The sequence below is a fragment of the Undibacterium sp. genome (genome assembly GCF_030683615.1).
Classification (GTDB): domain Bacteria; phylum Pseudomonadota; class Gammaproteobacteria; order Burkholderiales; family Burkholderiaceae_D; genus Undibacterium; species Undibacterium umbellatum.
This window is the reverse complement of the sequence record NZ_JAUXQE010000022.1, coordinates 173,014-288,356: the sequence shown is the minus strand read 5'-3', so window position 1 is coordinate 288,356 and position 115,343 is coordinate 173,014. Positions and strand designations below refer to the sequence as shown.

93 protein-coding genes (1 of these 93 running past the window's edge) are annotated in these 115,343 nt (G+C 51.5%); 46 read left to right on the top strand and 47 right to left on the bottom strand.

Translation table 11 applies throughout. The features are described 5' to 3' along the window. Positions 1-210: 210 nt before the first annotated feature. Entirely contained in the window at positions 211-1,188 is a 978-nt protein-coding gene (locus tag Q8K39_RS12800) for a D-2-hydroxyacid dehydrogenase family protein (RefSeq protein ID WP_305260689.1), read from the bottom strand. Positions 1,189-1,561: 373 nt separating this feature from the next. On the opposite strand from Q8K39_RS12800, the gene Q8K39_RS12795 reads away from it, so the two are divergent. Together Q8K39_RS12795 and Q8K39_RS12790 are read left to right on the top strand one after the other, a co-directional pair. After that, on the top strand, positions 1,562-3,412 hold the full coding sequence (locus tag Q8K39_RS12795; protein ID WP_305260687.1) for a phosphoenolpyruvate carboxykinase (GTP): 1,851 nt from the start codon (positions 1,562-1,564) through the stop codon (positions 3,410-3,412). Positions 3,413-3,552: 140 nt separating this feature from the next. Next, positions 3,553-4,335, top strand: coding sequence for an ABC transporter substrate-binding protein (locus tag Q8K39_RS12790; RefSeq protein ID WP_305260685.1), 783 nt, complete (start codon positions 3,553-3,555; stop codon positions 4,333-4,335). Between the two features lie 45 nt (positions 4,336-4,380). On the opposite strand, the gene Q8K39_RS12785 is transcribed toward Q8K39_RS12790, so the two are convergent. After that, the gene (locus Q8K39_RS12785; protein ID WP_186954335.1) at positions 4,381-4,800 is read right to left on the bottom strand and encodes a DUF2798 domain-containing protein; all 420 of its coding nucleotides are present in this window, start codon (positions 4,798-4,800) and stop codon (positions 4,381-4,383) included. Between the two features lie 82 nt (positions 4,801-4,882). Continuing rightward, the gene (locus tag Q8K39_RS12780; RefSeq protein WP_186954334.1) at positions 4,883-5,200 is read right to left on the bottom strand and encodes a hypothetical protein; all 318 of its coding nucleotides are present in this window, start codon (positions 5,198-5,200) and stop codon (positions 4,883-4,885) included. 147 nt (positions 5,201-5,347) lie between these two features. On the opposite strand from Q8K39_RS12780, the gene Q8K39_RS12775 reads away from it, so the two are divergent. The 10 genes from Q8K39_RS12775 (at position 5,348) to Q8K39_RS12730 (ending at position 20,626) form a co-directional block, all read left to right on the top strand. Then, positions 5,348-6,322 (top strand): LysR family transcriptional regulator, encoded by a 975-nt coding sequence (locus Q8K39_RS12775; protein WP_186954333.1) that lies wholly within the window; start codon positions 5,348-5,350, stop codon positions 6,320-6,322. 179 nt (positions 6,323-6,501) lie between these two features. Next, positions 6,502-8,511 (top strand): sensor histidine kinase, encoded by a 2,010-nt coding sequence (locus Q8K39_RS12770; protein ID WP_305260683.1) that lies wholly within the window; start codon positions 6,502-6,504, stop codon positions 8,509-8,511. 65 nt (positions 8,512-8,576) lie between these two features. After that, entirely contained in the window at positions 8,577-9,284 is a 708-nt protein-coding gene (locus tag Q8K39_RS12765) for a riboflavin synthase subunit alpha (protein WP_305260682.1), read from the top strand. A 47-nt stretch (positions 9,285-9,331) separates the two neighbouring features. Then, entirely contained in the window at positions 9,332-9,757 is a 426-nt protein-coding gene (locus Q8K39_RS12760; RefSeq protein ID WP_305260681.1) for an SgcJ/EcaC family oxidoreductase, read from the top strand. A 2-nt stretch (positions 9,758-9,759) separates the two neighbouring features. Further along, complete coding sequence (locus tag Q8K39_RS12755; protein WP_305260680.1) at positions 9,760-10,359, top strand: protein tyrosine phosphatase family protein; 600 nt, start codon at positions 9,760-9,762, stop codon at positions 10,357-10,359. 119 nt (positions 10,360-10,478) lie between these two features. Next, a complete protein-coding gene (locus Q8K39_RS12750) occupies positions 10,479-11,087 on the top strand; it encodes a hypothetical protein (RefSeq protein WP_305260679.1) in 609 nt (202 codons plus the stop codon). A 214-nt stretch (positions 11,088-11,301) separates the two neighbouring features. Beyond that, the gene (locus Q8K39_RS12745) at positions 11,302-16,443 is read left to right on the top strand and encodes an alpha-2-macroglobulin (protein WP_305260678.1); all 5,142 of its coding nucleotides are present in this window, start codon (positions 11,302-11,304) and stop codon (positions 16,441-16,443) included. 615 nt (positions 16,444-17,058) lie between these two features. Beyond that, positions 17,059-19,428 (top strand): penicillin-binding protein 1C, encoded by a 2,370-nt coding sequence (gene pbpC / locus Q8K39_RS12740; RefSeq protein WP_305260677.1) that lies wholly within the window; start codon positions 17,059-17,061, stop codon positions 19,426-19,428. A 90-nt stretch (positions 19,429-19,518) separates the two neighbouring features. After that, entirely contained in the window at positions 19,519-19,845 is a 327-nt protein-coding gene (locus tag Q8K39_RS12735) for a hypothetical protein (RefSeq protein ID WP_305260676.1), read from the top strand. Positions 19,846-19,948: 103 nt separating this feature from the next. Continuing rightward, a complete protein-coding gene (locus Q8K39_RS12730) occupies positions 19,949-20,626 on the top strand; it encodes a DUF2314 domain-containing protein (RefSeq protein WP_305260675.1) in 678 nt (225 codons plus the stop codon). 337 nt (positions 20,627-20,963) lie between these two features. Here the strand turns inward: Q8K39_RS12730 and Q8K39_RS12725 are convergent, their stop codons facing one another. Beyond that, a complete protein-coding gene (locus Q8K39_RS12725; protein WP_305260674.1) occupies positions 20,964-21,089 on the bottom strand; it encodes a hypothetical protein in 126 nt (41 codons plus the stop codon). Positions 21,090-21,464: 375 nt separating this feature from the next. Between Q8K39_RS12725 and Q8K39_RS12720 the strand changes: the two genes are divergently transcribed. Beyond that, positions 21,465-21,674 (top strand): hypothetical protein, encoded by a 210-nt coding sequence (locus Q8K39_RS12720; protein WP_186954323.1) that lies wholly within the window; start codon positions 21,465-21,467, stop codon positions 21,672-21,674. 101 nt (positions 21,675-21,775) lie between these two features. On the opposite strand, the gene Q8K39_RS12715 is transcribed toward Q8K39_RS12720, so the two are convergent. Continuing rightward, complete coding sequence (locus tag Q8K39_RS12715) at positions 21,776-22,999, bottom strand: M20/M25/M40 family metallo-hydrolase (protein ID WP_305260673.1); 1,224 nt, start codon at positions 22,997-22,999, stop codon at positions 21,776-21,778. A gap of 29 nt (positions 23,000-23,028) precedes the next feature. After that, positions 23,029-24,261, bottom strand: coding sequence for a urate hydroxylase PuuD (locus tag Q8K39_RS12710; RefSeq protein ID WP_305260672.1), 1,233 nt, complete (start codon positions 24,259-24,261; stop codon positions 23,029-23,031). Positions 24,262-24,622: 361 nt separating this feature from the next. On the opposite strand from Q8K39_RS12710, the gene Q8K39_RS12705 reads away from it, so the two are divergent. Continuing rightward, entirely contained in the window at positions 24,623-25,561 is a 939-nt protein-coding gene (locus Q8K39_RS12705; protein WP_305260671.1) for a LysR family transcriptional regulator, read from the top strand. 19 nt (positions 25,562-25,580) lie between these two features. Here Q8K39_RS12705 and uraH read toward each other — a convergent pair whose 3' ends face one another. Next, a complete protein-coding gene (gene uraH / locus Q8K39_RS12700; RefSeq protein WP_305260670.1) occupies positions 25,581-25,934 on the bottom strand; it encodes a hydroxyisourate hydrolase in 354 nt (117 codons plus the stop codon). Positions 25,935-26,143: 209 nt separating this feature from the next. Between uraH and Q8K39_RS12695 the strand changes: the two genes are divergently transcribed. From Q8K39_RS12695 to Q8K39_RS12665, 7 genes are all read left to right on the top strand, one after another. Then, complete coding sequence (locus Q8K39_RS12695) at positions 26,144-27,901, top strand: allantoate amidohydrolase (RefSeq protein WP_305260668.1); 1,758 nt, start codon at positions 26,144-26,146, stop codon at positions 27,899-27,901. 637 nt (positions 27,902-28,538) lie between these two features. Continuing rightward, positions 28,539-29,927 carry a nucleobase:cation symporter-2 family protein gene (locus tag Q8K39_RS12690; RefSeq protein ID WP_305260666.1) on the top strand — a complete coding sequence of 463 codons (1,389 nt, stop codon included), beginning with the start codon at positions 28,539-28,541 and terminating at the stop codon, positions 29,925-29,927. 12 nt (positions 29,928-29,939) lie between these two features. Then, complete coding sequence (locus tag Q8K39_RS12685) at positions 29,940-31,298, top strand: 8-oxoguanine deaminase (protein WP_305260664.1); 1,359 nt, start codon at positions 29,940-29,942, stop codon at positions 31,296-31,298. 199 nt (positions 31,299-31,497) lie between these two features. Continuing rightward, complete coding sequence (locus Q8K39_RS12680; protein WP_305260663.1) at positions 31,498-32,070, top strand: transcriptional regulator; 573 nt, start codon at positions 31,498-31,500, stop codon at positions 32,068-32,070. Next, positions 32,067-33,197 (top strand): sensor histidine kinase, encoded by a 1,131-nt coding sequence (locus Q8K39_RS12675; protein WP_305260662.1) that lies wholly within the window; start codon positions 32,067-32,069, stop codon positions 33,195-33,197. The genes Q8K39_RS12680 and Q8K39_RS12675 overlap by 4 nt, the downstream gene beginning before the upstream one ends. Beyond that, positions 33,190-33,954 carry a LytTR family DNA-binding domain-containing protein gene (locus Q8K39_RS12670; RefSeq protein WP_305260661.1) on the top strand — a complete coding sequence of 255 codons (765 nt, stop codon included), beginning with the start codon at positions 33,190-33,192 and terminating at the stop codon, positions 33,952-33,954. The genes Q8K39_RS12675 and Q8K39_RS12670 overlap by 8 nt, the downstream gene beginning before the upstream one ends. 409 nt (positions 33,955-34,363) lie before the next feature. Next, on the top strand, positions 34,364-35,389 hold the full coding sequence (locus Q8K39_RS12665) for a hypothetical protein (protein ID WP_305260660.1): 1,026 nt from the start codon (positions 34,364-34,366) through the stop codon (positions 35,387-35,389). A 33-nt stretch (positions 35,390-35,422) separates the two neighbouring features. On the opposite strand, the gene Q8K39_RS12660 is transcribed toward Q8K39_RS12665, so the two are convergent. The 8 genes from Q8K39_RS12660 to Q8K39_RS12625 form a co-directional block, all read right to left on the bottom strand. Further along, complete coding sequence (locus Q8K39_RS12660) at positions 35,423-38,137, bottom strand: bpX6 domain-containing protein (RefSeq protein WP_305260658.1); 2,715 nt, start codon at positions 38,135-38,137, stop codon at positions 35,423-35,425. Continuing rightward, complete coding sequence (locus Q8K39_RS12655) at positions 38,134-40,050, bottom strand: hypothetical protein (RefSeq protein ID WP_305260656.1); 1,917 nt, start codon at positions 40,048-40,050, stop codon at positions 38,134-38,136. The genes Q8K39_RS12660 and Q8K39_RS12655 overlap by 4 nt, the downstream gene beginning before the upstream one ends. Continuing rightward, positions 40,047-40,463: a hypothetical protein gene (locus tag Q8K39_RS12650; RefSeq protein ID WP_305260654.1), complete on the bottom strand. Its 417-nt coding sequence runs from the start codon at positions 40,461-40,463 to the stop codon at positions 40,047-40,049. Before Q8K39_RS12650 ends, Q8K39_RS12655 begins: the two co-directional genes overlap by 4 nt. Then, entirely contained in the window at positions 40,463-41,617 is a 1,155-nt protein-coding gene (locus Q8K39_RS12645; RefSeq protein ID WP_305260652.1) for an AAA family ATPase, read from the bottom strand. The genes Q8K39_RS12650 and Q8K39_RS12645 overlap by 1 nt, the downstream gene beginning before the upstream one ends. A gap of 148 nt (positions 41,618-41,765) precedes the next feature. Next, on the bottom strand, positions 41,766-42,563 hold the full coding sequence (locus Q8K39_RS12640) for a LytTR family DNA-binding domain-containing protein (protein ID WP_305260650.1): 798 nt from the start codon (positions 42,561-42,563) through the stop codon (positions 41,766-41,768). 45 nt (positions 42,564-42,608) lie between these two features. Beyond that, complete coding sequence (locus Q8K39_RS12635) at positions 42,609-43,493, bottom strand: sensor histidine kinase (RefSeq protein ID WP_186955721.1); 885 nt, start codon at positions 43,491-43,493, stop codon at positions 42,609-42,611. Between the two features lie 37 nt (positions 43,494-43,530). Next, on the bottom strand, positions 43,531-43,785 hold the full coding sequence (locus Q8K39_RS12630; RefSeq protein WP_305260648.1) for a hypothetical protein: 255 nt from the start codon (positions 43,783-43,785) through the stop codon (positions 43,531-43,533). Positions 43,786-44,056: 271 nt separating this feature from the next. Next, positions 44,057-44,692, bottom strand: a complete 636-nt coding sequence (locus Q8K39_RS12625; RefSeq protein WP_305260647.1) for an ATP phosphoribosyltransferase regulatory subunit — start codon at positions 44,690-44,692, stop codon at positions 44,057-44,059. Between the two features lie 669 nt (positions 44,693-45,361). On the opposite strand from Q8K39_RS12625, the gene Q8K39_RS12620 reads away from it, so the two are divergent. Together Q8K39_RS12620 and Q8K39_RS12615 are read left to right on the top strand one after the other, a co-directional pair. Continuing rightward, positions 45,362-47,608 (top strand): M9 family metallopeptidase, encoded by a 2,247-nt coding sequence (locus tag Q8K39_RS12620; protein WP_305260645.1) that lies wholly within the window; start codon positions 45,362-45,364, stop codon positions 47,606-47,608. Between the two features lie 165 nt (positions 47,609-47,773). After that, the gene (locus Q8K39_RS12615) at positions 47,774-48,148 is read left to right on the top strand and encodes a VOC family protein (protein ID WP_305260643.1); all 375 of its coding nucleotides are present in this window, start codon (positions 47,774-47,776) and stop codon (positions 48,146-48,148) included. A gap of 12 nt (positions 48,149-48,160) precedes the next feature. Here Q8K39_RS12615 and pyk read toward each other — a convergent pair whose 3' ends face one another. The 5 genes from pyk to gcl all read right to left on the bottom strand — a co-directional run bounded on the left by pyk (position 48,161) and on the right by gcl (position 54,757). Next, the gene (pyk, locus tag Q8K39_RS12610) at positions 48,161-49,585 is read right to left on the bottom strand and encodes a pyruvate kinase (RefSeq protein WP_305260642.1); all 1,425 of its coding nucleotides are present in this window, start codon (positions 49,583-49,585) and stop codon (positions 48,161-48,163) included. An 84-nt stretch (positions 49,586-49,669) separates the two neighbouring features. Continuing rightward, on the bottom strand, positions 49,670-50,938 hold the full coding sequence (locus Q8K39_RS12605; RefSeq protein ID WP_305260640.1) for a glycerate kinase: 1,269 nt from the start codon (positions 50,936-50,938) through the stop codon (positions 49,670-49,672). A gap of 244 nt (positions 50,939-51,182) precedes the next feature. Beyond that, the gene (gene glxR / locus Q8K39_RS12600) at positions 51,183-52,070 is read right to left on the bottom strand and encodes a 2-hydroxy-3-oxopropionate reductase (RefSeq protein WP_305260638.1); all 888 of its coding nucleotides are present in this window, start codon (positions 52,068-52,070) and stop codon (positions 51,183-51,185) included. Positions 52,071-52,091: 21 nt separating this feature from the next. After that, positions 52,092-52,871, bottom strand: coding sequence for a hydroxypyruvate isomerase (gene hyi / locus Q8K39_RS12595; RefSeq protein WP_305260637.1), 780 nt, complete (start codon positions 52,869-52,871; stop codon positions 52,092-52,094). 110 nt (positions 52,872-52,981) lie between these two features. After that, positions 52,982-54,757, bottom strand: a complete 1,776-nt coding sequence (gcl, locus tag Q8K39_RS12590) for a glyoxylate carboligase (protein ID WP_305260635.1) — start codon at positions 54,755-54,757, stop codon at positions 52,982-52,984. A gap of 213 nt (positions 54,758-54,970) precedes the next feature. Between gcl and Q8K39_RS12585 the strand changes: the two genes are divergently transcribed. From Q8K39_RS12585 to Q8K39_RS12570, 4 genes are all read left to right on the top strand, one after another. Then, positions 54,971-55,879, top strand: coding sequence for a LysR family transcriptional regulator (locus Q8K39_RS12585; protein WP_305260632.1), 909 nt, complete (start codon positions 54,971-54,973; stop codon positions 55,877-55,879). A gap of 195 nt (positions 55,880-56,074) precedes the next feature. Next, positions 56,075-57,382, top strand: coding sequence for an NCS2 family permease (locus Q8K39_RS12580; RefSeq protein WP_186955830.1), 1,308 nt, complete (start codon positions 56,075-56,077; stop codon positions 57,380-57,382). A 158-nt stretch (positions 57,383-57,540) separates the two neighbouring features. Next, positions 57,541-57,804 carry a hypothetical protein gene (locus Q8K39_RS12575; RefSeq protein ID WP_186955732.1) on the top strand — a complete coding sequence of 88 codons (264 nt, stop codon included), beginning with the start codon at positions 57,541-57,543 and terminating at the stop codon, positions 57,802-57,804. Between the two features lie 88 nt (positions 57,805-57,892). Next, on the top strand, positions 57,893-59,302 hold the full coding sequence (locus tag Q8K39_RS12570; protein ID WP_305260630.1) for a hypothetical protein: 1,410 nt from the start codon (positions 57,893-57,895) through the stop codon (positions 59,300-59,302). Here Q8K39_RS12570 and Q8K39_RS12565 read toward each other — a convergent pair. Next, complete coding sequence (locus Q8K39_RS12565; RefSeq protein WP_305260628.1) at positions 59,299-60,222, bottom strand: LysR family transcriptional regulator; 924 nt, start codon at positions 60,220-60,222, stop codon at positions 59,299-59,301. The two genes, Q8K39_RS12570 and Q8K39_RS12565, sit on opposite strands and share 4 nt — an antisense overlap. 141 nt (positions 60,223-60,363) lie before the next feature. Between Q8K39_RS12565 and Q8K39_RS12560 the strand changes: the two genes are divergently transcribed. From Q8K39_RS12560 to Q8K39_RS12550, 3 genes are all read left to right on the top strand, one after another. Next, the gene (locus Q8K39_RS12560) at positions 60,364-60,879 is read left to right on the top strand and encodes a flavodoxin family protein (RefSeq protein WP_186955735.1); all 516 of its coding nucleotides are present in this window, start codon (positions 60,364-60,366) and stop codon (positions 60,877-60,879) included. Beyond that, the gene (locus Q8K39_RS12555; RefSeq protein ID WP_305260627.1) at positions 60,869-61,672 is read left to right on the top strand and encodes an arylamine N-acetyltransferase; all 804 of its coding nucleotides are present in this window, start codon (positions 60,869-60,871) and stop codon (positions 61,670-61,672) included. The genes Q8K39_RS12560 and Q8K39_RS12555 overlap by 11 nt, the downstream gene beginning before the upstream one ends. 283 nt (positions 61,673-61,955) lie before the next feature. Continuing rightward, positions 61,956-62,207 carry a hypothetical protein gene (locus Q8K39_RS12550; RefSeq protein WP_305260625.1) on the top strand — a complete coding sequence of 84 codons (252 nt, stop codon included), beginning with the start codon at positions 61,956-61,958 and terminating at the stop codon, positions 62,205-62,207. A gap of 11 nt (positions 62,208-62,218) precedes the next feature. Here the strand turns inward: Q8K39_RS12550 and dbpA are convergent, their stop codons facing one another. Beyond that, positions 62,219-63,604, bottom strand: a complete 1,386-nt coding sequence (gene dbpA / locus Q8K39_RS12545; protein WP_305260623.1) for an ATP-dependent RNA helicase DbpA — start codon at positions 63,602-63,604, stop codon at positions 62,219-62,221. 135 nt (positions 63,605-63,739) lie between these two features. After that, positions 63,740-65,383, bottom strand: coding sequence for a DUF4214 domain-containing protein (locus Q8K39_RS12540; RefSeq protein WP_305260621.1), 1,644 nt, complete (start codon positions 65,381-65,383; stop codon positions 63,740-63,742). A gap of 180 nt (positions 65,384-65,563) precedes the next feature. Here Q8K39_RS12540 and Q8K39_RS12535 point away from each other — a divergent pair, with 180 nt between their 5' ends. The 4 genes from Q8K39_RS12535 to Q8K39_RS12520 all read left to right on the top strand — a co-directional run bounded on the left by Q8K39_RS12535 (position 65,564) and on the right by Q8K39_RS12520 (position 68,453). Then, the gene (locus tag Q8K39_RS12535; protein ID WP_305260619.1) at positions 65,564-66,085 is read left to right on the top strand and encodes an SRPBCC family protein; all 522 of its coding nucleotides are present in this window, start codon (positions 65,564-65,566) and stop codon (positions 66,083-66,085) included. Positions 66,086-66,096: 11 nt separating this feature from the next. Beyond that, positions 66,097-67,197 (top strand): acyltransferase, encoded by a 1,101-nt coding sequence (locus tag Q8K39_RS12530; protein ID WP_305260617.1) that lies wholly within the window; start codon positions 66,097-66,099, stop codon positions 67,195-67,197. A 3-nt stretch (positions 67,198-67,200) separates the two neighbouring features. Continuing rightward, complete coding sequence (locus tag Q8K39_RS12525; protein ID WP_305260615.1) at positions 67,201-67,491, top strand: hypothetical protein; 291 nt, start codon at positions 67,201-67,203, stop codon at positions 67,489-67,491. Positions 67,492-67,574: 83 nt separating this feature from the next. Continuing rightward, the gene (locus tag Q8K39_RS12520; RefSeq protein ID WP_305260613.1) at positions 67,575-68,453 is read left to right on the top strand and encodes a GyrI-like domain-containing protein; all 879 of its coding nucleotides are present in this window, start codon (positions 67,575-67,577) and stop codon (positions 68,451-68,453) included. 2 nt (positions 68,454-68,455) lie between these two features. Here the strand turns inward: Q8K39_RS12520 and Q8K39_RS12515 are convergent, their stop codons facing one another. Next, positions 68,456-70,036: a 2Fe-2S iron-sulfur cluster-binding protein gene (locus Q8K39_RS12515; protein WP_305260612.1), complete on the bottom strand. Its 1,581-nt coding sequence runs from the start codon at positions 70,034-70,036 to the stop codon at positions 68,456-68,458. Between the two features lie 41 nt (positions 70,037-70,077). Beyond that, positions 70,078-70,611: a carboxymuconolactone decarboxylase family protein gene (locus Q8K39_RS12510; RefSeq protein WP_305260610.1), complete on the bottom strand. Its 534-nt coding sequence runs from the start codon at positions 70,609-70,611 to the stop codon at positions 70,078-70,080. A gap of 356 nt (positions 70,612-70,967) precedes the next feature. On the opposite strand from Q8K39_RS12510, the gene Q8K39_RS12505 reads away from it, so the two are divergent. Continuing rightward, a complete protein-coding gene (locus Q8K39_RS12505) occupies positions 70,968-73,103 on the top strand; it encodes a S46 family peptidase (protein ID WP_305260608.1) in 2,136 nt (711 codons plus the stop codon). 55 nt (positions 73,104-73,158) lie between these two features. Here Q8K39_RS12505 and Q8K39_RS12500 read toward each other — a convergent pair whose 3' ends face one another. Beyond that, positions 73,159-73,572 carry a GFA family protein gene (locus Q8K39_RS12500; protein WP_305260606.1) on the bottom strand — a complete coding sequence of 138 codons (414 nt, stop codon included), beginning with the start codon at positions 73,570-73,572 and terminating at the stop codon, positions 73,159-73,161. Between the two features lie 32 nt (positions 73,573-73,604). After that, positions 73,605-76,430, bottom strand: coding sequence for an EAL domain-containing protein (locus Q8K39_RS12495; protein WP_305260604.1), 2,826 nt, complete (start codon positions 76,428-76,430; stop codon positions 73,605-73,607). Between the two features lie 286 nt (positions 76,431-76,716). Between Q8K39_RS12495 and Q8K39_RS12490 the strand changes: the two genes are divergently transcribed. Beyond that, the gene (locus Q8K39_RS12490) at positions 76,717-77,520 is read left to right on the top strand and encodes a CPBP family intramembrane glutamic endopeptidase (RefSeq protein ID WP_305260602.1); all 804 of its coding nucleotides are present in this window, start codon (positions 76,717-76,719) and stop codon (positions 77,518-77,520) included. Between the two features lie 75 nt (positions 77,521-77,595). Here Q8K39_RS12490 and Q8K39_RS12485 read toward each other — a convergent pair whose 3' ends face one another. From Q8K39_RS12485 to Q8K39_RS12460, 6 genes are all read right to left on the bottom strand, one after another. Then, positions 77,596-78,690 (bottom strand): hypothetical protein, encoded by a 1,095-nt coding sequence (locus Q8K39_RS12485; RefSeq protein WP_186955749.1) that lies wholly within the window; start codon positions 78,688-78,690, stop codon positions 77,596-77,598. 110 nt (positions 78,691-78,800) lie between these two features. Beyond that, positions 78,801-79,283: an SRPBCC family protein gene (locus tag Q8K39_RS12480; RefSeq protein ID WP_305260600.1), complete on the bottom strand. Its 483-nt coding sequence runs from the start codon at positions 79,281-79,283 to the stop codon at positions 78,801-78,803. Positions 79,284-79,344: 61 nt separating this feature from the next. Beyond that, positions 79,345-79,710: a response regulator gene (locus Q8K39_RS12475; protein ID WP_305260598.1), complete on the bottom strand. Its 366-nt coding sequence runs from the start codon at positions 79,708-79,710 to the stop codon at positions 79,345-79,347. A gap of 1 nt (position 79,711) precedes the next feature. Beyond that, a complete protein-coding gene (locus tag Q8K39_RS12470; RefSeq protein ID WP_305260596.1) occupies positions 79,712-82,867 on the bottom strand; it encodes a response regulator in 3,156 nt (1,051 codons plus the stop codon). A 50-nt stretch (positions 82,868-82,917) separates the two neighbouring features. Further along, positions 82,918-83,718, bottom strand: a complete 801-nt coding sequence (locus Q8K39_RS12465; RefSeq protein WP_305260594.1) for a hypothetical protein — start codon at positions 83,716-83,718, stop codon at positions 82,918-82,920. After that, entirely contained in the window at positions 83,711-84,772 is a 1,062-nt protein-coding gene (locus Q8K39_RS12460) for a two-component system response regulator (protein WP_305260593.1), read from the bottom strand. Before Q8K39_RS12460 ends, Q8K39_RS12465 begins: the two co-directional genes overlap by 8 nt. 243 nt (positions 84,773-85,015) lie before the next feature. On the opposite strand from Q8K39_RS12460, the gene Q8K39_RS12455 reads away from it, so the two are divergent. The 4 genes from Q8K39_RS12455 (at position 85,016) to Q8K39_RS12440 (ending at position 90,139) form a co-directional block, all read left to right on the top strand. After that, positions 85,016-87,046, top strand: a complete 2,031-nt coding sequence (locus Q8K39_RS12455; RefSeq protein ID WP_186955755.1) for a UvrD-helicase domain-containing protein — start codon at positions 85,016-85,018, stop codon at positions 87,044-87,046. A 93-nt stretch (positions 87,047-87,139) separates the two neighbouring features. Continuing rightward, positions 87,140-87,769 carry a pyridoxamine 5'-phosphate oxidase family protein gene (locus Q8K39_RS12450; protein WP_305260592.1) on the top strand — a complete coding sequence of 210 codons (630 nt, stop codon included), beginning with the start codon at positions 87,140-87,142 and terminating at the stop codon, positions 87,767-87,769. A 106-nt stretch (positions 87,770-87,875) separates the two neighbouring features. After that, positions 87,876-88,781, top strand: coding sequence for a TraB/GumN family protein (locus Q8K39_RS12445; RefSeq protein ID WP_186955757.1), 906 nt, complete (start codon positions 87,876-87,878; stop codon positions 88,779-88,781). Positions 88,782-89,002: 221 nt separating this feature from the next. Beyond that, on the top strand, positions 89,003-90,139 hold the full coding sequence (locus Q8K39_RS12440; RefSeq protein WP_305260591.1) for an acyltransferase: 1,137 nt from the start codon (positions 89,003-89,005) through the stop codon (positions 90,137-90,139). A 334-nt stretch (positions 90,140-90,473) separates the two neighbouring features. Here Q8K39_RS12440 and Q8K39_RS12435 read toward each other — a convergent pair whose 3' ends face one another. Then, complete coding sequence (locus tag Q8K39_RS12435) at positions 90,474-92,021, bottom strand: DUF4214 domain-containing protein (protein ID WP_305260589.1); 1,548 nt, start codon at positions 92,019-92,021, stop codon at positions 90,474-90,476. Between the two features lie 474 nt (positions 92,022-92,495). Between Q8K39_RS12435 and Q8K39_RS12430 the strand changes: the two genes are divergently transcribed. After that, positions 92,496-92,915 carry a hypothetical protein gene (locus Q8K39_RS12430; protein WP_305260587.1) on the top strand — a complete coding sequence of 140 codons (420 nt, stop codon included), beginning with the start codon at positions 92,496-92,498 and terminating at the stop codon, positions 92,913-92,915. Here Q8K39_RS12430 and Q8K39_RS12425 read toward each other — a convergent pair whose 3' ends face one another. Further along, entirely contained in the window at positions 92,916-93,704 is a 789-nt protein-coding gene (locus tag Q8K39_RS12425; protein ID WP_305260585.1) for an ABC transporter substrate-binding protein, read from the bottom strand. Positions 93,705-93,900: 196 nt separating this feature from the next. Beyond that, complete coding sequence (locus tag Q8K39_RS12420; protein WP_305260583.1) at positions 93,901-95,100, bottom strand: GIN domain-containing protein; 1,200 nt, start codon at positions 95,098-95,100, stop codon at positions 93,901-93,903. 240 nt (positions 95,101-95,340) lie between these two features. On the opposite strand from Q8K39_RS12420, the gene Q8K39_RS12415 reads away from it, so the two are divergent. Next, positions 95,341-95,946, top strand: a complete 606-nt coding sequence (locus Q8K39_RS12415) for a DUF882 domain-containing protein (RefSeq protein WP_305260581.1) — start codon at positions 95,341-95,343, stop codon at positions 95,944-95,946. 32 nt (positions 95,947-95,978) lie between these two features. On the opposite strand, the gene Q8K39_RS12410 is transcribed toward Q8K39_RS12415, so the two are convergent. The 4 genes from Q8K39_RS12410 to Q8K39_RS12395 form a co-directional block, all read right to left on the bottom strand. Beyond that, complete coding sequence (locus tag Q8K39_RS12410; protein WP_305260579.1) at positions 95,979-97,085, bottom strand: pitrilysin family protein; 1,107 nt, start codon at positions 97,083-97,085, stop codon at positions 95,979-95,981. 15 nt (positions 97,086-97,100) lie between these two features. Continuing rightward, a complete protein-coding gene (locus Q8K39_RS12405) occupies positions 97,101-98,696 on the bottom strand; it encodes a pitrilysin family protein (protein ID WP_305260577.1) in 1,596 nt (531 codons plus the stop codon). A gap of 65 nt (positions 98,697-98,761) precedes the next feature. After that, positions 98,762-101,518, bottom strand: coding sequence for a pitrilysin family protein (locus tag Q8K39_RS12400; RefSeq protein ID WP_305260576.1), 2,757 nt, complete (start codon positions 101,516-101,518; stop codon positions 98,762-98,764). Positions 101,519-101,694: 176 nt separating this feature from the next. Continuing rightward, the gene (locus Q8K39_RS12395; protein WP_305260574.1) at positions 101,695-102,519 is read right to left on the bottom strand and encodes a D-hexose-6-phosphate mutarotase; all 825 of its coding nucleotides are present in this window, start codon (positions 102,517-102,519) and stop codon (positions 101,695-101,697) included. A gap of 152 nt (positions 102,520-102,671) precedes the next feature. On the opposite strand from Q8K39_RS12395, the gene Q8K39_RS12390 reads away from it, so the two are divergent. Together Q8K39_RS12390 and Q8K39_RS12385 are read left to right on the top strand one after the other, a co-directional pair. Beyond that, on the top strand, positions 102,672-103,055 hold the full coding sequence (locus tag Q8K39_RS12390) for a SirB2 family protein (protein ID WP_186955766.1): 384 nt from the start codon (positions 102,672-102,674) through the stop codon (positions 103,053-103,055). An 18-nt stretch (positions 103,056-103,073) separates the two neighbouring features. Further along, positions 103,074-104,630 carry an amidase gene (locus Q8K39_RS12385; protein ID WP_305260573.1) on the top strand — a complete coding sequence of 519 codons (1,557 nt, stop codon included), beginning with the start codon at positions 103,074-103,076 and terminating at the stop codon, positions 104,628-104,630. Positions 104,631-104,648: 18 nt separating this feature from the next. Here Q8K39_RS12385 and Q8K39_RS12380 read toward each other — a convergent pair whose 3' ends face one another. Beyond that, the gene (locus Q8K39_RS12380) at positions 104,649-106,244 is read right to left on the bottom strand and encodes a GMC family oxidoreductase (RefSeq protein ID WP_305260571.1); all 1,596 of its coding nucleotides are present in this window, start codon (positions 106,242-106,244) and stop codon (positions 104,649-104,651) included. 140 nt (positions 106,245-106,384) lie between these two features. Between Q8K39_RS12380 and Q8K39_RS12375 the strand changes: the two genes are divergently transcribed. Then, a complete protein-coding gene (locus Q8K39_RS12375) occupies positions 106,385-107,383 on the top strand; it encodes an AraC family transcriptional regulator (RefSeq protein WP_305260569.1) in 999 nt (332 codons plus the stop codon). 18 nt (positions 107,384-107,401) lie between these two features. Here Q8K39_RS12375 and Q8K39_RS12370 read toward each other — a convergent pair whose 3' ends face one another. Genes Q8K39_RS12370 through Q8K39_RS12360 form a run of 3 tightly spaced genes read right to left on the bottom strand, consistent with a single transcriptional unit; the run spans position 107,402 to position 111,381 of the window. Continuing rightward, on the bottom strand, positions 107,402-108,505 hold the full coding sequence (locus tag Q8K39_RS12370; protein WP_305260567.1) for a hypothetical protein: 1,104 nt from the start codon (positions 108,503-108,505) through the stop codon (positions 107,402-107,404). A gap of 57 nt (positions 108,506-108,562) precedes the next feature. After that, the gene (locus Q8K39_RS12365) at positions 108,563-110,896 is read right to left on the bottom strand and encodes a PAS domain-containing sensor histidine kinase (protein WP_305260565.1); all 2,334 of its coding nucleotides are present in this window, start codon (positions 110,894-110,896) and stop codon (positions 108,563-108,565) included. A gap of 17 nt (positions 110,897-110,913) precedes the next feature. Next, positions 110,914-111,381: a thioredoxin family protein gene (locus Q8K39_RS12360; protein WP_186955772.1), complete on the bottom strand. Its 468-nt coding sequence runs from the start codon at positions 111,379-111,381 to the stop codon at positions 110,914-110,916. Positions 111,382-111,603: 222 nt separating this feature from the next. Between Q8K39_RS12360 and Q8K39_RS12355 the strand changes: the two genes are divergently transcribed. Further along, on the top strand, positions 111,604-112,761 hold the full coding sequence (locus Q8K39_RS12355; RefSeq protein WP_186955773.1) for a DNA polymerase IV: 1,158 nt from the start codon (positions 111,604-111,606) through the stop codon (positions 112,759-112,761). An 8-nt stretch (positions 112,762-112,769) separates the two neighbouring features. On the opposite strand, the gene Q8K39_RS12350 is transcribed toward Q8K39_RS12355, so the two are convergent. The 3 genes from Q8K39_RS12350 to Q8K39_RS12340 all read right to left on the bottom strand — a co-directional run. Then, positions 112,770-113,459 carry an ABC transporter substrate-binding protein gene (locus Q8K39_RS12350; RefSeq protein WP_186955774.1) on the bottom strand — a complete coding sequence of 230 codons (690 nt, stop codon included), beginning with the start codon at positions 113,457-113,459 and terminating at the stop codon, positions 112,770-112,772. A 140-nt stretch (positions 113,460-113,599) separates the two neighbouring features. Next, positions 113,600-114,133, bottom strand: coding sequence for an HD domain-containing protein (locus Q8K39_RS12345; RefSeq protein WP_305260560.1), 534 nt, complete (start codon positions 114,131-114,133; stop codon positions 113,600-113,602). A gap of 84 nt (positions 114,134-114,217) precedes the next feature. Continuing rightward, positions 114,218-115,343 carry the 3' end of a pitrilysin family protein gene (locus Q8K39_RS12340; RefSeq protein WP_305260558.1) on the bottom strand. It continues 1,649 nt past the right edge of the window, so 1,126 of the gene's 2,775 nt are visible here — the last part of the coding sequence; the start codon falls outside the window, past its right edge; it ends in the stop codon at positions 114,218-114,220.

The window sequence follows — 115,343 nt, the reverse complement described above, 5'->3', positions numbered from 1 at the left end:
GTGGGTGGCAAGTACTGGCAAATATCCTGCTTCAAGAAAATCTGCCATTCGCACGAATTAGCCCCTGCGTGCTGGCTGTGATGCTAAAGTTTAGTGCATTTTTTACAAAATTAAAGTATTTGCAATGTTATTTATGAAATATTTTTCACCTGTTGGGAAATGCCCTCATCTCCATGAATGAAATGAGGTCTGCTTGCTTGCTGCGCAGGCCTAAGTCATCTGCAAAATGTTTTGTGGATTGCCATTGGCAAAATCGACGATATTCTGGAAAGCTATGCGGAAATATAGTTCATAGCTACTTTGTTCGACATAACCCAGATGTGGGGTAGCAAGCACATTTTCCCTGTGCAGCAAAGGATGATCCTTGGCTACAGGCTCACTCTCGAAAACATCGATCGCAGCAAAACCGGGGCTACCGGCATCCAGGGCTGCTTCCAGCGCGCCTGTTTGCACCAGTTCAGCACGACTGGTATTGACGAACAAGGCATCCGGTTTCATGAATGCCAGATCAGCCTGGCTGACGATGCCGCGGGTGGCATCATTGAGGCGCAAGTGCATGCTGATGATGTCGCACTCAGAAAAAAAGGCTTCTTTGGATGTTGCAACCAGCAAGCCATCAGCGGCTGCCAGTGCACGGCTGGGTTCACGTCCCCAGACCATGACCTGCATGCCAAAAGCCTGAGCATAGCCAGCGATCAGCTTGCCTATCTTGCCATAACCCCAGATACCCAGCGTGCGATGCTTCAAAACCCGGCCCAGCTGATTGTGGGCGGGGAGTAGCGAAGACGTTTGCCAGACACCATCCTGCAAGAGTTGCGCATAGCTGGTCAGCTTGCGTGAAGCTGCCATGATCAGGGTCCAGGTCAGTTCGGCAGGCGCAGTCGGGTCCCCTGTGCCTTCGGCGATGGCGATACCCAGTTCATGGGCGGCGGGGATGTCGATATTGCCCGCGACCTTACCTGTCTGCGAAATGAGTTTTAGATTCGGCAGCTTTTGCATGAGTGCACGGCTCAGGCGGGTACGTTCGCGTATCAGCACCACGGCATCAAACGGCTGCAGGCGTATCGCCAGTTGACCAATACCTACGGCAGTATTATTGAAGACTTTAACTTCATGATCCTTCAATAAATCAAAGCAGGAGAGTTGCCTGACTACATCTTGATAGTCATCAAGTATGGCTATTTTCATGGTTCATCCTTATTCATTCTTTAAAATCGGGAAAAATCTTTTTCTCTGCTTATATTCAAGCCTGGGTTGAAAAATCTTCACTTTCACAAAACGTGAAACAATGATAATGAAACTGAGGCAAAATTCGCTTCCGGCCAGACTCGCGTGTACAATGTCCGCCTACGTAGCTTTTAGATTCTTCCGCCCCGCGCCATCCTGCCGGGCGCAAGCCAGGAGTCAAGACACCCTCTTGTCTTCGTATTATCCGACAGAACCGCCGCTATGGTGTTCGCCTTGCTTGAGCGCTCCTGCGATCGCATCGCCACAATCTAACGACGATCCTGCCGTGCCGCTACACCGGTTTTTTTATTGAAATGGCATTGGAGGTAGTATCGTGAATCAACCCATCATGAAAGGTGTGGCTGCATTAAACGCACCCGCTTACGTGAAACATCAGAAATTGATCAACTGGATCGCCGAAATGGCGGCCCTGACCAAACCTGACAATATCTATTGGTGTGACGGCTCGCAAGACGAGTATGACCGCCTGTGCGCCCAAATGGTTGCCGCTGGCACCATGAAGAAGCTGAATGAAGCCAAGCGCCCCAATAGTTATCTGGCCTGCTCCGACCCATCGGACGTAGCCCGTGTCGAAGACCGCACCTATATCTGTTCAGCCAACAAGGAAGATGCAGGCCCGACCAATAACTGGATGGCGCCGGCAGAAATGCGCGCCACCCTGAACCCGCTGTTTGATGGCTGCATGCGTGGCCGCACCATGTATGTCGTGCCTTTCTCCATGGGCCCGCTGGGTTCACCCATCGCCCATATAGGCGTGGAATTGTCTGATTCCCCTTACGTTGCCGTCAACATGCGCATCATGACGCGCATGGGTCAGGCTGTGTATGACGTACTGGGTAGCGATGGTGATTTTGTCCCTTGCGTACATACAGTAGGCGCACCTTTGACAGACGGCCAGGCGGATGTTGCGTGGCCATGCAACAGCACCAAATACATCGTCCATTATCCTGAGACCCGCGAAATCTGGTCTTTTGGCTCCGGTTACGGCGGCAATGCGCTACTGGGCAAAAAATGCTTTGCACTGCGTATCGCCTCCACCATGGGCCGCGATCAGGGCTGGCTGGCAGAACATATGCTGATCCTGGGTGTAGAGTCACCAGAAGGTAAAAAGCATTATGTGGCAGCGGCTTTCCCGTCTGCCTGCGGCAAAACCAATTTTGCCATGCTGATTCCCGCCATCAAGGGCTGGAAAGTCACCACGATTGGTGACGACATTGCCTGGATCAAACCTGGCAAGGATGGCCGTTTGTATGCGATCAACCCGGAAGCCGGTTATTTTGGCGTGGCACCAGGCACCAACACTGCCACCAATTCTAACTGCATGGCGTCCCTGACTGCCAACACCATCTTCACCAATGTCGGCCTGACCGATGATGGCGATGTTTGGTGGGAAGGCATGAGCAAAGAAGCGCCGGCGCACCTGATCGACTGGCAAGGCAAGGACTGGACACCAGAAATCGCCAAGGAAAGCGGCCGCAAAGCCGCCCATCCAAATGCGCGTTTCACTGTTGCAGCAACCCAAAACCCTGTCATTGATGCAGCCTGGGATGACCCGGCTGGCGTGCCTATCTCGGCCTTTATCTTTGGTGGCCGCCGTTCAACGACCGTGCCACTGGTGACAGAAGCCCGTAACTGGGTAGAAGGCGTCTACATGGCTGCGACCATGGGTTCTGAAACCACGGCTGCTGCCGTTGGTCAGCAAGGCGTGGTACGCCGTGATCCTTTCGCCATGTTGCCTTTCATGGGCTACAACATGAGTGACTATTTCCAGCACTGGCTGGACATGGGCAAGAAGATAGAAGCTGCTGGCGCGACTCAACCAGCAATCTTCTGCGTCAACTGGTTCCGTACGGATGAAAACGGCAAGTTTGTCTGGCCTGGCTTTGGCGATAACATGCGCGTCTTGAAATGGATGCTTGAGCGTATCGAAGGTAAAGCTCATGGTGTGGAAAACATCTTTGGTGTCACGCCTACCTTTGCCGACCTGAACTGGGAAGGTTTGAACTTCACGCAAGCGCAGTTCGATACCATCACTTCCATCGACAAAGCCGCCTGGGATGCAGAATTGAAACTGCATGCCGAGCTGTTTGAAAAACTGGCCTATCACTTGCCTGCCGATCTGGAAGCGACCCGCGTTGCCCTGGAAAAACGCCTGGCAGCCTGAGTTTCAAGCTTCAGGGATTAACAATAACGCGACTACGGTCGCGTTATTGTTTTTTAGATAAGCTGGAAAAGCATGCAGAACGGGTGTATAAATAGTGATTGCATCCATCATTCCGTGATGGTCCATATTCCGGGAACCCCATGCGATTATCCACATCATGGCTGTTGCTGCTTTTACTCACTGGCAGCATCCTGCTCTTGCCGGTTCAGGTGCAGGGGCAGACACAGAATCGCGAAGAACGCAGGCTGGATATTTCGCTGTCTGATATTAATCGTCCAAGTACCCTAATGGCTCAAAAAGTCTTGAGCAAGGCGTATGAACAACTGGGTATCAAGCTCAATTTCATTGCCACGCCTGCGGCGCGGGCCATCAACATGTGGAATGCTGGCAGGCTGGACGCGGTTTCTGCCAAGGTCATCGATACCGGCTTGCCGGATTCCATCAAAATAGACATTCCCATCGTCTATGAAGAAGCGGTGGTGTTTGCCGTGAAAAAGAATGTTAGCGTGGATGGCTTTGACAGCCTGAAACCCTATGTGGTCGGTTATGTCAGCGGGATTATCTATCTCGAAGACAGGCTCAGGAATGTAACGCAAAAAGAAACTGCTCCCAACCTGGAATCCCTGTTCAGAAAACTTGATGCCGGGCGCACAGATGTTGCCGTCGACTCACGTTTCAGCTTTTGCCTGGTGCGCAAGCTGGGCTTGAACCGCATACATATACTCGAGCCATCGCTGGAAAAAAGGCTGGGCTACCATTTCCTGCATACCAGACACCAGCAACTTGCGCCTGCTCTGGAGTTGGTATTACGCAATATGGAAAAAGACGGCAGTATCAAAAAGATACAGGAAGACGTCATGCAAGAGTATATGGAGCAATGCACAGAACTTTCTGACGCCAGAAACAAAAAAGCCGCAGGTTAGCTGCGGCTTTTTTTGTCTACTGCTACTGTTGATCAGAGATGCTGATCAGCGATGCACTGGCAACAAGCTGGGTTTGCGCCTCAGACCGCTTCTGGCAGTCGCCTGCTCGGATACTTGCATGATGGCACTGGCGCCCAGCGCATGGTCAGTGGCTACAGGTTTGCTCAGTCGACGAGACAGTTTATTGATCAGTGGTTTGCTGATATAGGCTGCTGGAAAAGCAATTGGCCATACCGTCAGCCAGGCTTCCATCCACGCACCCACAAAATCATGGCCCCAACCCATCCACATCAGGCGCAAGACAGCGGTCGCTACCAAACTGACCAAACCTGTCGTCAATATGGTGGGCAACATCGACGCCAGACTCTTGGAGCCAGCCACCACACGGGGCTGACGCAGGTTTTGCCCTGCTACAGGGAGCGAAACCGGACCAGATGCCAGCGTATATACAGAAGACTGTTGCATAACGACAATAAATTAATTCAAGGCTATACTGAAATGCAAAACTGCGGATGCATTCAGCAATAAATGTGTGAGACTAAAAAACTTAACCGCGTGAAGCCAGAGCGCGCAATTCAGCGGCCATGTTTGGCGATGTGCCATCCAGGTCGTTGGCGATGCGGCGGATTGTCAGCATGTTGCGCAAGTTACGTGTCGCGGTTTTTTCTTCGCGGGATTTTTTTGGGTTAATCACCAGCAAAGCAGCGCGCAACATACCCAGCAACATAGGCTTGAACACGATCAACATGGTTGCCAGAATACCCAGGCCCAGCAAAGGACGGGCAGCAACGGCGAAAGCACTGATAGCGATTTGAGAAACTGGCAGGGCGCTGGCTGCAGGGAAGGCGATATTTAGGAAAGTCATGATTTAATCCACTCTTTAAACTCTTTGTAATGCCGTCATAATATTGCAGTGCATCATATAATTCTAATTTTGATTTACCATATCAATTATGCTGTTCATGAATAATTGTCAGTAAATATTGGTAATTTCCTAACTGGAGCAAATAACGTGAATTTTCTGACATTGGATTTGAATCTCCTGCGCGTCTTTGATGCCGTTATGATTGAGCAGAATCTGACTCGTGCGGCAGACAAGTTGGCCATGACTCAGCCAGCCGTCTCCAATGCCTTGAAACGCCTGCGTCATTCACTGGGGGATGAGTTACTGATACGCACAGCCTATGGCGTCAAGCCCACGCCGCGCGCTGAAATTCTGTGGCCAGCGATACGCCAGGCTCTGTCTGCCCTCGAAAGTGCAATTGCCCCTACCAGCTTCGACGTGTCGCAGGCACAAACGACCTTCAGGATGGCGATGTCGGACGCTACCGCCGCCTTGTGGATGCCAACTCTGGTGAATGTCCTGGAAAAAGAAGCCCCCCGCGTGAATGTGCGCATGGTGCCGCTGACCACACGTGAACCGCGCCCCATGCTCATGCGTGGTGATATCGATATCGCTATTGGCTTCTTTCCCGGTGTCGTTGCTCAGCTTACGGGTGGACAAGGAGCGGCGAATAGCGCCATCCGCCATGAGCGGCTGTATTCCGGCCATTATGTATGTGTCATGCGCCAGGGGCATCCGCTGGCAAATAAAGACCTGACACTCGATGAATATTGCAACGCCAGGCATTTGCTGGTGAGTTTTTCTGGCCGTGCCCACGGCCTGGTTGACGAAGCCCTCAGTCAGATGGGGCGGGAAAGACGTATCGTCTTGACAGTCAATCAATTCTTTACCAGCGGCCGCGTGGTATCCAATTCAGATTTGTTGACGGTGTTGCCGCGTCACCTGGTTTCTGCTACTGGCATGACGGAAGCGCTGGTCTGGAAAGAATTACCCTTCGCCATGCCTGACGTACATGTAGACATGCTGTGGCATGAGCGCGATAGTCGCAACCCTGCTCATCAATGGATACGCCGTAACCTGGTGGATATGACGCACTCAAATCTAATTACAGAACTGGAACATGAGGTAAAACTCGATACCTGAAGGCATGAAAAAATCTGGTCATGCCCAGCATGGCTGGAAAACAACGATGTTGGATAAAGACAAGTCTTTCTGCTATTGCTGCACCAGCAAAAACTTGTTAGGCTAAAAGCAGGATGTTGACGGCTTTATTTACTCTCCCATTTCGGTATGGCGGCCAAGCATGATATTTTCACCCTAATATGACCGAAATCCACGCTTCTTGCTTGCGCTTCTTATTCTTGTTTGCATTCTGCCTGGGCATGTGCAACATGGGTGCGCATGCAGCCACAGTCAAACTGGATGGTGGCCAGCAAGAAGTGTCGTTGCGCTCGGCCTGGCAGGTTTATGAAGACAAAACCGCGCAATTGAAGATTGCCGATATCACCCATCCTGGGCATGCTCCACGGTTCCAGCCTCTGCAGGGCAATCTCAGCGCCTCCTTTTCGTCTTCCGTATTCTGGCTCAAGCTGGATGTACAGCGCAGCCAGCTTACTCAGAACAAGCAATGGTTGCTGGAACTTTCTCCCGTCATCCTTGACGATATCCGGCTCTACCATGTTGCCGCAGATGGCAGCATGACGACGCACCGTGCCGGTGACCGGCTGCCTTATTCCAGTAGAGAAATCCGGTACCGCTACCCGCTCTTCATGCTGGATTTGCCCGATACCGAAGTTCATCACCTATACCTGCGCATACAAAGCAGCAGCGCCTTGTTTCTGCAGGCCAGCCTGTGGGAGCCATTTGCCTTTGTAGAGCATGCCAATCAGGTCTCGAATTTCATGGGCATCTACTACGGCATCATGCTGGCCATGATCATCTACAACCTGTTGCTGGCGGTCACCTACCGGGATGTTGCGCTACGTTACTATCTGTTGCTGTCTTGCGTTTCCCTGTTGGCTGGCATGAGCCTGAACGGTCATGTAGGCCTGTATCTCGCCCCCGACTGGCCAGAGCTGGTGGATGCCTTGCCAGGTATTTTGTCGCCGCTGGTCATCATGAGCACATCGATGTTCATTGCCAGCTTCTTGCGCCTTCATGAAAAAATGCCGCGCATCTATCGCCTGTTTGTGTTGGCACAGATAATCTGTGTCTGTGCCGCACTCGCGGTGTTGGCGGGCTATTACCAGCTGGTTGCCCCTCTCATGCAATTGACAGGTTTTGCTCTGATACTGGTGATCTTGCCAGTTTGCCTTATCGTCGGCTTACGCGGTTACAAGCCTGGCTATATAGTCTTGCTGGCATCAGCCACCTGGATCACCGGACTCTCGCTGGTGACCCTGCGCAATCTGGGTGTGCTGGAGCCAGGTTGGGCAACAGAATACGGCTTCCAGATAGGTTCTGCCGTGGAAGCCATCTTGCTGGCACTGGCCCAGGCCTACCACATTAGCCTGATGAAGAAAGAACATGCCCAGACCCAGGCCAAACTGCTGGAAATTTCACAGCGCACAGAACAAGAACTTGATGCCAAAGTCAGACAGCGCACCACTGAACTGGCTGATGCGGTGGCACGCCTGCAAAAACTGGACAAGGACAAGAATGATTTCCTCGGCATAGCTGCCCATGATTTGAAAAATCCCCTCACCAGCATCATAGGCATGAGCGACTTGCTGCGCAAATTACAGCAAAGCATGCCGGAGTCGCAACGTCAGCATTATCTCGAACGCATCAGCAACAGCGGCCAGCGCATGATGCGCATTATCAGCAATTTGCTGGATGTGAATGCACTGGAAACTGGCCACCTGCATTTGCAAATGCAGAGCCTGGATGTGAGCAAAATCTTGCAAGACGTGGCCCAGCAATACACCGAGATGCTGAAAGCCAAAGACTTGCAAGTCATCATGGATATACAGGACAGTGTCATGGTCAGGGCTGACTTTGACGCCTGTGTGCAGATTATCGATAACCTGCTGTCGAATGCCGTCAAGTATTCACCACTTGGCAAGCGCATCTGGCTCAGTGTCAGCAACACCCCGGAGTTTGGTGTGTTCCAGGTCAGGGATGAAGGGCCAGGTTTATCCGCAGAAGACCAGCAGCATTTGTTTGAAAAATTCAGCAAACTGTCCAGTCTGCCGACGGCTGGCGAACATTCCAGCGGCCTGGGTTTGTCTATCGTCAAGAAACTCAGCGAAGCCTGTGGCGGTAAAGTCCATTGCGAAAGCGTCGTAGGTGAGGGTTGCAGCTTCATGGTCGAATTGCCGCTGGCGGCATAAACCAAACGCCATGGCACGAATGGCTTACAATCACAGACATTCTAGGCACTTCACTATCATCAAACATGTTTACAGGCATAGTACAGGGCATCGCCCGCATCGCAACACTCAATGACAAGACCGGCTTGCGCACGTATCAACTCGAATTTCCGAATGGTTTTTGCAAAGACCTGGAGATTGGTGCCAGTGTCGCTGTCGACGGCGTCTGCCTGACCGTCACAGCCCTGCATGGCGACAACGCAGCAGAATTCGATGTCATGCAACAAAGCCTGGCGATTACCACCCTCGGCGATTATGTCCAGGATGGCCGCGTCAATGTAGAACGCGCCGCCAAAGATGGGGCCGAGATCGGCGGCCACCCCTTGTCAGGCCATATCGACTTCAAGGCCCACATCGCCCAGATACGCGAACTGGAAAACAATTACGTGATACGCATCGCCGTACCTCCTGAATGGATGCGGTATATTTTCGCCAAAGGCTATATCGCCATCAATGGGGCCAGTCTGACGATTGCCGAAGTCAACCGCCAGGAAAGCTGGTTTGAAGTCTGGCTGATCCCTGAAACATTGCGCATGACCGTCTTTGCAGAGAAAACAACCGGCGCCAGCCTGAATATAGAAATCGAACGAACCACCCAGGTTGTGGTCGATACTGTACGCAATATGCTGACAGAAACCCTGGGGCCACTCATGCCAGCACTGGAAAGCCTGCTGGCACAGCAAGGCAAGGACCTGGGGCAAATCTTACAAGCTCAGGTGCCGCCACCCAAATAAGCTTGATCTGCAATGTTGCTTCAGCCCAGACATCACAAAGGATAGCCATGCACAATGCAGCAACAGAGCAAGCCGGCGCAGCAGCGGCCATACGGAACAATATCCAGTTATGGCAGGATGCCACGGCTGCCGGGGATGTGGACAAGTTGCTCGACTTGATGGATGAAGAAGTGGTGTTTCTGGTGGCAGGCCATCCACCCATGAAGGGGCGTGAACAATTTGCCCAAAACCTGCGCAACATATTGCAAACGCATAGCATTGCTTCTCAATCCGATATACAGGAAATTATCGTGCAGGCCGATCTTGCCTATAGCTGGTCTTACCTGCAAGTCGAGATCATTCCGAAACTGGCAGGCCAGTACATGCAGCGTGCAGGCAATGTCCTGAGTATCTGGCGCTTGCAGGAGGATGGCAAATGGCGTATCTGCCGCGATGCCAATCTGCTGACGCTGGAAACGCAGCCTGGAGCCTGAGCATGCGCGTACTTTCCTGCTCATTACTCCACAGCTTGTCCACAGGCTTGTCAACACGCTTATCTACATACTTATGCACCGCTTTTCTAGGCTTATGCACAGCCTTATGTACAAGCTTATCCACAAGTGTCTGGGCACAAAACATCGATGCACCGAATGTCGTCCCCATTACTGCACAGCTGACCAGCTCAGGCCAGCCCACTGCCAAGGCACTGGAAGGCCTGGCAGCGCAAGGCTATGAAGCCGTTATCTACCTGGCACCACCGCATGTCTCTGACGCGATACGGGAAGAAAACCTCATCGTCGGTCGCCAGAACTTGCTTTTTGTGAATATTCCGATAGTTTTCAACAAACCAGTGGTCAGCGACTACGAGAATTTTGCCGCCATCCTGCAGGGCCTGGCAAATAAAAAGGTGCTGGTGCACTGCCAGGTGAATATGCGCGCATCGACCATGGTCTTTTTGTACCGCGTGGTGGTCGGCAAGGAAGATCCTGCCCTTGCCTATGAAGCAGTCAGCAAAGTTTGGACGCCCAGCGGACCCTGGAAGCAACTGATGCTGGACGTGCTGCAAAAGCACAAGATAGCTTTTGACCCTTACTGAGAGTTTGCCAGTAAGCCATGAGGGGAAACCACCATTATCATCCTGATGACACATGGCACATCATCCGCGCTATTCCATATATGCGTGTGTCAAATCGTCCCTTACGCATACTCACACAAATGGATGCTACCGGGCTTGCTTACAGAAAATTTCTTTCCCAGTATCCGATTGTCCAGTGTGAGCCGCTGGATTTTTTCTATGAATGCAAACGTGGGATCATGGCGTTGGACAAACACCTCTTGAGTGACTTGCTATTTACTTCATCCTGGCGTGAGGCAAATTGTGGGGTCTGGCTAGCTTTGCTGGCTCCCCGAGCTGAATATAAAGAATTACTCGAAAAAATATTACCCAATCAATCACTTGCTGAAAGCACCTTAACACTGGCTTTGGCTGCAATAGATGGGCATATCGCACCCGAGCGAAAAACAGAATTTGCTTGTCTGTCGAGTGTACGCAGTATGCTTGATGAAATCCCGGATTTTCCTGCTCCTTTACGCATTGCGCCGACGCCAGAACAAATACCCTTGTATGAGCTTGAACGTGCCCGTATCTGCGACGCCCTGAAAAAAGACCATTTGCAAGAAGCGCTGACGCTGATGCGTAAGGGGCTTTTTGGATATTACAAAAAGGACTATCGGACTTGGCTAAGGGAAGGAGCCGCTCCTTACGCCGCAGGTATAGAGGAAAGAAAACAAGCTGAGTTCAAAGCCAGGTGGAAATTTTGGTAAATCAAAATGCGAAACAGTGTCACCATGAAAATTGATGGTTGCGAAATTTTGAACCACTGCAGCCAAGCTTATAAGCTAAGCCTGTTGCAATTACCCCCACGGAAGAAATCGTAACACCGGAAGATATCGTAACAAGTGAAATTATTGACAATGTCCATGTCATAATCATTGTGCAAAATTTGTGCAATCAGCGCCGATACTTCAGGGAAGCACCATGCAAAGCAAATCGTTCAAAATGGCGATGTTGTTCGCCTTACTCATCGCCATCATAGGCGGCGCATACTGGTACAAAAACAAGAGCCAGGGCACGTCTGACGGGATTGGTGCCCTGGTGGTCAATGATGATCCAAATGCGCCGCTCACCCTGGTCGATGCGGCAGACCGTGGCCTCGATGGTGCGCCTGCACTGGCGCTGACCTTCAGCATCCCGCTCGACAGCGGCAAGACTTATGAAAAGTATTTGCAGGTATTCGAGATGCCACCCTCGGCAGCTGACCTGAAAAAGGCCGAGACCAATAATAATGAGGACAATGGCTATGACGACGATGGCCAACCCAAAAAAGGCAAGGTCAGCACCGTCAGCACCAGCGCAGAAGATACCGACAGCAAGGGTGGCAAGCCAGTAGCCGGTGCCTGGGTGGTCGGTGAAAACCCACGCCTCTTGTACTTCCCGCATATAAAGCCACAGACCCGCTATGTTGTACAAGTGCAGCCCGGCCTGCCTGCCCGCAATGGCAAGACCCTGGGTAGCGAGGCGCGCTATTCCATCGTCTCAGCCCCAGTATCGCCTTCCTACTATTTCGCCAGTAATGGCATGGTCTTGCCTGCCAAGCAAAATGGCGGCTTGCCAGTCGTGACTGTGAATGTGCCGGAAGTGGATGTGCAATTCCTGCGCGTAAAAAATGACCAGTTGCCACGCTTTTTGGACCGCGTCATCAATGGCAAACCCAAGAAAGCCGATGCCGCAAAACCCGAAAGCGACGAGGGCGAAGGCGGGGATGATTACAACTATGACTGGAAACGCAGCAGCTTGAAAGGTGCGGTCCAAGTATACCAGCTTGATGATCTGCGCAATATGTCAGAGAGTGTCTATCTTGGCCGCTTCATGACCGAGCAAAAAGCCAATAAGCGCAGCGTCACCTATATCTCGGTCGAAGACATCAAGGAACTCAAGGATCCAGGCGTGTACGTCGCCGTCATGAGTCAGCCTGGGCGCTTCCGTTATGAATACCAGACCACTTACTTCTATGTGTCCGACCTGGGCCTGCATACCCATTTGTATGACAAGTCAGCCGACGCCTTTGTCAGTTCTTTGACTGATGGCAAAGCCGTCAGTGGTGTCGAAGTTTCCTGGATGGACGAAGCTGGCAAGGTCCTGGCCAAGTCTGACACCAATGGCGATGGTCATGTGACCTTTGCCGAACAACCCAAGACGGCCAAGATTTTGATGGCACGCAAGGGCGAGCAGATTTCTGTGCTGGCATTGAAAGAACCCGCACTGGATTTGTCTGAATACGATATCACTGGCTCGCCATTCAAGGCGACGCGTTTGTTTGCCTATTCTGGCCGCAACTTATACCGTCCCGGCGAACAATTTGATTTGTCGGTCCTCGCTCGTGATGCCGATGGTCGCGCCGTACCTGCCAAGGCCATACAGGCAAAACTGAAACGCCCGGATGGCAAAGACCAATTCACCGCCACCTGGCGACCAGACGAGCGCTTTGGTGGTTACCTCGTCAAACGCATAGAATTACCCGCCGATGCACCTACCGGTTTCTGGACTCTGGAATTGCGTGCAGACCCTGCTGACAAAGTGCCGGGCACAGTATTTCGCTTCGGTGTAGAAGAATTTCTGCCAGAACGCATGAAGCTGGACCTCAGCAGCAAGCTGGCAACACTGGCGGCTGACAGCGACTACAGTGTCGATGTGGTCGGCAGCTACCTGTACGGCGCGCCGGCAGCAGGCAACCGTCTGCTGGGTGTGGCCCAGTTTGAACGCAATAAAAATCCTCTGGCCAAACAATATCCCGGTTTTGAATTTGGTGACGTCACTGAAAACGAAGCCAAGACCCGTACTGAACTCGAAGAAAGCAAGCTGGATGACGAAGGTAAGGCATCCGTCGATGTAGACCTGTCGCCTATCGCCAAGCGCCGTTCACCATTCACCGTACGCACTACCCTGAGCCTGCTGGAAAGCGGTGGCCGCCCTGTCGTGCGCAGCATGGAACGCGTAGTCTGGCCTGCCCCAGTGATGGTCGGCCTGCGCCCCATGTTCACCGGTGAATATGCGCCTGAAGGCAGCCCGGTTGAATTTGAAGTCATCCGTTCGGACAAGGATGGCAAATTGCAGGCGTCGCCAACTTTGCCGGTACGCCTGTTCCGCGAAGACCGCAATTACTACTGGCGCTTTGAAGATCAACGCGGCTGGCAGTCTGGCTTCACTGAAACCGATGAACTGGTAGAAACCAGTGCCGTTGCCGTGCCCGCCAATGGCCGTGGCAAATTGCGTCTGCCGGTGCGCTATGGCCGCTATCGCCTTGAAGTGCTGGACCCGGATACCAAGATGCAGGCCGTGTATCGCTTCTATGTAGGCTGGAGCGCCCGCAGTGATGAAAGCCAGGGCGTGCGTCCTGATAAGGTCGCCATGAAGCTGGATAAGCCCGTGTATAAAGATGGCGACACAGCCCGTCTGACGATCACCCCGCCGCACAAGGGTGAAGCACTGATCACGGTAGAAGGCGACAAGACCCTGTGGGTAAAACGCATGTCTGTCGGCACTGGTGCAACCACGATAGATATCCCACTCAATAAAGACTGGAAACGCCACGACCTGTATGTCTCTGCCGTGGTCCTGCGCCCAGGCAATGAAGGCGATAAAGTGACACCAGCGCGTGCACTGGGTCTGGCACATATCCCGCTGGACAGGGCAGACCGCAAATTTGCCGTGACCATGGAAGCGCCTGTCAAAGTGCTGCCTGACAGCATCGTCAAAGTAAAAATCAAGGTGCCAGAAGCCAAGGGCCAAAAAACCATGGTGACCTTGTCAGCAGTTGATGTAGGTATCCTGAACATTACCAAGTTTGCCTCGCCAGACCCGCATGCCTTCTTCTTTGCCAAATTGCGTTATGGCTCAGACCAGCATGATATCTATGGTCGTCTCATAGAAAAAATGCAGGGCCAGAAAGGTAAACTGAAATTTGGTGGTGACACCACGCCAAAAGCCACCAAGAACTTGCCGAAAAAAGTCAAACTCATCGACATCTTCAGCGGCCCTGTGCAACTCAATGAGCAAGGTGAGGCCGAGATACCATTGGCGATTCCAGACTTCAACGGCACCTTGCGCCTGATGGCCGTGGTGGCAGGTGGTGAGCGCTTTGGTGCCAAGGATGCCGAGATGACAGTCGCAGCACCACTGATTGCGGAACTGGCGACGCCACGCTTCCTGTCTTTTGGTGACACAGCCATTGTCGCACTGGATTTGCATAATCTCTCAGGTGCAGGACAAAGCCTGAAAGTCAGCATCAATGGCGGCGAAGCCCTGAAACTGACAGAAGCTGAACGCAGCCTCAGCCTCAAAGACCAGCAAAAACAAACCCTGCGCTTCCCAATAGAAGCCAAGCCTGTGCCGGGTTTGCATACCATTACCGTCAACATCAGTGGCTCTGGTATCAAGATGGAAAGAAGCTTTGCCCTGACCGTGCAAGCGCCCACGCCACAAACCCAGATCACCAAGCGCTTTACGGTGAAGGCCGGTGAATCGCTGGATATCAAAGAGGCTGACCTGGCGGGCTTGCACAAGGCATCCTTGCTGGCTCACATGGTGGTATCGAACAAAGCTCCTATCGATATCCGTGCTGCCATCCAGGGTTTGCTGACTTATCCCTACGGTTGTGCTGAGCAAACCACCAGTACTGCTTACCCGCATGTATTCGTTGATGAAGAAGCCGCCAAACGCTTTGGACTCAAGCCTTATACACGCGAGCAAAGAGTGGAAATGCTGGACAAGGCCATCGCCCGTCTGGCAACCATGCAGGCACCCAATGGCGGCTTCAGCCTGTGGGGCAATGTGTCCGAGTATGAATACTGGTTATCTGCCTACGTCACTGGCTTTTTGGTGGATGCACGCGAACAGGGCTTTGGTGTGCCAGATGCGATGTATAACAAGGCCCTGGATTACCTCCTGCGCGGTTTGCAGGACGGGGTAGCACGCATGCCCGCCAGTCCAAAATCGGCAGCAGCCACAACTAACGGAACCAACACCAACGTGTGGGAAGAAAACCGTGTGCGTGACAATAGCCATTTCGGTGTACTGGCAGCAGGTGCGTATGTGTTGTCACGCCAGAACAAGGCACCACTGGCAACACTGCGCCAGATGCATGATGCCCGTGGCCACGCACAGTCCGGCCTGGCCCTGATACAACTAGGTATCGCCTTGAAGCAAATGGGTGACAAGGCCCGCAGTGATGTCGCTCTGGCTGAAGGTGTCAAAAAAGGCCGTGACAATGGTTACTGGTGGTATGACTACGGCAGCAACCTGCGCGACGCTGCCCTGTCCTATGCTTTGCTGGACAGGCACCAGATCAAGCTGGATGGTCGCGATAACCTGATCGGCGTCATCGCCAATGAGATGGAGAAACACCGTTACTACAGCACCCAGGAAAAACTCGCCCTGTTTCTGGTAGGCCGTACTTACAGCACGGGTGAAACAGCACCATGGACAGGCACCCTGGCCGCTGCTGGCAAGACCGATGAATTGTCAGCCAAGGCCACGCTGTTCCGTGAATTGCAGGCCAGTGAATTGTCTGCCGGTCTCAAGCTGAGCAATAACAGCAAGGACAATCTGTATGTGGAATTATCCATGAACGGCAATCCGGTCAAGCTGCCACCTGCGAAGAGCGACGTCATAGAACTGAGCCGCAAGATGTATGCTCCAGATGGCTCAGAAATCGGTAACCGTGCCTTGAAGGTAGGCGAGACTATTATCATGCGCATCACAGCCCGCAGCCGCAGCGCCATGGGCACAGGCATGATCGTCGACCGCATTCCGGCTGGTTTGGAAATCGAGAACACGAACATTGTTCAGGGTGAACAAATGGGTGTCGTAACGATAGACAAACTCAACCCCGCCGAAGCCATGCAAAACCCGCACATCAAGCATGTCGAGTTCCGTGATGACAGGTTTGTGGCAGCAGTACGCATGGACTGGAATGTGCTGAACCTGTTCTACCGCGTGCGGGTAGTGACACCGGGTAAATTTGTCATCCCGCCGCTTTATGCGGAAGATATGTACAGGCCGGATTTGTATGGGCAAACGGGTGGGACGGATGTGTTGACTGTGGTGGAGAGTGGGAAGTAGTTGGGACCATACTATGTAGGTTGGGCTGCGCTTCATCAGCCCAACACTCAGCCTCTGAATAAGGTATTCGTTTATCAAAGTCTGACCGAAAACCTCTCACCACAGAGACACAGAGACACAGAGTCACAGAGGAAAAACTGAGCAAGACGTGAGAGTTTTTTTGATGAACTGCAATCGTAAATTCGTCATTCCTGCGCAGGTAGGAATCCACCGGGCTGGCGCACCAGCGGCGTTCTTTGTATGCTTGAGTCGTTATTAAAGCGATTGCCCTTCGTAGATACAAGCCGGGTCTCGGCCCGGCGGCCGAAATACTTTCTTTGCTTCGCCAAAGAAAGTATTCAAAGAAAGGCGACCGCAGACTCGCTCCCTTCGGGAGTACCCGTTTATGTGCTGCAAAAAATGGGAAGTGTCCGAAACTCGCTACGCTCAAACAACGGACACTTCTTTTTCCATTTTCTGCAGCACACAAACGGCTTCGTCCCGAGCGGACTAAAGTCAAAAACAGAGTCAACAGCAACACCAAAAACAAGATCAATTTGACCAACATCCACATTGCTCCACTTGTCGTTTATTTGATTTCTCCGTATCCGAGATTAATAAGAAAATTTCCACCGAATGACGCTCAATCTCAAGAAGTACACCAACTTCACTTCCCTGCGTAAAGTCCTGCTCACTCATAAAAAGAAATGCGCAGCAATCATCATCGTCGCTCTGACTTTCATCATCGCCGACCTTTGTTTCCCCCTGCCCAAACCTGGTCGCGATTCCCCCTATGCCATGGTAGTCCTGGCCCGCGACGGCACGCCTTTACGCGCCTTCCCTGACAAGGACCACATCTGGCGTCACGCCATCAGCCTGCAGGAAGTCTCGCCCTATTATGTGGATGCATTGACACAGTATGAAGACCGGGCTTTCTGGTGGCACCCGGGTGTCAATCCGCTGGCGTTGATGCGGGCGGCGTGGCAGTGGGTGCGTAATGGCGAGATTATTTCTGGTGGTTCCACCATCACCATGCAGGTGGCGCGCATGATTGATCCTACGCCGCATACCGTGCGTGGCAAGCTCAAACAGATTGCCCGTGCGCTGCAGCTGGAAGCGCATTACTCCAAAAAAGAAATACTGACGCTCTACCTCAACTATGCCCCTATGGGAGGCGTGCTCGAAGGTGTGGAAGCTGCCAGCCGTGCTTACCTCGGCAAGCCTGCCAGTCGCCTGACGCATGCAGAAGCAGCGCTGCTGACAGTGTTGCCGCAATTGCCCTCAGTCTTGCGGCCTGACCGTTATCCGCAACGTGCTCAGGCAGCACGTGACAAAGTGATACGCCGCATGGAGGGTAACTGGAGCAAGGACATCATCGCCGATGCCCTGACCGAGCCAGTCACCGCGCAAACTCTGCGCGAACCCCTGCTGGCCCCCTTGCTGGCGCTGCGCATGAAGCAAGATGCCAAGCGCTCGAAAAACCAGCAAGCCGTGATTCAAACCACGGTAGACACAGCGATCCAGCAAACCCTGGAAACCCTGCTGGCTGACCGCATACGGCAATTGCCACCACGCGTCTCCATGGCCGCCATGGTGATGGACAACGCCACGTTTGAAGTGCTGGGTTATGCTGGTTCAGCAGACTTTAGCGACCGTGAGCGTTTCAGCGATGTCGATATGGTGCGGGCTGCACGCTCGCCTGGTTCTACCCTGAAACCCTTCCTGTATGCCTTTGCGCTGGATGAAGGCTTGATCCATTCAGAGTCTCTCTTATCAGATACGCCACAATCTTTTTCTGGCTATCAGCCTGGCAATTTCCAGCAAAACTTCCACGGCCCGGTCAGCGTTTCTGAAGCACTGGTGAAATCTCTGAATGTGCCGGCTGTCGAAGTGCTGGAACAACTGGGTTCAGTTAATTTTGTCTCCATGCTCAGGCGTGGTGGCTTAAAGCTGGAATTCCCGCGTGGCGCGACACCCAATCTCAGCGTGATACTGGGCGGTGCCGGAGCCAAATTGGAAGACATGGTCGGTGCTTATTCTTCACTGGCACGCAAGGGCATGGCCGCCGTGCCACGGATGACACCAGCAGCGCCGCGCAAGGAACAAAGGATGATGAGTGAAGGTGCCGCCTTCATTGTGCGCGACATACTTGAAACCGGCGGGCCAGTGGCGCGCGCCGTAGAAGGCAATGGCAGCTATCGCGGCATCGCCTGGAAGACCGGCACCAGCTTTGGCTTCCGCGATGCCTGGGCGGTCGGCGTCAGCAACCGCTATACCATAGGCGTCTGGGTAGGGCGTCCAGATGGCACGCCCAATCCCGGCTTCTTTGGTGCGAATGTGGCAGCGCCCTTGCTGGTAGATATTTTCACCGCCATACCAGATGGCCGCAGCCTCAGCCCGGCATCGCCACCAACCACGGTAAGTCAGGAAAAAATCTGCTGGCCGCTGGGTACACGCGCCAGCGAGCAAGTAGAAAAACTCTGCCCGCTGCAACGCACCGCATGGGTCTTGAACGGCGCAGCACCACCAAGTTTTGCCGACCGCCTGAAAACTGCTTCCCCCATTTTCACCTACTTTGTCGATAGCCAGAGCGGCTTGCGGGTAGCCCCCGAATGCAGCAAGCGCCCCATGGATAAATTGCAGGCAGCACGCTGGCCCTCAGCACTGGAACCCTGGCTGGACGCAGGCCTGCGCAAGGTCGCCCTGCCACCGGCCTGGGCAGCAGAATGTGCCGCTATCTACAATGCCGATGAAATCATCAAGATAGTCGGCCTCAGCGATGGCGAAATCCTGCACCGGGCCAGCGGCAAGGAAGTGCCCAAGGCCAGACTGGAAATCCGTGGCTCACAGGCCGAAGTCAGCTGGATGGTGAATGGTCATCTTGTATCGAACAAGCTGGCCAACCAGTCGCAAATCATAGAATTCCCAGAGGCCGGGCGTTATGATATTACGGCTTTTGATGCCTATGGCCGCTATGACAGGATAAGTATCAGCGTAACAAAGTAAAGCTATGTAAAGAAGCAGATATCTTCACTTTTCCTTCATGATTTTTGCTTAATATCTATCCTGTCATCAACACCCTTGAAAGGAAACAGGATGAAAAACTTACTAAACCTGGCACGCGCCAGTATCTTTATGGCGGCATTGGGTGCCAGCCTGTTCGCCCATGCCCAAGCACCGGGCGGTGACCAGAAAAAGCCGCCTGAGGCTGGTAAGGACGACAGGCCACCCCGCGAACCACCACCGCAAGCTTATGAAGACTGCAAAGGGAAAAAAGAAGGTGCGGTAGTACAAATAACCACGCCACGCGAAGGCAAGATTTCTGCGACTTGCACCAATTCACCCAAGGGCCTGTTTGCCAAACCAGAACGGCCACCACGCCCACCGGAAGGCAAGGACAATAATCCACCACCCAGGAAATAAATTGTCACAATAAAATTTTTCTTTGTGTAGATAATTTCCATGCATTGCGGACTGCCAGAGTAAAATTTCTACTTCTGGCAATCCTGCGTGCGATGGAATCAACATGAGTGAAGAAAAATTAGTCCCCGTTTTTATCCCTGCACTGGTTGCGATTCTGGTCAATGTTGAAGACAAGAAAGGCAGTCCTTTAACGTATGAGCAAGTGATAACACTCCGTGACAAGGCAAGCGTCATGATGATGGAAAAATCCCATGCTGACGCACTTGCAGAGTCACGCGGCTACGATGATATAGATCCAGAAAACTGTTGGTATGACTGGCAAATGTGCAGGCGAGAAATGGACCGTAAGCCTGATCTCGACCCTGGCGCGAAAATTTCCATGACTAACTCAAATGATGCAAGCATGCAGCAAGCTTTTGCCGATGCCAAGCAATCATTGCCACATTTCAGAAAGCTTATACACAGCAACACTGAAGAAGAATTTTTCCCTCTGATCAAAACCAAATTTGCTCTTGCCAATGGCAATATGTTTGTGTGGCTGAGAGTAGTTGAAAGCAGCGATACAGGTTTTACAGGCGAGCTATTTGAAGTGCCCGCAGACCTACGCGATCATGAAATTGGCGACACATTCAATCTTGAAGATGCGGCAATCATAGACTGGATGATTAATCACGATGGTGCCATGCACGGTGGCTATACTATCAGGGCGCACAGGGCAACGCTGGATGACAAGGAGCAGGCCAGGCTAGATGAACATCTCGGTGTCAGGCATTATATGTAAGCAGAAGAATTCAGTTCAGGCGTACAACTCAGAAAACAGTTGTATCTGAAAGGATATGCATTGACCGATGTTACTTGTCCATTTTTCAAGCAGTAGGATTTTTAAATTTGAATATGTGCTGTAATCAGCTTTGACCTACACAATTTAGACACTATGGGTTCAAGACTGGGGCGCATGGCGAGGACGCGCAGTTCAGCCAACTGTGCAGCATCATTGAGCGTGCAAGGTTCAAGTCTTAGATTCATATCACGAACAATTTTGTGCACAGCAATTGTGTCATGTGGATAAACGCATTCTTACCCACTTTTGGCACATCCCATTTACCTCCAACACGCACTCACCGCTGGTGGACGATCACCATATCCAGCTTGGGAGTAATCAATAAGTATTGTCCATGCAAACCCCAGGCCATGTACGCTCCGTGCAACTGTGAATCACTGGGTTCTTCCAGCACCCACCACATATTGGAAAACACCTGAGCGTACGGTCAGCAAGTTGCACAGCCTGCATTGTGCGCTGGTCGCGGAAACTCTGGCCTGTTCAGCACTTGGAAAAACTGTGGCGGCATTGTGAATTGCTGGCTGCCATGTGAGGATAAACACTCATTTATTCTTAGTCTATAGGTGAGATCTGAGGCATGCTCGTGACCTGTGATTGAGGTGACCAGGATCAGGGACGCGGGCGACCCGCGGGAAAGTCTGGGCGGCTGGTACCTGATGCCAAACTGTCTGCGCGCTTATGACAAATGTCATGAAATACTGCTTACAGCCGCTACTTATGCAGGTGTCCTGGCTTGCATATACTGGAGTCTCAATCAACCAAGGAAGGAAATCCTGCCATGTCCGACATACTCTCTTACTCTCAAATCGTTCCACTGGGTGCATTTGCTGTTGCCATCGCTTACTCGGTCTGCCATGCCTGGATCAAGACCAGTCAGCACGAAGCTGAACTGCAACAACGCTCCATGGAACATCAGGAAAAAATGAAAGCCATGGAGCTGGAAATTGCCCGCAACCAGGCGGTAGCGGCAGACAGAAAAAACAGCTAGTCTGAGTTACAAGTATATGTACCCAGTCAGCAGGCATGCGATGCACATTGAGCGTGATCGCATGCCGGTTGCATCTGATGTGGACAGATGGTTGCCCAACATCACACCAGCAAATCAGCCAAGCTGCGTGCAATCACCTTGGTAGCGCGCCTCAAGTCTTCCAGGTTCAAACGCTCATCTGCGCGCTTGGCATGTGACTCCAGTACAGTACGCGGACCTGCCCCATAGATGACGCCTGGGATGCCTGCTTCCGAGAACAGACGTACATCGGTATAAAGTGGCGTGCCAAGTGCAGGAATCGCTTCACCAAACACGGCACCACCATGTTTTTGTATCGCTTCTACAAGTGGCGTATTGCCAGGCAGGGGGCGCATGGAATTTGCCAGCAAGATGCGTTTTACGTCGACACTGATGCCAGGCAGTTCAGCTGCAGTATCGCTGATGACTTTGCGCAAAGTCGCTTCGACTTCTGCCGGATTTTCTTCCGGTATCAAGCGGCGGTCCAGCTTGAAGGTCACGCGGCCAGGGATGACATTGGTATTGGTGCCACCTTCTATCGTCCCCACATTCAAATAAGGATGAGTAATGCCTTCGACTTTCGAGGTCACCTGTTTGTAGAGAGTGTTTTGTGCATACAGGGCATTCAGGATTTTCACTGCAGCCTGCAAGGCATCGACGCCAGAGTCAGGGATTGCCGCATGGGCCATCTTGCCGTGTACTGTCACTTCCATTTGCAAACAGCCGTTATGTGCCGTGATGACCTGGTAAGAGAAACCGGCGGCGATCATCAGATCAGGTTTGATCAAGTTGTGCTTGAGCATCCAGCCGGGGCCGACTTCGCCACCAAATTCTTCATCATAGGTAAATAGTAATTCCAGCGTGCCTGCTTTTGGCTTGGCAACTGCTTCCAGTGCGCGCAAGGCAAAAGTGTAGGTAGAGAAGTCGCATTTACTAACCGCAGTAGCACGGCCATAGATATTGTCATTTTCTATTTCACCACCATAGGGGTTCTTGGTCCAGCCTTCGCCTGGTGGCACCACGTCACCATGGGCATTCAGCAGCACGGTCTTGCCTGGGCCATACTGGCGGCGGACCAGCAGGTTGGTGATGCTTTGCAGGCCAGCGTCTTTGACTTCGCTGTCCGGCACTGCATGCTTTTCTGCGACGATACCCATGTCTTGCAGCAGATCGGCGGTACGTTCTGCATGTGGGGCATTATTGCCAGGAGGCGTGTCAGTTGGCACACGTACCAGTTCTTGCAGGAACTTGACCTGCTCGTCAAAGTGGCTGTCTATCCAGGCATCGAGTTGTTCGTAGTTATTCATGTCTATGTACTTTCTAAATTTTTATTGATTTACTTGGCACCGGCCTGGAACCAGGCACCGACGATCGCACGTTCTTCATCCGTCATTTGTGTCATATTCCCTATAGGCATGGCCTTGAGTTGCACAGTCTGCATATTGACCTTCACTGCGTTCTGCCTGATCAGTGCTGGCGTATCGAGCTTGATACCAGCCGGTGCAGTGGCAAAGCCAGGCTGGGTAGGCGCAGCCGCATGGCAGGACACGCAACGCTGGTTGATGATGCCCTGCACCTTGGTGAACTGGGCAGCGGCTGCTTCTGCCGCAGACAAGGCTGGATCAGGTGCTGCCACTTTGGCTGGTGGCTTGGGTGCAATTGCAATCGCCACTGCCAGCAATAAAGTCACGCCCGCCGCTGGATAAGCCCAGTTGGTAATACCCTTGTGACGCAGGTTGAAAAAGTGGCGTATCAAGACACCCGCCGCCATGATGACCGCCAACACCAGCCAGTTGTACTCATGGTTATAGGTCATTGCATAATGGTTGCTGATCATGATGAACAGCACCGGCAGGGTGAAGTAATTATTGTGTACGCTGCGCTGCTTGGCCTTTTGGCCGTGGATAGGGTCAGGCGATTTGCCCTGTTGCATGGCTTCGACCAGTTTGCGCTGGCCGGGGATGATGAGCATCAGCACATTACCTACCATCATGGTGCCTATCATGGCACCGACGTGAATATAGGCGGCGCGGCCACTGAGAAATTTCGACAACACAAACCCTGCCGCCACAATGAACACAAACATGATGATGCCCAACAAGCCTTCACGCTTGCCTAGCGGTGAGCGGCACAGCAGGTCATATACCGTCCAGCCCACCAGCAGCGTGCCCAGGCCTATGCCTATGGCTTGCCAGCTCGTCAAATCAGCCACTGACTTGTCTATCATCATCGCAGAAGCATTGAAGTAATAGACGATGAACAACATCGCAAAGCCAGACAGCCAGGTGGCATAGGCTTCCCATTTGAACCAGTGCAGTTCTTCCGGCAGTTCTTTGGGGGCGATCAGGTATTTTTGCGGGTTATAAAAACCACCGCCATGCACGGCCCACAATTCACCGGACACACCCTTGTTGGCCAGTTCAGAACCGGGCTTGGGTGGGCGGATATTGTTATCAAGCCAAACGAAATAGAAAGATGCACCTATCCAGGCAATCCCAGTGATCAGGTGCAGCCAGCGGACGATCAGGTTCAGCCACTCAGTGCCATACGCAAGTAAAAAAGCTTCCATGTTTTCTCTCATGTTAGAAGCTCGTCTGCCTCCGCGGGGCTCTTCAGACGAGAGGGATAAACAACATCCCAAGTGGTCGCGAACCGAAGCTCCGCTGCGACCAGTGTTATTAAGGAATATACCTTCCTATTATTCACGATGTCAGTGCTAAAAAACCACAAAATGTATCCAACTGCTGCAAATGTCTCCCATTACCGCAGTTAGACCAAGGGCAGGTAATGCTGGATTATGAAAGTCCAGCACTAATAGCAAAAAACTTGGTGAAGTCTGGTAACGATAAACTTTTTCCCTACAAACTTCATTGAAAACGAAGTATATTAAAAATACAGATTTCGATATACGTTTGAAGATAGGCATCAGCATGGCACAACTACCGAATCATCTCGACCTGCACTTGATACGCATTTTGTATCTCTTGCTGAGTGAGAAAAACGTCTCGCGCGTGGCTTTGAAGCTTAACCAGCCCCAGCCTTCGATTTCTGCCTCGCTACGCAAATTGCGCGAGCTGACTGGCGATCAATTGCTGGTACGCGGTGGCCGCGGCATGGTGCCTACACCTCATGGTGAAACCCTGCTCAAGCCTGCCAAGCGCATACTTGATGAAACTGAGTTGTTGTTTGAACGCAAAGTCCCCTTCGTCGCCCAGCAAGAGAGCAAGACCTTCCACATTGCCGCCCCAGATTCTCTGCATGTGCAATTCCTGCCCAGCGTGGTAGAGCGCCTGCGGCGTGAATCACCCAAAAGCCGTATTGTCATTCATGGCCTGGGAGCTGAAGTTGATTATGTACGCCATTTGTCTGACGGTGACCTTGATTTGGTCATCGCTAACTGGGACGAACCGCCGCAACACCTGCACCTGTCCAAGTTGTTTGAAGACCCCATCGTCTGCGCCATGCGTGCCGACAGCCCTTACGCCAAGCGCACCGGCGCCGACGACATGACGCTGGAAGACTACCTGAGCCTGCCGCACGTCGCGCCTTCACAACTCTTGTCCGGCTATCACGGTGTCATCGATGCCCATCTGGAACGCCAGCACCTGCGCCGCAATGTCGTGGTCGAATCCGCCTACTTTGGCCTGATGCCACATATGCTTGCGCAATCCGACATGGTGCTGACGACAGGCAAGCAATACCTGAGCTTTTATGAAAAAAGCCTGCAACTGAAGACGTTTAGCATCCCCATCAAATTTCCGCCGCTGCGCTTTTACCAGCTCTGGCATGAACGTGTCCATCATTCACCAGAACACAGATGGCTGCGTGAGCAGATAGCTCAGGCAGCCAAATCGCTGATGTCCAAATGATCTTGATCAATGCAGGGGCTTAACTGCCCCTGTAAGTCGAGTAAGCCCATGGCGACACTACCAACGGCACATGGTAATTCTGGCTGGCATCAGCCACGCCAAAAGCCAGGGTCACGCGGTCTATGAACTTGGGGCTGGGTAATTCCACGCCCTGCTTGTCGAAATAATCACCTGCCGCAAATACCAGCTCATACAGGCCGGGCTTCAGGCTGTCGCCTTCCAGCAGTGGCGCATTGCAGCGGCCATCATTGTTGGTGGTCTCTGTCTTCAGCAGGGTTTTCTCACCTGCATTGACAGCATACAACTCCACCTGCACACCCACGCCGGGTTTGCCAACGGTGATATCCAGCACATGTGTACTGAGCTTTCCCATACTGATCTCCTATATTGATGACTTGAAATGCGCTATCAGCCAAATCTTATACTGCCAGCAGTCTATCAATATACTATCGAAGATATACAGATCATGAAGACAGCAGCACATTGCAAGCCGGAATTGGGCTTAAGCTTCATCATCATGCCGGGACAACACCGGTCACATTAAAGCATAGGCACAATAATAGGCACATTGCCTGACCAATTATGACGACAACTCTGGACCACCTGAACCACTGTAGCACGCAAGAATTTGTGCATATCCTGCACGGTATCTATGAACATTCACCGTGGATACCTGAGCGTGCGGCCGCCAGCCGCCCCTTTGCCAGCATTACGGCTCTCAAGCTGGCCTTGCAAACCGTGGTCAGCCAGGCGACAGAAGCAGAACAATTGGGCCTGATCCGTGCCCACCCCGAGCTGGCAGGCAAGGCCGCCATCGCAGGCGAGTTGACGGCAGAATCGACCGGTGAACAAGCCAAGGCAGGCCTGACCAATTGCAGCCCTGAAGAATTCGCGATACTGCATAAACTCAATGCCGACTACAACAGCAAATTTGGTTTCCCCTTCATCCTTGCCGTCAAAGGACCGGATGGCAAGGGCTTTACACGGGCAGCCATCATCGCCACCTTCCAGCGCCGCTTCAAAAACCAGCGTGCAGACGAGTTGGCAGAATGTCTGCGCCAGATAGGCCGCATCGCTGAACTGCGCCTGAATGACTTGCTCGAACATACTCTGCAATTTGGTAACACCATCATGCAATGGTCAGAAACTCTGGCCGCCTGGAGCGATGATGAAGACGGCCTGACCTGCGCCTACATGACACCCGCGCACCAAAAAACCGCAGAGCAACTGGCCGCCTGGATGCGCGAAGCAGGCATGCATGTGCATATTGACGCGGTAGGCAATGTGGTAGGCCGCTACCTGTCTGATGCGACGGACGCCAAGACCCTGCTGACTGGCTCCCACTATGACACCGTCTGCAATGGCGGCAAATACGATGGCCGCGAAGGCATTTTGCTACCCATCGCCATCGTCAAATACCTGAACGAGAGAAACGAAAAACTGCCTTTCAACTTCGAGATCATTGCTTTCTCAGAAGAAGAAGGCGTGCGCTTCAAGAGCACCTTCCTGGGCAGCAATGCCATCATCGGCCAGTTTGACCTGGCCTTGCTCGACAAGACTGATGCAGAAGGCATCAGCATGCGCGAAGCATTGACTGCTGCCGGGCATGATGTTAAACAAATCCCGGCAATAGCGCGTGACCCTGCACAGATACTGGGTTATGTAGAAGTGCATATAGAACAGGGCCCGGTCTTGCTGGGCCGAGACCTGCCAGTGGGCATCGTCACTTCCATCGCTGGCAGTTGTCGTTACCAGGTGCAACTCAAAGGTGTTGCCAGCCATGCCGGTACCACACCCATGAGCATGCGCAAGGATGCCGCCGCTGCGGCCGCTGAAATTATTTTGTATGTAGAACAGCGCTGCGCTAATGGCACATCCCTGGTTGGGACAGTCGGCCAGTTACAGGTGCCGCATGGCTCGGTCAATGTGATACCCGGCTCCTGCAATCTGTCACTGGATATCCGCGCTGCTGACGATGCGACACGTGATGCGGCAGTGAATGACATCCTGGCAAAGATAGAGGCCATCTGCCAGCGCCGCAATATTGAAGTGAATATCGTCAAAGCCGTATCTGCCCCGGCAGCCCCCTGCGCCCCATGGCTGATGCAGCAACTGGCATCGGCAACGCAAAGAGCGGGTTTGCCAGCATTTGAATTGCCATCCGGTGCGGGCCACGATGCCATGGCAATAGCCAAAATGACCGATGTGGCCATGCTGTTCACCCGCTGCGGCAACGGCGGCATCAGCCACAATCCGCTGGAAACCATGAGCGCCGACGACGCAGAAGTCTCGGCACAAATCTTGCTCGATTTTTTAAGGAATTTTAAAGGTAGGGACTAAGACCAAAGAGCTCACCACAGAGACACTGAGACAAAGAGGTGCACAGAGAAAATCTAAGATGACATCCTCTGCGTTGCAGACAAAGAATGAATTTGCCTTTCTCAGTGTTAACTCTCTGCCTCTGTGTTGAGAGGTCTTGCTTTTAAGTTTCAACATTTTATTACCAGGATTTCTGGCGCCACTTTCAGTATTGCCTGCTTCAGCTTCGCAATGAAGACCTGATGCAGGACCAAGACTGAGCTTGAGCCTGCTGCCATGTTTGCGCTTGATCGCATTGCATGGTGTGAGGCGACGCAAGAATATGCTTTCACCGGCATTTTTTTACGACGCAGATCAATCCTGACGAGATGCATTTTCCAGAGTATGGAGGATGCACTTCGTCAGGCAGCAGTGAAGAGCGCAGTCGGATTAGCTAATCCCACTGTATTTGTAGCCGCTTTCCCTGATGACACCATCATCAGGAAGGCAAACCAGGAGTCTTGCACATGATGCATGCTTCCCTCATCCCGATTACCAGTCGCTTACATCTTTAGCAGCTCAGTATGTGCATTTCCAGCCATCACTGAGAATAAGTTCCGTCAGAGAACCCGGCAGTGATGTGGCTAAAAAACCAAACCATCCAAACAAGGAAGAGACGATGCAAACAGCGATACACCCGGTAGATGAAAAGCTACCAGCAGCAAAATTATTCACCCTGGGCATACAGCACGTGCTGGTGATGTATGCCGGGGCGATAGCCGTGCCTCTCATTATCGGCGGTGCCCTGCACCTACCCAAAGACCAGATAGCCTTTCTCATCAATGCCGATTTATTCTGCTGTGGTCTGGTCACCCTGATACAGGCGCTGGGTATCTGGAAGTTTGGCATACGCATGCCTGTCATGATGGGCGTCACCTTTGCGGCAGTTGGCCCCATGGTGGCGATGGCGGGCAACCCCAACCTGGGCATACTTGCCATTTACGGTGCTGTGATCGCCTCCGGCATTTTTGGTTTGATTATCACTCCCTTCATGAGCCGTGCGGTCAGGTTTTTCCCGCCAGTCGTCACAGGCACCATCATCACCGTCATTGGCATTACCCTCATGCGCGTGGGTATCAACTGGGCCGCGGGCGGGCAGCCGATGATTTTTGATGCGGCGAGCAAAACCATGCAAGTCAATCCCGATTATGGCGCGCCTGAGAACCTGGCGATTGCCTTTTTTGTGCTGGTCTCCATCATGGTCATGACACGCTATTTGCGCAGCTTTTTGGGTAATATCTCTGTCTTGCTGGGTATGGTGCTGGGTTTTGTCGTCTCGCTGGCCTTGGGCAAGGTCAGTTTTGATGGCCTGGGTGAGGCGGGTTGGTTTGCCTTTATCATGCCCTTCCAGTATGGCATGCCGACCTTTGATATGGGCGCCATCATAGGCATGTGCCTGGTCATGATCGTCACCATGGTGGAATCAACGGGCATGTTCCTCGCCCTGTCTGAACTGACTGGGAAGCGCATCAGCAATGAAGAACTGGCGAACGGCTTGCGGGCTGACAGCCTGGGTACGGTCATAGGCGGTGTCTTTAATACTTTCCCGTACACTTCGTTTTCACAAAACATAGGCCTGGTCGGTGTCACTGGCGTGCGCAGCCGTTATGTCTGCGCGGCAGCGGGCGTCATCCTCGTGGCGTTTGGGATGTTTCCCAAAATGGCACATGTGGCGGCATCAATACCTGTGTACGTACTCGGTGGCGCAGGCATCGTCATGTTTGGCATGGTGGCGGCCACTGGTATAAAGATACTGGGCAATGCCGGTCTCAACCATCAACGTCACAATCTGTTCATCGTCGCCGTCAGCATAGGGGCAGGCATGATACCGCTGGTTGCACCGCAATTCTTCTCACACTTGCCGCACTGGCTGGGCACAGTAGTTGATAGCGGCATCTTGCTGGCCACCATTGCGGCAGTGACGCTCAATCTGTTTTTCAACGGTCAGGGTGCTGAGTCTGAAGCCAAGGCGTTTGCCATGGCCGCAGCCCACAGTTCTGATCATTAATTTTCTTTATTTATGACTAGCCTACTTATAAAAAATGCCCGCGTCGTCGTCACCATGGACGACAAGCGCCGTGAAATCAGCAATGGTGCGGTCTTCACACGCGATAATGTCATCGTACAGGTGGGGCTGAGTGCAGACTTGCCGCAAACCGCCGATGAAGTCATCGATGCGACCGACCATGTCGTCATGCCCGGCCTCATCAATACCCATCACCATATGTACCAAAGCCTGACGCGCGTGATACCCGCTGCGCAAAATGGCGAGCTGTTCAACTGGCTGACCAACCTCTATCCTATCTGGGCCAACCTGACACCAGAAATGGTGCAGGTATCAACCCAGGCTGCCATGGCAGAGCTGATACTGTCTGGCTGCACGACCAGCAGCGATCATCTCTATATCTACCCGAATGGCTGCCAGCTCGATCACAGCCTGCAGGCCGCGCAAGAGATAGGCATGCGCTTTCATGCGGCGCGTGGCTCCATGAGCGTGGGCCAGTCAAAAGGCGGCTTGCCACCAGACCGGGTGGTAGAAGATGAGGCCAGCATCTTGCGCGACACCCAGCGCCTGATAGAGGCTTACCACGACAGCAGCCGCCATGCCATGCAACGCATCGTCGTTGCGCCCTGTTCGCCATTTTCTGTGTCACGTGATCTCATGCGTGAATCAGCAAAACTGGCACGCAGCTATGGGGTATCACTGCATACTCACCTGGCGGAAAATGCCAATGACATTGCCTATAGCCGCGAAAAATTCAATATGACCCCGGCAGAATATGCCGAGGATTGCGGTTGGGTAGGCCATGATGTCTGGCATGCCCACTGCGTGCAACTTGATGACGATGGCATCTATATGTTCGCCCGCACTGGCACTGGCATTGCCCATTGCCCCTGCTCCAATATGCGCCTGGCGTCTGGCATTGCGCCAATACGCAAGATGCTGGATGCCGGTGTCAGCGTTGGCCTCGGTGTCGATGGCTGTGCCTCGAATGATTCCGGCCACATGCTGGGTGAAGTCAGACAAGCCATGCTCTTGCAACGCGTGGGCTTTGGTCCAGATGCCATGACAGCCCGGCAGGCGCTGGAAGTGGCGACCCTGGGCGGTGCCAAGGTACTCAACCGCGACGATATAGGCGCACTCAAACCCGGCATGTCGGCAGATATCGTCATGTTCAGCCTGAAACAGATAGGCTATGCCGGTGCCTGGCATGACCCGGTTGCAGCTCTGGTTTTTTGCACACCTTCAGATGTGGCTTACAGCATCATCAATGGTCGTGTTGTGGTCAGGGAGGGACAGATCACGTCGATAGATTTGCCGCGCGTCCTGGAAAAACATAATCATCTGGCCCATCAACTGGCAGAAGCAGCACGTTGAAGACGACTGTGTGAATCGAAAACATCGCTCAATTCATCAAACAAGCTGGTTTGCTACAGAAATGTGAAGAAAGGCACATCTTTTATCCTGCTGAGGGTGCGTTTATCGCTAAAATCATGCGCTTGTCGCAAGCAAGCCGTGAGCGCATTTTTCTCTGGCAAAGTGACAACATGACATGTCGTCATGCACAGGAGAAAACATGAAACCAGGATTTATTCTTTTATCGGTACTTGCCGCCACGTCTTTGTATGCGCTGGCCGCAGAATCGGTAGAAAAATTGGCAGAGCCATGGGTATTGGCTGGCGAAACACCAAAATCTTACCAGATCGGCATAGACCGCAGCCAGACCATCAGCGGTAAAGGCAGCAAGTTTATCCGCTATGTCAATGGTGAAGATAAAAGCTGGGGAACCCTGATGCAAATGTTTGCTGCGGATCAGTATCGCAACAAGCGTGTACGTTTTCAAGCCAGGGTAAAAACCAGGGAGGTTGATAACCGGGCCGGTTTATGGATGAGGGTGGATACTGTTTCAAAGGCAGAAACTCCTTTTTACAATAGTGAAGATAAACCCATCAAGGGCACGACAGACTGGCAATTGCGTAGTGTGGTGCTGGATGTGCCTGCCGATGCCAAAGCCATAGCTTTTGGCGTCCTTCACGAAGGTAAGGGCCAGGTATGGCTGGATGATTTGAAACTGGAAGTGGTAGGCACCGATGTACCTGTAGATAAAATGAAGCCAGTCAAATCTTTACCGACTACACCCACCCTATGAATCTGGCTTTGTTGAATACCCTGGCTACAACAGGCAAGCGCGTGCTGTGGATCAGACCATCTGAAAAGAACAGTCACAGCATTTCTGACGGCGATGCTGCATCGGCGGTGTTTAACATGCTGGGTTTTTCAAGATCGCAGTTCTTGCTGAGTATATGTGTGCTGGCGGGAGTGATTTTTCTGGGAATACGATGGCAGGCGCATGCCTGGCTGGGGTTGTTTGGATTGCTGGTTTTCCCTTTGTCCATAACTGCATGGACTCTGCTGCTCAGTCTGCGGCTATTCAGCAAATGCCGCAACTGGTTGTGGATATGGTGTTGTCTGTCATCCATCGCCGCACTGACCGCCTGGTTGGCAATCAGCGCGTATCACTGGTGGGTGGCCAAACATGAATTGCATGGTTTGAATACCTTGCAGGCGTTTGCCAGTGCGCTCATGTTTTCCGGGGGCTTGCTGGGACTGCCTTTGTGGCGGGTGCAGACACAATCACGCGACTTACAGATCGCCAATTTGAAACAACTGGCGCTGGCGGCAGAACTGAAGGCCTTGCAAGCCCAGGTCGAACCCCATTTTCTCTATAATACGCTCGCCAATAGCCGCTACCTGGCACGGCATGATCCAGAAAAGGCCGTACAGATGCTGGACCACCTGATCGCCTACCTGCAAAGTGCCCTGCCCGATTTACGTAGCCCCATGTCTACCGTGGGAAGGGAGTTTGAACTGGCAGAACATTATCTGGCACTGATGGCCATACGCTTTGGCGAACGCCTGCGTTTTCAAATGAAATTTTCGCCAAGTCTGAACGAGGCAAGTTTACCTCCCATGATGCTGATGTCGCTGGTAGAAAACGCCGTGCAACATGGCGTTGAATGCCAACCGGGGCAAGTGGAAATCATGCTGCAGGCACGCGAGCAGGCAGGACGCTTGTATATCAGCGTCAGTGACGATGGTGCAGGGTTAGAACAAAAAGTGCTCGGTAGTGGCCTGGGCTTGCGGAATTTGCGCGAACGCCTGCATGCGCTGTACAGCGACCAGGCCAGCTTTGAATTGCGCATGGAAGGTAACAAACTCACCGTGGCAGAACTGAATTTGCCATTGAATTTGCTATCAGATGTAAAACATGAATAATCCCGACAGAAGACCACGCCTGCTGATCGCAGATGATGAACCCTTGCTCAGGGCAGAATTGCGCGAATCACTGGCATTGCTATGGCCGGAAGCTGATATCGTTGCCGAAGCCAGCGATGGTTTTGAAGCACTCAGGCTGGCCAGGGAAATGTCGCCAGACGTGGCATTTCTTGATATTCGCATGCCAGGCCTGAACGGCCTTGAGGTTGCCAAAGCTTTTGCGGCCCGCACCCATGTCGTGTTTGTCACTGCATTTCAGGAACATGCCATCGCCGCCTTTGAAGAAGGCGCGCTTGATTATGTCGTCAAGCCCAGCAGCCCCGCAAGGCTGGCACGCACTATTACCAGGGTGCGCGAGCGTCTGGGTACGCCGCCACCTGATCTGAGCAACTTCATGCAGAAAATACAGGACAAACCACAGAAGAAAGCGCAGTCTCCGGCCTGGTTGCAGGCAGCGGTTGGCAACACCATTCACTTTATCGATCTCAGCGAGGTCATCTATTTCTGTGCAGAGTTGAAATACACGCGCGTCGTAACAGACAAGATAGAGGCACATATACGCACGCCCTTGAAAGAACTGGCTGATACCCTGGAAGAAGCAGGTTTTTGGCAAATCCACCGAGCATACCTGGTCGCCGTCAAACGCATTGCCAGCGTTAATCGTGACGCTGATGCGGCATTGTGGCTTAGCCTGCGCGAACATGGTGCCCGCCTGCCGGTAAGCCAACGCTACCAGTACAGATTCAAGGGGATGTGAATTGATGATCTGTCACTCGAATCTGCTATAGTCTCAAAAAATCCAGTCAATACTGACCAGGGCATGGTTAGTTTCCACCCTATACTTATTCGTGCAAAAACAGATTCCATTAAATCCAGTTGAAACCGCAGCACTTCAAAAGCAGTTTTTCCATTCCCTGAAATTGGGTACGGGCAGAGCGATGCTGCTTTTGAAAGCCCATCCGAAAATAGATTTCTCTGCACAGATACTGGCTGCCACCGTCAACAATCTCGCCTATGACAAGCAATGCGAAGGCAGCAGGGCAGAGTATCTGTACAGCCTGATCAAGCGATCACGGCAAAAAGACGAGCTGATACGTGTCATCATGAAGAAGTTCAGCGCCAAAAAGCAGAACGACTATGGCATGGATCAATTAAGTGATCTGGTCTTGTATTTCCATCTCGATGGAGTTGTGGGTGCGAAAGAGGTTTTGTTAAAGAGGTTTGAAAAATCTTTTAGCAATGGCTATGAGCTTTTCGCCAGGGATGTGATGATTGACATTGAGGGTATGACAGGCTTGCTGAGAGTAGCTGAAAAGATAGGCCAACTCCCTGAAGAAGAAAGAGAAGATTTCGAAGACCGCTGGCGTGTCGATGATTTTCAAAAAGAAAATAAATCTGTCGATGTTTATGCAGAACTGACTATGGCCGCTGAGACAAATCCGGCAATAAGAAATTATCTTGATTTGATTTTATCGGTTGAGCCAAGAAAGAAATACAGACGCAGTAAATTTTTACCATATACACTTGCAGACGTTGAAGAAATTGTTGACGAAGGTGACAGGTTTTCGCGTTTCTGGCCATCCCGTATTGATGGTATGGACCCGGCAGATATAGAGAAAATCGCCAAACTTACTCTTGCAGAAAAAGATAACGACAGAAAAAATACATATCTGCGCTTTTTCGACAAAACAAAATTCCCATTTGACTATGCTCCCTTGCTGGAACTGGCACGGCAAAATAACATTAAGAAAAATCGCCTGGCAATGCATGCGGTGAATGCCCTTAGCCATTTCAAAGCTGATGATGTACGTGCACTCGCGCTGAAAAAATTCACCGGTAAAAAAACACCGTGGGAGTATCTGCGACTACTGATCAATAATTATCAAACTGGTGATGCGAGAATTTTGCTTGAGATCATACAGCGCTCAGATGATTTTCATCATATGCATGAACTGGTAGCGGGTATTATTGATATCTTTGAAGCAAACCCAGACCCTGAGTGCAAGGCACCGCTGGAAGCCTTGTATTACGGCATGAACTGCGCCCTGCACAGATTGAGCCTGATCTATCTTTTGGGTGACAATGGGGTGTTGTCTGATGAAATACTGGAAGAGTTGGCCTATGATACGGATGAAGATTTACGAAAATTATTCCGCACTGTTAAGCGCCAGCGCCGCTCCGTGAAGCAATAGTGCGGGGTAAGGGAATATTGAATTTCTCCGCCTTCAATTCACCGTCATCGCCCTGACTAAACCGTTTGAGCGGTTAATTTCCACCAGCCGTCCTGCTCGGTCAAACAGCATGATGTATTCGCGTTGCACATGCACGCCAGGGTGGTCAGCAAAAGGTAAAGCTAATTTCAGCAAGGTTTTCCCCTGTGCCAGAGTCTTTACTTCCCAAAGAGTAACCTCATCATTGGTTGATGCGACAAAGATCATGCCATCTTCCAGATGAACTTCCGGGGCTTGTTGTGAAACACCCGTGTTCACTTCAAAACCAGCTACCAGACTGGATTTCGCCAGCAAGATGGCATTGCTGTCTCGATTGCTTTTTAAATAGATTCTGGCGGGCTCGTCGGCATTGTCGACTGGCAGTATGCGCCATACATCTGAGTCTGGCAAAGACCATGAGTCGCGCTGGTTAAGGCGACGGCTGGGCAGCAGATAGCGCCATTGTTCGATGCCGTCGTCTGTACCGATCAGCAGGGTTTGTGCATGGGTGTTTTCTGAGTAGGCGAATATTTTCCCTGGCAAGTCAGCGATCTGCCAGACCACGTGTAATTTATCGGCGCTGGTGTCTATCGCCAGCAGGCGATTGTTCATCACCACGTTCCAGTGCAGGCCATCATAACGACGCGACCAGCATGTCAGCGGCATGTTGAGCCAGTCAGCGACGCTGCGGCTCTGCAAGTCTATGCGGCTGATGCGCATGCTGCTGTCCCGTTTCGCCAGCACCAGTGCGCGTTGTCCATTATCAGACAATACCAGGTGATATGCAGGCACGGGATAGTGTGCCAGTTGCTTGCCAAGTTGATTGATGACACTGACGCCGCTTTCGCCCAGGGCAAGCAAATAGTGACCATCTGGCAAACGGCAGGCATCATGGATGCGCATCAGGCCACGTTCTTCAAACAACATTTCCAGCGGATCTCTTCTGGCGATGAAGGGTATGGTTGCCGTATCCACAGGCAGGTTCAGGGCAGGCAGGTCGGCGCGCAATACGGCAGCGTCGGCAAATTCGCTCAGACGGGTGATATCCTGTTTCTGCAATTGATTCAGGCCGGCAGAACGCTCTGCCAGTACATGACGCAAGACTTCAGCCGCCAGCCTGGTACTGGCGGGCGAGCGTTCTTTGAGCGTCATTAATTCCAGCGCCAGCCTGGCGCGCAATTGTGCACCAGATTCGCCTGGCATATCCAGGATGTGCCTGATGCTGGCTTCACTCTGTTTCAGGTCTGATATTTGCAGGGACAACTTTCTTGTTAGCGCACGTACGCCCAGTATGCCACCCGCCCGTTCTGCCTGAGACAACCATGACAGTGCTTGCTCGCGCTCTTCTTCCAGTGGCCACAATATCTCAGCGGCATCAGCCAGGTCACCTCTTGCTGCCACGGCCTGCGCCCAATGCTTGCGCAGCTCGCGGCCTTCTTTTGCATGTTTTTTATCCAGCAGATGCACGGCTTCTGCAAAGCTGTTGAACAGACGTGCGATCTTCGCTGCCCGCTCAAAATCGCCCGCCAGCCACCACAGGCGTACGCGTATTTCTGCTGACAATTCCAGGTTGTCAGCCAACTCGGCAGCTTGTTTTATTCTGTCCTTGCTTTCCAGGTAAGTGACGGCCTCTGTACCTGCCTTCAGCAGCTCTGCCAGCACGAATACTGCTTCATCAATCTTGCCTTCCCTGTCCAGACGCTCAAAAGTACGACGGTACAATTGCCGCAAATGCTCTTGCACACTGTCGCCAAAATTGATGCTGGAACTCATCCCGCTACCATTGCTGATGCTGAGACTGTCGCGCCTTCTGGGTATACCAAAAGCCTGGCGCGTATTCTTTTTTTGCAGGGAATCAAGTGGTATGGCGTGACGCAATGCTTCGTTCAAGTCGCCGCGCTCAAACATGTCCATCATCTCGCGCAAGAATTTGGCCTGGCGTTTCCCCAGCAGTTTGGAGATACTGGACATGCTTGCTATTTTTTCGGCAAAGTCCGCCAGCTTTTGTGCTAAAGGGGACAGCTCTTCTGGCTTGGCAGATGCTCCCCATGCCTGATCTTTTCCTTTTTGGCGGAAATCGACAAGATTGCTTAACCAACTAGCCATCAAGCCCAGCGCACTGAGTGCAACAGACCCGGCTCTTTGTAACAAGGAGTTTTTTTGATACGCATCCTCAGGTAGCTTTCCTCCTTCAATGAGTTCGGCGGTTTCATCCAGAAATGCTTTTTGCTTGTCACTGGCTGGTGGAATCGCATGCCCAAGTATGTCCCGTATGTCTTTGCCTGGTGCTGGCTCTTCGATGGTGGATTGTTGCCCTGCTTTAGGAAATGCCAGTGGCTTGCGCACGCTAATTGCACTCAGGTCCAGCCATGCAGACGGATCTATCCTATTAGCCAGAGTCAGCGATGTTGTTTGAATTTGCGCACCAGCTACCAGGCAAAAGCTATTGCTGGAAATTGCCGCAAATTCATCTGCATGCAGAGGTGCGCTGGTCAATACGCCATTGATTTCAGCGATGGCCAGACCATCCAGCCCGGCACAATGCAGGTACCGCTTTTGGGGAAATTCGAGGAAATATCCCTTGAATACTTTATATAGTCGTGAACCTGGCTGCCAGTGTTGCAGGATGCGTGACCGTGCCCGGTCTTCTCCTATCAGGTCAGGGTCAAACCAGATGCCGCGCAATTCGCGTGTGCCATCAAACAGGGGGCGCCGTACAGCGGGCTTCATGTTAACACTCCATCCGTTGTCACATTGAGTAACAGCGCTTCTTCTTTCAGTCCGCGTACTTTGATAGTCAGGGTATTTTGCAAGACCCATGCAAGGCGGCCACTGTCTGCATCCATGCTGATTTTGGCGATAGCTTCGGCTGACTTATGCAAGTCAGACTGTTTGGTCTGGCCGATGAATTGTATGCTGTGTTTGTCCTGGCTCAACACCACCAGGCCAAAGTCATCTTCACCATGGTGCAGCATGCTGGTGACACCCACGACTTCCAGAGTAGAAGGAATGGTCTTCACGACATGGGCATTCGATGTCCCTATCCACCATTCATTTTCACTGATTTGCAATGCCAGCAGCCCGTGTTCGAAACTGGTGGCATAGGACCAGGAATATTCATTGCCGAATAAAATGCGTTGTCCCACATGAGGGATAGTTGCCACTGACAAAGGAGCATCTTCATGCGCATGCCAGCGGCAAATTTTTGTACCGCCATTTTCAGCCACTGAATACAACAGACGTTGAGCAAGAAAATCCGAACCGATGACATTGCTGGCTATGGATTTGAAGCGTGGCTCTGAGGGTTCAAGCTTACGGCTTCCCACCACATTTGTTGATTCAATCAGTGATTCCCAGCACACCAGATGCTGGTCTATGTCCTGCACGAACACCCTGGCGACGCTGCGTGTATTTTTTCTGGATTCCATGAAGTAAGTTGGCAACCAGCGCGTGCCACCAATTGAAGCCCTGAAGTATTTCATTTCAGGTCTTTGTACCACTACTTTTTTAGAAGAGAAATGCTGGCTAGGGAAGCCATGAAAACTTAGTTCCAGCCCGTCAGCCGCAATGTATGCCAGGTTCTTCCCCATAACACTTGCCGCCAGGATACTGCCCTTGGACGGCAACCTGACATGGCGAAATTTTCCTGGTGCCGCACGCACGGATTGCGGCACGTTGTAAATGATGACTCCACCATCCAGTTGCGGTACTGCCAGCCAGCAACCTTTGCTGGCAAAGCGTGGGGCTTGTTTTAATGAAGGCCGGTTCTTGCCGTTTCTTATATGAGCCAGGCCATCCAGGCGTTTGAAGGGTTCGCGCAAGATGCGTATGGCTACGTCGCTGGCGGGCAACTCCAGCGAGATTTCCCGCTCATTATTGCGCTGGGTTAGTAACACTTGCAGCACTTGCAAACTATTGTCAGGGTTGCTGCTGAACAGGTCGAGCCTGATATTGAACAGGTTGGTTGCGCGTTTGATGCGTATCGTGTGGACACCAGATATTTGCCAGCAATCACAGGCATTCTTGTCCTGCTCTTTGAGCAAGATATCCCAGGCATCAAGCTCAGCCGTTGTGGCATTGCGCAAACTCTTGCTCGTCAGGAGTGCCTTGATTGCCTCGCGTCCCTGAGTCTCATACAAGACGCCTGGGTTTTGCAATATCCCCCATTTGAATTGGGCACCCGCTTCTTCTGCGCGGCGTGACAACAAAATGAATAGTACAACATGGGCCAGGCGCGGTTCACCCAATTGCATAGGCCCCGCATCAAACAAGGCGATGCACAATTGTGAACGCAGACGTATATCTGGTTCCGTTCCCAGGAATAATAGTTCACCACTTGCTGCACGTCGTATGAATTCATCAGGCTCGGCATCGGCAAACAGCCACTCTGTCATCAGCAGCCGATCATAATTCCCTCGCTGCACGATGTTGCCTATGCCCACGGGCTCGTCATTAGTCCGTTGTGAAGCGAATTTCAAACGTCCAACCAAGGGATCAAGGCGTAGCAGCATGTGCCCGATAGCTTCGGTCAATTCGGGCGGGAATAGCGTCAGCCAGTCGCGCCACGGTTCCAGCGCTCTGGGTAGAGGCAACTGGGGTTGTAGTTGTGCTTGCAAATCAACTTGCTGGACAAGCGGGTTCATTCCAGTTCCTGCAATAGCCAGAGCAGCAAATCAGCAGACAGGTAGACAGCATCTGCCAGCGGGATGATTTGTTCTGGCTGGTTCAATAAGAGTATGGGGTGCGCACCCAGCCGCCTGGCAAGTGCTGCCTGCACCAGATCAGCAGAGAGACTGGGACCAGTATGCGTAGGCAGCCAGAGGTCGCGTGCTTGGGGATGCGGTGCGCAATACTGCACGCCATCCAGCCATGGCAAGATATCTGGTGGCCCCAGCACGACCAGCATGTCGCGGCTGGCGACGACAGACAAATGGCTCAGCTCATTTGCCGGCAGCGTTTGCAGCTTATGCAGCAACTGCCTGGCGACGCCGGCTACCGCTATCAGGCCTGCCGGTGCGGGCGCTTGTTCATTGGCAACCCATTCCAACACTGCCATCAGTCTGATTCCAGGGCAGCGATCAGTTGTTCGCGTCGTTCTTCCAGCTCTGCCGGCAAGTCTGTCTTGACAAAATTGGCATCAATTTCGCGCAGCAAGGCTTCTGCTGATTTCTGGAAATCATCGCTATCAGCATTCGCCAGCAAACTATCTGCTGTTTCTGCCAGGCGTGCTATGCGTGCCTGCGGCTGTTGCACGGCTTCTTCCACTACGGCTTGCAGTAAAGGGTGGCGGGCCTGTGCCAGCAAGTCACGCAATACTTCGCGGGCATTGCGCTGGCCTGCTGCGGTAGGGATGACATAGACCAGTGGCCATAAGTCTGCCCTGGTCGCGACCTGGCGGCCAGCCAGCACGGTGGCGGCGGCAATCAATTGCTGCGCCTTGACGATGCGGCGGTCGGACAATAAAACATTGGACTCGCGCAATTGGCGTATTGCCTGCGCAAGGTCACTCCGTACTTCTGCCATGTCTACCAAAGGCACTGCACGATTCAAAATATCAAGACTGCCCAGATCTGCCTTGGGTACTACAGTACGGTGATTGACTTGCCAGCCCCCTTCCAGCAAGTCTTCCAGGCGTGCATCTGGCACCGCCTCTACAAACACATGCAACAGAAAACGGTCAGCAAAAGCTGCCAGGCCTTCATCTTCCGGCAAGCCATTGGCTGCACCTACACAAATACGCAAAGGGCATTTGATGCGGGTATGGCCGCGCTTGAACTGGCGCTCATTGAGTACGCCTAGCAGGGTATTGAGAATGGCCGTCGAACCGAGAAAGACTTCATCGAGGAAGGCAATCTCTGCTTCTGGCAACATGCCGGCGATATCGGTTTCTACCGTGCCTTCACGCAATTTTGTCAGATTGACGGGGCCAAACAATTCTGATGGTTCAGTAAAGCGCCCCAGCAGATATTCAAAATATTGCCCACCCAGGCTTTGTGCAACACGTCGCACAACTGCGCTTTTTGCCGTACCTGGTGGCCCGATGACCAGCAAATGTTCTTGTGCCACCGCGCCCAGTATCATCAGTTCTGCCAGTTGCTCACGGTCGATCAGACCTGTGGTGGCTTCCCGTATGGCGTCCCTGATGCGCGACGAAGCTTCCTGGCTTGCTTCACGTATTCTTTCTTTCAAACTTGCTGTTGACTCTTGCATGGGTGAATGTGCTTTGATAGTAGGATGGCTGGCAAGAGCAGCTTAAGGAAAAGATGAGTGCCAGGGTGCATGATTATAAACCGCCTCGCTGTTCTTTAACTGGGTAGGCCATGCCTTGCCTGCGCGTGAAGGTGGGCAAAGGGCAGAACTACATTTGCTGAAAAAGATGGGTGTGATTGCGGCTGACTTCCAGTTTCTCTGCATGGCCTTTCAAGCCTATCAACTGACGGCCACGGAAATCGCGGGTGACTTCAGCAATGGCAGAGACGCGCACCAGGGTGGAGCGGTGTATGCGCCAGAACTCTTTGGGATCGAGTTCGTCTTCCAGCTCTTTCAGTGATTTTCGTATCAGGTATTCAGCCTGCTCAGTCTGCACCAGGGTATATTTTTCGTCGGAGCGGAAAAACAAAACTTCCTTGGTGCTGACCATGCGCAGGCTGGTGCCTACGCTGGCCTGTATCCAGCGCAGGTATTCACGTTTCTGGCTTTGCTGCTGCATTAATTGCGTCAGCATTTGTTCGACCTGCTTTGCCTGGTCGCTGGCGGTATTGGTGGCGGCTGGCGCTGTTTTTTCTTGCTGGCGCTGTTGTAATCGCTCTTGCAGGCGCTGGCATGTGCCAGCCAGCCTGTCGGCTTCTACTGGCTTCAACAGATAATCCATGGCACCGCGCTCGAATGCCTGTATCGCGTATTCATCGTAGGCAGTGACAAATACTACCAGTGCCTGTTTCGCCAAAATGCTGGCAGCTTCTATGCCGTTCTTGCCGGGCATGCGTATGTCGAGGAAGATGATGTCGGGACGCAGCTCTTCAGCCTGCTCTATCGCGACGATGCCATTAGCCGCTTCCGCAATAATGGACAAATCTGGCCATACTTGTTGCAAGCGTGCGCGTAACTGGTCGCGCATGGGGCTTTCATCATCGACTATCATTGCAGTGGCGGACATGCTCTTATCTGGTGTTGGATTGTGGAATGAGTAAGAATAATGTTCTTACTGCTTTGTGTCTACAGGCACGAGTATGCCGACGATAGCGCCACCAGTTTGCGGTGCTTCAATGACGAGTTGCGCCTTGCCTGAATACAGGACTTTCAGGCGTTCACGTATATTCGTCAGGCCCATGCCATCGTCGGCATGCAGGTCAAAGCCCATGCCATTGTCGTTGACCTCTACCAGCAATTGACCGTCTACTTTCTTGGCCGTGATGCTGATGTGGCCGCCTGTAGTCTTGGGTTCCAGCCCATGTTTGATGGAATTTTCGACCAGAGTTTGTATCATCATCGAAGGGAAGGGCAAAAATTCCAGTTCAGATGGCAAGTCTATATCGTAAGTCAGTCTTTCCTGCATGCGAGCCTGCATGATGTTCAGGTAGGCGCGGCACATGTCCATTTGCTGGCCCAGTTTGCCATTACCTTTGTCGCGCATTTGCGGCATGGCAGAGCGCAGGTATTTGATCAGGTGCTGGTGCACTACCGTGGCCTGTGCCGGATTGGTTTCTATTAACTGGCCGATCAGCGCCAGGGTATTGAACAGGAAATGTGGTTCTATCTGCGCCTGCAAGGCGGCCATTTCTGCTTCCAGCACTCTTCTTTCCAGCGCTTCGACATCGGCACGGGTCGCAGCGGCAGTGGCGGCGATTTCTGCACGGCGCTTGCCGCCTGCCAGGCTTTTGATGATGATTGAGGCAAATACCAGCATGGGCATCAGGCCACCCAGACCAAGTGCGCCTCCTATGATCATTGCCACCAGCGAGATGCCCAGTAAGGATGACCAGGGAACCACAGCCAGCCAATCAAAGAACTTCCACCAGACTACGGTCACGGTGTCGGTGACATCCATGATGAAGTTCAGTACCTTGTTATCGTCGCGATGCTTCATACTAGTTTTCCGTTCGCTGCTTAAATGTCAAAGCGGCTTATTCAGTTTGTGGGCTTGTTTCAGTCTTGTCTTTGTCGGCAAACAATTTGACGATGATAGCGCCAAACACTGCGCCATTCGCCAATGCTGAGAGATGCAGAATGCCACCAGCGATCAAAGTCAGGACAGAAGTCAGCAATAGTTTTTTCCATGAAGCCTGCATTACCCAGGTAAAGGCATGGCGGCCTACATATTGGAATGCATCAGCCAGGTTTTTTACAAAGGCAAGGATAGGGTTGTTTGTGTTGTTCATGTTATCGCTCCTGTTAGTTTCTGTTTCAACGGTGACCAAAGTAGTGTTTTCAGTTTGAGAACTCATTTTCTTCTCCTGTTTGCTGGATGACTCACTGCATCCATGTAGGCAGAATAGCAGGCACTCTTATAAGGCAATAGTCTGCTGCGACTAACAGTAACTTGATCAGGTTTAACGGTAGTTTTTCAGGATGAATGGGAGACCAGGCAAGTCCTGGCCTGAAGAAGCTCGCTGCGCAAGTGGCAAACAAGCTTTTTTCCAAAAGAAGGTTTTATTTTTTACATAACATCAGTCTGTCAAAACCCAGGCCAAAACCTATTCCCTGCTGATAACTGCCGCCACCGACTACCTGCTTTTGCGCACCCAGGGCAGGGACAGAGATTTCAAAACCCGCCTCTGTGTAGTAGTCCAGGCCGCGTTTGACAGCGGTGGCAACTTCATAGGCATTCGTTTTTAAAGCGACCATTTGTGTTGCCATGGACAGCAGTTCTTCCCGACAGGAAGGGCTATCAGGATTGATGATTTCCACCCCAAACTGGTAGAACTCCCGGTAGCGTCCTTCCTGCGGTTTTTCATAACGCCAGCAGCGTTCGAAATACCAGAGCTTTTGATTTCTTTTTTGTTTGAAGTGCTTGTCAGCGAGCAGTTGCACAGTGGCCGTAGCTTCGGGGCGCAGGCACAGTGATCTGCCTTTTTTGTCAGGGAAGACATACATCTGTGACAGCACTTCAGTACCTGCCTTGTTGACATAAATATTCGCTGGTTCCAGCGATGGCAGCATGATCTCGTTAAAGCCATACGCTTCGGCGATACCGATCAGGGCATTCAGTAGGCGACGCCTCTCTTTAACTTCGTCACCAACCAGGATGCGGACGCCGCGGCACTGCTCATCTATTCTTAATTCCATACTTGACTCCATCATTGCATTGCAACATAGCTGCTGTCTGCCGACAGCAGAAATAAGAAAGCCCTCTGTGCAGGCTGAGAGGGCTTTCTTAGTGATGGGGCTTAACATTCATCCAAGCAATAGCTCTCCCAGCCAGCGATGTGACTGATGTGAAGTTGCGTGCAGAAAAGATATGGCGAAAGTAGTCATGGCTTGATCATAAATTCGCTGGCTGTTTCTGTCAATCAAGAACATCAAAATACAGAAATGTGATTTCTTGATGAATTTAAGGATTTTTTTGTTACGTATTTTTACAACTTTTCAAAACTTTATTCTTTCCGCTTTGGATTTTTAAACTTAAAATTCCGCCCTGCTTAATAAACACCCAATTTTCTGGTTTTGTGAAATTTGGTCTAGATATTTATAAAATATATTACTAATATATTTCCACCAGATGACATTTGCATTTGGTAAAAACAATGTCCGGCGATGTTTTTAATAGGTTCGTTCAGGCATTGATACAAGGAAGCAGCGGCATGCAGATGCATGTCTGCTGCTTTCACACATAGGGAGTTGGTAAATACCTGCTTCAAGAAATTCAGGCGGCGCCAGTCTACAAACTGACGAATGAAAAAGCCTGAAGGGGGCGGTATTGCTTATAACTCTTCAACAATCAGGGAGACGTAATTCATGTTATATCCAAACAAAATCGCAAGCGTGGCCGGACTATTGGCCCTCAGCTTGACAGGCTTTATGCAAGTTGTTCAAGCTGCAGAAACAGAAGAGCATACGCGCTTGAAGCAAGCACCGATGCCGCATCAAAGGCAAAGTTTGCCGCCGACAGCAGAACAAAAGAAATTCAATCTGCCGCCGACAAATGCACCACGCCTGGATTTGGGCATAGTCAACAAGCAGAAAAATCTGATGGCACCACCACCATCGGCTGATTGCAAAAACATGTCGACCCTGGCTGGCTACAGCGGCGATGCACTGGCAACTTACATCGTTAATCTGCCCAGCTATGAATGCCATTACGGCTTGTTCTCATTGAATGCAACTGAAGCGGCAAAGGTTTATTCCCTCGCTAATTTCACAGCTGTGGTTAACCGCTTTGCACAAGAAGCGGCCAACTACAATGCGACCAATATGAATCTGGTCAATCTGATCATTTACTTGCGCGCCGGTTATTATCTGGCTGGCGGCAATACCATCCCGGCACCGGCTGCCAGCTTGCTGACCAGCATGCGCGGCCCTATCAAACAACTGGTCGATGGTAATCAACTGTTCAAGATCAATACCGCAGGACCAAGCACGGCAGCAGAGACCCTGAAGCTGGTAACCAATCTGCATGATGAAGCCTACTATTTGTCGAGTGTAAAAAATATCATCACGCGCTATACAAACACGCCTTCCAATCCAGCAGCGAGTGATGCCTTGAAATCAGATACTGTGGCGGATGGCTTTACAGCTGCGCTGACGGTGCTTTTCTACGGCCATTCAAGGCCAGATGCATTGCCATTGTTGCGCAATGATTTGTCGTATGCGACTACATTGAACAATTTTATCGTCAACAACAAGGCAGCCTTACTGGGCACACCACGGGAATATCAACTCAGCGACACCGAGAATGAAGCCTTCCGCTTCATGCAATATCCTAACCAGTTGGCTACGGTCAAACCCATGGTCAAGTACCAGCTCAGTCATTCCACCATGACAGGTGCAGATGCCATGATGTGGTTGAATGCAGCCTCTGCAGTCAAATACTATGACAATGCCAATTGCGCAGAATACGGTACTTGCAATTACGAGACCACACTGGCCAATACCATACTGAAAAACAACTACACTTGCAGCCCCAGCTTGAAGATTCGTGCTCAGGACATGACAACGGCGCAGATGCAGGATTCTTGTGCCATGCTGGCGGCAGAAGAAACATATTTCCACACCATGGTGCAAAGTAAGCGTCAGCCAGTAGCTGCTGACAATAATTCGGCACTGGAAGTGGTGGTCTTTGATGACTATACCAACTATGGCAAGTATGCATCGCTGCTGTACGGTATCGACACCAATAATGGTGGCATGTATCTGGAAGGTGACCCTAGTGTTGCAGGTAACCAGGCGCGCTTTGTTGCGCACGAAGCTTCCTGGCTGCGTCCAGCTTTCCATGTCTGGAATTTGCAGCATGAATACGTCCATTACCTTGATGGCCGTTACGACATGAAAGGCGATTTTGGTGACGGTACAGTCAAACCTACAGTCTGGTGGATAGAAGGTATTGCCGAATATCTGTCCCTGAAAAACAATAACCAGAAAGCCATAGACGCAACCAGATCAGGTACAGCATACAAGCTCAGCCAGATTTTTGGCAACACTTATTCCATGCCTGATTATGTGGCACGTGCCTATAACTGGGGCTACATGGCAACCCGCTTCATGATGGAAAAACATCGCAGTGATGTCGATGTCGTCCTCGCCAAGTTCCGTGCTGGTGATTATGATGGTTACCAAGCTTATATGAACAATATAGGCACACGCTACGACAATGAGTTTGCAAGCTGGCTTACTACGGTGACTACTGCAGGTGAACCACCACTGCCAGTTGATAACAGCTTGCCTGATTGTCCAGCCGGTAGCTACCTGGGTAAAAACTGCGTGAAACGCGGTTATGCATCCAGCACACAAACCTACGCCTACATCATGGTGCCAGCCGGTGCGAAAAACCTCAAACTGACCACTAGCGGTGGTACTGGTGATGTGGATATGTATGTATCCGTGGACAAGTATCCAAGCACAGGTATCTATGACTATGCTTCCGTCAAGAGCGGTAATGATGAGAGCGTCACGATCAGCAATCCTACTGCCAACCGCTGGTACTACATCGTACTCAGCGCAAGACAGAGTTTTGCTGGTGTGAATGTGTCGGCAACGTATGACTGATAAAGACAAACTGGCTGCTTGCTAAGCGCAAACCAGTCTGTATAAGAAAAATGTAACAAGCTGTTGGGGCAGGCATGCAAATGCCTGCCCCTTTTTTATGCAATAAACTCGCTAAAGCTGTTTTTTTGATATTCTGTACATCCATGCAAATGAACGGAGCTCAATATGCATAAAAGTAGATTGGCATGTTTTGTGATTGATTGCCAGGTGGATGATATCAAGTCAGGAGCCAATTTCTGGGCTGCAGCCTTAGCTTACCCAGCCGGAGATGCGGATGACAAATACGTCGTCCTTGAGGCAACACCTACTGGCCCGAAAATGCTCTTGCAAAAGGTTGAACATCCCAGCCGCATACATCTCGACATAGAAACCGACAATAAGGAAGCTGAGGTCCAGCGTCTGGAAAAACTAGGTGCCAAAGTCGTCAAGACCATGGAACGCTGGGTCGTCATGGAAGCACCGACGGGACACCGGTTTTGCGTCGTCAATCCCCAGCGACCAGATTTTCATACTGCCAGCGATATTAATGTCTGGGAGTGATGGGGCTATCTGCTAATGCTGCGGCCAGATTTCTGCTATCCGCAACAGATTGGTAGAACCTGGCTGGCCAAACGGCACGCCAGCAGTAATTGCTATCTGTTCGCCGACTTGCGCTAACCCCTGCTGCCAGGCGGTACGGCAGGCGGTGGCAACCAGTATGTCTTCGTTGGGTACGACATCACTGACGCTGGAGTGCACTCCCCAGACCAGTGCCAGTCGGCGGGCGGTATTCATCTTTGGGGTGATGCTGAGTATAGTTGCCATGGGCCTTTCACGTGCAGCACGCAGGCTGGTATGGCCGGAGGTGGTATAGGTGACCGTAGCAACTGCACCGACGATTTGCGTAACTGAACGCAAGGCGGCGCAGATGGCATCGCCCTTATTATTCTGCGGTGCTTCATGCTGGGCGGCGATCATGTTTTTATACAGGGGGTCACGCTCTACCTCGCAAATGATGCGGTCCATGATCTCAACTGCAGCAACCGGGTAGGCACCACTGGCAGATTCTGCCGACAGCATGACCGCGTCTGCCCCATCATAAATTGCACTGGCTACGTCAGATGCTTCAGCACGGGTAGGCACTGGGGCAGCTATCATGGATTCCAGCATCTGGGTAGCAATGACTATCGGTTTGCCATGGCTGCGGCAGACGCGCAATATGCGTTTTTGCACGCCAGGTACACGTTCTGGTGGCAGTTCCACACCCAGGTCACCACGCGCCACCATGATGGCGTCGGAAGCGGCGACGATTTCTTCCAGCCTGTCGAGTGCCGCCGGTTTTTCCAGCTTGGCCAGCACACCCGCACGACCTGCTACCAGGGCTTTGGCTTCTGCCACGTCTTCTGGTCTTTGCACAAAGGACAGGGCTATCCAGTCTGCGCCCATATCCAGCGCAAATGCCAGATCGCGTTTATCTTTTTCAGTCAGTGCAGGTATGGGCAAGACGGCATCTGGCACATTCACGCCTTTGCGGTCCGACAGTGCGCCGCCATTGATGACGCGGGTGCGTATGCTGTGCGCATTACTGTCTATGACTTGCAGGCGCAGCTTGCCATCGTCGAGCAATAATGATTGCCCGGCGGTGATGACGGCAAACAATTCAGGATGTGGCAGGCAGACCCGGTTTGCATCGCCAGGTGTGGTGTCGCTGTCGAGTATGAATTCCTGCCCGGCTGTCAGTATCACCCGACCTGCGCTGAACTGGCCTACCCGCAATTTGGGGCCTTGCAAGTCAGCCAGGATGGCAATGGGACGACCCATTTCTGCCTCGATCTCACGCACGATATTGCAGCGCAATTGATGGTCGGCATGGTTGCCGTGGCTGAAGTTGAAACGGAAGACATCGGCACCGGCTTCAAACAGCGCCTTTATCATTTCCTTGCTACTGCTGGCAGGGCCCAGGGTGGCGACAATTTTAGCTTTGCGACTGCGATGCATAGTATGCTTTCATTTGTTATAGGCGGCAGCCATCATGGCGCGATGCGCCGTGTTCTTGCTGCCTTTGAATATTTGGATTGAGTCTTACAAGATCAGGATAGCCCTGAAGTCGTTGACATTAGTGCGTGTAGGGCCGCTGACGACGAGGTCATCGAGTGCGCTAAAAAATCCGTAGCCATCATTGTTTTCCAGCAGGCTGCGGGCGCGTATTTGTTTGTCTGCGGCGCGACTTACTGAGTCTGGCGCATACAGTGCCCCGGCATTATCTTCCGAGCCATCTATGCCATCAGTATCGCAGGCGATGGCGTGAATATCTGCATGGCCGTCGAGTGCGACCGCCAGGCTCAGCAAGAATTCTGCATTGCGGCCGCCACGTCCTGTGCCACGCACGGTGACTGTGGTTTCACCGCCAGAAATCAGTACGCAGGGTCTTGCGAATGGCTGGCCATGTCTGGCCACCTGCTTTGCCAGCGCTGCATGTACCAGGGCGACATCGCGTGCTTCGCCCTCTATACCATCCGACAAGATATAGGGTGTAATGCCTGCTGCACGTGCGGTGGCTGCTGCGGCTTCCAGTGCCTCCTGTGCAGTGGCGATGACATGATGGCTGTGGCCTTCAAAACGCGCATCATCCGGTTTGGGTGTTTCACCTTTACCGCTTTCCAGATGCTGCAAAATTTCTGCTGGAATAGCGATATCGTATTTGCGCAAGACTGCCAGAGCCTCTGCACAAGTCGTGGCATCAGGCAAGGTAGGACCACTGGCAATGATGCCGGGTTCATCACCGGGTACATCGGATATCAGCAAAGTCACTACCCGTGCCGGGGCGCAGGCCAGTGCCAGGCGGCCACCCTTGATGGCCGACAAATGCTTGCGCACGCAATTCATTTCAGAGATCGCTGCACCGCTTTTCAGCAAGGCCTTGTTGATGGCCTGTTTTTGTTCGAGGCTGATGCCATCTGCCGGCAGGGCCAGCAAGGCAGAGCCACCGCCAGAGATCAGGCAGAGTACCAGGTCATCCTTGCTCAGTCCTTGCACCATGTCCAGTATGCGAGCGGCAGCCTGCTTGCCTGCTTCGTCCGGCACAGGGTGGGCGGCTTCCACCACTTCTATCTTGCGGCAGTCTGCACCGTGGCCGTAACGTGTGACCACCAGGCCCGAGAGTTCACCCTGCCAGTGGTCTTCCACCACCTTGGCCATGGCTGCTGCACCTTTACCGGCACCAATGACCAGGGTGCGGCCTGTTGTCGGAGGCGGTGGCAGGAACTCGGGCAGGCATTTCTCTGCGCTGACGGCGGCAACGGCGCTGGTGTAGAGGTCGAGCAAGAACTGGCGTGGGGCTAGGGAGGTCATGTCAGGGCTTTCGTGAAAATGGGCGATGCGTGCTTACTCGATACGCCTTGTAGGTTGTGCTACGGTTTACCAGCCCAACACTGGGCCTTTGATTAACTCGTACGTCATTGAACCGCCAAGTGTTGGGCTGATGAAGCGTAGCCCAACCTACGAAATCAGGTTTTTAAAAATCTAGTATGCCTTCAAACAGCTCATCGCCGGGTGAATTTTTTTTTGTGCATCCACTTTTGAAGGCTAACAACGATCAAGCTTCGGCAATCTCATGATTCGACATGATCTCTATCGCCCGGCACAGGGCCGAGTGATCGAGACCGCGCATGCCGTTGGCAGAACAGGCATTCATCAATTCCTGCACCATTGCTGTATTCGGCAAAGAAACACCCAAAGCTTTTGCCCCTTGCAAAGCCAGGTTCAAGTCCTTTTGGTGCAGCTCTATCCTGAAGCCGGGGTTGAAGGTACGTTTCACCATGCGTTCGCCATGCACTTCCAGTATGCGGGATGCCGCAAAACCGCCCATGAGTGCCTGCCTGACCCTGGCTGGATCAGCACCAGCCTTCGATGCAAACAACAGGGCCTCAGCCACTGCCTGTATATTCAGCGCAACGATGATCTGGTTGGCGACCTTGGTGGTCTGGCCATCGCCATTGCCACCGACCAGGGTGATGTTCTTGCCCATCAGCTCGAACAGGGGTTTGACCTTGTCGAAAGCAGTTTCCGGGCCGCCGACCATGATGGTCAGGCTGGCTGCCTTGGCACCGACTTCACCACCGGACACCGGTGCATCCAGGTATTCGCATTTCAGGGCATTGATTTTCTTGGCAAATTCCTTGGTAGCGATGGGCGATATAGAACTCATGTCCACCACGATCTTGCCAGCCTCGAGGCCAGCAGCAACGCCATTCTCGCCAAACAGCGCAGTTTCCACATGCGGCGTATCCGGCACCATGATGAAGATAATGTCAGCACGCTTGGCAACTTCTTCACCCGATGTACAGACCGTGGCACCGCGCTCTATCAATTCAAACGGCGGGTTCTTTATGTCGTGCAAATACAGCTTATGCCCACCCGTTTGCAAATGCCCAGCCATAGGTGCGCCCATGATGCCCAAACCTATAAATCCAATTTTAGCCATGATTTTTCCTTAAATTTTATATTAGAGTTCGTGCGATTTAATCCAGCCAAGCCCGGCCACAGTACCGTTCTGCGGCTTGTATTCGCAGCCCACCCAGCCCTGGTAGCCCATGTCGGCCAGTGCGGCGAAGATGCTGCGGTAATTGATTTCACCTGTGCCGGGTTCAAAGCGCCCCGGGTTGTCGGCCAGTTGTATGTGCCTGATCATCGCCAGATTGTTCTTGATGGTATTGATCAGTTCACCTTCCATGCGTTGCATGTGATAAATGTCGTATTGCACGAAGATATTGTCTGAACCGGTGGCGCGTATCAGGTCCAGCGCCTGTTGTGTGCTGGATAAAAAGAAGCCGGGTATATCGTAGGTATTGATGGCTTCGATGAGTAGGCTGATATTCGCAGCCTTCAGTTTGTCAGCCGCATAACGCAGGTTGCTGACCAGGGTTTGTTCTGATTCTTGTGCACGGACATTCGACTGGCGTATGCCGACCAGGCAATTCAGTTGCGTGACCTTCAGTGCCGTGGCATAGGCAATGGCAACCTCTACACCCTGGCGGAATTCTTCCGCACGATCAGGGTGACAGGCAATGCCACGTTCACCGGCTTCCCAGTTACCTGCAGGCAGATTGTGCAGCACCAGTTGCAGATTGTTTTCTTGCAGTTTTTCTGCGATCTGTTTCACTTCGAATGCATAGGGGAACAGAAATTCCACAGCCTTGAAACCTGCCTGCGCAGCAGCGGCAAAGCGGTCGAGAAATGCATGTTCGGTAAACAACATGCTGAGATTGGCGGCCAGTCTGGTCATCGCATATCCTTGTAGATGGGTGGCCGTAAGCCTCCCGCAGCCAGGCCACGGGAGCTCACGGGGCACCGGACGGGGAGGCCCGGTACCTGAAAGTTTTGCATCAGTTTTAATTAGTCGAGCAGGGCGATCGCAGTAGGTGCATGAGCATCTTCCGTCGCCAGTTCTTCAAATTCATTGATATTGCTGATCTCGGTACCCATGGCGATATTCGTGACGCGTTCCAGAATAATTTCGACGACGACAGGTACACGGAACTCTTGCATCCAGCCCTGGGCCTGGGCAAAGGCGTCAGCAATGGCACTAGGCTCCGTCACGCGTATGGCCTTGCAGCCCAGGCCTTCGACGACGGCAACATGGTCTACTCCGTAACCATTCAGTTCTGGCGCATTGATGTTTTCAAACGCCAGTTGCACGCAATAATCCATGTCAAAGCCACGCTGCGACTGGCGTATCAAACCCAGGTAAGAATTGTTGACGACCACGTGCAGGTAAGGCAGCTTGAATTGCGCTCCGACGGCCAGTTCTTCTATCATGAACTGGAAGTCATAATCGCCAGAGATAGCAACCACCTGACGTTGCGGGTCTGCGGCGCAAACGCCCAGTGCCGCTGGTATGGTCCAGCCCAAAGGGCCAGCCTGGCCGCAGTTGATCCAGTGACGCGGGTAATACACATGCAGGAATTGCGCAGCGGCGATTTGCGACAGGCCTATGGTGCTGACATAGCAGGTTTCGCGACCAAAGGCCTTGTTCATTTCTTCATACACGCGTTGCGGCTTCACTGGCACATTATCAAAATGGGTACGGCGCAACATGCTGCGTTTGCGTTGCTGGCAATCGACTACCCAGGCAGAGCGGTCCTTGAGTTTGCCTGCGGCTTTCCATTCTTTGGCAACTTCGATGAAAAGTTTTAATGCTGCACCAGCATCAGAGACGATGCCAAAATCAGGGCCAAACACACGGCCAATTTGCGTGGGTTCTATGTCGATGTGGACAAATTTTCTGTCCTTGGTAAACACATCAATGGAACCAGTGTGACGATTCGCCCAGCGATTACCTATGCCCAGCGCAAAGTCAGATGCCAGCATGGTGGCATTGCCATAACGGTGGCTGGTTTGCAAACCGACCATACCTACCATCAAAGGATGATCATCTGCTATTGCACCCCAGGCCATCAGGGTAGGTATGACAGGCACGCCAGTCAGCTCGGCAAATTCTACCAGCAAGGCTGAGGCATTGGCATTGACAATGCCGCCACCAGCGGTGATAAGCGGGCGCTCTGCTTCATTAAGCATGGTGAGCGCCTTTTCTATCTGGGCGCGGGTAGCCTTGGGTTTATACACTTCCAGCGGCTGATAAGTGTCCGGGTCAAATTCTATCTCGGCCATCTGCACATCAAATGGCAAGTCAATCAATACCGGGCCAGGGCGGCCAGAGCGCATGATGTGAAAAGCTTGCTGGAATACCATGGGCACGAGAGCAGGTTCACGCACCGTTACCGCCCACTTGGTGACAGGCTTGGCAATGGATTCTATATCGACTGCCTGGAAGTCTTCCTTGTACAACCTTGCCCTGGGTGCCTGGCCAGTAATACAGAGTATGGGTATGGAATCTGCCTGGGCAGAATACAGGCCGGTAATCATGTCCGTACCCGCCGGACCGGATGTGCCTATACAGACGCCGATGTTGCCAGCCTGAGCGCGGGTATAGCCTTCAGCCATGTGGGAAGCTCCCTCAACATGGCGCGCCAGTATGTGTTTGATCGTGCCTTGCTTCTTGAGCGCCGCATAAAACGGGTTGATCGCCGCACCTGGCACCCCAAACGCCTGATGCACGCCTTCTTTTTCCAACACATAAGCCGCCGCTTGCGCAGCCGTCATCTTTGCCATTTTGCTCTCCAGTTTTGCTATTAGTCGTGTGTATGCAGATGTTGAAACACATGCTAAAGGCAAAACCTCAGCGTGATAAGACGACAAATTCTCGCTTTATTCGATACTTCAAGTATGGAATAATAGAACCATCTCAAGATTTCTCTGTGCCCCCTCTGTGCCTCGGTGTCTCTGTGGTGAGAGGTTTTCATGCCAAATTCACATGGATAAACCATGGACAAACTCACCCAAATCGAAGCCTTCGTTGATGTCGTTGAAAAAGGAAGTCTGGCCCGCGCTGCCCTGGGCCAGAATATCACCCCGGTCATGCTGGGCCGCCGCATCGATGCGCTGGAAAAACGCCTGGGCGTGAAGCTCATGCACCGTAGCACCCGTCATCTGACGCTGACAGAGCAGGGTACGGTTTATCTCGATCATTGCCGCAAGTTACTGGCCGACCTGGGTTATGCCGATCAACTGGTATCCGAGGGACGGCACAAGGCTACCGGTCATCTCATCGTATCAGCCCCCGCCGCCTTCGGGCGCAAGCATGTGGCACCGCATGCACCGCAATTCGTCAGGGCCAATCCAGCCGTGCAGATTTCCTTCAACCTGACAGACAGGGTGGTCGATCTGGTGCGCGAGGGTTATGACCTGGGCATACGCATAGGTGGCAATATCGATCCCAATTTTGTTGCCGTAAAACTGTCCAGCAACCGCCGCGTAGTTTGTGGTACTCCAGCCTATTTTGAGCGACATGGCATACCGCGCACGCTGGAAGACCTGGCACAGCACAATTGCCTGGCCTTCAATTTGCAGGGTGGGCAACAGCGTGGCTGGTATTTCCAGCAAAACGGCAAGCCAGTGACCATCAAGGTGGCTGGAAATCTGGATTGCAATGATGGCGAATTGCTACACCGCTGGGCCTGTGAAGACCTGGGCCTGGCCTGGCGCTCTTCATGGGAGATACAGGCGCAACTGATCTCTGGCGAACTGATTACCGTGCTGGATGACTATGCCTTGCCGCAGTACGACATCGTCGCTGTGTACCCGCAACAACGGCATTTGCCGGTGAAGACGCGCTTCTTTATCGATGCCCTGAAAGCCATCTATGCGCAGCCAGACTACTGGCTGAAAAACTGACGGATGTGGCTACACATATTCAAATTCAAATAGCATCTATAGAAATTCCTTAGCCTTGATATGGAAATAATTGAGCTATCGTCTTTTCACAAACTAAAAAAATTGGATTATCCATAATTAAGGAGACAAAACGTGTTAACTTCCGAGCAAATTCCGGCTGCAAAAGATGCCCCCAGGCCCGTCAGTGCCAACCCTATGCAGCTTTCCTTTCTCGACCGGTTTTTTAAACTGAAAGAAAACAATACCGATGTACGCACAGAATTACTGGCAGGTCTGACGACTTTCCTGACCATGGCGTATATCATTTTCGTCAACCCGTCGATATTGGGTGATGCTGGCATGCCCAAGGATGCTGTCTTTGTAGCGACCTGCCTGGCCGCTTCGATAGGCACCATGATCATGGGCCTGTATGCAAACTACCCCATGGCGCTGGCACCAGGCATGGGCCTGAATGCCTACTTCACCTATGCAGTCGTCAAGGGCATGGGCGTCCCCTGGGAAGCAGCACTGGGTGCGGTCTTCATCTCTGGCTGCCTGTTTATCGCCGTCAGTATTTTCAAGCTGCGCGAGATGATCGTCAATGGCATCCCCCAATCTATACGCACGGCCATCACAGTTGGCATAGGTCTTTTTCTCGGTTTGATCTCACTGAAAAATGCCGGTATCGTGGTTGCCAATCCTGCCACCATGGTGGGCATAGGTGATATGCACAAGGCGCCACCTATCCTGGCAGCACTGGGTTTTTTCCTGATCGTTACTCTGGACAGATACAAGGTACGTGGATCCATCCTCATCGGTATTTTGACAGTAACGGTGTTGAGTTTTTTCTTTGGAGGGAATACTTTTAATGGCGTGGTATCCATGCCACCCTCTCTTGATCCTACTCTGTTCAAGCTCGACATCATGGGTGCATTGTCAGTAGGTATTTTGAACGTAGTGCTGGTGTTTTTCCTGGTTGAATTGTTTGATGCGACAGGCACCTTGATGGGCGTTGCCAACCGTGCGGGTTTGCTGGTGAATGGCAAGATGGAACGCCTGAACCGCGCCTTGTTGGCTGACAGCACAGCCATCGTTGCAGGTTCATTCCTGGGCACTTCCAGTACCACAGCGTATATCGAAAGTGCTGCTGGCGTACAAGCTGGTGGCCGCACAGGCTTGACCGCAGTGGCGGTGGGACTGTTGTTCCTGGCCTGCCTGTTCATTGCGCCTCTGGCTGGGGTGGTGCCTGCCTATGCAACAGCACCAGCGCTGTTTTATGTTGCCTGCCTGATGCTGCGCGAACTGGTAGAGATAGACTGGAGCGATACTTCTGAAAGCATACCAGCAGGTATCACCGCCCTGTTCATGCCTTTCACTTATTCGATCGCACATGGTGTGGCCTTTGGTTTCATTTCTTATGCGGCATTGAAACTGTTCACTGGTCGTGCCAAAGAAGTGAAAGTAATCGTCTGGGCAATCGCCGCAGTTTTCCTGTTCAAGTTTATTTATCTGGGTGCTGGCTGAGTTGAAGCCTCGTCAATGCAAAGAGCTGCATGAGTGATCATGCAGCTCTTTTAACGTTTACATACTTAAGTATTGTTGCGCGCTGATTTGTGCTTGCACTGATTAGTGCATCTGAAATATGTGTCAAACTTCTTTATGATCAATAACTTTGATAATTTATGTGGCTAATTATCATATCTGCATCAGCACTCATGGGTTTTGCAGTTGCCCGTTTCTACCGCGGTAATTTTCCTGCTGTGCTTGCCGCTTTCTTGCCATGGACGAGTTTACTGGCATGGCTATTGTTTTCTGAATATGTATTACCAGTTCAAAGTGGCGGTGCATCCATGTGGCCAGTTGCGCAATTATTCGGTGGCAGTGTGGCAGCCCTTACTGGCTGGACGACTTTCCGGATTTTCAGGAAAAAATCCTGGCCAGACTAGCTCAGCACATGCTGGCGCCTGGCGTAAAAATTACCTTGTTTGATAATTGTTAGGTTACAGTAGCTGTCATTACCAGCCTGATTTCCCCATGAAAAAATTGCCCTCACCGTTGAACCTGGCTGCACTATTTACTGCCACATTTATTTGCTATTCTCCGGCTGCTCAAGCTGATAGCTCAGCACGCTGGGTCCACGGTTCCTGGGTGAATGTCAGAGCCAAACCGGAAGCCAATGCAGCGGTGCTGACGCATCTGGTGGTGAACACACCTGTGCAGTTGGATGCCGCTGCTTCCAGTGGCAAATATTGCGCCATCAGTTGGGGACAGGGGCAGCAAGGTTTTATCGCCTGCAATTTATTGGGTGACAAGGCTTTGCGATTGGAAGATTTTGTTGATAGTCGTAAACGGACTAGCGAAAGCAGCAATTATTTTCCGGCCCGTACTTTCTGGATGGCCCCCAGCTTAAGTCGTTTGCAAGATGCTGGTTTGTATTTTCAGGAAACCATGCTTAGTCCCAAACAAAAGGCTTTGGAAGCGGCAGATAATAAATCTGATGGGGACAAGCGGCCAGCGATCAAGCGCTTTCCCATACCTGAATTCGAAGCGATGAAGCAGTTGATGATGGCTGGTGTCATTGAACCTGCATCCGCCTATGATAAGCCTCCCGCCTTGTGGGATGATATTCTCAAGCTGGCAAAAGCTGAGGAATTGCCCAGCAAAAAAGTGACGGAAGCTAGCAGTCACTTGAATGACTCCCTGTTTTATCCTGGTGTGCTGGTCATGTTGCGGCAACTGAATTTGCCCGCAGCGGCTCCCTCCTATTTCAGGTCTTTGCCTGATCTCGGCAGGCCCTCGGCCATTCCTGAAGAGCTATCCAGGCAGTATCAAATTCCCTACGCGATCAAACCGCTTGGTGGGCCTTACTGGAATGAATATGAACCTGCAGGTATTGGTGTCATTGGCTGGTGGGATCTGGGCAAGCTTGATGTTTTTCTGCAAAAGCCCGTCATGAAACATAGTCTCATGTTGAGTGGCCGCTTCACATCCAGCAATTCGAATTTGAAATACAGTCTGGGCACGGATAACTGCAAAGAGGGGTTTCGTTTTGTCGGCCTGGATGTGCAAACCGAACCTGTTAAGAGCCTGGCGCAGAGAAGGCTGGCGCCTAAAGCGAGAGATGAAGCAGTCTTTCATTTTTATACTTCTGGTGAATTGCCTGCATTGAATGGCGCGGCGCAGGTGACTACGCAAGCACCATACAAATTGCAATACGATACCAAGGCAAAGTCGAATACCTTCGAACATTTTTCGCAGGCAAGCATGACCAGCATAGACCTGGATAAGGATGGCGTCGCTGATTTTGCCATAGCTGAAGCCTGGCACCGTAATGCCGGGCTTGATAGTGCCGTTGATCAGCCCGCTTACAGGGTGATCTTTGTCAATGCAGCCGGTCGCTGGTATATATTTGATATTGATCGATATAGCATCTGCGGTTGCTAAAACCGTTGTTGCTGCAAGCCCTCAGCCAAAAAATCAAACACTGTCCTGATACGTTTGCTGGACTTGAGTTCTCTGTGGGTGGTCAGCCATACAGGTAGAGATGGTAATTCTTGCTCGACCAGGATTTGTTCCAGGTCAGGACTTCGCTCTGCAAGCCAGCGCATGGTAATGCCTACACCCAGACCTTGCTGCAAGGCTTGCCAGTTGACCAGGTAGTTATCGCAACGGAAATCAAAAAAGCTGCGGTCTATCTGTAAGCCTGCTGCACGAAAGCCGCTAATAAACTGTTCGGACTGATCCAGACCCAGCCAGCGAAATCTTTGCATCATTGCCAGCGAAGTGACCTGCTCATGTTCTGGCCAGCTGGGCAATTCCGCCAGATAATCTCTATGCGCATAGATGGCTATGGGCCAGTCGGTCAGATGGCGGGCGATCAGGGCAGACTGGGCTGGCCTGACCATGCGTATGGCGATGTCGGCCTCGCGCTCCAGCAAATTACTGATCTGGTTGCTGGCGACCAGTTCTATCTGGATTTCAGGATGCAGTTGCGCCAACTGGCGCAGCAGGGCTGGCAATACAAAGGCTGAAACCATTTCACTGGCGGTGATCCTGACAGTGCCGTGCATATCATGATTTTGCGTGGCTGCAGCCATACCGAGCGAGCGCGCCGCTGCCATCATGTAGCGCGCAGGTTCAACCAGGTTTTCACCCGTGGGTGTCAGCTTCAGGCCGCGGGCTACTCTTTCAAACAAGGCTGCCCCTAAACTGCTTTCCAGTTCGGCAATCTGGCGCGACAGGGTGGGCTGGCTCAGGCCCATGGCCTCTGCCGCACGGGTCAGTGAACCATGTTCGACCACGGCGACGAAACTGCGTATCAGGTTCCAATCGGTCTGGGAGGGGTCGAATGCGAGCTTGGACATGTTTTTCCAGTGGGTAAAGTAAGACACATTTCATTTCCGTAGATACCAAGCATTGTAATCGGCACAAGGCCATGCTGACCTGATCTGCAAGAAATGCCGTAGCGGAGTATATTCAGGTTTTCTAACTTGCTCATTGTATCCATGTCTGAACTCAGCACCGTCATCATTGTTGGCAGTTCGAGAAGCAAAGGCAATACCTCTGAACTAGCACTTGCTGTTGCCAGCAAACTCCAGGCCAGCGTCATCGACCTGAATCAATACCAGATCGCCCCCTTTGATTATGAATTCAAGAATCGGGACGATGACTTCCTGGCGTTGATGAAGCAGGTACTCAGCTTTGACCGCATCATACTGGCTACCCCCATGTATTGGTATGCCCCCAGCGCCATCATGAAGACTTTCATGGACAGAATTTCTGACTTGCTGAAGGTCGAGAAAGACCTGGGGCGGCAATTGCGTACCAAGAAGGCGGCGTTGTTGGGCACGGGTTCAGATGCCATACCTGCCACCTGTTTTGAGCAAGTGTTCCAGCTTACTTTTGATTATCTCGGCATGGCCTATCAGGGCATGCTGTATACAAGTTGTGAGGATGAATTTATCCATGGCGAGCATCTGCTTGCCATAGAGCGGTTTACGGAGGTCTTGAATGCTGAATGAAACGCAAATCGATGCCTATCTGCACAGACTGGAATACAGTGGTCCACGCGCGGTGGATCTGGCGACACTTACCGCTTTGCATCAGGCACATCTGCAGCAGATTGCTTTTGAAAACCTCGATATCAGTCTGGGCACGAAACTGGATCTGTCGACGGATGCCTTGCTGGATAAATTACTGCGGCAGGGCCGTGGCGGTTTTTGCTATGAGCTGAACCAGGCTTTTGCGCTCTTGCTGGAAGCACTGGGATTTACCGTCAGCCGCTTGTCGGCGCGCGTACATAATGGCAAGGACTTTGGGCCGGACTTTGACCATATGTTGTTGCTGGTAGATGTGGATGGAAAAGACTATCTGGCCGATGTGGGTTTTGGTGATTGCTTCCGTAGCCCTCTGCAATTAGGAGGAGATGGTGTGCATGAATTTGGTCTGCATTATTATCTGCTTGCAGATGGTGAGCAGCATTATGTGCTCATGCAGGGCAAGGATGGTGGTACAGGGCATGCGCAATATCGATTCAGTTTGCAAGCTCATGCGATAGAAGATTTTTTTGAAATGTGTGAGTATCAGCAGACGTCGCCTTTATCGCATTTTACGCAGAAGTCGATTTGTTCTATCGCGACTGTCGCGGGGCGTGTCAGTATGTCGAATAACAAGTGCATAGTCACTGATAGATACGGGCGGCATGTGCATACTATACATGGTGAAGGTGAATACAGGGCCTTGTTGCTGAAGTATTTTGGAATGCGCTTGGCGGGGGATGTGGATGTTGGCAAGCTATTTTTGAGGCATGTTTAGGACGTAACATTCTTCAAACTTTTACAGACTCATTAACGTCATTCCTGCGAGCTTTTGGCTGGACTCTAGTGGTGTTCGTGGCAAACTATCGAGTGACTTAGTTTCAGACTTATTGTGTTTTATGCGTCTGTGCAATTAAATACCTAAACACGTAATTTAAGATTGCCGGCCGGTGGTAGACCGGCGGCTACACACCATTTTGCTTCGCCAAAAAGGTGCGCCAAAAAGGCGACCCAGGCGTCGCTGCCCCCTAAAGGGGGTCCCCTTTGCTGCAAGTCAAAAAATGGGAAAGTCCGAAAACTCGCTTCCCTTGCAGGGCGCACAATCGCTTGCAAGCGATTGCCGTTACGCTGGCGGGCAGCATGCTGCCCAAAACCCCTGCTACACCTCAAACATCGACCTTTCTTTTTCCATTTTCTGCCTTGCAGCAAAGGCATCGACACATGGGAACTGCGGGAAGTCAAAATCAAAGCAACCCCAAAGTCAAAAACAACCCAAGCACGATGTCAGCGCGACCGGTGTTTTCATTTTTTAACGTAGCGTCTATCAATCAATAATCCGCATCCTGAATTGCCTGCCCTTGATGTTGGTACGGCTCAGTCTGTCCACGGTCTTTTCTGCAACTTGTCTGTCTATGGCGACGTAGGTGACGAATTCCGAGACATTGATTTTGCCTACCTGTTCTTTCTTCAAACCCAGGTCAGCAGTCAGTGCGCCGAGTAAATCACCGGGGCGGAGTTTGTCTTTTTTGCCGCCCATGATACAAATGGTCATCATCGGGGCTTGCAAGTCTCTTTCCGGGCCGGCTTCAAGTGCGTGAATGTCGCCCCAGTGGGCTGGCTCGCCCTGATATTCTTCGATGAGTTTCACCCACTTTTTTTCGCCGGGTGTGGCCAGGCTGAGTGCCAGGCCTTTTTCGCCAGCGCGGCCAGTGCGGCCTATGCGGTGGATGTGGACTTCGGTGTCTTTCGAGACATCGACATTGATGACAGCACCCAGGGTTTGTATGTCCAGGCCGCGGGCGGCGACGTCGGTGGCGACGAGGACGGAGCAACTTTGGTTGGCAAAGCGTATCAAGACTTCATCGCGGTCGCGCTGTTCGAGGTCGCCATGCAAGGCCAGGGCGCTGATGCCCTGGGCGTGCAATTCTTCTGTCAGTTCGCGGCAGTGAATCTTGGTGTTGCAAAAAGCAATGGTGGACGTAGGCTGGTAATGATGCAGCAGGGTGGCTACAGCGGTATTGCGACCTTCTGGTGTCACCAGGTAAAACAATTGCTCTATGTGATTGGCTGCATGCTGGGACTCAACCTTGATCTCAACCGGGTCGCGCAGCAGTTGCTCGCTGGCCTGGCGGATATCATCCGGGTAGGTGGCCGAGAACAGCAGGGTTTGCCTGCGCGTTGGTGTGGCGGCGACAATGTCGTAGATATCATCATAAAAGCCCATGTCGACCATGCGGTCGGCTTCATCCAGCACCAGGGTCTGTACGGTTTTCAGGTTGATCGTGTTACGGCTGATATGGTCGATCAGGCGGCCCGGCGTACCAACCACGATATGTGCTCCATATTCGAGTGAAGCAATCTGTGGGCGCATGGGGGTGCCACCACACAGAGTGACAACCTTGACGTTCGGCATGGTTCTGGCCAGACGGCGCAATTCATTGGCGACCTGATCCGCCAGCTCACGGGTAGGGCAAATCACCAGGCCCTGCACTGCAAAGTAAGTGGGATTGAGCTTGGCTAGTATGCCTATGCCAAAGGCCGCAGTCTTGCCGCTACCGGTCTTGGCCTGCGCGATCAGATCTTGCTGTTGCAGGATGATGGGCAGGCTGGCTGCCTGTATCGCCGTCATTTCCTTGTAGCCCAGGCTGTCCAGATTGGCAAGCATGGGCGCGGATAGCGGCAGGGTATTGAAGGCGGTGGATTCTGACATGGGGTGTATTTTTGTATGAAGATGGCGACAACAGGCTGCTTAGTTTATGAGCAGCCCGGCGGATATGTCGTCATTGTAGGGTAAGCTGCCGCCAGCGTGGCGGGCTTTGGTGCAGGAAAGACTGAAACCAGGTATTTATGCAGGCCAGACCAGATATTCAATGCCATTTTGTATAGAACCTATGACCAGAGCCTGGTTTTCGGCACTTTCGCAGAAGCTGGCGAGTGCGCCGGCAGCAGTGATTTTATTGGTGTTGAGCTGATCCAGCCAATAATTGAAGCCAGCTTGATCCGGGGTGCGGTGCAAGACGTTTTGATAAAAATTGGTCACCAGCACGGTATTTGTTGGTTTGCTGCCATACAGTTTCTGGAACTCAGGTGACAACATGAAGCCAGCGGCAACCGTTGTCAGGCTGGAGCCCTGGTCCATGTCATTGATCCAGTAGCCCAGTCCCTTCAAGTCTGGCTTGCGGTCAAAAGCCGCCTGGTACAGGCGATAAGCCTGCCCTGCTATCCCATTGATATCCAGAGCGATGTTTTCGTCTGTGAAATGCAGGCGTTCTACATTGATCAGGGTATCTGTGCCTTCGGTACCACTCCTGGCGGCGACGACGGCAGAGCCGCTTTTGACGCTGACGCTGTAGTTTGTGTGCAGGCCGTTATAGATGGCGGTATCAAGGCCCAGATCTCCATCGATCGCATCATTGCCGCCATTGCCGGTAAAGCTATTATTGAGCTTGTTGCCATACAAAGTGTCACTGCCGGCACCCCCTATGGCATTCTCTATGTAGGCTCCATAAGCGATACCGAGATTACCCCGGCCATCATAGGTAGGCACGGTGCCACCGGTATAGCCAGGTGGATTTGGCGCTGATACCATGCGGATATCAGAATAAGCACCAGGGGTAAGGTCTATCATACAGCCGAGGGTAAAATTGGCGACAGAAATCGTATCATTGCCACCGGCATCCCAGATGGCCTTTAAAAAGGGCGTATTTGGGTCAAATGTGTAGACATCATTGCCAGTTCTATAGGTTTTATTGACACCATAAACATATTGCATGGCAGCGATATCCAGCACCATGGGTGTTTCCGGCACGATACTTTTAAAGATGAATATCGGCTTTCCAGACGTATCGTAGGTAATGGTTCTGAACAAGTCATTGCTCTGTTCAGTGTAAGACATGATGGAATATTGCGCCGTATCGTAAGTCGAGGGCATTCTCACATCACCCTCGAAAGTATGCTTGAGCCCTAGCGCATGTCCAATTTCATGGATCAATGCTGAATAATTGAAGGAACCTGCATTCCAGTTGGTATTGGCTTTATTGCCATTGCCAGAAAGCCAGATGTCGCCGCCAGAAGGGCTGACACTGCTAGGTCTGTAGGCCCAGCCCCAGGCTTTACCTCCAGTTGAGGTGGTGTCTGCTATCGAAGTCCAGCCCACCCGTATAGTCCCCGCGCTGCTGCTATTGTCTGCAACCTGGATAAACTGCAGGTCGGCAACATTGGCCCATGACTGCAAGGCAGCCTTAGTCGCATTTTGCTGTTCCGTACTCAGGGCATAGTGGGTTCCCGCAGTGGGTTCATTCTCTGAGGTGTAATCGCTGGACTTGTTACGGCCATAAAAATACGAATCCCCATTTGTCCAGGGAAAACTGTAAGTAACAACAGCCTCGTTCAGCCCTCCCCATTTAATGCCATGCAGCAGGGCGTCTATCAGGGTGACGCCTGAGATATTGAAAACGGTAACTTGACCTGCATCGCTGGGTAATGGCATAAGAATGATCGTGAGTAAGACTGATAAGCTCCAGTATAGCCAATTAATGCCTGAGAAACAGCAAACACGAGAACCAGAGGTGCTTGGTTGTTGCTATATGGGCAATGATTTACTGGCAAATAAGGAGTGGCAAATATGCGCCAGGCAAATTAAGCTGTGAGTCTCTACAGGAGAAATACCATGATCATCGCCATCATTGTGCTTTTGCTTGCTGCTTTCTTGCTATATGTTGCTGCACTGCCTGATCAGTTTCGAGTTGAGCGTTCCCTGGCATTGCGGGCTACACCTGAACAGATTTTTCCATTGATCAATGACTTTCACGAATGGGAAGCCTGGTCACCCTGGGAAAAGATAGATCCGGCAGTAAGGCGCACTTATGACGGCCCCGCGCAGGGTAAGGGGGCAGTGTATGCATGGAATGGCAATAAGCAACTTGGTGAAGGCAGGATGGAAATCCTTGAAACCCAGCCCTTTAGCTATTTACGCATACAAATCAATTTCTACAAGCCTTTCGCAGCACAAAACATCATCGAATTCCGTCTCGAAGACAAGGGTGCTACGACTTTAGTCAGTCAAGCCATGTTCGGTCCCTGCAATTTCATATCCAAACTGATGAGCTTGTTTTTCAGCATGGATAAGATGGTCGGTACAAAATTCGATGAGGGCTTGCTTAGTCTGAAAAACATCGCCGAGAAATCCTGAAATTTTTGAATATGCGACAAATGAAGTATCTGGCTGACTTTAGCCAAAGCAGAGATAATAATTTCAACCTGATACGCCTGCTGGCGGCGCTGGCAGTATTGTTTGGGCACAGCTATGCCTTGCTGCGCCAACCCGAACCCTTGGGAGCCAGCCTGGGCATGAGCATAGGCAGTATTGCGGTTGACCTGTTTTTTGTCACCAGCGGTTACCTGGTGACAGGTAGCCTCATGACACGGCAGAAATTGCCTGATTATTTCCTGGCGCGTGTATTGAGAATATTTCCTGGTTTGATCTGCATGGTGTTATTGAGCGTGTTTGCGCTCGGTGCGGTATTCACTTCTTTGCCTGCGACCAGCTATTTTTCCAGTTCTGCTACCTATCAATATCTGTTCAAGTGCGCAAGCATCGTCACAGGTATGTGGTACACCCTGCCCGGCTTGTTTGAGCACAATCCCTACCCTGCTGCTGTCAATGGCTCGCTCTGGACTTTACTCTATGAACTGGTCATGTATGCCTTGCTGGCGGTATTTTGGGGCTTGCATGCCTATGTCTGGAAGCGCTACAGACACTGGTTAGCGCGCGTGCTTGTGCTGGCTTTTTCTGCATTAGCGATCTACGTCGTGCGTCATCATTATCTACTGAACATGGCTGAATTTGACCGGCTGTTCTTTATGTTTTTTTCCGGTGCCGCGTATTTTCTTTTGCGTAAACATATACAGCTGAAGCATGGATTTGCCATAGGCACCATGCTGGCACTCGTCCTCAGTCACTATATCAATCCGCCAGTGTTCACCCTGGCCTATTATCTGAGCCTGCCCTATCTTTTATTGTATCTTGCTTATATACCGGCAGGCAGACTGCGCATGTATAACCGAGTCGGTGATTACTCTTATGGCGTGTATATCTATGCCTTCCCCATACAGCAAGCCCTGTTATCCCTTGCGCCACAGATGCCAGTCGTGATACTGACAGTTTTTGCGACAGCGTTTACCATGATTTTTTCCATTAGCTCATGGCATGTCATAGAAGAACCTGCAATGCGTGCCAGGCTATGGCTGACAAGACGATGGAAACCACAGCAGACGAATCTGGATGCATTGTCGAAAGGATGAAAAATGGCAAGACAGCGAAAAATGTTTACCTGGCTATGTCAGCATAGTCTTGTCAGCTTTCTTTTACTGACGCTGAGTTTTGTGGTGTTTGGCAAGCTGTCCTTTGATATCGTCCACCTGTTCAGTGCAAATGCAGAATACTTGCTCGACAATGGATGGACAGGCATGGTCGATGGCGGCTTGCAACAATTGCTGGAACTGATACTTTCAGCCTGTGCTGCCATGGCTGCCTATATGCTATTCAAACTGTGTGAACAGGCCTTGCTGGAACGCATGCGGCACCAACATGACTGAGCACAGCGGAGCAATACTGAGCAAGAACTATCATGCGGAATGACGCAAGACTGTTTATTCTGCAGCCTGCCAGGGAGAAATCATTGAGCAAGTCCAGCTATCAAACGCGTATGCTAAGGGTGCTGCAATACATCGATACACATCTGGATGAAGACTTGACGCTTGATTGTTTAAGTGAAGTTGCTGCTTTCTCAAAATTTCACTTCCACAGACAGTTTTCTGAATACATTGGTGTCGCGGCATTTCGCTATGTGCAGCTATTGAAACTCAGGAAGGCCATGTATGAACTGGCTTTTCGTCACCATAAGCAGGTCATCAATATTGCCCTGGATAATGGCTATGAAAGCAGCGAAGCTTTTTCACGCGCTTTTAAAAAAAGCCTTGGTCTAAGTCCGGCACAATTCAGGAAACAGCCTCAGTGGGACAACTGGCAGAACAGCAATCTGACCATCAACCATTGGAGAGAACAGTATATGCCCATGACATATCAAAACAGCGATGTACGCTTCGTTAATTTTCCGGAAACCCGTATCGCCGTGCTGGAACATCGCGGTGCCCCCGGTTTGCTGCCCAACAGCATTCTGCGTTTCATAACCTGGCGCAAGCTCAACAAACTGCCGCCCAGCTTCAGTGCGACTTTTAATCTCATCTATGACGATCCTGAGCAAACGCCCGCAGCCGATTTTCGTTTTGATCTCGCGGCCGCAGTCACTGCGCCAGTGGCAGAGAATGAATATGGGATCGTCAACAAAATTATTCCAGCCGGGGAGTGCGCTGTGTTGCGACACACTGGCAGCGATGCGCAACTGGCTGGCGCTGTGCGCTTTATGTATGGCAGCTGGCTGCCGCAAAGCCAGCGTAGTCTGCGTGACTTCCCCTTATTTTTTCAGCGCATCAGTATTTTCCCGGATGTGCCTGAACATCAGATGGTGACCGATATATTCTTATCTCTGCAAGAATAAATTTACAGGTCAAGCACCAGTTCTCCAGCCTGTGCACGTGAAACGCAGATGCAGATGCGGTCTTTTTGCTCTGCCTCTGTCAACACCGAGTCCCTGTGCTGGGCTTGTCCGCCCAGCAGCTTCACAGCGCATGTACCGCAATTTCCAGTTTCACATTCGGCATCTGCAGTGATGCCGTGCGCACGTACTGCTTGCAAGATACTTTGGTCGGCACGGACTTGGATAACTTTTTTACTACGCACCAGCTCCACCCGAATTTCTTCATCATCTGCTGATTTTTGTGCAGCAAATCTTTCATAGCGCACTCTCTCCCTGTCCATGCCCAATGCTGCTGCCGCATTCAGCACGGCAGCGATCATGCTGGCAGGGCCACAAACATAGATCAGGCTTTCTTCGCTGGCTTCAGCCACCGTCCGGTGGATATCCAGTCGTTGGGCATGGTCAGTCGCATACAGATGCAAGGCATCGCCCAAATTTTCCTGCAACTCTGCTCGATATGCCATGGCCTGGCGTTGACGACCAGCGTAATGCAATGTGAATGGCTGCCCTTGGGCCTTCAATTGCTCAGCCATGGGCTTGATGGCCGTGATGCCTATGCCACCGGCAATCAGTATGGTTGGTGCCGCATGTGCAAGCAGCTCGAAGTCATTGCGTGGTAAATCGCAATACAGATGCATTCCCAGCCCATACAGTTCATGTACGGCCATCGAACCACCGCGGCCCTCAGGTTCGGCCAGTACAGCAATTTCATATACGTCAGACTTGCTCGCGGCGGAACTGATGGAATATTGGCGTGTGCCAGCTTGTCCATTGGCCAGCAAAACTGGCACGCGCAAATGTGCTCCAGCACCCACGGCAGGCAAGTCTTTACCTGCCGGATCACGCAGCTCATATGCGCGTATGCGCGGGCTCAACTGGCGCACGCCAGTAATGACCAGCTCCAATGGGCCATTGCCAAGACGGGCTGGTTTTACAGGCAGAGTCTGTTGCTTTAATTGCTCTTGCAACAGATGGTTTTCAGCCTGAAGACTGGCCAGCATGACTTGTACTTCCTTGTCGGTGAACCTGGGTGTGATATGTTGGGGGCAGTTCCATTCTATGGCTTCCACCGTGATGACCACGGCACGTTCGACACGAGCGCGGTAACTGGACATTTCCAGCCTGGCGATCAGGCGCGGGTCTTCAATTTCATGAACGATTTTCGCCCTGCCCCAAATTTTTAAGCGGCGGCGGTTGGCATAATCCATGAGTATCAAAGAAATCTTGTCGCTGGCAAACAGGTTGCCTACACTTAAGTACTGGGCATTGCCCGAAAAATCGGCATAGCCTATGGTTTTTTCATCAATGACTTTGAGAAAGCCGGCTGGGCCACCACGGTGTTGTACATAGGGCCAACCGTTTTCCGAAATTGTTGCCTGATAAAAACTGTCGCGGGCAATAATGAATTCCGTGTCCCGTTCCAGCAAGTAGTCACGTTTTTCTTCCACCAGTTCAAAACCACGATTGGCCTCACGGCTGCCATACAGGCTTTGTGCTGCCTTTACGCTGGGGGTAAAACTGATATCGGCGAATGCGCGTGACATGGTGATCTCCTTGCTGTTACGGGACGGGTTTCTGACTGCAATTACAGATTGACTTTAGGGAAGTCGATTTCCAGGCGGCTGGCCTTACCCAGGATATTTGTCAGGATATTCATACCCACATGGGTGATCACTTCGACGATATCTGCATCGCTATAACCCGTGTCGCGCATTTCCAGAATTTCTGCTGTAGTGACTTCACCACCGTGCTCGACTAGCGAACGGGCGAATTTCACGGCGATGGCTGCTTTGGCATCCTGACTGCTGCCAGCACGATTGGCCGCCATTTCTTCATTGTTCAAGCCCGTGCCACGACCTATGGCGGTATGGGCAGAAACGCAATATTCACAGGAATTTTTTTGTGCTACAGCCAGGGCGATACGTTCGCGGGTTTGCGGGTCCAGGCTACCTTCACCAGCGATGCCGTGCAAGCCGAGAAAAGCGCGCAAGGCAGCAGGTGAATTGGCGAATGCTTTCAAGAAATTTGGGACCATGCCCAGTTTTGTTTGTATTGCTTCCAGCAAGGCCAGTTGTTCAGCATTGGCAGTTTCTTTAGTGACGAGATTGATGCGGCTCATGATTTTTCCTAAGTGTTAAGTATCAGTATCCAAAGCGCCCTATTGCGCAGTGCTTAGTTTGAGCCTTTCATTGAAATATAAGAATAGCCTTCATGTTGAATTGATTATTTCGTAAAATGGAATAATAAAAAGCTTATCCGTGGCCGCCATGAAAAACAGCATGAACTAATTGCCAGTAGATTTGTCTGTAATTAAGCCTAGTTGTGCTGAATTAATAATAAATAGCCAATAGACCAGCATAATTTTTAGAGAAATCTCAGAAAAATCCCACCACTGGCGATGACTGGCCTGATGGGCGCAGCTATACTGCGGCCTGATGTCATACCGTACTGTCAGAACTCATTTTGGAGTGTATTTTGTTTAAAACCCTTGCTTTTCCTGTGGCCCTTGCGGGCGTTTTTTCATTTGCTCATGCTGACGAAGGTCAGTGGCAACCGTATCAATTGCCCCAACTGAAGGCTGAGTTAAAACGCATAGGCATCAATATGCCAGCAGAAAAACTGGCAGACTTGAACAAGCATCCCATGTCTGCCATGGTGTCGCTGGGTGGGTGTTCGGCAAGTTTTGTTTCCAGTACCGGTCTGGTGGTGACCAATCATCATTGTGCTTATGGTGCGGTACAAAGAAATTCGACAGCAGAAAAAAATTACATCGCCAATGGATTTTTGGCGAAAACCTTGGCTGAGGAATTGCCTGCTGGCCCCGATGCGCGCATGTACATTACCGACAAAGTCGAAAATGTGACGGAACTGGTGAGCCAGGGCCTGAATGCTGCCATGTCAGGCCGTGCCAGGGCAGAACATGTGGAAAGTCGCATCAAGGCCCTGGTCGCTGAATGTGAACAAGACAAGGCATACCGTTGTTCCGTTCCCAGTTTTCACCGTGGCCTGGAGTATTACCGTATACGCCAGATGATGATACGTGACGTGCGTCTGGTCTATGCGCCGTCAGACAAGATAGGCAATTTTGGTGGTGACGTCGATAATTTTGAATGGCCGCGTCATACCGGTGATTACTCTTTCCTGCGTGCTTATGTAGGCAAGGATGGTCGCCCTGCCGACCCGTCTGCTGACAATGTACCTTATCAATCAAAAGACTTTTTGGTGGTATCTGCCCAGGGCTTAAAAAATGGCGACCCGATTTTGATGGCCGGTTATCCTGGCCGTACCAGCCGCTATAAATTGCCAGCAGAGATACGCTTTGCCCGTGACGTCAGCTACCCTGCCAAAGTAACAGAATCCAGGGCAGACTTGGCCGTCATCGCCGCAGCTACCCAAGGCAATGCCGCTGCCGCTGTGCGTTATGCCAGTGTGGTCAAGGGAATCAGCAATGGTTTGAAAAAGACCGAAGGCTTGCTTGATGGTTTTGCACGTAAAGACATTGCTGCCATCAAGGATGGGCAAGATGCTGAATTCCGTCGCTGGTATGCTCAGCATGGCAGCAAGCAGGATTTGCTCAAGGAACTAGATACTCTGATCACGGCCGACATGGCCATGTCGGAAGAAGAGTTCGCCTGGTCCGTCGCCAGCACCAGTGAGTTGCTGAAGAGTGCGCGTACCCTGTATCGCCTCGCCATTGAAATTGAAAAACCGGATGCTGAGCGCCATACCGGCTATCAGCAGCGGGACATGACCATCATTGCTGGCAAACTCAGCCGTCTGGAACAATCGTATCTGCCGAATGTGGATCAGGCCAGGTTCACTGCTGCGCTGCAAAGATATAATAAATTAGCTGCCAAGTCCCACATACAAGGCCTGGATGTATTGTTGCCCACACCGGAAAGCGTCGCTGGCTTGTATCAGCAGAGTTCTTTGAATGAAACCGCGAAACGCCTGGGCTGGATGAGCAAGGACCGTAAAGCGTTCGAACAGTCAGATGATGCCTTCATCCGCCTGGCAGTGAAATTGCATGACACTGCAATGTCGCTGGAAAACCGTCGCAAGGAACTTGATGGCAATCTGGAGCGCGTCATTCCCCAGTATATGCAAGCTGTTATCGAGTGGAAAAAATCCCAGGGCAAGCCTGTGTACCCCGATGCCAATTCCACCCTGCGCGTGACTTACGGCACGGTAGCACCTTACTCACCACGTGACGGCATCAGCAAAGGGCCATTTACGACAGTCGAAGGTATAGTCCAGAAGCACACCGGCAAGTCACCATTTAATATGCAGGAAAGTTTGTTGACTGCGGTAAAAGAAAAACGCTATGGCGTCTTCAAGGACGCAGTTTTGCAAACCGTGCCCGTCAATTTCTTGTCCAGTGCAGATACTACCGGTGGTAATTCCGGTTCTGCCGTCTTGAATAAAAATGGTGAACTGGTGGGTTTGAATTTTGATTCCACGTATGAGTCCATCACCAAGGACTGGTATTTCGATACCGCCATCACACGCGCTATCCAGGTAGATATCCGCTACATGTTATGGGTCATGAAAGAAGTTGATCATGCCGATAATTTGTTGAAGGAAATGACGATCAGGTATCCTGAAAAATAAGCGATCAGTAGCCGTGAAAAAAAGCGTATCCTGCAATTGATACGCTTTTTTCTTTTCAAGGCCTGGTGGGTGTGTTTTCAAAATGCCGGCTGCTATCTGTGATGCTCAACCAGGATAGTTTGTTTTCACAATAAATATCCATGCGTGGCGACAAGCTTTCATGCAGGTTCACAGTACCCAGATACAGCATGCTCAGGCCAGTGTATTTTTCCTGATTGGTGTTATAGATGGATGTGCCGCAGGCTGTACAAAAATGGCGCTGGGTATGTGAGGTAACGGCGTAGGTTTTCAACAGTTGCTGGCCCCGAGTGAAGACCAGCTCAGCAGACTTCACGACTACATAAGAAGATAATGCGGCTCCTGTCATGCGGCGGCACAGGCTGCAGTGACAAGCAACGATTTGTACTGCCGGAGCAGGGTGATGATAGGCAATTTCTCCACAACTGCATTGCCCGGATATTGTTTTCATAAAGTCTCCGATAGGTTAACTTTGGCCAGCTGTCACGCACCTTCCCATTCCAGATCCTTACCATGGTCCCAGACGGTGGGGGCAACATAATTTTTTGCCCATGCCTCAATCTGTGTGGCTGGCATGGGGCGGGCTATGCCATAACCTTGTACCAGGTCGCAACCCAGGCGCAAGAGCGCGACACCGTGTTCTGCAGTTTCCACGCCTTCGGCTATCACTGCGCGATTGAATGCATCCGCCAGGCCGATGATGGCGCTGATGACCGCCAGGTCATCCTTGTCTTCCAGCATATCCCGTACAAAGCTCTGATCGATTTTCAGGGTATCGGCAGGCAGGCGCTTCAGGTAAGACAGGGATGAATAGCCAGTGCCAAAATCATCGAGGGCAAAGCTGACGCCGATTTTCTGGCAAGCCAGCATGACTTCGCGTACATGCTGGATATCCTGGATGGCGGCAGATTCCAGTATCTCGATTTCCAGCCTTTCTGGTGCAACATCAGGGTAAGCGGCAAGTATCTTGCGCAGGCGTTCGACGAAGTCCTTGCACTGAAAATGGCGGGCTGCGATATTCACGCTGATGACCCATTCTGCATGCAGGGCGGTCCAGGCGCGCAATTGTGCCATGGCTTGATGCAGGACCCAGTCACCGACGTCAATAATCAGATCGGTATGTTCTATCAGCGGCAAGAATTGCAGCGGCCCGACGATGCCCTGTTCGGGATGTTGCCAGCGTAACAGGGCTTCCATGCCTATGATACGGCCCTGACGCATATTCACCTTGGGCTGAAAATACAGCCGCAATTCATCCTGTTGCAGGGCTTGGCGTATGCGCGCCCGCTGATTATGATGGGTGCGTAATTGCTGGTCTTGCTCGGCATCGAACAAATGAAATTGATTGCGGCCGTTCAGTTTGGCCTGGTACATTGCCTGGTCGGCACAGCGCAGCAAGGTGTCAGCATTGACATCATCGCGTGGATAAATGGCCACGCCTATGCTGGCAGACAGACTGATGCTTTGCAGTTCTATCTCATACGGCTGCGCCAGCTCAGCCAGCAGCAGGGCCAGATTCAATTCCACGCCTGCGACATCTTGCTGGTTTTGCAGCAGCACCACAAACTCATCACCACCCAGGCGTGCAACATGGTGCTCAGTACCTGCACTGCTCTCCAGACGGCGGGCTACCTGCTGCAATAATTTGTTGGCGAATTCCTGGCCATGGCTTTCATTGATGGCCTGAAAATGATCCAGGTCCAGCAGGCATACAGCCAGCCATTGTTGATGAGTGTGCGCCGTTTGTATCGCTGCGCTGAACCTTTCACTCAGGGCGGCACGGTTTTCCAGTCCAGTCAGTACATCATGGCCAGCTTGCCAGCGCAGTTGTTGCATGAGTTGATGTTTTTCGCTCACATCACGAAACACCAGCACGCAACCCATGACCTTGCCATTCTTTTGCCGTATTGGCGCTGCCGTAAAGTCGACTTCAAATCGCTGACCTGTACGCGCGCTCAAGATCTGATTATTTGCCTGCAAGATGTCGGTGCCCTGGCAAATTTGCTGCAAGAATTCTTGTAACTGCCTACGTTGCTGGCTATCTGTCAGGGAAAACACGTCTGCCAGTGCGTGCGACTGTGCCTCTTTGCGACTCCAGCCGCAGATCTGCTGAGCAACCTTGTTGAGCATCAGTATGCGTCCATGCACATCGGTACTGATAACAGCATCACCGATGGATGCCAGGGTGGTTTCTACCCTGACATTTTCCGCAGCCAGTGTTGCTTGTGCCTGGTTGCGCTCGCTGATATCAATCAGTGCACCTATGCTGCCTATGGCATTGCCATCGACATTGGTGAAACTGGCCTGGTAGTAAATCACATCCAGAATTTTTCCGGCTGCCTGTATCTGCATTTCCATGACCAGCTTGTCTTGCCCGCTTTCTTGTTGCGGTCGCTTGCTGGCATGCAGTGCCAGTACAGGCATGGGTTTGCCAACCACATCGGCAGCGCGCAAGCCGAACAGTTCTTCCCAGGCGTGGTTGATGCGCTGGCAAATACCATACTGGTCCTGAAAAAAAATTGGTATCGGCAAGGCATGTATCAATTGCCAGGTGAAGTGGAGTTGCTCGCTATTGGCGCGCTGGCTGCGTTGCAAGCTCAGTAACAAGGCTTGCACTTCATCAGCCATACTGTTGAAAGTCCTCGCCAGGGCGCGCGCTTCTGCCGTACCGGTGATGGCCATACGTACGCTATGCTGGCCTCTCTTGAACTTGTCAGTTGCCTCAGCCAGACTGTGCATGCTGCGAGCATTCGAGCGCAACAACAGACCCAGCAGGAAATAAATCGTAAATATGGTGAGTAGCGAAATTTTTGCCTGGTCCATGACTTTTTGCCAGACATGCCGGTTTTCACCAGCAATGCTGGTTTCTAAATGCAAGACAGCGATATTCCCATCCTGCAACCTGACTTCCCTGGCTGAATTTTCAGCCTCCCAGGATAAAAGTTTGACAAACCATGCTGGGGCACCGGATGCCGGTGCGCTGGCATCCTCAGCCTGGATTTGATGCTGGCTGTATTGCCAACTGATGCGTGAGAGTGCCGGGCTGACTTCCACCTCTTGTACCAGCAGTTTGTGTATCGCAGCTGTATTGCCCTGAATGGACAAGCTGCTGAGTACAGGGATCAGATAGTGCGCGGTATGGCGTAATTCTGTAGTCAGTCTTTGTCTGGCATCGCTGACTTCTGCATTGATCATCAGGTAGTACCGCAAGCCACTGACTAAGACGATCAATACAAAGATGGGGAGGAATAAACGGGTATAGACTCCTCGCTGCTGCCATCGCTGTAAAAAATCTTGTAATGTTTGCACAAATTCAATGAAATTCAGGGAAGTAAAGCAGTTTGGTTGTCTGGGACAGAAAATGTGAGTAATTGTAACCTGAAGATTAATCTTGCCGTATTGAAAAAAGTGATATGCGGCAAATATGCGGAAAATGCTTAGGCCAGCGCATCGAATATAATGAACTCCCCATGAAAGCCTGGCCTTAACTGATGAACCCTGATGACAAGACAATGCGCCTGTGTGTACCGATGGTGGCTCAAGTTCAGGTCTGCATTGTTCTGGTTTCCAGGCCAGATGAAGCTGGCCAACAGCAATGACACCTAAACACGAAAATTTCCCTTCAGGGCTGGAAGCCTGCTTATTGCTCGTCTTCTTGTTGGGGATAGAGTTCATGGTCGGTCTTCTGGTACAGGACAGCAGCAGCTGGACCGGCATAAGCCCGGATGAAGTCGATGCAGTCATCATGGTCTTGTCCAATGCCGTGTTGTTCACAGGCGTATTGCACTACAAGGGCATGAGTTATGCAGAATTGTTCCACTCCTCTGCTGTTTCCAGGAACAGGACCTTACTATTGATCGTGCCGGTACTATTGCTGGTGCCGGGGTTGGAGATGGTGCTGGGTGTTCTGGGCGGCTGGCTGGAAGCCTGGCAACCAGTGCCTGATGGCCAGCAAAGAATATTCGATGACATGATGGCCAATGGTGTGCACTCCATCATCACGGCCTGCCTGGTTGCTCCTGTGCTGGAAGAGATGCTGTTTCGCGGCCTTATCCTGCGCAGTTTCCTGCAACAGTATTCGCGCTGGGTAGCAATCCTGGGTTCTGCCTGCCTGTTTGGCCTGGCACATATGAACATCTACCAGTTTCTTTGTGCCACGATAGTCGGCGTATTGTGCGCGTGGCTGTATCAGAAAACACGCTCCCTGTGGCCGGGCATCATCTTGCATTCGGCTTCTAATGGCGCTGCCATCTGCGTTTACAGAATGACGGTTTCAAAGGGGGGAAATGTTGCCTGGCAACCCACTGCAGGAGCCTACATGGCGGCCTTGCTGTCTGCCGCTCTGGGAATATACTTATTGCGACGCTTGTGGGCGAGCGACAGCGATCCTGGTTTGTAGGTGCTCACCAAAAAGGCACTGGAAGCCATTGCTTGCAGCGCCTTTTTTCATCATTACCTGATCAAAGGATCAGCTTCAAACGGGCTGCATTTCACGCTTCAGGCGGCGTGGCACTTCCCAGTCAAGTTCGGTCTCACGCTTTTTTTCCAGTGCATCGATATGCTTGAGTTTTTTGCCTTCAACGAACTGGCCAGACAAGAGCAGGCGCGGTTTGCTTGCCGCAGACACAAAGCCATGAGTTGCCCAGCGTGAGCGTGGCAGGCTGGTGGCTGCCAGGATGCCATAATCCGCGCCGCAGCTAATGCCTTTTTCGGCGACGATGGATTCACCAGACTTGATGTATTTGGCGGCATAAATGCTGCCCTTGGTGGCGATCCAGCGACCGCTGTGGATTTCACCGCGCAAGCTGCTGATTTCGCCGGTGGCACGCAGATAGCCCCAGTTGCTGATGTCGCCCTGGCTGTGGATACTGGCCACATCCAGATTACCCTGGCAAATCAGGTTGGCAGCAAACAGAGCGCCTTCGACCTGGATATCGGTTTCACTGAACAACTCGCCCTGGCAATTGCAATCACCCGCAACATGGATGGCTGCCGCCGACAAGTGGCCGCCAACAAACTGGATTTCACCGACTTCCAGCACATCATCGAGTTGCACATTGCCATGGCAATCAAGGTCGGCACAGGCAACATAACCCAGTGCCTGGATATCGCCAAAGCCGCCAAAGGCATCATGATGGTCATAGCGCGCCAGGATGGCGGGATGTACCAGTATGTCCATATAGCTGCTGCCATCTGCCGCGGGTTTGCGCTGGTCAAGTTCCAGCATGCGGGCCATCCAGTCGGCGCTGCAACCAGTCTTGATGAGGTATTCCACGTCAATATTGCCACCGGCGTCGAGCGCATGGCCGACATACAGGGATTGCACGCGGATATCACCAGTGACAGTCAGCTTGCCCAGGCAAAACACTTCTTCCGCCTCTAAATCGCCATCAATCAGGCAATCACCGCCGACGATGAACTGGGTGGCAATCACGGCATCACCCTGGATATGCACGTCGCCAGTGCTGGCAAACTGCTTGCGCTTCAAGCGTGTGGTTTGTACCGGAGCAGGTAAGTCCAGAGCAGCCAGGACAGGCTTCTTTGTAGCAGGAGTAGTGCGCTTGGTCATGGGAACCTTGGAGTAGTGATAGATGGGCTAAATGAGGAATGGAATTACAGAGCCGCATTATCCCCGAAATGCAGGCGGCTCAGCAATCCTTGTGCCTTTGTTAATCTTGTTCAGGACGGCAGTGCATCCAGCCGCCCGCTTTCTGCCAGTTCACGGATGATGCGCACGGTTTCCACATCTGCTTCCTGATAGGCGGATTTGCGGTATTCGTTATACATTTTCGCTTCCGCATCTTCTGGCTCAACGTTGCCACTGTCATAGGCGAAACGGACAAACAGCGCATCTGGTTGCGGCTCTTCTATGCTCATGCGCAATGAAGACTGGGGTATGTCCTTCTGGGCTGCTACATCATAATGCACGTGTTCCAGGTGGGTAAAGCTGACCCGGTCGGTGACTTCCAACGTACCGTACTTCAGGGTGCGTTTCATGCTGGCCTCAGTACGGTCCATGATGCTGGCGTCATCCAGGTAAGAGACAAACAGCTTTGGCATTTCTGCCCGCAAGACCAGGCCGCGCCACAACTGTTCGCGGCTGATGACCTCTATTGTGGGATTGCTGAGATCGTTGATTTCAACTAAATGTTCAAATTTCATGGAGCACCTTTGTTCTGATGCCGTCAGTTTACTCTACACGCCACAGGCTGTCAGCGGGTGTTCAAGTCTTGAGTATGGATTCAACCAGGGACAAGAATGCCTGATAGCGTATCGGCTTTGCCATATAGGCATCACAACCTGCAGCACGGAAACGCTCTTCATCGCCGCTCATGGCAAAGGCGGTCAGGGCGACGATCTTGATGTGCTTGGTTGCTGCGTCAGCTTTGAGCTGGCGAGTAGCGGTGATGCCGTCGATGCCTGGCAACTGCATATCCATCAGGATTAATTCAGGTAATTCTTCCCTGGCAATTTGCAAGCCCAGCTCTGCATCTACGGCTTGCAGCACTTCATGGCCGGCATTTTGCAATAGAAATGCGGCCAGCTTCATGTTCACGGGATTGTCTTCTATGATCAGTACGCGCGTCATTTCATTTACCCCTGCCGGTCATGGCCCGTCTGACTTCGCCGATGAATCTGCCATGATTGAAATCGGATTTTTCCATGACTTTTTTGACATCGCCACTCAGACGTATCCTGTCTTCGGCGGTCACTTGTTTTGCAGTCAGGACAATAATCGGAATACTTGCAGTGACTGTATCACTTTTCAAGGCTTCCACCACATCAAAACCATTGATTTCAGGCATCATCAAGTCCAGTACGATGAGATCAGGCGTATATTGCCTTGCCATATTAATACCTTCTTGCCCTCCTAGTGCGCCCAGGGTGCGATAGCCAAATGAATCGAGCTGGGTAGTGACCAGTTTCACTGCTTTGGGATCATCATCGACGACCAGGGCAATTTTTTGCGTCGCCTTCGGGTCGTTGCAAAAACCAAGCACCGTCAAGGCCGTGGTCAGGTTTTCTCTGGCGATGGGTTTTTGCATGACATGGGCAGCACCCAGTGACAAGCCGCGGCCCCGGTCAGCGACGATGGAAATGATGACCACAGGGGTAAATGCAAACAGTGGGTGTTGTTTGAAGCGCTCCAGAAATTCCCAGCCATCCATGCCCGGCAACAATATATCCAGGGTAATCAGGTCAGGATGGGTTTCTTCGGCCAGGTTCAGTGCAGCTTCGGCTGTGCTGGCACGCAGAATGCGAAAACCTTCGCTCTCCAGTTGTACGCGCAAGACTTCAGCAGCCTGGTCATCATCTTCGATGATCAGGGCCAGCAACTCGCCACTCGCCAGGCTATTGTCACTACTTACACTGTTAACAACTGACGGAGTCGCTGGCGCCGTGCCGTACTTGCCTGGCAGATTGGCAGTGCGCCAGGGCAGCAAGATCGAGAAAGTCGAACCCTTGCCAACGATACTGCTCATGCTGACACTGCCTTCGTGCAATTCGGCCATGCGTTTTACCATGGCCAGTCCCAGGCCCGTGCCCTGATGCTTGCGCGAGAGGCTACTGTCTATCTGGGTAAAGGCTTGGAATAATAGTGGTTGTGCCTCTTGCGGTATGCCTATGCCGCTGTCGCTGACCGTGATTTCCAGATAATGTTCAAAGCGCCCCCCCGCCGCCTGATAGCCATCAATGCGGCGTGCTGACAGATGCACCCTGCCCCCCTCAGGAGTGAATTTGACGGCATTCGACAAGAGGTTGTAGATAATTTGTTTCAGTTTGACTTCATCCAGCCAGATTTCGCCCATGCCTTCCTGGATTTTGGCAGTGACTTGAAGGTTTTGCAGGGTCGCCTGTTCACGTATGACTTGCAGGCTGGATTGCACCAGGCTGGCAATGTCGGTGGGTTCCAGGTTGATCTGCATCTTGCCTGCTTCTATCTTGGACAGATCGAGAATGTCATTGATCAAAGCCAGCAAGTGTTTGCCGCTATTGAAGATATCCACTGCAGCATCTTTTTGCTGACTGGACAAACTTCCCATCAAACCATCCTTGAGTATTTCTGAAAAACCGACGATGGCATTCAAAGGTGTGCGCAATTCATGCGACATATTCGCCAAAAATTCTGATTTCATGCGGCTGGCTTGTTCCAGTTGCTGATTTTTGGCGGCGATTTCGTCGCTACTGGTGCGTAATTGGTCGGCCAGTAGTTTCAGGTCATTGTATTGACGCAGATTGTGCAGGGCAACGCCAAGCTGGCCAGCCAGTCTTTCCAGGAATGCCTGTTCACCAGGAATCACATTATTGGTGGTGGCCAGCACCATGACGGCCAGGCGGTGTTCCTGATACATCACGGGTATCATCAAGACATGTTTGGGGCTGAAATCTGCCAGTCCGGTTTGCAGACTCAGGCGGCTGGTATCCAGGGAATTACTTTTTCCAGTCAGGGCGGCCTGCCCCAGCAAGCCTTCGCCCAGTTCAAATTCACGCGGAATATCCCGCCCCAGACCATGGCTGGCTTCGCAACGAAAACGCGCATACCATTCATCAAAGCTATACAGCGCCGACATTTGGTAACCATGGCGTTCTGCCAGCAAGGTCAACAGGCTGTCGAAAATCTTGTTGCGTTCAAAACTTGCAGTGAACAGGATTTGTGCCTTGACCTGCGTATCATCATAATGGGCCGCAGTCCTGAGTTTGCGCTCTGTCATAGTGAATTCGGTGACATCCACATTCACAGACAGGCCACCGACGATATTGCCATTGTCATCGCGTAAAGGAGCGGTACTGTTGGTGATGGTTTTGCGGCTACCATCAAAGCAGCGTATGTCTGCCAGTTCAGCCAGTATGGTTTCGCCAGTTTTCATGGTGCGTGCCAGCGCCCATTCATCCGAGGTTATGCGTTTGCCGGTATCTGGCCACCAGCCTGCATATTCGCCATATTGGTCCAGATTGACCTGGCGGCTACCGCCCCAGATGAGCTTGGCACCAGGATTGATCGTGGTCAGTGAGCCTTCGCGGTTGCAAATCAGGACACCGACCGGCAGGATATCCAAAACTTGTTTGAGCAGTGACTCGCTATCGCGTACCGCTGTTTCAGCTTCAGCACGCTGGATCTGGTCACGCTTGAATTGCCACCATAGCAAGACACCGCCAGCCAGGGTGATGATGAGTACCAGTATGCCTATATGGCGCGCCTGCACGAAACTGTTTTCCACCTGGGTCCGGCGTTGTTGCTGCAAGACTCGTTCTTCTTCTTCCATGCTGCTGATTTGCACCAGCAGACCTTCCATGACAATGCGTGGTGTGCCGCTGACCAGATGCTTGCGCACCGCCGGGTAACCCTCCGCCTGGTAAATTTGCAGGACTTTGTCGAGAGCAATTAATCTCTCGTTCAGTTTCAGTGCCAGATTTTTGTATAATAATTGTTGGCGTGGATTATCCACCGTCAGTTCGGCGATCTTTTTTTCTGCCTGACGTATTTGCGCTGATTTGCTGTCGCGCTGGCTGGTGAAGACGTCGTCACCAGTGATAAAGTACAGGCGTTGTATGCTTTCCAGCTCAAGTACGCCAGACTTGACTTCATATAACTGATCCAGGACCTGATAAGTATGCGTCACCAGAAGTGAATTCTCACGATAGTCTTGCAGCGAGCGATACAGTTGCCAGCCAGCTGAGAGAAGTAGCGCCAGCCCGAACATAAGCCCTGCGAGCAGTCTGAATTCGGTACTGAGTTTTTTCATATGCAATTTTCCTGTTGAATACATGCAAATTGAAACAGCCTTGGCGATGATTATGCCGGGTCCGGCGGCCTGCCGAGTTTGGGTTCAGGAGCAAACGCAATCAGGGTGCCTATGCTCAGATCCAGAACAAAATAATCCAGCCTTTGCTGTTCATTCAAATGCAACCGTATGCGTTGCTTGCGTGCTGCGCTATAGGCTGGCTTGAGTGCTGCCGGCAATTCCTCCGCTAAAGTACCGGTAGTGAGTGACACTTGATCAAGTTCCCCGAGAAAACGATGGGCATTGGCATTACATACACTGACCACTCCATTCACCAGTAGGCAAGCGCCCATGGGAAGATGGTGTATGGCATCCACCGCCATGTCCTTGTGTATCGAATGCATGAGCGCATCCAGCGTGCGGAAAGCATGTGCACCTTCTGCATTGTTCAGGATACCGTTGTATTCCTTTAGCAAACGCTCACGTTCGCGATTCAATACATATTGCTCAAGTGCCAGACGAACTGTCGCCAGCAATTCTTCATTCAGCCAGGGTTTGACCAATAACTTGAAAGGATGAGCCTGGTTGACTGCTCTTAAAACGCTGCCCAAATCTGGATAGCCTGTCAGTATCAGGCGTACCACGTCGGGATGTTTTTCCCTGGCCGCGATCAGGAAAGCAGCCAGGCGTTCATCCCGCGGTTCACAGATTAATACACCTATGCGTTGCGCAGCCATGTGGGTATGCGCCTCACCTGCATTGCTGGCGGTGAACATGGGATGCTGCAAAGGCCTGAGTAAACGCACTAATGCTTGCTGCAGATCTGGTTCATCATCGATCAGCAAAATACCGGGGTGTTGGGCATCAGGCATCGGCATGCTGGTCGTAGATAGCAGCAAAACGTCCGGCCTGTGCGACAAAGCAGGAAAATACTTCAGGATCAAAATGTTCAGGCTGGGTACGACCATCCCCTTCGATGATGATATTCATGCTGTGTTCATGATCAAGTGGGGGCTTATACGGACGGCGACTGCGCAAGGCATCATACACATCGCAGATTTGCATGACTCTGGCAGCGATGGGAATGGCTGCACCTTTGAGACCATTCGGATAGCCTGTGCCATCCCAGCGTTCATGATGATTCAGGGCAATTTCCGCGCCCATTTCTGTATAGGGGGAAGTGCCGCTGGAGAGTATGCTGGCACCAAGCGCACAATGGGTGCGCATGATATTCCACTCATCAAGATTGAAGCTGCCAGGTTTCAGCAGCACATGATCAGGTATGCCTATCTTGCCTATGTCGTGCATCGGGCTGGCCTGGAAGATGGCATCATGAAAATCAGCAGGCAAATCCATGGCTTCAGACAGGGTGCGGCAGTAATAGCTGATACGGCGCACATGATGCCCAGTTTCTTCATCCTTGTGCTCGGCGGCGCGCACCAGGGTAAATACAGTATCGCGGTAGGCGTTTTCCAATTGTGCCGTACGCTGTACTACCTGACTTTCCAGTATGCGGTTATGATCAGTCAGGAAGTCGCCATATTCCTTGAGACGCAAGAGATTGCGCACTCGCACGCTGAGATCAGCACGGTCTATCGGCTTGGTCAGAAATTCTTCGGCACCCGCTTCGAGGGCGCGTAGTTTGGAGTTGCGGTCATCCAGCGCCGTCAGCATGATGACCGGTACGGGTTGCGTCAGGGGATTTGCCTTGAGTTCTGCGACAGTGGCAAAACCATCCATGCCTGGCATCATGATGTCGAGCAGAATCAGATCAGGTTGCGCGAAAGCTGCAACTTTGAGGGCATCACGCCCATTACTCGCACTCAGAGTAGAATAGCCTTCAGAATGTAACAACGCTTCCAGAAGTCTAATATTTCTTTCTTCGTCGTCCACCAGCAGGATACGAGCAGGTTTCTGGTCTTTCATAAAAGGCATCCTCCTGAGTAAGAGAATAGTCCCAGCTTATCCAATTGTCTAGCCTTTATTTCTATCTTTTTGGCAACAAAATCTTTGTTTTCACAGATAAATCATCAGGATTTGCACAGGCTATGATGTGTTGCGCGTTTATCTCAGTGGATATGCACTTATCCACCGGCGTATTCAGGTTCTCTGTGTATTGCAGGCTACAATAGCGCCTGCAAGTTTTTGCGGATCAGCTCCGTCTTCCCTATGTCTCATGGTCTGAATACTCCCCAGCGTAATGCAGTCAATTATATGGACGGCCCTTGCCTTGTGCTGGCCGGGGCTGGCTCTGGCAAGACGCGCGTGATTACCCAGAAAATCGTCAATTTGATCGAGCTGCATGGCTATGATCCAAAACATATTGCCGCCCTGACGTTCACCAACAAGGCAGCGCTGGAAATGCAGGAGCGCATAGGCAAACTGCTGGCCGAGCCGCGCCAGGCCAGGCAATTGACGGTGTCCACCTTTCACTCGCTGGGGGTCAAGATACTCAGGCAGGAGGCGCAAGCCCTGGGCCTCAAAGACCGCTTTTCCATCATGGATAGCGATGACTGTTTTTCTCTAGTGCAGGATCTGGCAATTACCACTGACAAGCAATTGATACGGCGCATACAGACTGCCATGTCACTGTGGAAAAATGGTCTGATCGACCCAGAGTTAGCATTAAAGCAGGCTCAGGATGAAGACGAGGCGATTGCCGCCAGGGTTTACCGCAGCTATGTCGCCACCCTCTCAGCCTATCAGGCAGTGGACTTTGATGATTTGATACGCTTGCCGGTAGAACTCTTCCGCAGCAATGAACAGGTACGTGACAAATGGCAGCGCCGCCTGCGTTACCTGCTTGTCGATGAATACCAGGATACCAATACCTGCCAGTATGAACTGGTGAAATTACTGGTGAGTGGCATAGGTAAGAAGCCCATGTTCACCGCCGTGGGTGATGATGACCAGGCTATCTATGCCTGGCGTGGCGCCACCATAGAAAACCTGAAGACTTTACAGGTGGATTTCCCCAATCTGGAAATCATCAAGCTGGAACAGAATTATCGTTCCAGTACCCGTATCTTGCAGGCAGCGAACTCCGTTATCGGCAACAATCCCAAGCTGTTTGAAAAGTCACTATGGTCAGAGCATGGCCTGGGTGATCCAGTCAAGGTACTGGGCATGCAGGATGATGAACAGGAAGCTGAACAAGTCGCCATCATGATCTCTGCCCATCGCTTCGAGCGCCAGGCCAAATATTCTGATTATGCGATTTTGTACCGTGGCAATCACCAGGCGCGCGTCATTGAGCAGGCGCTACGGCGTGAGCGTATTCCTTACACTATCTCTGGCGGCCAGAGTTTCTTTGACCGCGCCGAGATCAAGGACATCATTGCCTATCTGCGCCTGATCGCCAATGAAGATGATGATCCGGCTTTCATCCGCGCCATTACCACACCCAAGCGCGGTGTCGGCCTGGCTACATTGGAAGTGCTGGGCGAATTTGCAGGTCAATGGCAATGCTCGCTGTTCGCCGCCGTTTTCAAAGGCGGCATAGAAGCCAAGTTACCTGATAAACAGTTAAGGCCACTTCGGAATTTCTGTACTTTCATCAACCAGGTTGAGGCCCATGCCCACAGGGAAAGTCATGCCAGCGAATTGCTGGATGACTTGATGAAAGAAATCAATTACGAAGGCTATCTCTACGACAGTTTTGAAGACCGTGCTGCGCAAAACAAATGGCAGAATGTGCTCGACTTTACCCAGTGGCTGAAAACCAAGGGCAGTGGCGGCAAGGACGGCAATGACGATCACCGCAGCCTGCTCGACCTGACCCAGATGGTCGCCCTGATGACCATGATGGAAGGCAAGGATGAAGAGCCGGACGCCGTGCGCATGTCCACCCTGCATGCATCCAAGGGGCTGGAATATCCTCATGTATTTCTGGTAGGCGTCGAAGAAGGTATCTTGCCGCACAAGGGTGACCCTGATGCGCCAATAGAGACTTTTGCCGCGCGCATAGAAGAAGAGCGCCGTCTGATGTACGTAGGCATTACCCGCGCCCAGCGCAGCCTGCATATTACCTGGTGCAAAAAACGCAAACGTGCGGGTGTGCAAGTGCATTGCGATCCTTCCCGCTTTATCAAGGAAATGAAACTTGATGAAGGCGATGCTGTACCTGCCGAAGGCGAAGTCATGACACCCAAGGAAAGACTGGCTGGTTTAAAAGCATTATTGAGCAAGCCCAGAGAATAGGCGCTGGCAGCAACAGGAGGGCAGGGAATGTTAATATCGCAGGCACATAAGCCGCTCTACATATCACTGTCATCAAATTCGTCAGCTATCCCTATGTCAAACTCTTCATCTCCACACCAGATTACCAGCACTGAACAGTTGGAAAATATGTTTGATGCCGTTGGTGCTGCTTCCATCAGGAAGGAGGTACCGTATATACATGCTCATTACCGTGCCATGATAGAGGCCTCGCCTTTTGCGGTGCTGGCTACTCGCGGGGCAGATGGCCTGGATGCCTCGCCCCGTGGCGATGCCCCTGGCTTCATCGTGGTTGAAGATGAAAAGACCCTGCTATTGCCCGAACGGCGCGGCAATAACCGCATCGACAGTCTGCGTAATATTTTGTTTGATCCACAGGTTGGCCTCTTGTTCCTGATCCCCGGCATAGGTGAGACTTTGCGCGTGAATGGTAGGGCCACGATTTCTGTCGATCCTGCCTTGCTGGACAGACTGGCAGTGGATGGCAAAGCGCCCAAATGCGTGTTGCGTATTTCTGTCGATACCGTCTATTTTCAGTGCGCCCGCGCTATCCTGCGTTCCCGGTTATGGCAGTGCGCCAGTGCTGGTGAGCTGGCCCAGCTACCCAGTCCCGGTACTATCCTCGCGGCACTCAGCAACGCTGAGATCGGCGGTGACAAATACGATATCGAATTGCCAGCCAGACAGCGAGCCACGCTGTATTGAAGCTATTGCATTAACGCTTTTGTACAGCCACTTTCTGGTATCCTGTGCCGCTTGATGCTACATCAGCTTATCTGGCAGACCAACTATTGACATGGAAATATTGATAATGAAATTGAAGACTTCGCTTTCTCAGCTGGCACTCCAGTGCCTGACCGCATTAGGCTTGGCGCTGGCTGCCAGCCAGGCATTTGCCCAGGCGGAAACTCCGGCCAAAGGTGTAATGTGGGAAGTTAAATCAGAAAAAAATACTGCCTATCTGTTTGGCTCGATTCACCTCGCCAAAGCCAGTTTCTACCCTTTGCCTGAAGCAGTCGAAAAAGCCTATAAACAGGCCGACACTCTGGTCGTGGAAGTCGATACCACCGATGCCAAGGCCAGCGAAAAAGCCATGCCTTACTTTGTCTACACTGCACCCGACAAGCTGGAAAATCACATCAAAAAAACCACCTGGGAAAGCTTGCAATCCCTGGTTGGCCCGGCTGCCGCACAATTCCAGAGCCTGAAACCGACCATCGTTGCCACGGCACTCAGTATCGGCGTCTTCAGGCAGCAGGGCTATGATGCCTCCAAGGGCGTGGACTTGCATTATGTCCTGCGCGCCAAGCAGGATAAAAAAGACATCGTCGAACTGGAAAGCACGGCATTTCAAGCCAGTGTACTAGGCGGCTTGCCTGATGAAGATGGCGACGCCATGCTGGCGCAAACCCTGGAAGGCTTGAAGAGTGGTGACACCCTGCGTGAAACAGCCGGGATGATCAGTGCCTGGAAAGGCGGCGATGCAGAAGGACTGGCGAAAATCCTGCAAGATGCCGCAAACAAGGATGCCGGTTCGAAAAAGCTGATGAAATTATTGCTGGATGACCGCAATATGGGCATGACCAAGAAAATCCTGTCCATGCTGGAGGAAGGCAAGAAATTATTCATCGTCGTAGGTGCAGGGCATTTGACCGGCGCCAACAGCATTACCGAATTACTGGAAAAACAGGGGCTGGAAGTCAGGCAAATCAAATAACATATTTATGTAAAGCTCGTAAACAAGGCGCGGTGTTTTTGAACTCCGCGCCTTTTGTTTTTACTTTATCCATAAAATACGTCCAATAGCATTTGGCTCTTCATGGCTGATGTTGGAAAACGGTCCGTCTACTTTACAGTACAGCGCATCGCACGCTTATTTAAGAAATGATGTCTCTCAATTTGTTGTTAGAATGCGCAAAATTTAAAATACCGTAAAACATGTCAACTGAAAAAAATAAGATTCTATTTGCGCATCAGCTAAGAGGTTTAGCCGCTTTTCTTGTGCTGATATCACATTGGTTTGGTGTGTACTGGGGTATGAGGGAAACAGTTTCTTATTACACCGCATCACCCATTCATAGTGGTGTTAACCCGCTTGCATACGACATTGTCTCCGTTAATCCAAATTTTGGTCTTGGGCCTTTTGGCGTGGCTATATTTTTCTTGATCAGTGGCTTTGTGATTCCTCTTTCCCTTGAAAAAAATTCCTCGCTGAAATTTTTGATCATGCGGTTTTTCAGGATATTTCCTACTTACTGGATAAGCTTGGCAATCGGCTTGCTATTCGTCTATTGCTCCAGTCAATTTTGGGGAGTGCCTCTTTTTTGGAACACGAAAATTTTGGCAACCAATATTTTCCTGGTCAATGATTTTTTCTTGTTGCCGAGTGTTGATCTGGTCAACTGGACACTTGCGGTGGAATTGAAATTCTATCTCGTTGCCGCATGCCTGAGCACATCAATCAGGAGTGGAAAAGTCCTTCCAGTTTTTATTTTTTCCACGGCGATATTGATGTTGAACTGGTTTTTGAACAGATCACATGATACTTCGGATATTAGTGCGTTTTTATCTATCCTGAAGATGCTGGCTTCTGGGTTTGTGTATGTTCAATTCATGCTGATCGGATTGTTTTATTATTATTCATATCAACAAAGGATATCGAACAATAAGTTGATTTTCTACGTGCTAATACAATTGATGATATTTTCATGGACCTGGTCGCTCAGCAGCATGAAAAATCAATTCCCTGTAGTTCCGATGATCTATTTTTATGGACTTGCTCTCTTTTCTTTTGCCTATATTTTCAGGCATAAATTCAGAAAAAACAGATTGTTAGATTTGACTGCGGATATTAGTTTTCCTTTATATCTCGTGCATTCACTCGTTGGTTACGTCATGATAAAAATACTGATGTCCTTCGCCTGCTCATTTTATTTATCTGTATCGTTGACTATTCTGGTCGTCGCCGCCCTTGCCTATGCGATTCATATTTTTATAGAAAAACCGACAAATTTTCTCGGAAAAAGAGTATCAAAAAATGGAATCTTTCAAAGGCCGCTCAGGAATGACATTTAGGTTTTGATAAATTGACCGTCAATTTATAAATTGTCTGTTGTTAACTTCACTTAAACATATTGGCTGGAAATCAGGTATTGTTATCTTCGGATATAGACAATTTGGTTACTTTGCAAGGTGCAGTGTGTCACTTCGTGCTTGCTAGGGCAGGAGTCTTAGCTGCCAGTATCACCCTTGCGCCTTGCACTGCTTCCTGAATTGCCTTGTTCGCACTCACTCCTATTTATGAAATGAGTTCTAGTGGACTGTAACAGTCCACTAGTATCGATGTAAGTGCTGCTTAAAAAAATTCCTGCAAGTATCCTTACCTTTCCCTACCTGCCATTGCCAGCATTTATCCCAGCCATAAGGTGTATTCTATGCCGTTTTGTATGGACCCCAGCACTTGAGTCTTGTTTTCTGCACTTTCGCAAAAACTGGCGAGCGCACTTGCAGGAGTGCTTACTCCAGAACTGAGCTCCTTGTTCCAGTAATCAAAACCAGCCTGGTCTGGTGCCCTGTGCAAAACATTCTGGTAAAAATTGGTGATCAATGTCGTCGTTGATGGGTTGGCGCCATACAGTTTTTGGAATTCTGGCGATTGAAAGAAACCTGCGGCCACAGTCAGCAAGCTGGAACCCTTGTCCATGTCTGCGATCCAGTAACCCAGTCCAGCCGCATCCGGTTTGCGGTCAAAAGCTGCCTGGTACAGTCTGTACATTTGTCCGGCATTGCCTTCGAGGTCAAAAGCGACCATGCCATCATTCAGCTGCACTCTTTCAACATTTACGACAGACGTGATCTCACTGTTTGTCGTGTTGCGAAAACTCACATCACCAGCGTTTTTCTGTATGCTGAATGTGGCGCGGTTTTCCTTGATGACCAGCAAATCAAAACCGGCACCACCGTCCACCGTATCGCCGCCGCCATTGCTGTCAAAACGGTTATTGACGCTATTGCCTGTCATGACATCACTGTAGCGTGTGCCCACCACGTTTTCTATGACGGTATCAAAGCTCAGCGATAAATTATTTTGCGATACCGTATCACTGGCCAGTCTCCCGACTGAACTATTGGCACCAGGATTGAGGTTGATGCTGGCCGCAATACTCAGTGCCGATAAATTGATGGTGTCGATACCGCCGGTATCATGGATGAGCTTCAGTAAACGGCCATCCGTATCATTGATCAGGTAATTTGTCGATTCTGCGTTATAGGCCTTGCTGCCGTACAAGTATTTCAGGGCCAGGTAATCATATTTGCCAAAGAAATCCCTTTCCTGGCCTTGCGGGGCCTTCACATAAGACATGACGGTATTGGCTTCACTATCCTCTGCCGCCGCCAGGAAATTGTCAGCAGCCGTTGATGCCGGTTCACCGGCATTGTAATTGCCCGGATGCTTGAGTCCTATGGCATGGCCGATTTCATGCACCAGCGTGGCCCAGCTATTGGTGCCTGGGACGAGATTGCTCAGATTGTCACTGGCTTCATTATTGATATAGACATCTCCGCTGGCCTTGGGGTCTGTCGTATCCGGATACGAGGCATAGCCAGCGCTGGTTTCGCCCTGGGCATTGTTGCCCAGGCGTATGTAGCCGTAATTGCTCTCGGTATCCGTTACTTCCTTGAAAGTGATGCCAAATTGCTGGGAAATCAAATCAAAAATTTTTCTGCTAGCAATTTTTTGTTCATCAGTGAATACACTGAAGCCTTTCTTGTCCGCGTCTTGTGCGTAACTGGGGGCTGCACTCATGAAGCTGTAAGTGACTTCCACAGCAGTGCCGACGGCGCTGCCATTGTTCCAGCGGGCAGTGGCCGAGGGCAGGAGTACATCTACCCTGTAATCGCCGCTGTAAGGATTGACGATGACAGTTTCCTTTTGGGTGGAGACAGTGGTGGTCATGATGTTATTCCCAAGTAAATTGAATAAAAAATCATTGTTGCTGTCAATGCCGGGTGCTGACATTATCCTGTCGTGAGAAGTTGGATACCAGCGTTTTGCCTATTGTTCAGTTGGTGAGTTTGGCAGCTGAGCCAGACACCAATATGCAGAATAGTTTACAAACGCAACATTGGCAGCGCGATTGATGTAAAAGAAAGTGATTTTATCGTGCTTGCGTAAGCTCTCCGTAAGAGCGCCAGCAACAGAAAGATACCTGAAGCAGCCCTGCCGTCGTTTTTGTACGACAGCAGGGCTGCTGAGAGTGAATATTTACTCAGGCATGAAGCGCGCCAGATATTCAGGCTTATTGAGCCGAAATTTTGTCCAAGGTTAAATTATCTGATCAGGCTGGAGACTGGATATTTGTGTCAGAATGCGGCTTTAGCAAAGCATGTGCAAGAAATTCAGCGGTAAAGAAAGTAATCAAGCAAGATAATGTTTAATGAAAACCAGCAATCTGATTCAGCTCCTGATTTGCAAGAGCACCCATGGATATCCCTGGAAACCGCGCTTGATGTAGAGGCGTGGATGGATTTGCAACATCGAGAACTGCAGCAAGCCCTGGGGGACAAGCCGACGACTGGCCAGGGCATCTGCCTGACTCTGGTTCATGGCGGCGAGCTTTACCTGCATACCAATTCGGATGGCGATGTCTTGCTGGACCTGACAGAAGACGCGCAATGGGTGGCGCCTGTGCTGACCGCAGTCACCCGTAGCACACCACCCAAGGGGCAAGTCTGGGGTTTGCCTGGGCATGTGCTGATACAGTTAATACTCGGTCTGAATACTCTGATCGCCAGCAGTCGCCTGGTTTTGCGGCATCAATACAAGGGTGCCAGGGTAGCTACTGCTTGATCACCTGGGGGAATAAATTCGCGCCAGCGCACCATCATGGCGTGCTTGCAAGATAGCCTGGTCTATTTTTTGCAACTGGCTCGCCTCAGCAAGCCCGCCAGACTGGCTTATGGCAATGTGGATATCCACAGAAGAAACTGGCTTGGGCAATATGCAAAATAATTTGCCTGATGATTTACCAGCTATTTCTGCAGCATATTGTTGATTGACATAATTTTCCAGCCGGCTGGTATTGGCCACCGAGCTGTACAACAAAAAAGCATCCATGCGGCGCAGGAATAATTTCCTGAAGCGCCCTAAATTGTTGCTGGTGTCATCCTCGACCTTGAACACGACATTGCTAAGGCGGTCAAACTCTTCGCCATAGCTGGTGCCGCGTACTATGCCTATGGTCTTGCCCTTCAAATCATTCACGGTGTTATAACTGAATTTTGCACTGCATAATGTGACCAGCAAGGCCTGATCGGAAAAAATGGGCAGGCTGAATTTGAACAGGCGCTGGCGTTCGCGGGTTTTTGAAATGCCAAAAATCAGGCCTTCACCATTCGCCGCATTTTCTACTGCCCGCTTCCAGGGATACCGTCTTACTTCGAATGTGAGTTTGCTGTGCTGTTCCAGGTAACGCAGCAATTCTGTGACTTCTGCTGATAGGGGAATCACCGCCCCTCTACCATCCAGTTCTTCACTCATCAGCAATACTGTTTTTTGCCTGGCCTGCGCATGGGCCAAACCGGCCCAGCATGTGCCTACTAGCATGAGACAGGCAAGTAAGCGCAAGTAGCGTAGCATTGTATTTCCGGGCTGATATCTGTCACTTTATCTTAGCGCAATTTACTTGCTTTGGCTGCTGCCCTTCGGGTGAAGGCAGGTCTACACACCACAATCGCTGTTAAATATGGCAAATACGCGTAGTCAGGTAATATGAAAAAAACAAAAGGGTTCATGCCTTATTGACATGAACCCTTTTTGTTGTGGTGATGGATGACTAATTCGCCACACCATTCCTGTCTATTTTGACTATGCGCGAGCCACCTGCTTTTTTGACATTGACTTCAGCTTCGCCAGGGCCCGTGACCTTGATGCTGGCACTGTCGAGCAATAATTCCCTGGCGTGCAAATCACCGCTGCCCAGCAATTTGGCATTCAGGCTTTTGGCCTTGCCGTTCAGACTGGTGGCACCTGGGCCATTCATGGTAATTTCCAGCGCAGCCCCGGATTGCAATTCTGCACTAAAGTCACCAGAACCAGAATTCTCCAGTTTCAGTATACCAGAGATGCCACGGTAACTTTGGTTGGACGGCCCGTGGTTGACTACTTGCAGGTCCCTGATCTTCAAATGTTCTGCACTGATATCGCCTGAACCGTTACTGTTGATGGCCAGCGTGCCTGTTTCACCACTGAGCACTAACTCGCCAGGGCCATTGCTGCGGATAGTGACTTGCTCAGCCTTGATATCCTCAATCTGGATATCCCCGGAACCAGACATATCCAGCTCCAGTGCCTTGATGCTGCCCGATAATTTCACATCGGCGGGCCCATGCTGTGTCATCTTGACGCTGGCAGATTGCAAATTGTCGGCTCTCAAGCCACCGCTGCCATTCAGGCTGGCATCAAGTGACTGGCTGATGGTGTGCATATGAGTATCACCAGAGCCGTGAATTTCCACATCGGCCCTGGCTACCTGCAGTTGCTGCAAATCCAGGTCACTGCTGCCATTCGAGATCAGTTTCAAGGCCGCTACCTTGCCGCTGAGCTTGACATCACCAGAACCATTCAAGTTCAGTGCCATACTGTCAGCCTGCACGCCGCGCACATCCATATCACCGCTGCCATTATTATTGATACGAGTGAGGCCAGTGGCAGTGACCCTGACCGTGCCGGGTCTGTCATTCCAGGTAAAATTATACGACTTGCGCTTGCTGCGTATGATCAAGACCTTGTTCTCCACAACGGTTTCTATTTCCGGCACCAGATTATCATCACCGCTGATTTCTACTGCAGCGGTGACACCATTCGTCACGACCACGTCAAAAAAACCAGAGTTTTCTATGGCATCGAATTCAGTTACGGCGCGCTGCTCGGTAAGGAGTTTGCCACTGCCCTTGATGGCATCGCTATTAACCTTGACCTCACAAGCGCCAAGTAAAACAGTCGCCAGTGCAAGGTATCCGAATGATTTAAACATGATATCGTATGGGAAAGAGTAAACAAGTGCCCAGTGTAATGTTCTTTTATCCGGATTTCACCGGTCTACAAGACAGAATGTAATTTCCTAGCCATCAACTGCAAATTTGCAGGATGAAACGTAAGCCTTTGCAACAGCCAGCATTTGTTTTTCGCCAAGATGTACACTAAGCTGTTTTCATCGCACAAACCAGAATCAAGAATGATACCTACGCGCCGCCAGTTATTAAAAAGAGGGCTTTTGCTCGGCACCGCCGGCATGGCTGCTCCGCATACCCTTCTGCATGCCGCCGATAGCAGCAATGAAAAACCTGCACAGCCAACCCCACCGCCTGATCTGTTTGATTCTCAGGCGCTGGACATAGAGTTCTGGGTCAAGCCACGTACCCTGGACCTGATACGTCCTGCTACCGGTGAGCGAAGCAAACTTCTGTACTGGAAAGATGGCGAAGTGCTGGAATCAGCTTACCAGCAACTATGCCACTTGCTGCGCGATGTGAATGGCAAGCAAAGCGCGCCTATCGACCCCAAATTGCTGGAAACCCTGTGGGCCACCCAGGCTTATATTTCGCGCCTGGGCATGACCAAACCGCTGGAGATCCTGTCCGGCTACCGTACCCAGGCATCCAATATGCGCCTGATAGAACAAGGCGTACCAGCAGCCCGCAAATCCCTGCATATGGAAGGCAAGGCCGCCGACATACGCATTCCCCAGTTGCATGAAGAAATTCTGGGTGAACTGATACAGAGTTTCCGTCAGGGCGGCGTCGGTTTTTATTATCGCCAGACCGCCAATGGTGGCTGGATACATACCGATACCGGTTTGCAGAGAAGCTGGAAGGGTTGAGTCTGTCAGACTGGCAGATTCTGGACAGCAGCTTATGGTTGTTTCGGAATCTTGCTGGCGTCGCCCGTGGTAAAGATGCTCCAGCGTTCGGGTTGCAGATATTTTTTTGCAGCCTTGTTTAATTGCTCCAGGTCCAGGCTTTGCAAGGCCTGCTCTCTTCTGGCGTACCAGGAATAGTCTTCATTCATATGCATGACTTGAGTCCATTGCTCGCTCAGGGACTTGTCATTATTTCGTTCATGCTGCTCTTGTTGCAGTAATACGGTCTTTGCCGTGGCCAGTTCCTCCTGACTAAAACCCTTGTTGACGGCGAGCTGCAATTCTTCCAGCACTGCCTGTTTGAGTTTGTCTATATTGGCTGATGCCGCACTGGCCTTGATTGTCCAACTGCTGCAAGAATCTGTCTCGAATGACGCAATATCTGAATTGATGCCATAACTCCAGCCCTCTTTCACACGCACGCGTTGCCCCAACCGGGATCCAAATGTATTGCCACCAATCAAATGATCGACGACTTGCAAGGCAATAAAATCTTCATCCTTGATACCTACCGGCAAATCCAGACGGGCAAGGAAAAGCCCATTTTCCTTGCCGGGCGTATCGATGAATTTATGCAATGCTGGCCGCTCTACATAAGTCTTATGGCTTTGTACATAAGGGAATTTACTTTCCCAGCCATTGAATTCCTGGCTGAGTACCGCCTTGACTTCTTCTGCATCAAAATCACCGATGATGGTGAGATGACCACTACTGGCACCATAAAAATTCTTATGGAAATCTATCAGGTCCGCTGGCTTGATGGTGCTGAGGGCGGCAACCATCTGTTCTGAAGTTTCATGGGCACGCATGTCGCCAGCAGGATAGGCATTGAAATGTCTGGCCAAATCGTCCAGTATCAATTGCATGGGATCAGCACGCAATTTCTGAAATTCTTCCTTAAGCTTGGTAACCTGATTGTAAGCTTGGGCAAAGCTAGGTTGTTTCAGGTTTTCCATCATCAATTGCAGGGCTTGCTTGAGATGGCTGCGATCGGTTGTGAATCTGGTCAATTCGCCGCTTATATGCGCGTTTTGCCGTGCAGCCTGCAGGCTTTCCTTGCCATAGCGATTTGTGCCATTCAGTAAATTCTTTGCTGTCAAGAATTCTACCCAGCGTTATTTGAACAGAGTGTTTTCATCACCCCAGTGCAGCACCAGGTCAACTTCGACTGACTGTCCACGCCTGGGCTTGCTCAGCAAAGCGGTTTCTATATTTCCTATCTTTAGTCTTTCAGTATTTTTCTCGATGTTACTTATCGTACGATTGAATTCAGCAACTGCGGCATACTGGTCGACATAGGAAAAGTCTTTCATTATTTCGGCAACCGAGGGTGAAGGAGGTATGTGGCTGTCCGTACTTTTTTCCTCTGGCAACAAAATACCTGTCGTGCAGTTCTCTCTGGCGAAATAACGTTTTGCCGCATCCTCTACCTGTGTTGTCGTCAGGCTGGCAATGCGGTTTTTTTCTACAAGCAGCAAGCGCCAGTCACCAGCGGCAATAAATTCAGACAAGGCCAGGCTCAGCGCCTGAGGATTGTTCATGGTGCTGGTGAAGTTACGCACATAAGCGTTTTTGAATAAGTCCAGCTCTTTCTGGCCCAGGGAATTCTTACCAAAATTCTCGACTACCTTGATAAATTCTTTTGGTCCTTCTTCTGTGTCCTTGGTGATGAAGCCGTTACTGAAAAAAACGACCAGTCCATTTTCTACATTACCAGCCATATGAAATCCTGGCGCGATATTACTGAGGAAAATCTCGCCCGCTTTATTTTGCTGTTCTCGGCCAGATGACAACATCGCCCCTGCCATTTTCAAGGCAGCATAGTCAGGATGCAATAGTGAGGGTTTGTGGTAAGCCACTATCATGCAGCCTTCGTTCGATTTTTTTCTGACGAAAACCTGTCGTTCTCCTTGCTGAGCTGGCTCTACGGTGGCTATTTTTGGCAGGGCAGATTTGGGTGCCGCGATACTGCCAAACTGACGGGAAATGACTGGCAAGGCAGCATCGACATCAAATTTTCCTGCCACCACGAGCACCGCATTATCCGGGCGATAATACGTGTGATAACACTGTTTGAGCTGTTCAATATTAACGTTTTCGATATCACTCTTTTCGCCTATCGTGCTGTGACCGTAACCGTGCCAGTCAAAGGCCACAGCCTGTACGCGCTTGAACAGCATGTCGTAGGAATTATTTTCCCTGCGTTCCAGCTCATTACGCACCACCGTCATTTCTGTATCAAGCTCGGACTTTAATACCTTGGCGTTTTGCATGAGGTCTGCTTCCATGCTCAAGACCCAGTTGAGCTCATTCTCACTGGATTCAAACGTGGCGTAGTACAAGGTGTAGTCCTGAAACGTGAACGCATTCGATTTCATGCCACGGTTAAGCAATTGCTGCAGGATTTGCGGGTAGTTCTTGCTACCCTTGCACATCATGTGTTCCAGCAAATGGGCATAGCCTGTTTGCCCCACGCTTTCATGTTTTGACCCCACCTGGTAAATCATGCTAACGGTTGTTGTCGGCTTGGAGTTGTCAGGTATTAGCAAGACTTTCAAACCATTTGGCAAACGATATTCACTGATACCTTCTACGGTACTGAGCTTTTCTACATTTGCCGGCAAGCTTGTTGCTGCCTGTGCGTGACTGTTGGAGAACAGCAGGTGTATGGCAAGAACAATCGCTAAAGCCGGGGTTTTGATGTGAGGCATGATGTCTGAAAAAATGGGTATAAAAAAACCGGAAATCTTAGATTTCCGGTTTTATGGAAAGCAGCTTATTTGCTTGCAGCAGCTTTGGCCTTGGCTTCATCCGCTGCAATAAAGACACTCATTTTGGCCGGGTCTATATAGCGGCGGAAGGCATCATTGACCTGCTCCACAGTCAGCGTCTGTATCTTGTCATCCATGGCTTGTGACCAGGCCCATGTGCGTTTCAGATACAGATTGCTATTCCAGCCGCTGGCAACCGCACCATCGCTGCTGCGGCCCTGTACGCGCTGCTGCAAGAGCCCGGATTTGGCCTTGGCCAGTTCGTCGGCAGTGAAACCTTCTTTGAGTGCGCGTGTCAATTCTTCCTTGACAGCGATTTCCAGTTTTTCCAGATTCTGCGGTGCTGCCGTAGCACTGATACTGAAGCTGCCTACCGGATCAATTTCACCTGCAGTCAGGCTGGAACCACCGCCATAAGACAGGCCATCTTTTTGACGTATGCGCTCCATCACGCGCGAGTTCATGCCTGCGCCACCACCAAAAATATAATTGGCCACACGCAGTGCGGCAAAGTCAGCATCATCTTCGCGTAAGCTCAGATTCATACGGCTGGAATAGACGCCATTTTCCTTGTCAGGTGTGTTGAAAGTTTTGCGTATCGCAGAAATTTCTTTGCGCTTGCTGACCAGGCGGCTGAACGGAGCCTTGCTGGCCCAGCCATCAAATACCTTGGCGACAGTCTGTTTGGTGCTGTCCACATCAAAATCACCAACAATGGACAATTCACCCTTGGAAACACCATAAAAATCTTTATGGAAAGCCTTGATATCTTCCAGCTTGACATTGCGCAAGGCATCCAGTGTTTCTTCCAGCGTCATGGAGGCGCGCACATCGCCTTTTGGATAGGTATTGAAATGCTGCGCCATCGCACGGCTGGCAACGGCAGAAGGCTCATTGCGTGAAGCCTCAGTGTTGACCAAAGCTCTTTCTTTCAGTTGCTTGAATTCACTTTCCGGGAAGTTGGCTTCTTTCAATACATGCGCCACCAGTTCCAATGCTGCTGGCAAATTCGCCTTGGTGGTCTGGAATGAATACAGGCCCCCGCTCATTTTCAGTTTGGACATTTCATCTGCCAACTGGGCGCGTGAATATTTGCTGGTACCTGTGCTCAGCAAGCCGCCCGTAAAGCCCATGACAGTGGATTTGCCAAACAGGGTTTTCTCATCACCCCAATGCAAATTCAGCGAGACATTGACAGTTTCGCCACGGGTCTTTTTGGGCAAGAGCGCCACTTGCAGATTGCCGATATTACTTATTTTCGTACGCTTGTCTATGTTTGCCGGTGACGGGTCAAACACTTCGCCAGTCAGTGTCGCTGCTTTGGGTTTGAAGTCTTTCATTGCCTCGGCAATGCCTGGTGCGACAGGTACTTCGGCGCGCTGCGGGTTGTCTTCCGGGATAAACGTACCGACAGTACGGTTGTCGCGCACCAGATACTTTTTCACCGCAGCAGTGACTTCTTCAGAGCTGACGTTGCCTGCATCATCCCTGTCCTTGAACAGATAACGCCAGTCACCCATGGCGATATATTCAGACATGCTGACGCCTATGGACTCATGGTTGTTCAACAGCTTTTCATAGAAGTTGGCATTGTCGCGTTTCAGGCGTTCCAGTTCTTCCTTTGTCGGTGGATTATTCTTGAAGTCTTCTATACCTGCCAGCAGGGCATCCCTGGCAGCATCGACAGATTCACCTTTCTTGACGACGGCACCGATGATGGCGAGCCCAGGCTCAACATGGCCCAGGCTGGTGGAAAACACTTGCACTAGTTTGCCACTTTCCACCAGTTGTTTGTGCAAGCGACCATGCGGTGCACTGGCCAGTATGCTGCCAGCATAGTTCAGCGCATCGCGGTCATGGTGCAAGCCAGCCGGCACCTTGTAGGCGATCATCACCATCTGTACATCACCTTTGCGGCGCACGACAAAACTGCGCTCGCCATCCTGGGTTGGCTCAGTGGTCCAGAACTGGGGCAGACTGCGCGTTGGCTTGGTGATTTTGCCAAAGGAGGCGTTAATCCATTGCAAGGCTTTTTCAGCTTCAAACTTACCTGCTACTAACAGCACGGCATTGTCTGGCTGGTAGTAGTTGCGGTAAAAGGCTTGCAGGTTTTCTATCTTGACGTTTTCTATATCACTGCGATTGCCGATGGTGGAATTGCCATAGTTATGCCAGTCAAAGGCCACGCTCTGCATGCGTTTCATCAGCACTGCGCCGGGTGAATTTTCACCCCTTTCATATTCATTGCGCACTACCGTCATCTCGGTGTCGAGATCTTTTTTTGCGATATTGGAATTGACCATGCGGTCGGCTTCCATTTCCAGCGCCCATTTCAGATTGTCATCACTGGCCTGGAACAATTCAAAATAATTGGTGCGGTCCATGGACGTGGTGCCATTGATGCGCATGCCACGCTTATTGAATTCTTCAGTAATTTTGGGGTTGGTCGGCGTGCCCTTGAAAAGCAAATGCTCAAGCAAATGCGCCATACCGGTTTCACCATAGCTTTCATGACGTGAACCAACCAGATAAGTGATATTGACAGTAACGGTAGGTTTTGATGCATCCGGCATCAGCAAAACGCGCAAGCCATTCGGCAAACGGTATTCTGTAATCCCTTCCACGCTGGTAACCTGACTGACACCGTTGGGCAGCTTGTCTGCCAGCGCAACCGGCGCAGTGAACAGAAACACGCCACCCAAAACCAGGGCGCGCAAGACGGGTTTGAGTGAAAGCTGCTTACCGGTGCGTAGTTGAGGCATAAAATCCTTTTATGATTTCAGGTTGTGAAAATAATAAATCCGTCAGGCGGAGTGCGCCGACGGATATGATTGGTGGAAATAATGAAAGTTGCAGCTATTTTGTAATATGGATAGGTGATAATCGCCGTATCTGCAAAAAAGTTAGATTGTCACTATCTGTTAAATGTAGTTATTTGTCAATCAATTGTGGCGACAACTTCCAGTGTCTGGGTGGCCCCCCAGCTTTCACCGGGTGCCAGGCTGACAGGGCGCAATATCGTTGCTGCTTCTACGCATAGCATGTGTTGCTCGCCTCCCGCATGCAGATCATTGATCTTTGATGCACCAGCACCAGGGTTCCAGACCACGGCATCGTCAAAACCATTGCTGCGTATGAGGGTGCGCTGATGTGGCTGATGGAGCTCCAGTTGCGCCGGGGCATAGCTGTAGATGCGGTCCGTCTCGCCATTGATGCGCAGGAAAGGATCCGCTTCCAGGCAATGATCCGCGCCGCTGACAGTGTCGCGGTAACGCAGGCCCTGCAGCCCGTGCAGGCTGACGCTGGCAATATCCTGTACGGCCAGATAGGTATGCAGGGCAGTGCTAAAGCTGAAATTGGTGTCGCCGGTATTTTCTACCTCCAGTGCCATCTGCAAGGCGTTAGCGAGTATGCTGATGCGCAACTGGGCGCGGAAGACATGCGGCCATATCGTCAGGCGGGCAATGTTTTCCCTGAGTTCATAGACTGCAACCGCTGTGCCATGCTCTGCCAGGCCAGACTGCAAGAGCTTCCATTCCGAGGTACGGGCAAAGCCATGCTTGGGTAAGGTGCCCTGATTGGAAAACTGTGGGAACACCACCGGCACACCGCCACGTATGGCGACACCATCCTGAAAAGCCGAGCTTTTACTCATGAATAATTGCTCCACTCCACCGGCAGGTATCCAGGAACATACATGCGCACCCTGGCTGGCAATTTTTGCGGTAGCACCGTCTTGTGACCGGAGACTGAGAAAATTCATGCAGGCTTTCTTTCAGTAAATGTTGATATCCATCAGTGTAATGGATAGTCGTGCAAACGGTATTGCTTTAGCATCAATTTGCTACGACAAAAAACAATTGCTTTCGGTTAGTATTGCAGACACAAAAAAATTACTCAGATATCGAAACCAACATGTCCCTCAGCTATCTCGCCATCAAACATGTGCATCTGACCTGTGTAGGATTGAGCGGCAGCTTGTTCCTGTTGCGCGGCTTCTGGAAGATACGAGACTCAGCCATGCTGCAACAACGCTGGGTAAAAATCTTGCCGCATATTGTCGATACTGTCTTGCTGGGCAGTGCCATAGCGTTGGCCTGGTGGAGCGGGCAATACCCCTTCCAGCAAAACTGGCTGACGGCCAAACTGCTGGCATTATTGGTCTATATCGCTTTTGGCACCCTGGCCCTCAAGCGCGGCAAGACCCCGGCCATACGGATGGCTGCCTTTATCGCCGCCATCCTGACTTTTATTTATATCATCAGCGTGGCCCTGAGCCGCCAGCCAATTCCATTTTGATTGAAGGAAAGCAAGCACATGAAATCACCTGTTCTCAGTTTCAGCACTCTGGCTGTCATGTCTGCATTGTCTGTGCTGCCAGGACACGCCTGTGCCAGCGAGACTCTGCATGAGCTGGCGCAAGATATCAAGGCGGGCAAGACCACAGCCAGCCAGATTTATGACTTGTATGATGCGCGCATCAATATCTACAACCCCGGCATACAGGCGGTGACTACGCGCAATCCGAATGCCAGGCAGGATGCAAAGACAGCAGACCAGCAAAAAGCACCACACGGCAGCCTGGCTGGTTTGCCCTTGCTCTTGAAAGACAATATTGCCGTCCAGGGCATGGTTACTACGGCAGGCTCAGTGGCGCTGGCAGATAATTGGGCAGCACAAGATGCCCCGCTGGTAGCCCGCTTGCGAGCGGCTGGTGCCATTATTATGGGCAAGGCCAATCTCAGTGAATGGGCCAACTTGCGTTCCAGCCAGTCCAGCAGCGGCTGGAGCAGTGCGGGTGGACAAACCCGCAATCCCTATGCGCCTGAACGCAGCCCCTGCGGTTCCAGTTCAGGCTCTGGCGCTGCGGTGGCCGCGCGTTTGATCCCGGCAGCGATAGGCACGGAGACAGATGGCTCGATCGTCTGCCCGGCATCAGTCAATGGCCTGGTTGGCTTGAAACCCACCCTGGGCCTGGTGAGCCGCACCGGCATAGTGCCACTCAGCCATAGCCAGGATACCGCCGGGCCCATGACCTTGAATGTCCGTGATGCCGCCATGCTCCTGAATGCCATGGCAGGCAGTGACCCGCAAGATGCTGCCACCCGCCAGGCAGACCAGCGCCGCAGCAAGGACTATACGGCGGGCTTGCAAGCTACGGCCCTGCAGGGCAAGCGTCTGGGCATCGTACGCAAAATGGTGGATGGCTATGATGTTGACACCAAAGCCTTGTTCGACAAAAGCCTGGCTATCCTGATCGCCCAGGGGGCAACCGTAGTAGACCAGATAGACTTGCCTTATCTCGAAGAACTTGACAAGGATGAACTGACTGTCTTGCTCTATGAATTCAAGGCTGACCTGGATGCCTATCTGGCCAAGACGCCCGCAACCGTCAAGACCCGTAGCATGGCTGATGTGATTGCCTACAACCAGCAGCATGCCGATACTGTCATGCCTTATTTCGCCCAGGAACTGATGGAGCAGGCGCAGGCCAAAGGCAAGCTCAGCGACGCCGCCTACCGCCAGGCCAGCGCTCGCGTCAAGCTGCGTGCCGGCAAACAGGGCATAGATGCCGTGCTGAAAAAATACAAGCTCGACGCCCTGATCGCGCCGACCACAGGCACAGCCTGGCTGATCGACTATAAGGCTGGTGATATTGTCGAAGGCAGTTCCAGCAGCCCGGCGGCGATTGCCGGTTACCCCCACCTGACCGTGCCCATGGGCCAGGTCCGGGGCTTGCCGGTTGGTTTGTCACTGTTTGCCGGTGCCTGGTCAGAAGCAAAATTGCTGAACATGGGTTATGCCTTTGAGCAGGCCAGGCCAGCCCTGCCTGCACCCAGCCTGACTACTACGGCGACTGCGGCGGCCAAGTAAGCTAAGCTGTCTTGTCAACTACAAGCCGGCCCTGATCATATCCGCCGCCTTTTCGCCTATCATCATGGTAGGGGCATTGGTATTGCCGCCTATCAGGGTAGGCATGATGGAGGCATCCACCACACGCAAACCTGTCATGCCATGTACCTTTAATTGCGGGTCGACCACGGCCATGGCATCCACACCCATCTTGCAGGTGCCTATGGGGTGATACACGGTGTCGCTGGTCTGGCGCAAGACCGCACGTATTTCGTCATCTGTATGCACATTCGCTGTCTGGAAGTCACTGGTACGCGCTGCTACCAGAGCTGGTGCATCCATCAGCTTGCGCGTGAGTTTGAAGCCCTTGACCATGTTTTCTATATCATCCGGGTGTTCCAGGAAGCGCGGGTTGATGAGTGGTGCAGCCATAGGATCTTTGCTGGCCAGTGTCACTTCTCCTATGCTCTTTGGACGCAATAAACACATATGGCAGGAATAGCCATGGCCCAGATGCAGCTTGCGCGCATGGTCATCCAGCATGGCCAGGACAAAATGCAGTTGTATGTCAGGCGCGGACAGGTTGGGATCAGTTTTTAAAAAGCCACCGCCTTCAGCACCATTGGAAGTCAGCAAGCCGCGTCGCTGGCTTTGATAGCGTCGGAATTCCTTCAGCATCCGCAGGCTGCCACCTGCGGATACGCCCAGCAAATCCAGGCTCTTGGCGCGGTATTTGAAGACGAAATCAGGATGGTCCTGCAAATTCTGGCCTACGCCAGGCAAGTCGTGAACTACCGGTATCCCCAGCGCTTGCAAAGCCTTGCCATCTCCCACGCCAGACAGCATCAGCAATTGCGGTGTCTGGAAGGCACCTGCCGCCAATAAAACTTCCCTGCCTGCCTTCAAGGTCCTGAGCTGTCCGCCCTGCCGGTATTCAACGCCGATAGCGCGCTTGCCTTCAAACAGGATGCGCGTCACATGACAGCCGGTTTCTACTTGCAGATTATTGCGCTTGCCCATGTGTGGGTGCAGGTAGCCGCGTGCGGCTGTCCAGCGTTCACCATTGTGCTGGGTCACCTGATAGATCCCTACACCTTCCTGCTCTTCACCATTGAAGTCGGTATTGATGTTGAAGCCAGCCTGGCGGGCTGCTTCCAGGTAAATTTTCTGGTATGGATTGTCGCTGCGCAATTCACTGACATGCAGCGGCCCAGACTGGCCATGATAATGGCCGCCATGGGTTTCATTGTTTTCTGATTTTTTGAAGTAAGGCAAGACTTCATCGAAAGACCAGCCAGTATTGCCGAGCGCCGCCCACTGATCATAATCCTGCCTGTGGCCACGGATATACACCATGGCATTGATGCCCGACGAACCACCCAGCATCTTGCCGCGCGGCTGGTATCCGCGCCTGCCATTCAGGCCGGGCTGCGGCACGGTTTCAAAAGCCCAATTGTTCAGCTTGGTCGGCAACATCGCCACCACACCTGCCGGTGTATTCACCACCCAACTGTCACCCTTGCCACCGGATTCCAGTACGGTCACATGCAGATCAGGGTCTTCCGTCAGGCGGCCAGCCACGGCACAAGCGCCGGAACCGCCACCGACGACGATGTAGTCAGGTGTTGTTGTCATATTGTCTCTTAAATATTTTTAGTTTTTACAGTATTGCCGAATTTTATATTCCGGTGTAGCTTAAGATATTAAATCTTCAGGCTCCAGAAAGTAAGGACAAATACTGCCAGGTTGCAGCTAAAGCAAGGATGAACAACAAGGTGCTTTCAGTACAGGATGCGGTATTTCCGGCTCACCCGTTCTCGGGTTTGCTGGCGATAGGTCGCGAGCGTGACTGGCGTTTGCAAGAGATATTCCCGGCGCTTGAGCTGGATGCAGAAGGACAGACATGCGGCGATGTACGCATCAGCTACATGCAAGCCAGGGAGAGTTTGCTGAGGGCGCTTCATCATGGCGGGGCAGACCTGGGGATATTGTCCGGTGCCCGCAAATCCCTGCCCGCACTGGGAGCGATGGGCAGCGGCATGCTGGCCCAGGCAACACTGTCAGACGCCATGCACTTCGGCCTGGAATACCAGTTGATCGCCGGTGCCATGGTGCAATTACAACTGGAACACGGTGAGCGCACATCGATACTGACAGCCCGCCCGTTGTTTGATGATAGCGAGTTACAGGATTTCCTCGATACCGACCACCTGGCAACTGCCATTAATGTCAGCCGAGCACTGTGCGGCCATGCCCTGCAAATCGAACGGGTAGAGTTGCGTGGCAAGCACCAGGCCAGCCGCTCAGTTGCCGAAGATTTTTTTGGCTGCCCGGTTGTCTATGGTGCCGATGTCAGTCGCATCATCGTCAACAACAGCGCACTCTCCACCTTGTTGATCAACCCTGATCCAGAGCTTGCGGCAGATAGTAAAATGCGCTGTGATGCAGAGCTGGCCGCAGTCGGTCTGACAGGCAGGCAAAGCCTCTTGCACAAGCTGGTCAACCTGCAATGCGATTACCGCAGCGTGCCTGAACTGGCGCAAGCACTGGGCATCAGCGAACGTTCCCTGCACCGTCTGCTGGTGCGCGAAGGCTGCTCTTATTTTCAAATTGCAGAAAGCCTGCGCATGGAGAAAGCCAAGCATTTTCTGCGCAATACCAGCATCAGCCTGGACGATATTGCAGCGCTATTACATTATTCAGACAGCCGCAGTTTTCGCCGTGCGTTCAAACGGGCAGTACATATGACGCCTTCGGAATTCAGGCAGCAGTAAGTCTGTTTTCCAGCATTTTTATTGAGTCGGTATTTTCAGGATCGCACCTGTAGTCACGGCATATAACTGATTGTCTGGCCCGACTGCCAGACCACCCAGGTTTTGGAAAGAACCCGGCAAATTGCCTGTCTGTGTAGCGCTGTTGCCACGTGTACCTGTCAGATTGGTCACAGTCCCATTCGGGCTGATTTTTCGTATGACATTCTCGTCACTGACATAGATACTGCCAGCCTTGTCCAGCACCAGCTGGTTCACACGTGTGAATCTTGCTGCCGCTCCTGTGCCATCAGTTGTGCCGTAATTGCCACTACTGCCTGCCACAGTCGTCACCACTCCGGCAGGAGTGATCTTGCGTAGGGAATTTGTTTCAGCGACATACACATTATCGTTATTGTCAGTGGCCAGAAAACTGCTGCCTGAAAATCTTGCTGCAGCGCCTGTGCCATCTTCTGAGCCAGATGCCTTGAGCATGCCTGCAAAAGTAGTGACGACACCAGTAGGGCTGATTTTTTGTATCGTGGTATTCGTGTAACCGGTGTAGCTGGCATAGACGTTCCCGCTGCTGTCAACAGCGACACCTCTGGCGCGGTAAGGCGTTCCAAAAGTGTTGCCCATGCCATCCCAGCCCAGCGGTGCACCGCTGTCAGGTAAGGTGCTTACCTTGCCGTCAGGGGTAATTTTACGAATCGAAAAATCAGCGACGTAGACGTTACCGCTACGGTCAACAGCTATTCCAGATGGGTCAAAAAAGCCAGCTGCAGCGCCATTGCCGTCTTTTCCCTCCCTCATACCTGCGGTACCTGCCAGCGTTGTCACATTACCACCTGGGGTAATTTTGCGTATTGTGTTGCTGCCACGATCTGCGACATAGATATTGCCGGCAATATCGATTGCCATCCCTGAGAGGGAGTCGTGCGCAAACCGGGCATTGCTGGCAGCCCCGTCCTGGTAGCCTGGAGCATCAATTGCGCCTGCAAATACTGAAATCGCACTGGCAGGTTTGTCATTGACTACATGAGTAGCGGTGTTACTGCTCCCTCCACCACAGGCAGACAACAGTACAGCAATGAGCAGGCAAGAGAAAGCTAAATGGTGTGTGCAGCGTATTTGAGCTGGTAGCATACCTGGAAATTAAATTGTATTAAAGATAATTATTATCTTTCAGGACTATACAACAATTTAACGATAAACATCAAACTCAAACCAGAAAGTTGTCCCCTCCCCTGGGGCGCTGGTGAATCCAATTTGTCCATGCATTTTTTCCAGCATGGCCTTGGTAATCGATAAGCCCAGGCCAGTGCCACCTTTTTGCCGGGTATCGGTACCATCGGCCTGGGTGAAAGGTTCAAACAAGTGTTCTTGAAACTCTGGTGCAATGCCCGCACCGCAGTCGCTGACTTCGACACGAAAGCGGGATTCAGTATTGAGGATGCGCAGTATGACGGCTTCACCTTCTTTGGAAAATTTCGCCGCATTTGAGATCAGGTTGGCCATCACTTGCATGAGCCTGTCATGGTCAGCCAGTATCCAGGCTTGCTGGGGATGTCGTTCCAGTTGCAGGCCGACCTTGAGCGAGGCGGCATAGGCCATATTCGATTCCAGGGAATTTTTGACCAGGGCCACCAGGTCCATGGCTTCTGATTTGAAAATCATCTTGCCGCTGGCCAGCTTGTCCATATCCAGAATATCATTGACCAGGGTAATCAGACGTTTGCTGTTATTGTGGGCGATGCGTATCAGATGCTCCGCCTGTTTCGGCAGCACACCACTGACACCCGATTCCAGCAGGCTCAGTGAACCGCGTATCGAGGTCAGCGGGGTGCGCAACTCATGGCTGACGACAGAAATGAATTCAGTCTTCAAACGGTTCATGCGCAACCTGTCGCTGATATCCATGGCAAAGGCAACCCAGTCCCGTTCAGAGTTTTCCAGGTGGCTGAGGCCGACCAGGATGGGCACACCAACATTCTCACCCTGTTGCAACATGATTTCGAAAGGCGCGGTAGTGCCAGTCTGTATCAATTCCTTATATGCCTGCTGGCAGATTTTCAAATCCTGATGGGACAGCAGGGTGTCCCAGGCGGTATTCTGGGTCAGCAAATAGTCGCGGTCATAGCCACTGAACTGGGTAAACACATCATTCACATCCAGTATCTGGCCGGCTTCATTGCCCTGGATAATGCCGATCAGGCTGGAATTCATCAACCTTTGCAGGCGTTGTTCACTGGTGCGCAAGGCATCCAGCGTCAATCTTTGTTCGGTGACATCTTCTATCATCCAGACCGCGCCACGGACATAGCTTTCCATCGGCAAGGCGCGTCCTGCTACGCGGCCAGTGAAGGTTTCACCATTAAAGCGGCGCAACTGCCATTCCAGTTCCACCAGTTCATCCGCCAGCAAGCCTGGGACAACCCGGGCGCTAAAAGCCTGGTAATCTTCCGGTCCCTGATAAAGGAAAGTGGTCTTCACACCTATCATGGCCTGGGCGTCAGGGAAGCGGCAGAGTTCTGCCAGTGCCTTGTTGGCCCTGACGATGGCGCCATCGCTGACAAACATGATGCCTACTGGCGCATTGGTGATGAGGATTTCCAGTTCCCTGGCTAACTCCTTGTAGCGGTTCTTGTTAGCTTCGAGCAACTCCTGGTTATGCCTGAGCATTTCCTCGGTTTGTTTGCGTTCGGTGATATCGATATGCGTACCTACCATGCGCAAAGGCTTGCCCTTGCTATCCCATTCGACGATGCTGCCGAGCGACATGATCCAGCGCCACTCACCTGCCTTGTTTTTTTGCCGGAATTCAGCGTGGTAATCGGTATTGCCCTGGGTTGCGGCATGGCTTTTATAGGCGCGCTTGAGATGAGCGACATCATCGGGATGCACCGCCGTTCCCCAGAAATATTTCCAGAACTGTTGGGGTTGGTCAAAATCACCGGGCTCATAGCCCAGCATCTGCAAATATTCAGCACTGAAATTACCTGCACCAGTTTGCAGGTTGATGTCATACAAACCCTGGTTTGAGGCCTTCATCACCAGGCGGCGCTGGCGTTCGGCGGCCTGCAATCTTTGCTCGGTCAGTTTGCGTTCGGTATTGTCACTCAGGAAACCATGCCAGAGCACGCTGCCATCCGGTAGTGCTTCAGGCGTGGCATCGCCAACTACCCAGCGGTCCAGGCCATCGTCAGAAATGATGCGGTATTCCTGATGCCAGAGGCTGAGTTCGGCAAAAGACTTGCGTACCGTTGCCACCATCCGTGGCAGGTCTTCAGGATGGACTTTGGCAAACATGAAGCTGGCATCTTCCCGCAATTGTTCTGCCTTGACGCCAAAAAAGGCTTCTACCGCATCGCTGGCATAGGGCAGGCAAAACCGCCCATCAGGGTAGCGCCGGAATTGATAAAACATACCGGGCAGGCAGCGCGAAAAATTCGACAACAAGGCGTGACTGCGCTGCAATGCCGCCAGATCAGTTTCTTCCGGCGTTAGCTTGGCTGACATTGCAGGGTCTTCAGACATGCCAGTTCACTTGTTAATCAGCGATACAGTGCCGTGATTTCATCAAAAAAATCGTAGACGCCTTGCTCACTCATCTTGCGCGCATTCGACAATTCACCGCCTTTGGAGGCATACAGCACACTGTTGTCAGGGCGTAGCAAGACTGCCGCCGGTATGCCTTTTTTGGTGGGATTGCCGTACAAGTCGACCAGTTCCTTGTTTTTATCAAACTGGCCTACATTCACTTTGACCGTAATGAACTTGCTGGCCAGCAGGGCCTCGTTTTTGCCGTGCATGGATTTATCGAGTTCCAGGCAATCCTTGCACCAGTTTGCGCCAAAGATGACCAGGACTTTTTTATCCACTTTTCTGGCTTCCGCCAGCGCCTGGCTGACAGCCGCCTTGGCATCGGCCGTTTCGTCATAAGCTTGCGGTGGAGCGGCGCTGGCCGGGTTGATAAGCCATGCCAGACTCAGTGTGAAAATCAGGGAAAGCAGTTTTTTCATCATCGTTCCATCAGAAAATTCAAGAGAAAAAGCAATACATGCATGGTCAGTCTATCTTAGCTTAAACCGTATCTGGCTGTAATTTCTTGTTGTTGGTAAATCTTGTTTTGCTGTATGTATATTCAGTTATTTCGCTGTTTCAGGATAAAATAGTGTATTTCCTTGTGAACCTGCCAGGACCTTTTGAAAAAGATGATCGACGGATGGCGATTATTGATTGCTATGAATAATAAATCACGCAGGATTGCTCATCTGGACATGGATGCCTTTTATGCATCTGTGGAACTATTGAGATATCCAGAGCTACGGGGGCAAGCCGTACTCATAGGTGGGGGTTCCTCACATCGCCCGATTCCAAAAGGCGATGGCACGCATGAATTTTCACGGATAAAGGACTATGTCGGGCGTGGTGTTGCAACCACTTCGACCTATGCTGCGCGGGCGCTCGGCATATTTTCCGCAATGGGTATCATGAAGGCTGCGAAGCTGGCACCGGATGTGTATTTACTGCCTACAGATTTTGAGTCTTATCGTCATTATTCGCGTCTTTTTAAAGAAGCAGTTGGCAAGATTGCTCCCAAAATTGAAAATCGCGGTATAGATGAAATTTATATCGACCTGACCGATCATCCGCAAGAAACCCACGCCCTGGCAAGCAGTTTGAAACAGGCAGTGAATGAAGCAACTGGCCTGACCTGCTCCATTTGTGTTGCACCAAATAAGTTGTTGGCAAAAATCGGATCCGATCTGGATAAACCTGATGGTCTGACTATCCTGGATTTGGAAGACGTGCCAACACGTATATGGCCTTTGTCTGTGAAAAAGGTGAATGGGATAGGTCCAAAATCAACTGAGCGCCTGGCGAGCCTGGGTATCAACACCGTTGGCGAGCTGGCAAATGCAGACCTGGGTTTGCTGCAAACTACCTTCGGCAGTAATTACGCCGGTTGGCTATACAATGCGGCCCGTGGCATTGATGACAGGGAGATATCAACTGAGTCAGAACCCAAGGTCATCAGCAGGGAAACCACGTTTGACCGCGACTTGCATGCCGTTCATGACAAGGCAGTATTAACCGATATTTTCACCGATCTTTGTTATCGCCTGGCGAAGGATTTGACAGTGAAGGGATACCGCTGCAAAACTGTAGGCATTAAGATCCGTTACACGGATTTCCGTATTTCGACACGCGACATGACCATCCCTGTAGCAACTGCCGATCCCGCCATCATACGCAAGGCAGCCGGGGAATGTCTGCGTCGGGTGGCACTGGAAAACCGCTTTCGCTTGTTAGGAGTCAGGGCCAGTGCCCTGGTGAGAGAAGCAGACGTCATCAATGAGCGCCAGGTGAGCCAGGGTATGTTGTTTGAGGATCCATAAATTGAACTTTATGGCTGGGCACTTTGCATTTGTTGGAAGTACAGGTTTTCTATTCTTCTGAGATTGAGTTTTTCCAGATAGGGATTGATGAGTTGCTGATATTTCAACCCACGTTCATTGCGCTGGAAGCAAATGTGCAACGAAAAATTGATGATTTCCTTGGGGTGGAAAATAATGCTTTCCTGGCCGCTTTTGAGGCTTGGTTCGGTAATCAGCAACTGCCGCAAGACATCCTTGCTGATGACCACCAGGTCGACACGTCCAGCCATCAATTTGCGCAAATTGCTGATGTCTGAAGGTGCCACATCCAGTTTTAATTGTTCTTTTTTAACCTGGGCATCAAATTCCTCGCCATTGGCATAGTCTCGCACAACCCCTATGGTCAAGCCCTTCAGGTCGGCGTAATTTTTCCAGTCGAAATGCCTGTTTTTGACAGCAGCCAGGCCAACGATGCTATTCCCCAGCGGGCCGGAAAAATAACAGGTTTTTTCCCGCTCCTTCAAATAAAAGGCCGGGAAATATCCAGCGTAAGCAGGGTCCTTTTGCCCCAGTTGCACAGCACGGCTCCACGGGGTGTAACTGATTTGGGTATCCATCCCCGCTTGCAAGGCAGCTGCCTTGACGATGACCGAAGTTAATCCTTCATCAGGCAGATGTTTGCCAACATACGGTGCCCATTCCAGCGAAGCCAGTTGCATGACAGGTCTGCCGGTCGCCAGTGATGCGCTACCAGAAAGGCAGCTAGCAATAATAACAAGAGAGCGAAAAAACCGGACACTCATGGTGGTGGCTTTGCGTTGGCAAAAACTCAGTGTAGCCCAAGTCTGCTGCCCAGATTTTAAGAGATAGTTACAAGCCTGCTGCGCTGTAATCTTTCACTGCCATCAGCAGCGATTGTTTCAAATACATCGTCCAGCCTGGTGAACACATCCCAGTGATCAACTTGTTTTTGTAGCGCAATGGCCTGGATTAGTTTGAGCTCCAGTTCCGCTTCTCGCTTGCCCTTCCATAATTTGTCGGCAGCAGCGACGGCTAATTCTTCCAGACTCAGGTCGCCATGGTGCCATTGCGCGTGTGTCACGCAACACCTTGCCGCTGCGGTTTGTACACCTTTCGCCAGCAGCATTTTTTCACCAGCAGGTTCATGCATTGAGCCAGGGCCATCCAGTTCATGAGGGTGCAGGATTTTGCCTGCGTCATGGATGGCAGTACCAAGACGTATCAGATTTGCATCGAACTGCACATCCATATCTTCAAAGTTTGTAATCAATAAATCAGCTGCTTCGCCAACCAGTTTCACGTGAGTCAGCAAGCGCTCTGATGCCCCCAGGCTTGACAGCAACTGGTAGGCCTCTGCTTTAGTGTTAAGCATGGTGAGCAATCAAAAAAACAATTAAACAATAATAAAAAAGGCTTGCACAGCATCCTGTGCAAGCCTGTCCGTTACTTAAAAAGCTTATTTGAAGTCGCCCGCAAACACGCGCAAGGTTTTTTCAAATCCCAGATGTTTAGTCATGGCTTCTTTGACTTGAGCCACAGTCAGTGACTGTATCTTCTTTTCTATATCCGCCTGGAATTGCATATTACGACCAAGATAGAGGTTGTTGACCAGACTATTGGCCAGTGCGGCGTCCTGGCTGCGTTCGAGTTGATATTGCTGGATCAGGCTCTTCTTGCCATCTTCCAGTTCCGCTGCTGTAAAGCCTTCCGTCTGTACGCGGGCCATTTCTTCACGTATGCCAGTTTCAAGCTTGACTCGGTTTTGCGGTGCGTAAATAGCACCGGCATTGAAGGCCCCCACTTCTTCTACCGATGAACCACTAAAGCTGGAACCACCACCATAGCTGACCCCATCTTTTTGACGTATGCGGTTCAGTATGCGTGAATTGGCGCTGCCACCCATGAGGTAATTGCCAAGTACTAATGCCGGATAATCAGGATGTTTGGTGCCAACAGGTACCAGCATGGTTGCAAAGAAGAAGGCGTTGGCCTTGTCCGGTGTGATGATTTGCTTGTCATCGGCCTTAGTTGCCAGGAAAGGTTTGGGGAGACGGGTGAATTTTTGTGATGTGTTCCAGTCACCGAAGGTTTTTTGCAATTCTGCTTTCAAGCCGTTGGCATCAAATTCGCCGACGACAGCAATTTGTGCCTGTTTTGCATGATTGGCACCATAAAACTGTTTCCAGAATGCCTTGGCATCTGCCAGTTTGGCTGTTTTCAGATAGGCAATCTGTTCATCTATGCTGCGATAGTAGCGGGCGTCATCGCTGGGATAGGTATTTTGTGCTTTCCTGCCTGCATCTACGGCGACAGCTTGAGGTTCCTTGCGTGACTCTTCCAGTTGTGCCAACTGAGAATTGAGCAATTGTGTGAACTCGGCTTCATTGAAGGCAGGCTGACGCAGGGCATCGCGCAATAATTCCAGTACTCTGGGCAGATTGTCACGTATGGTTTCCACCTGTACGTTGGCGGTAGAAACTGAACCACTGATTTGCAACTTGGTCTTGAGTTTGTCCAATTCTTCGGTGAATTGTTGACGGCTGAGTTTTTCCGTACCACGGTTGAGCATGGCAGCGGCCAGC

Coding starts and splice junctions, on each gene's coding strand:
- Q8K39_RS12515 (WP_305260612.1), bottom strand. CDS start 70,036: ATGTCACGCGCATTCGCCGATATCAGTTTTACCCCCAGCGTAAAGGCA.
- Q8K39_RS12500 (WP_305260606.1), bottom strand. CDS start 73,572: ATGAAAACAATATCCGGGCAATGCAGTTGTGGAGAAATTGCCTATCAT.
- Q8K39_RS12660 (WP_305260658.1), bottom strand. CDS start 38,137: ATGAAGCCCGCTGTACGGCGCCCCCTGTTTGATGGCACACGCGAATTG.
- Q8K39_RS12645 (WP_305260652.1), bottom strand. CDS start 41,617: ATGCAAGAGTCAACAGCAAGTTTGAAAGAAAGAATACGTGAAGCAAGC.
- Q8K39_RS12345 (WP_305260560.1), bottom strand. CDS start 114,133: ATGCTTAACACTAAAGCAGAGGCCTACCAGTTGCTGTCAAGCCTGGGG.
- Q8K39_RS12510 (WP_305260610.1), bottom strand. CDS start 70,611: ATGAGCCGCATCAATCTCGTCACTAAAGAAACTGCCAATGCTGAACAA.
- Q8K39_RS12470 (WP_305260596.1), bottom strand. CDS start 82,867: ATGAAAAAACTCAGTACCGAATTCAGACTGCTCGCAGGGCTTATGTTC.
- Q8K39_RS12355 (WP_186955773.1), top strand. CDS start 111,604: ATGAATAATAAATCACGCAGGATTGCTCATCTGGACATGGATGCCTTT.
- Q8K39_RS12605 (WP_305260640.1), bottom strand. CDS start 50,938: ATGACCTCCCTAGCCCCACGCCAGTTCTTGCTCGACCTCTACACCAGC.
- Q8K39_RS12380 (WP_305260571.1), bottom strand. CDS start 106,244: ATGACAACAACACCTGACTACATCGTCGTCGGTGGCGGTTCCGGCGCT.
- Q8K39_RS12615 (WP_305260643.1), top strand. CDS start 47,774: ATGCATAAAAGTAGATTGGCATGTTTTGTGATTGATTGCCAGGTGGAT.
- Q8K39_RS12530 (WP_305260617.1), top strand. CDS start 66,097: ATGCGACAAATGAAGTATCTGGCTGACTTTAGCCAAAGCAGAGATAAT.
- Q8K39_RS12435 (WP_305260589.1), bottom strand. CDS start 92,021: ATGACCACCACTGTCTCCACCCAAAAGGAAACTGTCATCGTCAATCCT.
- Q8K39_RS12485 (WP_186955749.1), bottom strand. CDS start 78,690: ATGACCAAGCGCACTACTCCTGCTACAAAGAAGCCTGTCCTGGCTGCT.
- Q8K39_RS12675 (WP_305260662.1), top strand. CDS start 32,067: ATGAATCTGGCTTTGTTGAATACCCTGGCTACAACAGGCAAGCGCGTG.
- Q8K39_RS12620 (WP_305260645.1), top strand. CDS start 45,362: ATGTTATATCCAAACAAAATCGCAAGCGTGGCCGGACTATTGGCCCTC.
- Q8K39_RS12445 (WP_186955757.1), top strand. CDS start 87,876: ATGAAATTGAAGACTTCGCTTTCTCAGCTGGCACTCCAGTGCCTGACC.
- Q8K39_RS12360 (WP_186955772.1), bottom strand. CDS start 111,381: ATGAAAAAACTGCTTTCCCTGATTTTCACACTGAGTCTGGCATGGCTT.
- Q8K39_RS12705 (WP_305260671.1), top strand. CDS start 24,623: ATGGCACAACTACCGAATCATCTCGACCTGCACTTGATACGCATTTTG.
- Q8K39_RS12370 (WP_305260567.1), bottom strand. CDS start 108,505: ATGCTACCAGCTCAAATACGCTGCACACACCATTTAGCTTTCTCTTGC.
- Q8K39_RS12425 (WP_305260585.1), bottom strand. CDS start 93,704: ATGCTACGCTACTTGCGCTTACTTGCCTGTCTCATGCTAGTAGGCACA.
- Q8K39_RS12715 (WP_305260673.1), bottom strand. CDS start 22,999: ATGAATAACTACGAACAACTCGATGCCTGGATAGACAGCCACTTTGAC.
- Q8K39_RS12765 (WP_305260682.1), top strand. CDS start 8,577: ATGTTTACAGGCATAGTACAGGGCATCGCCCGCATCGCAACACTCAAT.
- Q8K39_RS12575 (WP_186955732.1), top strand. CDS start 57,541: ATGTGGCTAATTATCATATCTGCATCAGCACTCATGGGTTTTGCAGTT.
- glxR (WP_305260638.1), bottom strand. CDS start 52,070: ATGGCTAAAATTGGATTTATAGGTTTGGGCATCATGGGCGCACCTATG.
- Q8K39_RS12650 (WP_305260654.1), bottom strand. CDS start 40,463: ATGGCAGTGTTGGAATGGGTTGCCAATGAACAAGCGCCCGCACCGGCA.
- Q8K39_RS12420 (WP_305260583.1), bottom strand. CDS start 95,100: ATGTTTAAATCATTCGGATACCTTGCACTGGCGACTGTTTTACTTGGC.
- Q8K39_RS12550 (WP_305260625.1), top strand. CDS start 61,956: ATGGGAAAGTCCGAAAACTCGCTTCCCTTGCAGGGCGCACAATCGCTT.
- Q8K39_RS12475 (WP_305260598.1), bottom strand. CDS start 79,710: ATGACGCGCGTACTGATCATAGAAGACAATCCCGTGAACATGAAGCTG.
- Q8K39_RS12460 (WP_305260593.1), bottom strand. CDS start 84,772: ATGAAAGACCAGAAACCTGCTCGTATCCTGCTGGTGGACGACGAAGAA.
- Q8K39_RS12640 (WP_305260650.1), bottom strand. CDS start 42,563: ATGTCCGCCACTGCAATGATAGTCGATGATGAAAGCCCCATGCGCGAC.
- Q8K39_RS12745 (WP_305260678.1), top strand. CDS start 11,302: ATGCAAAGCAAATCGTTCAAAATGGCGATGTTGTTCGCCTTACTCATC.
- Q8K39_RS12395 (WP_305260574.1), bottom strand. CDS start 102,519: ATGAATTTTCTCAGTCTCCGGTCACAAGACGGTGCTACCGCAAAAATT.
- Q8K39_RS12785 (WP_186954335.1), bottom strand. CDS start 4,800: ATGCAACAGTCTTCTGTATATACGCTGGCATCTGGTCCGGTTTCGCTC.
- Q8K39_RS12655 (WP_305260656.1), bottom strand. CDS start 40,050: ATGAACCCGCTTGTCCAGCAAGTTGATTTGCAAGCACAACTACAACCC.
- Q8K39_RS12790 (WP_305260685.1), top strand. CDS start 3,553: ATGCGATTATCCACATCATGGCTGTTGCTGCTTTTACTCACTGGCAGC.
- Q8K39_RS12350 (WP_186955774.1), bottom strand. CDS start 113,459: ATGCAACTGGCTTCGCTGGAATGGGCACCGTATGTTGGCAAACATCTG.
- Q8K39_RS12585 (WP_305260632.1), top strand. CDS start 54,971: ATGGACAAACTCACCCAAATCGAAGCCTTCGTTGATGTCGTTGAAAAA.
- Q8K39_RS12385 (WP_305260573.1), top strand. CDS start 103,074: ATGAAATCACCTGTTCTCAGTTTCAGCACTCTGGCTGTCATGTCTGCA.
- uraH (WP_305260670.1), bottom strand. CDS start 25,934: ATGGGAAAGCTCAGTACACATGTGCTGGATATCACCGTTGGCAAACCC.
- Q8K39_RS12725 (WP_305260674.1), bottom strand. CDS start 21,089: ATGTGGTGGGTGCTGGAAGAACCCAGTGATTCACAGTTGCACGGAGCG.
- Q8K39_RS12560 (WP_186955735.1), top strand. CDS start 60,364: ATGTCTGAACTCAGCACCGTCATCATTGTTGGCAGTTCGAGAAGCAAA.
- Q8K39_RS12630 (WP_305260648.1), bottom strand. CDS start 43,785: ATGAACAACACAAACAACCCTATCCTTGCCTTTGTAAAAAACCTGGCT.
- Q8K39_RS12455 (WP_186955755.1), top strand. CDS start 85,016: ATGTCTCATGGTCTGAATACTCCCCAGCGTAATGCAGTCAATTATATG.
- Q8K39_RS12450 (WP_305260592.1), top strand. CDS start 87,140: ATGTCAAACTCTTCATCTCCACACCAGATTACCAGCACTGAACAGTTG.
- Q8K39_RS12580 (WP_186955830.1), top strand. CDS start 56,075: ATGCAGCTTTCCTTTCTCGACCGGTTTTTTAAACTGAAAGAAAACAAT.
- Q8K39_RS12670 (WP_305260661.1), top strand. CDS start 33,190: ATGAATAATCCCGACAGAAGACCACGCCTGCTGATCGCAGATGATGAA.
- Q8K39_RS12365 (WP_305260565.1), bottom strand. CDS start 110,896: ATGTCTGAAGACCCTGCAATGTCAGCCAAGCTAACGCCGGAAGAAACT.
- Q8K39_RS12690 (WP_305260666.1), top strand. CDS start 28,539: ATGCAAACAGCGATACACCCGGTAGATGAAAAGCTACCAGCAGCAAAA.
- Q8K39_RS12710 (WP_305260672.1), bottom strand. CDS start 24,261: ATGGAAGCTTTTTTACTTGCGTATGGCACTGAGTGGCTGAACCTGATC.
- Q8K39_RS12555 (WP_305260627.1), top strand. CDS start 60,869: ATGCTGAATGAAACGCAAATCGATGCCTATCTGCACAGACTGGAATAC.
- Q8K39_RS12770 (WP_305260683.1), top strand. CDS start 6,502: ATGACCGAAATCCACGCTTCTTGCTTGCGCTTCTTATTCTTGTTTGCA.
- pbpC (WP_305260677.1), top strand. CDS start 17,059: ATGACGCTCAATCTCAAGAAGTACACCAACTTCACTTCCCTGCGTAAA.
- Q8K39_RS12440 (WP_305260591.1), top strand. CDS start 89,003: ATGTCAACTGAAAAAAATAAGATTCTATTTGCGCATCAGCTAAGAGGT.
- Q8K39_RS12695 (WP_305260668.1), top strand. CDS start 26,144: ATGACGACAACTCTGGACCACCTGAACCACTGTAGCACGCAAGAATTT.
- Q8K39_RS12565 (WP_305260628.1), bottom strand. CDS start 60,222: ATGTCCAAGCTCGCATTCGACCCCTCCCAGACCGATTGGAACCTGATA.
- Q8K39_RS12625 (WP_305260647.1), bottom strand. CDS start 44,692: ATGGAATTAAGAATAGATGAGCAGTGCCGCGGCGTCCGCATCCTGGTT.
- Q8K39_RS12390 (WP_186955766.1), top strand. CDS start 102,672: ATGTCCCTCAGCTATCTCGCCATCAAACATGTGCATCTGACCTGTGTA.
- Q8K39_RS12780 (WP_186954334.1), bottom strand. CDS start 5,200: ATGACTTTCCTAAATATCGCCTTCCCTGCAGCCAGCGCCCTGCCAGTT.
- Q8K39_RS12685 (WP_305260664.1), top strand. CDS start 29,940: ATGACTAGCCTACTTATAAAAAATGCCCGCGTCGTCGTCACCATGGAC.
- Q8K39_RS12525 (WP_305260615.1), top strand. CDS start 67,201: ATGGCAAGACAGCGAAAAATGTTTACCTGGCTATGTCAGCATAGTCTT.
- gcl (WP_305260635.1), bottom strand. CDS start 54,757: ATGGCAAAGATGACGGCTGCGCAAGCGGCGGCTTATGTGTTGGAAAAA.
- Q8K39_RS12465 (WP_305260594.1), bottom strand. CDS start 83,718: ATGCCTGATGCCCAACACCCCGGTATTTTGCTGATCGATGATGAACCA.
- Q8K39_RS12720 (WP_186954323.1), top strand. CDS start 21,465: ATGTCCGACATACTCTCTTACTCTCAAATCGTTCCACTGGGTGCATTT.
- Q8K39_RS12430 (WP_305260587.1), top strand. CDS start 92,496: ATGTTTAATGAAAACCAGCAATCTGATTCAGCTCCTGATTTGCAAGAG.
- Q8K39_RS12730 (WP_305260675.1), top strand. CDS start 19,949: ATGAGTGAAGAAAAATTAGTCCCCGTTTTTATCCCTGCACTGGTTGCG.
- Q8K39_RS12760 (WP_305260681.1), top strand. CDS start 9,332: ATGCACAATGCAGCAACAGAGCAAGCCGGCGCAGCAGCGGCCATACGG.
- Q8K39_RS12405 (WP_305260577.1), bottom strand. CDS start 98,696: ATGCCTCACATCAAAACCCCGGCTTTAGCGATTGTTCTTGCCATACAC.
- pyk (WP_305260642.1), bottom strand. CDS start 49,585: ATGCATCGCAGTCGCAAAGCTAAAATTGTCGCCACCCTGGGCCCTGCC.
- Q8K39_RS12735 (WP_305260676.1), top strand. CDS start 19,519: ATGAAAAACTTACTAAACCTGGCACGCGCCAGTATCTTTATGGCGGCA.
- Q8K39_RS12750 (WP_305260679.1), top strand. CDS start 10,479: ATGGATGCTACCGGGCTTGCTTACAGAAAATTTCTTTCCCAGTATCCG.
- Q8K39_RS12680 (WP_305260663.1), top strand. CDS start 31,498: ATGAAACCAGGATTTATTCTTTTATCGGTACTTGCCGCCACGTCTTTG.
- Q8K39_RS12540 (WP_305260621.1), bottom strand. CDS start 65,383: ATGCCATTACCCAGCGATGCAGGTCAAGTTACCGTTTTCAATATCTCA.
- Q8K39_RS12570 (WP_305260630.1), top strand. CDS start 57,893: ATGAAAAAATTGCCCTCACCGTTGAACCTGGCTGCACTATTTACTGCC.
- Q8K39_RS12480 (WP_305260600.1), bottom strand. CDS start 79,283: ATGAAATTTGAACATTTAGTTGAAATCAACGATCTCAGCAATCCCACA.
- Q8K39_RS12755 (WP_305260680.1), top strand. CDS start 9,760: ATGCGCGTACTTTCCTGCTCATTACTCCACAGCTTGTCCACAGGCTTG.
- Q8K39_RS12800 (WP_305260689.1), bottom strand. CDS start 1,188: ATGAAAATAGCCATACTTGATGACTATCAAGATGTAGTCAGGCAACTC.
- Q8K39_RS12490 (WP_305260602.1), top strand. CDS start 76,717: ATGACACCTAAACACGAAAATTTCCCTTCAGGGCTGGAAGCCTGCTTA.
- hyi (WP_305260637.1), bottom strand. CDS start 52,871: ATGACCAGACTGGCCGCCAATCTCAGCATGTTGTTTACCGAACATGCA.
- Q8K39_RS12400 (WP_305260576.1), bottom strand. CDS start 101,518: ATGCCTCAACTACGCACCGGTAAGCAGCTTTCACTCAAACCCGTCTTG.
- Q8K39_RS12635 (WP_186955721.1), bottom strand. CDS start 43,493: ATGAAGCATCGCGACGATAACAAGGTACTGAACTTCATCATGGATGTC.
- dbpA (WP_305260623.1), bottom strand. CDS start 63,604: ATGTCAGAATCCACCGCCTTCAATACCCTGCCGCTATCCGCGCCCATG.
- Q8K39_RS12535 (WP_305260619.1), top strand. CDS start 65,564: ATGATCATCGCCATCATTGTGCTTTTGCTTGCTGCTTTCTTGCTATAT.